Consider the following 115,343-nt stretch of genomic DNA (forward strand, 5'->3'; position numbering starts at 1 on the left):
ATAAAGACGGGTTAATGATAAGGCCTGATGCTTTTTTTCATTCAAACACCGTTAACGAAAGTGATCAGCTCAATGTGGAACGCTTAAGTCGACTCATCCATATTCAAAACTTCGGTCAATCCAGATTTCACGCCAAAAAACTGTTTTTAAACGTGCTCCCAAAAGCCGCAGAAATGCTGGCTCTAGATCGCTCCTACTACAACCTACTAAAAAGAACACTCAAACAAGCAGGAGTTCAAAAACAACAAGTTGTGATGGAACTCGTCGAAGTGGATGCAAGTAGCGAAGCGACACTTCACCATGCAACGAGAAAACTAGGTCACAGCGGTTATATGCTGGCGATTGATGATTACGGAATTAATGCGTCAACCAAAGAACGGGCTAAGAGTGTCAAGCCCCACATTATCAAACTCGATAGATCGCTACTGCTGCAGTACGAAAATGGTGATAGCCATAAACTAACACAAGCCCTTACTCTAGCGCGGGAAATCAACTCGAAAACGGTTATCGAAGGAATTGAAACCGAGCATCAACTTAACTTAATGAAAAAACTCGGTTTCGATATGTATCAAGGCTACTTATTGGCAATGCCGCAAACGCTTGAGGCGTACCAAGAAGCAAAGACGGCTTAATCAGGGTTACTGATATCTCCCATCACCTTTTCTAGCGGCGGTTTTTACCACGGTTTTTGTGGATAGCTAACTTAGCCTTTAGTTTACGTTTTTCAGATGAACGGCTCTTACGACGAGCACCACCATTACGCTCCGGTTCAACCTCTTCGATCAGACTTGGTTCAAACCCTTCTAACCATTCTTGTGGTAAACGTTGATCGAGTAGATTTTCGATAGCATGCAATAGATACTCTTCATCACGGCTCATCAAAGAAACCGCAAGACCAGATTTACCTGCGCGACCTGTACGACCAATACGATGGACGTAGTCTTCCGCCTTAAATGGCATATCAAAGTTAACCACTTGCTCAAGTTGCTGAATGTCTAAACCACGAGCTGCTACGTCGGTTGCAATCAACGCACGCACTTTACCTTCTTTGAACTCATCAAGCGCACGTTGTCGCGCACCCTGGGATTTATCACCGTTGATAGAAACCGCTTTAATGCCATCCAACTTAAGCTCTTTCGCCAGTTCATCGCTGCCTTGCTTGGTCTTTGTAAATACCAACACCTGCTGCCAGTTTCGAGAACCAATCAAGTAAGCAAGCAGTTCGCGTTTACGCTTCTTATCGACCGGGTAAACCATTTGCTTCACGGTTTCTGCGGTCGTGTTTGCAGGTGAAACTTCCACTTCAACCGGAGAATCCATCAATTTATAAGCGATAGTTTTAATGCGTTTTTCAAACGTAGCAGAGAACAGCATGGTTTGTTTATCTTGAGGCAAACGGCGAAGAATACGTTGTAGATCTGGCCAGAAGCCCATGTCTAACATGCGGTCTGCTTCATCAAGCACAAGAACGCCCGTTTTAGAGATGTTTACATTGCCATTAAACAAATGGTCAAGCAAACGACCCGGCGTCGCGATAAGGATATCTGCACCTTCTTCTAGATTTCTCTTTTGTACACCAATGCTCGTACCACCATAAACACAAGCAATCTTAAGGTCAGTGTTTGTCGCGTATTGCGTCAGGTTATCCATCACTTGCTGCGCTAACTCACGTGTAGGCACAAGGATCAAAGCTTGTGGTGTTCCGTTACGTTTCTGTTGCTGAACCGTTTGTATGATAGGTAAGCCAAATGCTGCAGTTTTACCAGTACCAGTTTGTGCAGCAGCCAGTAGATCTTTACCTTCCAATACGTGTGGAATCGACTTTTCTTGCACTGGCGTTGGAGTCACGATATTCATACCACTTAGGGTATCAACCAGCTGTTGTTCAATGCCAAGATCAGCGAAATTAACGGACATGATAAACCTCATAATTTTTGGAGCGCAGAGTTTACCAGAGCGCCTTTGGTCATACTACCTTTAGCACTCGAGGCGTTATGAATTAATTAACTGTTGATGATGCTCAGCGGCTTGATTCAGCACATCTTGATAAAGCGCAGCAAATTTCGCTTCCAGCTGCTCATATTCGTTATCTAGAACCTCGAACGTTGTGGTGAGGTCAGCCATACGCGGCGTTCTTTGTGACATTCGATGAAGCGCAAACTCGATGTTTTCTAAGTCTTGATAGGACTGCAACCAACCCCCACTCCACATCCGGCTATGGAGCAATAAAAAGCGAGGTGGTAGATCATTCGATATTTGCTCATTCACTTGCTGATAAGCATAACGAACAAAGGAACCTAACGATTGATCACTAAATGAATGCCAATGCTTGGCTAAACAGTGATCCCAAAACATATCGAGGGCGATGGGAGCAAAGCGACGTGCAACGCCAGTAAAGTGCGGTTTGCACTCTTCAACAATGGCGTGGTGGTCGGTAATACGGTCGACAAAGCGATGAAGTTTGATGCCATTGGAAATGTCAGTCTGATATTGCTTGCTTGGATCTCCCTTTACGAAATCTCCAAGCAAGTTTCCCATTAAATGGCTATTACAGTGGTCTGCAATATGCAGGTGGGCTAGAAAGTTCATTAGACGCTGTGAGTGGCCTTTTGGCTCGTCTTACATGAACTTAGTATAACGTCTGTTGTGACGCGGTGAGAGTACTAATTGTACTTATTCGGCTTCGTCTTCTGAGCCAATGTAGTCCGACAAGATAATACCGATTTCAAGAGCATCAAGCATCTCTAGGCATTCATCGTTTTGGTATTGGTCGCTCATTGTGACCTCCTTTGTTTATATCTCCTGAAGCAAACATGCTTCCATTTTTACCGCCATATCTCTTCTTCGTTGATGACAGTAACTCCTTTTTATAGCCTTTATATGACACATTCATGACAGCGAGAAGTAAAGTTTTAGAAAGCTATGACAGGAATCATAAGTAAACGTTTGCGATAAGAGCTCAAAACAAGATTCTACAGTTATTTCTTCCTTCCCACGCCCAACCTGACGTTCGTCACCAATCACCTTTCGATTAGTAAGTAACTGGTTTACCCCTCACGAAATCACTACTCAATCATTTGCACTTGCCATTTTATTAAATAGCTCAAGTTATTAGAATGGGATACTGTTATATGCGATCTAAGATCGCATTTATTGAAATCCAACAATGAGTTGTTACATTATTTGCTGCGCTCCATCGCATATTTTGTTTCGATATACCTTTACCTTTAACCATCTCCCCCCAACCATCTCAAATGGAGCAACGAATGAGAGAAGTTGAGTTTAGAACCATAGATCGACTCTTTATCAAAATGTCGATCAACGACAAAATGTGGGTCATATTCTTAATGTTCTTCGTGACATTGACGTCACTCGCAACCACACGGTATTTCAACGAAGTTGAACAATTTGAAAATCACGCAGTTGAAGTAGCACAAAGTAAGCTTGAAGGTATTATTTCTTCAAGTAACGATTCCGTGCCAAACATATCCGGCCTAACCCAGGTGAATGCAATCAACGATTCATCTTTTAACAACGGTGTTGCAACTGTATCTGGCCAACTCGGTAATGGCCAAAATGTGCAGTTGACCATTGATAGTAGTAAAGGCTACGAAGATGCCAAATCAGATGCCCTATCCTCTTTCTTTATCAGTTATCTGTGGGCTGTTCCATTTGGTATCTTTATTTACTGGGTCGCGACCTTCTTAGGCGGCGCACTTTGGGTGCTTTACACGACAACTGAAAAAATTGGTAACGGAGATCTAACATCACGCTTAGGCTTCCATCCAGGGCGCGATGAATTTGGAACGATCGGTTGCGCTCTTGATAAGTCAATGGATACGCTTTCTGAGTTGGTCAACAACGTTAAAGACAATGCGAATACCTTGAGTGAAACATCTTCATCGTTTGAACAGGACATGAAGTTGAGTGAAACTCAAATCACCCAGCAATATCAGTCTCTTGATTCTGTAGCCACTGCAATGGAAGAAATGACCGCCTCTTCAAATGAAGTATCATCTATTGCACAAAATGCGATGCAACGTTCTGAGCAGGACACTCATCAAATTGACAACAGTCGTCAACGTGTACAGTCAGTAATTTCAGAAATTGAAACACTTTCCAGTTACATTGAACAAGCATCAAGCTCTGTTACAAGCCTGAATGAAAACACTACTCAGATTAACGATGTAATTACTACCATCAATGCTATTTCTGAGCAAACCAACCTTCTTGCGCTAAACGCTGCGATTGAAGCGGCTCGAGCAGGTGAGCAAGGGCGTGGTTTTGCGGTTGTTGCTGATGAAGTTCGCACACTAGCAAGTCGAACACAGCAAGCTACCGTTGAGATTCAAGCGATGATTGAAAAGTTACAATCAGAAAGCCAAAACATTGCGTCCATTACTCAGCAAACCGTAAAACAAGCACAAACAAGCAGCCAGTTGATTGATGAGATTGGTCAAGATGTACAATCGATCGCCGATTCTGCTCGTTCGTTAATGGACATGAGCATTCAGATCTCTACTTCAGCAGAAGAGCAAAGCGCTGTTGCTAACGATATTGCCTCAGAATTATCGGATATTCGTACCCAGTCAAATACCATCAAAGATGTCGCTGAACAATCTACCGTTGGTGTTGCAAACCTTACTCAAGCGTCAGTTTCGCTCGGTAAGATACTAGAAAGGTACCGAACAGCTTAAATTCTAACTCAATAAAAAGGGCTCCGATTGGAGCCCTATTTTTTTGCCTAATTAACACGCGTTCTAAAAAGAATTCGGTAAAGGAAAGAGACAACTAAAGACAGAGAGAAAGCAGATCGTTTTACAATAAATTCGTTGATTAATAGAATCCACTGCTCCATAACAGAATAGCCCCTGCAAATCATACGGAATGATATACTTTGAAGTGAGTCTCAATTAAATTAGACTCTTGTTCAAAGATCGTTCAAATACGTTTTGATTGGGCTATTCTCGGAGTGTCAACATTGATTTGCTGCTGGTGACTATATGAAAAAAAAAGAATATAAGAATAATTTGGAAGATCTAAACTGCCCCCTTTGCCAAGGCGACGAATACATTGTCTCCACTGATGGAGAAAAGTTTACTTGTGCTTCATGTGGATTCCACACAAAAAACTTCTCGTCCATTCAATGCCTACATCAAACCCCTTTGATACAAACAAAATTCAAGCACATACACACTCTCAGTAAAGTTTGTCATTAAATCATAAACAAGCAATTTGCTCTTTGAGTTCTTCTAAGTGGTGCACACGAATGACACGTTCATCGTCAACAAGGTTAATCGGTGCGCCATTATACAGCTGAACCGTTTTTATTCCGGCGTTCAAACCTGCCTCAATCCCCTTAGGAGTGTCGTCAACATACAAACATTCACCAGGGAGAAAACCCATGTTCATCGCACTGTAAAGAACAAGATCTGGCTCTGGCTTCCAACTGTTCGCATCGAACGCGGAAAACACTTTCCCTTTAAACGCACGCAGTAGCCCGGTTAATTCCAAAGAGAACTCAATTTTGTCTTTGGGGCCATTAGAAGCAACACAATACTCGATGCCCTTGTCGTTTAAGTATTCAATGAGCTCCTTGGCACCTTGCATTGGCTCAAGGTTACGGACGAATAGCTCTTTTACTTGTTCACGATACTGTGGTTCAAGAACATCCAGTGAAACACGCAAGCCAGCACGCTGTTTTGCATCACTTAAAATATCGGCTAACTTGCCACCTTTAAAGTGTGCAACACATTCATCGAAAGGCATTTCAACATTGTAGTGACTAAAAACATTAACCAGAGCTTGGCAACATAACCTTTCGCTATCTACTAATGTGCCATCACAATCGAAAATGACACATTTGACACTATTTATCGCCATGACGTTTCTCCCAAAATCGCGGTACATTATCGTTGTAGTTAAGTTTGGATGTACTTCCGATTCTATTGTCGATATTAAAACTCGACTTAATTCTTTTTACTAAAAATGTAATCCCATGATATTTAAGTTTAGAAATGTTTAAACGACATAGTTTGCATTTTCTGTAAAATGGCGGTGAAAAATAGGAAAACTCTGGACAAGATCACCGATTTATTTTCAGTACTCTTAATTAGTGAGATCTCTATCCGAGCAAACGCTCGCAATATTCTCGAAATCCGGATGCATGTTTCTTACTTCGACAAAATCATCCAGGTTATCCAATAGCAATTGGCACAAAAATGGGTCGAACTGCTGCCCTCTTTCTTTTTCAAAAAGCTCGATCACTTCTTGGATGCTCCAGGCTCTCTTGTAGCAGCGCTCACTCAATAGTGCGTCAAAAACGTCTACAATTGCCGTGATCCGGGCGAATAAATGAATAGACTCGCCTTCTAAACCATTTGGGTAGCCATTTCCATCCCAGCGTTCATGATGCTCATGAGCAACGATTGCCGCCAATTTGGTAACATCACCTTCTTTGGTATTCAGTAAGTCGAAACCCTTCGTCGTATGGAGTTTCATCACTTCCCACTCATCTGGTGCCAGTGGTCCACATTTGTCCAAAATAGATTCCGGAACTGCAATTTTTCCTACATCGTGCATCGGAGAGATAATTTCGATCATCTCAATTTCCCGATGGCTCAGTCCGCACAGCTCAGCTAATTTGGCGGAAAGTTTGGCGACACGCTTAACGTGGTTCCCTGTCTCTCCCGAGCGGGATTCAATCGCTTCACCTAATACGTGTATCATCTCTTTTTGGACACTCAATGTACGTTTTTGCAAAACCACTATTTTACGGTTCTTTCGGTCAATTTCTTTTCGTTGCCGAATAACCATAAACTGAACTACGACAATTAACGAAAGTACACCAATAATCGCACCTACAACTAATAAGGTTTTGTAATTTATCGTTATTAAAGGTGCTGGTTTGTTGATGATTTTTGCCGATTTCGGTATCAAGTAACGGCTGATGTTGTATTTTTCAATGGCAATGTGGTCGAGTACGGCTTCAGTAACCGGTTGCTCTTTTATGGTTGGTAATAGCGATAAGCCTACTTTCCCAGCCATCAACTCAGCGGCTTCAAAGCCAAAGTTCTTAGATCGATTTAAGTAGCCACCAAGAATGCCAGGTTCACCTAAATAGTGCTCCCAAAAAACAAAAACAGGCGCAGCACTAGAGGTACCAATAACATGAGAGATTTCTTGGTAAGTATGGTATTTGCCTTTGCTTGTCTCGGTATTATAGTGAGTCAGCAATACCGCATCATCTGGAGAGATATGCTTCAGCAGCTCAGCAGTCTCACTCAAGGTCTTGCTGCGAATTTCTACCACTTTGATTTGTGGGAAGCGGTTCATATGCTCTAATACAAGCTGACGGATGTGTTCACTCGTAATGCTGTGATCGGCTAAATAATAAAGAGTCTTGATTTTAGGACGCAGTTTATTAATCAAATTGATATTTTCATCAATTCGATCAACTTCATATAGCACACTGCCATTTGTAGAAACGTTGTCTAATGTTGCTTTGAGATTGTTAATACCAACCGCAACTATTGGAGTTTTGCGTTCAGCATTGGGGTAATAAGTTTTAATAAACTGAAGAGCAGCATCATCAGTTACAACGACACCATCAAACTGATAGCCTTCATATTTGAGTTGAAGGTAATTCCCCATTCTCTGCAGGTAACCATGAGAATGTACACGTTTGGAGTCCAGGTACTCGATAGACAGCTTTACTTCGCCAGTTGCTTGGGCAAAGCCTTCTTCAATACCGTGTTGAATATCATTCGTCCATTGATAAGATGGGTCATAGGAGTGAAGCACCAAAATACGCTTCACGTCCCAAGATTCATCATTGCTCGCACTTACCGCGGTTGTCCCTAACCATAAAATAACAGCTAACCAACGCGTTAAACGCTTCTTCATTTTTATCTAACCAATGGCAAATTTGCCGATATAGTAGGTCTGCTCGTATGCGCAGATATCGACTTAGATCAAGTTTCAGCGATTATTGTTTCATATAACTTGTCTGATTCCGCTAGTTTTTTAGCTAAATCACCAATAAAGGTCTGTTTGTCTAAGTTTTGAGAGACAACGACATCAGATATTAACGTTTGCTTCTCGTACTGGCTAACAATCGCTGCTGCGGTAGGCTCACCATCATGAAAACCAACGTACAGTTCATACTCAGAGGACAAAATAATCTGAGTTAGGAACTCAATAATGAGGTCTTGTTGCTCTTTATGTTCCCATCTACTTGATTGAAGCAAGGCAAACATAATCGTCAGACGATGAAAATCAACTAGATAGATATTCTCAGCAGAAGTCTGTGTTGCTTTAGAGAGAAGAGAAGATGAATCAAGGAGCGAAAACTCGCATCGTGTGCTTGAATCAAGATAGAGCTCACGCCCTTTAATGCTTTCTGGTGTAGGGAATTCCACTTCCACCAAGTTATACAGCCAATCGTTCTTTTTGTTAACGGCTGTTAACTGCTGTTCGTTCATTTAAAACAACCCCATAGGCTTTGGTTTGCCGTACATTAGCATGAAGACTGTAACAAACATAGCTAAACACCTGAGGTTAGGCCAAATTTTGTTTTAATCGTGTGCGTCTGATAAATTGAATCAATAGATTAGCCTATTTAAGGGATGAAAAATGAAAAAACGCTTGCTTGCTTTAGGTTTGGTAACGGTCTTGGCTGGATGTGGTGACAATGAAGTCGGCGACGTCTCGCTAGGCATGTTCACAATGAAAGACATTAAGATAGGTCATCTACAAGATGAAGTCGTAACGGGAGTGACTTGTCATATTGCGTCGATAGAAGCAAACCTTAGCCTTTCGGATCCAAGTGATAGCTCCATTTCTTGTCGTCAAACTGGTGACATCACGCCAGAAATGATCGCGAAAATTGACAAGAGCAAATCAGGGGAAGTCGTATTTAAGAAATCGAAAAGCATCTTCTTTAAAACAATGAAAGTAAGACGCATCTACGATCCGGAAAATCAAACTCTACTTTACTTGTCTTACACGACCAAAGAGACTGAGGGTAGCTTTAAACACAGCTTATCAACGGTACCATTGTGGGGAACCAAAGCTTACGTGGAACCAGTTGTAACTTCGACAAATTAATCCTTGATCGTTGCTAAAAACATCAGCCCGCTGCTTTTTTCAGCGGGCGAACTTCTTTGCAATAAAACGCAACGATTTTTCAGAATTTTGTGATACAATCCCGCCTCTTTTTTTCTCAATCAAGAACAAGCATGAAGTTTCCCGGTCAGCGTAAATCTAAACACTACTTCCCAACTCACGCTCGAGATCCATTAGTCCGCCAAACTCGACAGGCGCCAAAGCTGTATCGCCCTACCATTGTCGGTGTTGGTCAAACCATCGTTGATATCGAAGCGCGTGTAGACGATGCGTTTTTAGAAAAGTACAACCTTAGTAAAGGACACTCTCTCGTTCTTGAAGAGAGCAAAGCAGACGCATTATATGAAGAGCTAGTAGAGCAAGGCTTGATCACTCACCAATACCCTGGTGACACGATCGGTAATACACTGCATAACTACTCTGTACTTGCGGACAGCAAGTCAGTACTTCTTGGTGTGATGTCAAAGAACATCCAAGTAGGTTCATTCGCATACCGTTATTTATGCCGCACCTCTTCACGTATGAACCTGAACCACCTACAAACCGTGGATGGTCCTATTGGTCGTTGCTACACACTTATTTCTCAAGATGGTGAGCGTACTTTCGCGATCAACGAAGGTCATATGAACAAACTCTCTCCAGAGAGCATCCCTGAAGAAGTATTTAAGAAAGCATCAGCTCTAGTAGTATCTTCTTACCTAATGCGTGGTAAGAAAGAAGACCAAATGCCTCAAGCGGTTCAACGAGCAATTGATTTTGCTAAGAAGCACGATGTTCCTGTTGTATTGACGCTAGGCACAAAATACGTAATCGAAGGCAATGCTGAGTGGTGGCAAGAGTACATTCGTGAAAACGTGTCTGTTGTGGCGATGAACGAAGAAGAAGGCGCTGCGCTAACAGGTGAAACAGATCCACTAACTGCTGCAGATAAAGCACTAGAGTGGGTTGACCTTGTTCTATGTACCGCTGGCCCAGATGGTCTATACATGGCAGGTTACACGGAAGAGAAAGTTAAACGTGAAACCACACACGACATCCTTGAAGGTTCTATCGAAGAGTTCAACAAGTTTGAATTCAGCCGTGCGATGCGTAAAGAAGACTGTAAACAACCGATGAAAGTCTACTCTCATATTGGCCCTTATCTAGGTGGCCCTCTTGAGATTAAGAACACTAACGGTGCAGGTGACGCGGCATTGTCTGCACTTCTACACGACATGGCAGCAAACTCTTTCCACCAGAAAGAAGTGCCGAACTCAGAAAAACACGAAGTCCACTGCCTAACTTACTCTTCTCTATCTCAGATTTGTAAGTACGCAAACCGCGTAAGCTACGAAGTGCTAACTCAGCACTCTCCTCGCCTCTCTCGTGCGCTTCCTGAGCGCGAAGACAGCCTAGAAGAGACCTACTGGGATCGCTAAGAACCAGGCACTTAGAGCGAAAAATATGCGAAGGTCACCATTTGGTGACCTTTTTGTTTTGATCTAGCGCAGTATTTAGTGTTTTTTGTTATTATGTAGCACGCTAAGGCGCATGAACTGTTTTACACCTCTTATTTAACCAGTATTATTCTCGCGCAAACGTTTGCGCAACAGCAATACAGTCTTTCGATTGCTTGATGTTGAACGCCACGTGCTAGCCATTTTTTTGGAGTATCCATGCAGTCTGATATTGAAATTTGCCGAAACACACCGTTGTCTTCTATCGCTACTGTCGCAGCAAATACTGGTCTTTTGCCGCACGAATTCGATACACACGGAAAACACAAAGCTAAAGTTCATCCCCAATGTCTTGAACGCTTAAACGCTAACCAAGATGGTAAATTGGTGTTGGTCACTGCAATTACGCCTACCCCATTAGGCGAAGGCAAAACCGTAACCACAATCGGCCTATCCCAAGGCCTATCTAAAATCAATCAATCGGTAATCGCGTGTATTCGTCAACCTTCGATGGGGCCAGTTTTTGGCGTCAAAGGTGGCGCTGCTGGCGGCGGCTACTCTCAAGTCGCTCCCATGGACGAGCTGAACCTTCACCTTACTGGTGATATTCATGCAGTCACAGCAGCACATAACTTAGCTTCAGCGGCACTTGATGCTCGCCTTTACCATGAGCAACGTGAAGGCTACAGCGCATTTGAAGCACGCACTGGTTTAAAAGCATTGAAAATCGATGTTGAGCGAATCACATGGAAGCGCGTTATGGACCACAATGACCGTGCGCTGCGCATGGTGAAGATCGGTTTAAACGAAGAAGGTAAAACCATCAACGGCTTCGAACGTGAAGAAGGTTTTGATATTTCTGCCGCGTCCGAGCTCATGGCTATCCTTGCCCTTGCAAAAAATCTTAAAGACTTACGTCAGCGTATTGGTCGCATTGTCGTTGCGTATGATCTAGATGGCAACCCAGTGACAACCGAAAACTTGCAAGTTGCTGGTGCAATGGCGGTTACACTAAAAGAGACGATTGCACCAACGTTGATGCAAACACTTGAAGGTGTCCCTACGCTTATTCACGCTGGCCCGTTTGCAAACATCGCCCATGGTAACTCTTCCATCATTGCAGACCAGATTGCATTAAAACTTTCTAGTTACGTTGTCACCGAGGCAGGTTTCGGCTCTGACATGGGGTTTGAGAAAGCCTGTAACATCAAAGCTTCTGCTGCTAACCGAGCACCAGATTGCGTTGTAATTGTCGCGACCCTTCGTGGTTTGAAAGCAAACTCAGGTCACTACGATTTGCGCCCTGGTATGGCAATTCCAGATTCTATTTTCAACCCGGACCAAGCTGCACTTGAAGCTGGCTTCGAAAACCTGAAATGGCACATCAATAACGTGCATAAATACGGAATCCCTGCGGTCGTAGCCATCAACCAGTTCCCACAAGATTCAGAACAAGAATTGGCAGAACTAAAAGCGTTAATCGAGCGTTTTAATCCTGAAGTAAAAGTTGCGGTCAGTACTGCATTTGGTCAAGGTGGTGACGGCGCTATTGAGCTTGCACAGCACGTAGTGGCAACTTGCGATCAGGCCTCTGAATTCAAGCCTCTTTACACCAAAGAGCAATCCTTAAAGGAAAAATTGATGGCGGTGTGTGAAGTCGGTTATGGTGCCTCAAATATTGAAATGAGTGATCTAGCGAAACAGCAATTAGCACACTTCGAAAAATTAGGCTTTGATGATTTAGCCGTGTGCGTCGCGAAAACACCTCTATCAATCACGACGGATTCGGCAATAAAAGGCGCACCAAGTGGCTTTACCGTACCAATTCGTGAATTGCGTTTATGTGCAGGTGCGGGCTTTGTTTACGCTCTCTCTGGTAACGTAATGACGATGCCTGGGTTGCCAGACAAACCTGCATTTATGAACTTGGATCTTGATGAGCAAGGCAATATTATCGGCCTTTCATAGCCTTGATTGCATTTAGTTCAACAAACAGGAGCTTTTGGGCTCCTGTTTTGTTATCAATTTACGCTATCTCTTTGTTTTAAAAACTCTTTACAATGTAAACTTAATTTTTAAGTCGATTATCACCCTGCAGCCCTCACCAATACAGTGCACGCCATATTTCCTTACTCCCTAATATAGTGCAGCGCTCACGCACCCACCCTCAAAGAGCATTGATTTCATTGATAAAATTCGATGGCTCGAATCTTGTACTACGTTATATAAGCACAAAGGGCACTCTACAACATCACTCGTAAAGCAACTGTAGTTGGCTAACTCCTCAGGCTGAATATTGCTTTCGAGCCACGTAAAATAAGGGAAAGGGAACATTATGCAAGACGCACTCGCTGTAATTTTAGCAGGCGGTATGGGATCAAGGCTGAGCCCACTTACCGACGATAGAGCCAAACCAGCCGTTCCATTTGGTGGGAAATACCGCATCATTGATTTTACGCTAACCAACTGTCTTCATTCAGGTTTAAGGAAGATTTTAGTGTTAACTCAATACAAGTCACACTCACTACAAAAGCACTTACGTGATGGTTGGTCTGTGTTCAATCCCGAACTTGGTGAGTACATCACCGCTGTTCCACCCCAAATGCGCAAAGGTGGTGCATGGTACGAGGGTACCGCAGATGCTATCTACCACAACATGTGGCTGCTCTCTCGTAATGATGCGAAATACGTCGTTGTTCTGTCTGGTGATCATATCTATCGTATGGACTACGCAGCCATGCTTGAAGAACACAAAGAGAACGGCGCAAAGCTAACCGTTGCTTGCATGGATGTGCCCGTAGAAGATGCCACCGCATTTGGCGTCATGGCTATTAAAGGAAACGGCCTAGTCGAATCGTTTATCGAGAAACCAGAAGACCCACCCACTCTACCTGATGACCCAACTCAGAGTCTCGCATCCATGGGGATTTACATCTTCGATATGGATGTCCTACAAGAAGCACTAGAAGAAGACGCAAAACTTGAAGACTCAAGCCACGACTTCGGAAAAGACATCATTCCTAAACTCATCGATACCCAATCCGTTTACGCTTATAAGTTCTGCGGAAGCAAAGGCCGTGTAGACAAAGACTGCTATTGGCGAGATGTAGGTACGATCGATTCCTTCTACGAGGCCAATATGGATTTGTTAGAGCCGGTGCCACCAATGAATTTATATCAACCGAACTGGGCAATTCGCACTTACGAAGCTCAATTCCCACCAGCAAGAACCGTATCGTCAGCAACCGGTAATGAAGGGATTTTTATTAACTCAATCATTGCCAATGGTGTCATTAACTCCGGAGGTTCCGTTCAGCACTCTGTTATCGCGTCCAACGTGCGTATTCAAGACAGCGCAACCGTCGTCGATAGCATTATTTTCGATGATGTAGAGGTCGGCGAAGGCTGTCAGCTCGTCAGTTGTATTATTGACAAGCACGTTCGTATTCCACCGCACACACAAATTGGTATCAACAAAATCGAAGACGCCAAACGATTTCATGTATCAGAAAAAGGGATCGTGGTTATTCCTGAAGGTTATGAGTTCTGAGCGTTTACTCAAGCGTCTATTTGCAATAATCCAAAGCAACAAAATCATATCCCCCCACAATAAAAAAGCGCGCGATGTAAATCGCGCGCTTTTGTTATCCATTCAATCTGGATTAAACGTTACATACTGTCGACCAGCTACCGTCACTACCCGGCTCTGATGCTGTCCACCAGTTTGCTTGGTATACCACACCATTGTGAATCACTTTATCACCTTGGTTAGCGTGGCTTGGATTACCTTGCCAGTCCGTTTGTGGGAAATCTGGGTAAGTCACAAGGCCTGCTGTGTCACAAGTACCAGGCTCAGTACCACCGCCACCACCAGTGCCAGAGTTTAAGTCGCCGATTGGTAGATCTGGTTGCTCAAACTTGAACGCAAACTCTTTACCGCCAGAAATCACTGTGTAGTTAGCAGGGCCAGAGATTGGTAGGTAGTAAACCATATCAAGCTCGTAAGTACCGCCCGCTGGTAGGTCTTTCCATGCTGGTAGCGAGAAAGACACGCGGTGCATTACACCATCCAAACCACCAATGTTGTTCGCACGAGTATGACCAGAAGCAATCACACTTAGACCGCCACCAGATTGGTCTTTCGCGTTATCCGGTGCAGATACAGGAATATCGAACTGGAATTCCGTACCGCCAGGAATCGCTTGACCCGTATTATTTGTGAACGTGATCTTAGGGTTGATTGGGTAGTTCTGGTCACCCACTTTAAAGCCACCAACGCTCACTGCGATATCAACAGCTTCTGTTGGGATAGCACCTGTCGCAATCTTATTACCGTAAGGTGTTGCAGACTTAAACTTGTCGTAAATCGCTTTAGTCATAGTGTTACCCATGTGGTACTCACCATTACCCGCAGCACAAGCCTGTTCAGTTGCATCAATCGTAGTACGGTTACCGTTCGCGTCTAGTACGTAACAGTTGTAGTCACCGGCTAGCTCCCAGAACATGATACCGCCGATCTCTTTATCGATAACGTAGTCGGCTTTCACCTCAACAGACGCTTTATCTTCTGTTGATAGGAATACGCTCTTCTCTGCGTTCCAAAGCCATGGTGCAACAGCAATATCGTCGTAGTTACGCGTGTATGTGCCCACCAATTGATCTGTAGGATCGTTGACTGGATCTAAACCGTAAGCTTGAGCATAAGAACCCCAAATGCCTTTCTCTAGGTTCTTCGCATGCCACATTGGGTTAGAACCTGCACCCATTTCGTTGCCCTTAGGATCGGTATCATGCCACATGTTATCGATACCTAGAGCGCCGTGACCACAGTTATTCTTCTCGCCTTCGCCAGTACCAGGAGCACACTCTGATTGGTTCGGTAGCGCCGCACGTCCCCAAAGACCATTCTCACCACCTGTTACCCCTTGCCAACCACGGGTGTAGTAAGGCACACCAATGTTGATACGACCAGCAGGCATAGAACCGCGGAAGTAATGGTAAGCCCAGTCAGTATTCAAGTAGCCGATGCCGCCGTAAGCCGCAGTGCCATATACATTCCACTGCGCAAGCTCAGAGTCTTTACCTGTATCGAACAGTGCCGCATTGTGACCAACGTGATCATTCCAAGCACCGTGTAAGTCGTAAGACATGATGTTGACGTAATCGAGGTACTTAGTCACATCGAAGGTTTCCATACCACGCAGTAGATAGCCCGAAGAAGGCGCTGCGATGGTCAACATGTAGTGATGCCCATCTTGTGCAGATGCTGCATCCAGTTTTTCACGTAGAACCTTCATTAGCACTTGGTAAGAAGCCCATAGGTATGGACGGCGTGGTTCCATGAAGTCTTTATCGTAAGGGTTACCTGCCCCCGCCATAGACGTTGGGTACTCGTAGTCGATGTCTAGGCCATCGAATTTGTAGGTACGCATCATTTCAACTGCAGAAGTTGCGAACTTCTCGATACCTGCGTGGTTGATTGAACCGTCTGCGTTGGTTGTCATCGTGTAGAAGCCACCATCCGCAACACGATTGCCGTCTGCGCCGAAGTGACCACCTGTTTCAGCCCAACCACCGATCGAGATCAGCGTTTTAACGTCGTGCTTTTGCTTGTAAGTAGCAAGTGCACCGAAGTGACCTTTAAAGCCTAGTGCTGGGTCTACTTCTACACCCGGCCAAGTTTTACCGGTTGCCGGGTTAGTTGGATCTGTCACATCACCAACGTTTACTTTACCGTCTGAACCAATGCTCACAAACGCGTAGTTAATGTGAGTTAGCTGATCCCAAGGAATGTCTTTCACTAGGTAAGCCGCTTGTGGGTCATCACCACTACGCCAACTTGTGAAGTAACCAATCACACGACGTGGGTGATCAGCCCCCATCAATTCACGGCCGTCTTTGTCGTAAATCGTACAGTAAGGAACATCCACACCAGCGGTTTGGTACAGGCCATCAGGACGACAGTTTGAAGTGACTGTACCGCCATTAACTGATAGCGATACAAGGGAAGAATCTGTTGTTGCGCCAGCATCGTCAGTCGCTTTAGCGTAAATCGATACCGAGCCTGCCGCTGCTGGAGTGAAATCCACAGCGTAAGGCGCAGCGGTCGCTGTACCAATCAGTGCACCTGCGGCAAAGAACTCAACTTTAGCAACGACACCATCCGCGTCTGCCGCAACAGCAGAAACCGATACCGTACCGCCAAGCTCAACAGAAGTGGCTGATAGCGCTACGTCTACCGTTGGCGCTTCGTTACCAGGTTGACCAGCAGCGACTGTCAACGTAACAGCACTTACTGTGCTCGCTGCATTTTTGTCGTCATAAGCTTTAGTTGAGAACTCGTGAACACCCTCTGTCGCCGTCCATGAAGCAGTGAAAGGTGCTGCAGTTGATGCGCCAACCAGTGCGCCGTCAACAAAGAACTCAACTTTGCTGACTGTGCCGTCAGTGTCTGCAGCGTCTGCGGCAAGGTTAACGACGTCACCAGCTGTGATAGAAGCCGACGCAGAAGGAGAAGTTAGTGAAACAGTCGGTACTTCGTTAAGTGGTGGATCAACAGGGCCGCCATCACAAGCGCCAAGTTTCTCCCACTCACCCCATTCACCTGATTGAGCTGGGTTGTTGTTTTGCGTCCAGTAGCGCGCTTTATATGCGCTATTTTCGTGCTGAACTTGATCACCACCATTATAAACTTTTGATGAATCCCAAGCTTCTAGAGGTTTACAGTCAACGGCTGCATAGCTGTTGAATGCCATTAGACAAGATGCAGTCAAAGTACTGAGTGTGAATACACTCTTTGCCGCTTTCCCGTTTCTAAGGTGCATAGTGCTCTTCCTTAAGTTGTTGTTAATACAATAGTAAACACGTCACATAAAACGCACTTTTACTTTTATTTCGACGTAAAATAACTTAAGTACAACGACAGGTTTTCACACTACATATTTATAAATTTTCAACAGCACATCGCAACAAACCACTAAAACACTGCAACAAAACGCAACTTATTTTGCACCAATAACTAATTTTAAAGTGCAAATAAATATATCCGTCGCAAACTGCTGAATAAGTAGAACAAAATTCTAAATTTGGTGTACCCGTTCCAGATTACCTTGCCACTTTTTAACGTTTTTCAATGCTTTGCGGTATAGAGCTGATTGCTTTTTCGAAACACAAAGAGCTGTTCAGGCAAGTGTCAAAATACAGGTTCAATCCCCCTATTCTACAAAGTCGTGTTTTCACTCACCGCTGCTGCACCACACTTGCTAGAGTCAGCCCGCGCTTTCTGTTGGTAACTTGGTCATTCTAGGTGTTTCATTGAAATGACGTTTGTACTCACGGCTAAACTGAGACGGGCTACTGTAGCCAACAAGTCGAGCTGCATCATTCACCCTTTTTCCTTCTAACTGAATGAGTTCTCGTGCTTTATTCAGTCGAACTTTTTTAATGTACTGCAAGGGGGATTCTAAAGTAACGGCTCTGAATGCTTGGTGAAATGCTGATATGCTCATATTTGCTTCTTCGGCAAGCGTCTGTACATTGAGCTGTTCATGATACTCTTGATGAACTCGATTAAGCGCTTTGGCTACTCTGGCATATGAGCCTTCTTGGTATGCCAGATCAAATAAAACGTGTCCCGACTCACTTACTAGCGTTCGATAAACAATTTCTTCCAATAACATGTCACCAAGCATCGCCACTTCCAGCTCGTCGCATAACGCAGTCATCAAACGCTTGCACGCATCCAACATCTGCTCGTTCATACGAACTGACTTTAGACCACAACGAGTCGAATCTTCACAGACATTACTAAACCGTTGTGATTCCAGTTTTTTGACGAGTTTTTGCAACATAGCTGGAGAGATATCTATGGAAATCCCAAGCAGCGGTTCATTGTCGACTGCAATCGCTTCGCACTCTAACGGCATAGGAACCCCAACCACCAAGTAGTCGTCTGGTCCATAGCGAACTGGAGTCTGCCCGATGTGGATGTTCTTATACCCTTGCCCCAAAACAATGACACCGGATTGATATACGAAAGGTTGACGATTATTACCTCTACTACTGCGATAAAACCACACGCCATCAATCGCGGTTTCTTTAATACCCTCTAAATCATCTAGGCCAAACTTAGTGGCATATTGCTGCATTGTCTCAGCTAGTGTCTTCATTGCTTCACTCCAATCATTATCCACGCACTATACTTGGAGTTCTGATTACAGTTCCAGCACAAGAGAGGCAAATTTGTAGAAATAGGCAATAAATTTGCAGAAATCGGTCTACTCACAGACAAAACCGCGTACTAATATGCATGTATTCACTCTCCTCACATTGGAAGCAAGAGGTCTAATAATGAACTTTTCATACGTCAACCCTACTAAAATCTTCTTTGGCCAAGGCCAAATCGCGGCAATTAAAGAGGCGATTCCTGCCGATCAAAAAGTACTTGTTATCTACGGTGGCGGCTCTATCAAGAACAATGGTGTTTACGACCAAGTAGCACAAGCCTTAGAAGGCCGTGAATGGCTTGAATTTTCAGGCGTGGAGCCAAACCCCACGAAGGAAACGCTAGATAAAGCAGTTGCTATCGCAAAAGAACAAAACGTTGATTTTATTCTTGCTGTTGGTGGTGGTTCAGTTATTGATGGTTCTAAGTACGTAGCAGCATCAGCGAAATACGACGGTGATGGCTGGGATATCATGGTGGGCAAACATCAAGTAACAGAAGCAACACCGCTGGCAGCCATCCTTACTCTTCCGGCAACAGGCTCTGAGTCAAACATGGGTGCTGTAATCACTAAGAAAGAAACGCAAGATAAATTGGCGTTCTTAGCACCTGCAGTTCAGCCGAAGTTTGCGGTTCTTGACCCAGACGTAATGAAGACCCTACCTGAGCGTCAGCTTATCAACGGTCTTGTGGATGCATGGGTTCACGTTTGTGAGCAATACCTAACACTGCCAACGGGCGCAATGGTTCAAGACGGTTACGCAGAGGCACTACTGAAAAACCTAAAAGTGCTGGGTGATCAGTTCGAAGAGCGCGATAACCACCAATGGCGTGCAAACCTAATGTGGACAGCAAACCAAGCATTAAACGGTCTCATCGGTAGCGGTGTCCCTCAAGACTGGGCGACACACATGATTGGCCATGAACTGACAGCGCTTTGGCACGTAGACCACGCGCGTTCACTGGCTATCATCCAACCATCGCTACTTCGCAACCAAATGCAATTTAAGCGCCCTAAGCTTGAGCAAATGGGTCGTAACGTATTTGGCTTAGCAGAAGGTGAAGATTTGGCAGAGCGCACTATTCAAGCCATCGAAGCTTTCTACCACCAGCTAGGCGTAGCAACTCAACTTGAAGAGTACGGAGATGACCGTGAAGCAGCTATTGATTCTGTGATCGCTCAGCTAAACAAACACGGCATGACGGTGTTGGGTGAAAACCAGGCAATTGATTTAGAAAACAGCCGCAAGATCCTAGACCTAGCGGTAGCATAACAACCCAACCTATCAATTTACTGCCTTTTTCACGGCATTGAGTTCTTTTGAGCTCAATGCCGTTTTTTTATGTTAATTTGGACAGAAATAATAAGTAAATGCGCTATTTGCGATAATTTAACCTAACTTATCCATTAAACGCAGCAAATACTCATTCCAAAACTAAAATCAAAGAAACAGTAGTTTGCCGTCTCGCGACGGTCCGAAGGGGAAAATGTCTATTCAAAGGTTCATCGTATGTGGCTAATTATTATTGCCAGTGCGTTCATACACATCATCAGCATCAAGACCGGTCCTAAATGGCTGTTCTTTGCGACGAAACCAATACCGATTATTGCTATGATCGGTATGTTGTTACTGTCTCCAGCAATCCAGCTTCCTTATGCAAAATGGATTATTTCAGGACTCTCATTATCACTAATTGGGGATTTAGTGATGATGTATCCAAAGGATAGCTTCACTCAAGGAATAAAGTTTTTTTGTGCCGCTTTAACATGCTATGCGTTAGGCTTCATCCAAATTGCCGCTTGGCATTTTACGCCTTGGCTGCCCTTTGCGGTTTTGGGCTTCGGCATCTGTGCGTACTTATTCTTTAAACCTGATTTAGGGAAAGAGAAATGGTCAGTCGCCAGCTATATCATCGTTTTGATGACGATGTTATGGATGTCGATGGAGTACTACGCTGCAGGTAAGACTCAATCTTCGGCTTTCGCGGTGTTAGGGAGTGTCATTTTCACCATGTCCGGCATCGTGATTGCGTTTGAACGCTTTGGCAGCACTTCCACATTTTCCCGCCAAGTCGCCATGGCGACCTATTACTCAGCACAACTCCTTATTACCATGTCCGTCTCTGCAATAGTAATTCGCTAACTAATACAAACGGTTAAATAGATACTATCGAGACTTGTAATTTCCTTTTTCAACGCAATGCTTTTTCATTCTCAAATACAGCTTTTTGCGGGGTATTTGCAGATGGTTGGCGGCATCGGAAACTCGCCCAGAATGCAAGAACAGTGCATCTTCTATGAGTTGCTTTTCGAAATCGTCCACCAATTCATCCAATGGGATCTGAATATCATTTTGTGAGTAGATACGCTCTTTACCTGTCAGCTTAACAATCCCGATTGCGTACAACTCAGCAATGTTTCTAAGTTCGCGAATATTACCCGGCCACGGATAACTCCTCAGAAGAGCAAGGTAGTTGGTGTCTACATTTGGCAGTGCTTTGCCGAGTTTCTTACAACTCAACTTTAAGAAGTAGTGAAATATCGCCACGATATCATCAGGTCGCTGGCGCAAAGGTGGCACGTGCACCATCCCTTGGTTAAGCAGGTAGTATAACTCTGGCAACAATTGGTTCTTAGTAATGTAGTCTTCAGGTTCTAACTCAAAAATCGTCACCACACGCAGGTTCTTTTTACCACAACGCTCACGAGCCAGCAGCAACTGAGCCAAATGCCGTTGCCCCTCTTCGGGCAATTCAGGCAAATTATCTAAAACAAGCACACACGGTTCCAGCTTGTTAACCGCATCATCAATACACTTCATTGTTGTGGTGCTACTGAGAGCAAGAGTGAGATATTCCATGTCTTCGCTCTTCGCCATCATATCTTTAACGATCCCAGCCACGCTGTGGCGTCCTGTGCCCGACTCACCATAAACCACCAAGTGCGTGTCCAACAAAGCATATTGCGCTACGTATTTTCGGATCTGCTCCATGTGCGCAGACTTACCAATTAGTGAACGCGAAATCGATTTCTCCGCCTGACGCTGCAACTCCACCTGACTAGTACGAGTTTCAAGCTGCTGCTTAACAAGCGTTAAAAGCTCCGTCGGGTTAATCGGCTTTTCCAAAAAATCGCACGCACCTAGCTTCACGGCATCCACAGCCATCGGAATATCGCCATGCCCAGTAATCACAATAACCGGAATTCGCTCATCGATATTTTTAATCAGCCTCAGCAACTCCAAGCCATGCATCTGTGGCATGTACATGTCTAGAATTACAACGCCCGCCCACTCTGGAGAGACGTATTGCAACGCTTGCGTTGGGTCGTTAATGGCCTTTGACTTTATCGATGAGATGTTCATTAAGTAAGAATAAGAATCCAAAACGTCTTGATCATCATCGACCAATAATACTGAATATAGGTTATTGCTCATTAGGTAGCTCCAACACGACCATCGCGCCTTTTTCTAGTGAGGAAGCGAGGTAGATATTTCCTTTATGCTTTTCTATTAATGATTTACAAATATTCATCCCCAGCCCTAGGCCAACCTCTTTTGTCGAAACAAAAGGCTGAAAAATCCGTGGCACAATCTCTTCTCCAAAACCAATAGCATTATCACTGATCGCAACCAGTGTGGTTTGCTTACTCCGGTCCACAAGTTCCGTTATAATTCGTTTTTTCTCTTCTCTTGTGCTTTCCATTAGCGCATCGCAACTATTTACTAAGACATTGATGAAAACCTGTTCCAACGACAACATATCACCTTGAACTTTCACATCGTTAGGTAACTTATTTTCTATCGTGATCTGTTGACGTTTTGCGCGCGTATTCACGATGGTAGACGCTTGCTCCGCCACGTCATGAATGCATACTGGTTTCACCTCTCTCTCCCCTTCTGGTTTGCGTGCGAACTGGCGTAAACTGTTGATAATTTTGCTCATCCGAGTCGTCAAACCCTCGATATGCGTGATCGACTCGCTGACCTTATCTGGCGTCTCTTGTTGAAGAAACATTCTCGCACTGTACAAATACGTGGACATAGCATTGAGTGGCTGATTAAGCTCATGCGCTAAACTCGTCATGGTTTGCCCTACAACCGCCATTTTCGCTGCTTGAATAAGCTCATCTTGTGTTTTTTTAAGATTGTCTTCGGTTCGAATTCGCTCTTCAATTTCGTTTTCTAACTGTTGGTTTTTCAGCAACAAGTCTTGCGTTTTTTCTAACACTCGACTTTCCAATGTACGCGTGGTGATTTCTTGATGCGTCACATCAGTGATAGTCATGATAAGTTTGTATTCAGCACCATGGGCAAAAGGGCGAATATCGAAACGTACGTATGTAGGGGTCTCCCCTCCAAGTGACAAGGTCACATGAATTTTTCCAAGTTCAATCCACAAGTGCGAGCCATCAAATACCTTTTTTAGCTGATCTCGGCAGCTCTCAGGGAAGTACTCCCAAATCGGATAACTTTCGTTAACTTCACCAAGCTTCAATAACTTACGAGCACTCAAGTTTGCAGACTCTACTACTCCGTTGAGGTCACTCGTGATCAAACTTGCCGTGGTATTGTTGATTAGACTCAAGGCATTAGTACGTTGAATTTCTTGTACCTTTTCACCATATTCGATGAGTTTTTCACTCAAGCGCCCGATTTCATCATTTCCGTCCACCACAACTGGGTGACTGAGATCGTTTTTTATGATGGCATCAATACTGTCCCCCAGCCCTATCAAACGCGCCACAATGCGGCGATTGATAAAATAATACGTCAGGAACATACTCGTCATGATCGAAATACTGAAGCAAACGAGCAAAACGTGATTGCCATATGACACACGCTCCGCAGTTTCAGTTTTCACCTGTTTGAACGTTTGATCTGCGATAACAACCAACTCACCGATTTGTTGATGAATGGCATCCATACTAAGTGAAATCTGCTCTTGCATCTTTTTGATGCCACCGTTGAGTTTCACTAGTGACATAAGTTGTTTTTCGAACGCACCATCTTGACTCAACACCACGACAAGTTCTTGCAGCAATTGCTTATAAGCGATTGATGTTGGTTGATTCATCAACGTTGTACTGCTTTCTTGAAGATCCATCAGGCGAAAGTGAATTACTTTCATCCCATTATCGACCTGCTCCGGCATTGAGGCACCGGCAACGTCAATAGCCATGTCATACACCGCCGATTCAACATCGATAACCTTTTGTAATGTACTCAGCTGGACCAGCAAGCTTCGAATATCTTTTGAATCGTTTACCCGCTCAATCTGCCAATGCACTTCTTGGCGAAGAGGTTTGAGCTCGGAGCGGATATCTTGGTGAAGCCAGTTAATTTGCTCCATCAGTTGATCGACTCGGCGGTTTTGGTCGATTCGTAAGGAAATCAGATCGACATACTTTTCCAGTAGTGAAGCAAGTCCGGCTTCCGATTCAAGTAACTGATAGAACTCCGAACTCATTCTATTGCTCTTTAGAACGGTTGAAATAGAAGCTAGCTCCTCATTCACCTGCATCGCTTGTTCATTGAGCTGTACTTTGTTGTCAACAACTTGAAGCGCTTCAACGCGTCGGTTTATTTCACTGGTTTTACTTTCGAGAAAGTAGCTGGCGTTGTATTTTGGTACGCTCTCTTCCAGTAAAATCCGCACCTGATTGTCTAGACTATTCCACGTTGCCCAAGCAACCATACACACCACAGTGAGCAACATCGTACTGCAAGCGAAAGCAGCAACTAAACGAGCTCCAATGGTTTTATATTTCGGGTACAACACTACTTCCCTTACCCCCGACACTGAGCCAATTGTTGATTTACATTGTCCAACTGTTCCGACATAGCACGGCCTAATTCATGAGAAAACTCCGCCAACAATGCTTGGTAGTGCGTCATACCTACTTCGGAATCTTTATCCAATGTCGCCAGCTTTTGAGCAATTGGAGTTATTTGTTCTTTGCTCAGTGGCAATTCAAACAACTGCTTCTCGATAGCCTTTAGTGAGCACTGTTGTTCAGGGCTCTGTTCAAATTTAATGAGAGTGAGCCAAGCATCTTGTAACTCTGGAAGACGCTTAGTAATCGCAGTATCAAAAATCAAGTTGATGAGTGCTTCTCTCGGCATCACTTGTTTTAGATCGAGTATTGGGTTTTCACCACTGTATCGAGCCGTATCATAGAGGGCCGTTTTTGAAAATGCGCTGCTTTCCATTTGCTCTTGAACTTCTTTTGAAAGCAAATGCGCAACAAAGGCTTCAGCCAATTTGTCTCTCTCTCCTCGATTTATTTGGGCAATGTAGGTTGGCATAAGCGTAAAGTCTTGATCATAAGCAAAACCGACGTAATCAAACTTACGCTTGGCAATCAATGCATAACTGTCAATAGTCGGCCCAATACCAAACTTACCTTTGGCAATATAGTCCGCAACCCCAAAGCTCCGTGATGAAATCGTTGCCAAATTTGCTCCTACATTGAGCAAAATACGCCAGCCCTGTTTCCAACCATATCGACTAAGCACACTCTCAACCATCAGCTGAGTTGTTCCTGAGCGGCTTGGCGTACTCATTGTGACATGACCAAAATACAGAGGGTTGGTCAAATCTTGAAAACGCTTCGGTTCTGGCAAATGATTTGCGGCTAAATAATCTTTGTTCCAAACAATTCCCGCCCCAGAATATCCAAAAGCAACAACTTGTTCGTTATTCGGCAATAGATAAGCAGATAACCATTTCGGAACTTGCACGCTAGACGACATATCAGCTAAACGATGTTCGTCAGACAGCTCTTGCATCAAAAATGGAGATGAGCTCAATACCAAGTCGATATCCTTCATATAGCTTTTGCTTAGCAATTGCAGACTCGATTGCGTACGTCGGTGAACCACTCTGACTTCCGCATCAGGATAGTGCTGCGTAAAGTCATCCACCAAAGCGGTGATAGGAGCTTGAGAAAAAGTAGTGAGTATCACCAGCTCTTTATCTGCTGCGGTTGTGAGCGGTGTATAAAGCGCAGCACCAAGAAGTAAACAACGCCCCAATTGCTTGAAATCAGCCATCAAACTAACCAAAAACCTTAAATAATGTGCGGTAACTCAAATCTATTACAGATTGTCAAAAAATCTTACAGAGTGTGTTTGAGTCATTATTGACGCACTTCAACCAAAACTACGCATATTCTATCAGTAACAAGTCTCAGGCTACCGTTCTAAATTCCCGTTTTTGACTCAGCCTAAATATCAATATGAGTCAATTCTGTCTCAAATTCATGCCTTTGTACTGTGCAATCTGTCACTCCAAGATGGCCCTGCGACAAAAAATTTGTAATTAAAACTTGGAGTGCAACATGTTTAACTTTTTTAAAACACGCCCTGACCTCCCTCTTTCAGATGGCTCGAAAGAGGAAATGCAGGCGCGTTTCAAACGCTACCAATGGCATGTATTTTTAGGTTTGGTATTTGGTTACGCCGTCTTCTACGTAGTACGTATGAGTTTAGGCGTTGTAAAAAAACCAATGCTGGATGCAGGCATCGTAACTATCGAAGAACTCGGCGTCATGGGTTCAGCTTTCTTCTTCACTTACGCTTTTGGTAAGTTCTCGAACGGCTTCCTTTCTGACTATGCCAACATTGGCCGATTTATGTCGTTCTCACTGCTACTGTCAGGTATCACAGCAGTATCCATGGGTTTGAACACAACGGCTTTCTTCTTCGTTCTACTCTGGGGGCTAAACGGTTGGTTCCAATCTGTTGGTTCAGCACCTTCTTGTGTGTCTCTATTCCAATGGTTCTCACCAAAGCAACGTGGTAGCCGATACTCTATTTGGGGTGGATCACGCAACATCGGTGAAGGTATCACCTGGATCTTAACTGCTTCTCTAGTGAGCTACTTTGGCTGGCGCGCCGGTTTCATCGGTGCCGGTATCGCAGCGATTGCAGCAGCACTATGTATGTTCTTCATCCTAAAAGATCGCCCACAAACTTACGGCTTGCCGGATTCAGCAACTGCGTTTGACGAAGAGCCTGAGATTAAGAAAAAGAACGACCCGAAAGAAACTCGTCGCGCTCAAATGTTCATCATGAAGCAACCAACAGTTTGGCTAATTGCTGCGGCATGTGCGGCGATGTACATCTCACGTTACGCAATGTCTTCTTGGGCTGTTCTTTACCTCCAAGAGGCAAAAGGTTACTCATTGATCGACGCTGGTTTTGCAATGTCTACCTACCCAATTGCTGGTCTCGCAGGTGCAATACTATCGGGCATTATCTCTGACAAGCTGTTCAACTCTAATCGCCACATCCCAACTCTACTTTACGGATTGGCAAACATTGGTGGTATGTGCTTGATGTTCTTTGGTCCAGACAACCGCATTGTTGACGCAGTTGCATTAGGTTTGATTGGTTTCGCTATTGGTGGCCTAGTTGTCTTCCTTGCTGGTCTAACTGCATGTGACCTAATGCCTAAGAATGCTGTTGGTGCAGTTAAAGGTTTTATCGGCCTGTTCTCTTACATCGCTGCTTCTGGTCAAGAGCTAGTATCTGCTTCTCTTATCAAAATCACCGAAATTGATGGCGTAACCAAATACGACTTCTCGCAAGCGCAATATTTCTGGTTAGCCGCTGGTGTAATTTCTCTGCTTCTTGCTTTGACTGTTTGGAATGCGAAGAAAGTGGTTGATATTGACCCTGTTGAAGAAACAGAGCTAGAAGTTCGCCCTAGTCACTAATTCATAACAAAAGCGGGAGGCTACTCCCGCTTACTTCTCCAATTTCTTAAGTTCTTTTGCTAAGAGTGCTTACGAAATTAATAGCCCCCTATTTTTATTTTCCTTTTTATATGTCGATTGAGGTGACAAATGTGTAAAACCAAAATTGTGGCCACGCTAGGTCCAGCGAGTGAAAGCCGTGAAACACTGACTAACTTAATCAAAGCAGGCGCTAACATAGTCAGGCTCAACTTTTCGCATGGAACCGCACAAGAGCACATTGCACGTGCGCATTTGGTTCGTGAAATTGCAACCGAGCTAAACACTTATGTTGGAGTACTAGTGGATTTACAAGGCCCCAAAATTCGTATTTCTTGCTTTGAGAATGGTGCTATTCAACTCAATCAAGGAGAAGTGTTTACTCTGAGCGGAACACTCGACGCAAAAGCTGGCAACCAAGAAATAGTTGGCCTTGATTATCCAGAGCTAATTCAAGATGTGAACGTGGGCGATATTCTGCTGCTGGATGATGGCCGCATTCAGCTTAAAGTAAATCAAGTGGAGACTGACGAGCAATGGATAAAAACAACGGTATTGAATAGCGGTAAATTATCTAACCGTAAAGGCATCAACTTATTAGGTGGCGGTCTTTCTGCACCTGCTCTTACCGCGAAAGACATTCAAGACATCGAAACCGCAGCAAAACTTCGTGCCGACTTCCTTGCTATCTCTTTCCCACGCAATGCACAAGATATCGAATACGCTCGCAGCTTAGCGCATAAAGCAGGTTGCGATGCCAAGATTGTCGCTAAGGTGGAACGTGCCGAAGTAGTTGAAACCAAAGAAGCTATGGATGACGTAATTATCGCATCAGACATCATCATGGTTGCTCGCGGCGATTTAGGTGTAGAGATAGGTGACGCGCGATTACCGATGGTTCAAAAATCACTAATTAATCGCTCTAAGCATTGGGGTAAACCTGTGATCACTGCGACACAAATGTTGGAATCAATGATCGAAAACCCACTCCCTACTCGGGCTGAAGTGCTAGACGTGGCAAACGCGATTATTGATGGGACAGACGCTGTTATGCTCTCAGCGGAATCCGCTGCGGGCAAATACCCAATCGAAGCAGTCGAAGCTATGGTTCGCATCGCACAAGGTGCAGAGCACGAACTGGAATGTAACCACGACTGCTGGGATAGCCTTCAACATCTATGTTCTACCCCCGGTAAGAGCTTTGCGCTCTCATCGATGATTTCGGCTTCTCGCGCTCATCAAGATCTTGGCGTTGCGATTTTAACCCAACATGGAGAAACGCCGCTATTAATGTCTCGATGCCAGAGTAAGACTAAGATTTGGGCTCTTAGTGATAATCCTGCTTTACTTGCACAAATGACAATCCTGCGAGGAGTTGAACCTTTGTATTTCAAATCTGCAGGAGCCAAAATCGAACTAGCACCGCAGATTGTAGATTGCTTACGCCAGAAGGCTCGCGAAGCTCATATCTCATCAATCTTAATGACTCAGCTGGATTCCATAGAAGGCATGGGGGAAATTAATGCCTGTCGCTTACTGAGCTTGAATATGACTTCTCACGTCAAGCCTGCCGAAGATATCGCGGCGTAGTCTTACCTCCCCCTTATTCAAGCTCGAACTTGAATTTTTCTCCCATAACTTGCTCCATAGGGACTTGACCTGCCACATGGCAGGTCTTTTTTATAGCGCACGATATAACCAAACCTTTACATCCTCGTTAGATAAGGGACTTAAGTTAATGAAATTAAGGTCATAACTTGCTATTGTAGCTCCATTGTTATCACTAAAAGCGTGCCCCTTTGAACGAGAACACTCCTGTTGTTGAATTTAACAACGTAAACAAGTGGTACGGTGAATACCACGCCCTTAAAGATATTAATTTTTCAGTACACACCGGTGAAATCGTAGTTGTATGTGGCCCTTCTGGTTCAGGTAAATCCACACTTATCCGTTGTATCAACCACTTAGAATCTATTCAAGAAGGCGAGCTCAGCGTTTTCGAACAGCCAGCCGATTCTAAAATGCAGAAACCTGGCAAAGTGGGTATGGTGTTTCAGCACTTTCATCTGTTTCCACACCTTACGGTTTTAGAAAACCTCACCCTTGCCCCTATTCGCACGCTTAAGCTGTCTAAACAAGAAGCGGAAAAGCGCGCGATGCAGTATCTCAAACGCGTTAACATCGAAGAGCAAGCCAACAAGTACCCCATTCAGCTTTCCGGTGGTCAGCAACAGCGTGTTGCAATTGCCCGTTCGCTTTGCATGGAACCTGACCTATTATTGTTTGATGAACCAACGTCTGCGCTCGATCCTGAAATGATCAATGAAGTATTAGACGTCATGGTTGAACTTGCACAAAGCGGCATGACCATGATTTGTGTGACTCACGAAATGGGTTTTGCAAAGAAGGTCGCGAATCGAGTGGTGTTTATGGACGAAGGGGAAATCATCGAGATGAACTCACCAATCGCACTCTTTGAGACACCACAGCACCCTCGCACTCAAGCGTTTTTAAATCAGATTCTGAGCTACTAGCCGATGGTATTTCGAATCCTAAAACCCGTTTTACAAGCCATATTACAAATCGCGATTTTATTGGTTGCGATCGTTTGGGTGCTCGATTCTGGAGCACAAGCGATGGGTTATCAATGGCAATGGGAGCGCGTGCCAGACTACATCGCCTTTTATGAAGATGGTGAGTGGTGGCCTGCAGAATTAGTAGATGGCCTACTCGTTACCCTAAAAATCTCTGCACTTAGTCTATTCTTCACTTTGGTTATTGGTTTCATCACCGCGTTGCTGCGCCTGAGCAACTCCAAAGTGGGTAACGCGATGGGTACGGCTTATGTAGAGTTGATTCGCAACACGCCGCTACTGGTGCAGATTTACCTGCTCTACTTCGTGTTTGGCCCTGTGATTGGCTTAGACAGGTTCAGTACTGCGGTCTTAGCGTTATCGCTTTTCCAAGGTGCTTACACTGCAGAAATATTCCGTGCGGGCTTAAATAGCATTCCAAAAGGTCAGTTTGAAGCGGCGAAGACCCTAGGGCTATCCCCTTTCTTTGCCTACAAAGACGTGATTCTTCCGCAGGTACTTCAACGTACTCTGCCACCATTGACCAATGAAGTGGTTTCTCTGATTAAGAACTCTTCAATCGTCAGTGTGATGGCAATATTCGACCTCACAACCGAGGCAAGAAACATCGTCTCTGAAACGGCGATGCCATTTGAAATCTGGTTTACTGTGGCAGCAATCTACCTTGCTCTCACATTATCACTTTCTGGCTTATCCGCTTGGCTGGAACACAAACTAGGAGCCAGTTGGCGCAAATTATAAGGAGATAACATGAAGTTATTCAAAGCGACCATTACTGCATTACTGGGGCTTGCGATTGCTTTACCTTCATTAGCCAATGAAGAAGCAGCAACACCAAACGTAGATCAAATTAAAGAGCGCGGCACGCTTCGCGTTGGTATGTCGACATTCGTACCATGGGCGATGCGTAATAAGCAAGGTGAGCTAATTGGTTTTGAAATCGACGTAGCAAAACGACTTGCTGCTGATTCTGGCTTAAAAGTCGAATTCGTACCGACAGCATGGGACGGAATTATCCCTGCTCTGTTGGCGAAAAAATTTGACGTTATCATTGGCGGAATGTCGATTACCCCTGAACGTTCTAAGAGCGTGCTGTTCACGGAACCTTATTCCCACTCTGGTGTTCAAGTCGCGGCAAACAAAGAGTTAGCCGAAGGCTTTAGTGAGTTTTCTGATTTCAACTCTCGCCGCGTTAAAATTGCCGCTCGTCGTGGTGCATTCACCGTTCAAGTTGCGCGCGAAACCTTCCCTAAAGCAAAGATCCTTCAATTCGATGACGATGCTCAAGCATTTCAAGAAGTCCTTAACGGAAATGCGCACGCTGTAATCGCATCAAGCCCAAAACCAGAGCACGAAGCGGTCAAACACGCAGACAAACTATTCATTCCATTTACAGAGCGTCTATCGAAAGGTAACGAAGCCTTTGCTGTTCGTTTAGGTGAGGAAGACAAAAAAGCCTTCTTCAACAAATGGATTGAAGCACGCACTCAAGATGGTTGGCTAGATGAGCGTTACGAATACTGGTTCTCAACGCTTGATTGGCAAGACCAAATTGCACAGGGTCAATAACGACCCCAACGTTTGCAATAACTAAATACACCGACTCGTTTAGTGGGTCGGTTTCTTCTTTAATAACGGAGTCGAACCTTGAGCGGACAAACCACCTCTCGCGTTGCACCAACCAAATCTAATTCAGGCTTTTTCTCCAGCCGTTTTAACCTACTCGATTGGGTGCTACTGGCCATCTGTGCGTTTGTTGGGGTTTGGCTCTACCATCGTTCAACTGTTGGTGTTAATTACATCTGGCATTGGAAAGATGCGATTGATCTGTTATTCACACCCAGATCAGACGGTGGTTTGCCGTATTTTTTTCAAGGCTTAATTTCAACCTTACGCCTTAGCCTTTGGGGCATAACCTTTGCGCTGGTATTGGGTACCCTACTCGGTCTGGCACGCTTCTCAGATTCTGTCTGGTTGCGCACACCCGCCAACGCGTTTATTCAGTTGGTACGAAATATCCCACCATTGGTGTTCGTATTTATCTTCTATTTCTTTATTTCTAACCAGCTGATTCCGTTACTTGGGTTAGAAGATCTTCTTCGCAACTACCGTGGCGAACCTAACTCTATTCAACACTTCCTATTCGGCCCAGCGAATCTTTGGGAAAACTTGGCATCCGGCGTACTTTGTGTTGGTCTGCTTTCTTCTGCCTACATTGCAGAAGTGGTGCGAGCTGGATTACAGAGCGTTGATAAAGGCCAATGGGAAGCGGCAGACTCTCTCGGTCTTTCATCTTGGGTCAAATATCGCTTCGTCATTGCGCCACAGGTACTAAAAGCCATTACACCAGCGCTTGCAGGGCAAACTATTTCTTTAGTCAAAGACACCTCAATCGTCTCACTGATCTCAATTCAAGAAATGACCTTCGTCGGTACAGAAATGGCGAACTCTTCAGGCTACATTTTCGAAATTTGGCTCATTGTCGGCTTTGTTTACTTCCTGATTTGTTTCGGTCTATCAATGTTTTTTAGGTACATCGAGAAAAAATCGGAATCTATTTCAAATTAACTCAATAAGCCTCGCAATTCGATACCGAATGGGGTTTCAATAGAACCCTCATATTGTTACATTGAAAATATGAATAGCATTCGGTACATAGCATGGAGCTAACAAAACAATCTGATTATGAACGCTATATTCGGATTGACGAGAATGGAGAGCATTGTGTGCATCTTCATCAATTTGTCTTTAGAAGCGTATATCAGCCCATTTTTGACCACTCAAGAACACTCATTGGTATGGAGGCTCTCCTTCGTATCGAAACCGTAGATGGTGTTTCAATCCGACCAGACATCTTCTTCTCCGACAACAGTTGGGATAATAGTTTCCGTCTTGCCGTAGAATTCCTAAGTCGCGCTATCCATATACGAAATTTTGCCAAGCACTTTGCTGGTTCTGGGGTTAAGTTGTTCTTAAACGTCATGCCTGCCGCCCTACTCACGTTAACCACCGATATGGGGTTCAAAGATACAGGGTTGCTTTATCAACGTTTAAAAGCCCTTAATATGGAGACGAGCGACGTTGTTTTTGAAGTAATTGAACAGCATTGTGAAGAAACAGAAAGCCTCATAAAAGCCGTCGAAAAGCTCAAAGCCAGTGGTTTCCTATTCGCGATTGACGACTACGGCGCCCAGTATTCCGACCAAAAAAGAGTTCTTCAGCTCTGTCCTGATATTATCAAGATTGACCGTTCTTATTTATTAGAGTTCTGCAATGGTAACGAAGATGCCGTCTTCAGCGCTATGGAGCTCGCACAGAATTTAGGCGCGAAGGTTGTGATTGAAGGCGTCGAGCAAGAGAACCAACTGGCTGCAATGCAAGCGCTCTGTGTAGACTTTTATCAAGGGTTCTATCTAGGAAAACCGAAATCAATCCACCATTGGACAGTGCAAAAAGCCAATGCCAAAGTTCTGCATTAAACGCATTATCGAAGATACAGATTAAATCGTTTTAGATACAAAAGCGCCGCCTAGGTTACTCACCAAGGCGGTGCTTTTCTGTTTACGTCGATTTTAATATCGAAAGGAAACGCTTAGAAGAAGTCGATGGAGTTACGACCACTCTTAGGATCGCGAACCGCTTGAGGCTTGTCCGCTTTCTTACCTTTCTTAGCTGACTGCGACAGAGCTTCTTGCTGAGCTTTACGCTCTTTGTGTGCCGCTTTACGACCCGTCGATTTAGGGCCCTTAACGTTCGCTTTCTCGCTCTTTTTCGAGCGAGACTTTTCTTTACGTGCCGCTTGCGCTTCTTTCTTCGCCTTCTTCTCTGCTTTTTGCTCTGCAGTTTCCGGCTCAGTCACTGGCGCATCACACACAACGACATAATATTCTTGGTTGAACTCGAAGAAATCACCGTCGTACATTTTGCGACGTTTACGCGTTTCTAGCTCACCATTTACCGCTACGTAACCTTCTTCGATGATGTGTTTTGCTTCACCACCGCCACTCACCAAGTTTGCGATTTTGAAAAGCTTGTACAGCTCAATTGGGTGCGCGTCAACGTCGATACCGATCGCTTCGATCTCAATCTCTTCGCCTTCTAAATACTCTTCGTGTTCGTAATCTTGGGTCATGTTCATTACTCATTTTTCTTGATGAACGGAGTTTAAACGGAATGCGTACAAATAGAAACGTGATCTTCACTCAACTTGTCCAATTGGGTATATACTCACCCAATAACTCCTTGAACGAGCGATATTTTGTCTAATAAGAACCACATTACCTTTGCCAGCGCCAACCTGTTTAACTTTATTGCTCCACCTGGTGCGTATTATGATTTCGAGAACATCTACTCACTCGATGATTGGCACGACAAACTCGCTTGGACCAAATCGCAATTCGAACAGCTCGATCCTGATGTCATTGGCTTACAAGAAGTATTTAGCATAGAAGAGACCAAAGCCTTCTTTGCCGAAATAGGTTACGAGTACTTTGCCACGGTCGACACGCCACATATCGAAGGCGATTACATCTACTCTCGCCCTGTTGTTGCTGTCGCCTCACGCTTTCCGATTGAAAGCTTTGAAGCAGTTACATTCGATAAAGAGACACTAAATTCCTTCGGTGAAATTGACGCGCCAACTTTCAGCCGCAAACCCGTTCGCGCCTGCATTGTTCACCCTATCATTGGGCATATCTCTGTGTACGTCACACATTTGAAGTCACAACGCCCTGCAGACTCAGATACACCTGAACAAGCAAGCCGACCGATTGCCCGATGGCTATCGACACAACAAAGGGGTTGGGAAGCAGCAATGCTGCGCGACGCCATGCAAAGGCAGTACGCATTGATTCCTATGCCGACAGTATTAATGGGCGACATGAACCAAGCCATCACTCCAACGGGCGTTAACGATGTTTTGACCGAGCATTACGGTGACAGCGTCACTGATTTACAACTCAACGATGGCTGGGAGTTACAAATGTCACCGTTGCTAGAGTCACGACCGGCGACACACTACCATTTTGCCAAAGGAAACGTGTTGGATTACATCTTACTGTCGCAGGAGTTTGATGCACATGCCGATGTATCAATAGCGGAAGTAACAGACTACCAAGTGCTGGATTCGCACTTAATCAATCCGTCGTTTGAGAGAGATAAGAACGCCAGCGACCACGCGTTTGTGGCGCTGACGGTAGAAATTAAGCTTTAGCGTCGGTGTGGCGCTTTACAATCTTACGCGGAATCAACTCTACACCCGCTTTATATCGTTTCGCTGAAGCGTTAAGTGCAAGCTCCATTGCGCTGTCGGCAATCAGCTCAAATTGCTGTGGTAGCGAGTTGATTTTGATTGGCAAGAAGTCCAGTAAGCGGTTATCACCAAAGGTGGCCAAACGTACTTTGCCCATCAGTTCTGGCTTTTCTAACATCACGTCCAACACGCCTTCCAATAAAGTGTAAGACATGGTCACTACCGCATCAGGTAGTTGGCCTTTTGCAATCCACTCTTCCAGCACTTTCTTGCCTTCCTCACGAGAGAAGTGCTGGCCATAACCCACAAGCACCTTTTTCCCCTCTTGCTGGCAAGCAGAACGGAAACCCAGTTCACGCTCTTTAGAAACTTGAAGCTCTTCCAATGCGCCAATCAAACCGATGGATTCAATTTCCGAAGACAGCACCGATTCGGTAAGTTCAAATGCCGCATCGAAATCTTCACTGATCACACAGCAAAAGTGTTCATCATCCATAGGACGGTCGAGTGCGATAACTGGCGTGCCCGAGTTTTGCAGCTTTAAGTAATACTCGCTGGCTGCTGGCATACTGCTCGCTACAAACAACGCATCAATGCGGCGACTAACCAGCGCTTCCGCGACCTTCTCTTCAGTTTGTGGATTGTCATCTGAACAACCAATTAGAATCTGATAGCCCGCTTTACGCGAGTTCTGCTCAATCAGCTTTGCTAGACGTGCGTAACTGGTGTTCTCTAAATCAGGAATGATTAATCCGAACGAGCGTGAATTGCCTGCCCGCAGTGAAGACGCGGCGTGATCCGGCTTGTAGTTGTATTGCTCAACCACCGCCATCACTTTCTTTTGGGTCTTCTCGCTAATGCGGTACTTCTGCGCTTTTCCGTTAATCACATAGCTTGCTGTGGTCTTAGAAACCCCAGCCAATTTTGCTATCTCATCCAGTGTCATATCGTAAGCCTTATTCTGTGCGCAGGATCATATTAATACATCAATGATCCTTCGATAAGTTGAATTATATGCTGAACCGATTCAGTATAAAAGCTGAAAGGATTCAGCAAAACTCAAAAATTGACGAGAATCACCAAAATCACCCATTGCAGACTCGCTTTACGAAGCTATAGACACAATAAAGCAATGATTGATTACCCTATGATTTTAAAAACGGTTTCGCTGAATGCTTTAAAAATTTGCCCAATTGCTGAATCGATTCAGTTCATTGTTAAGCAGCTTATATTGATAAGCATACTGCGCAGCAAGAGATACACCGCGTCAGCAAACAACAGATAAACGGCGTTACGCATAGATAAGCGCACTGCGTAACCAAGATGAATTAGAAATAGATACCTTAAGGCTGGAGAAGCACCATGCTTAAGCTAAGTAAGAACGACATTACCCTATCTCAAACCGCTACAGATAAGTTTGAAGCGATCAAAAACATCGCTCAAAGCCTGACAGACAAAGGTCTGGTTGAACAAGGCTACGTAGAAGGCATGCTAAACCGTGAAAACCAAAACTCAACATTCTTGGGTAACGGTATTGCGATTCCACATGGAACAACCGATACACGTTCAATGGTGAAAACCACTGGCGTTGCGGTTCACCACTTCCCAGAAGGCGTTGAATGGGGTGACGGCAATAAAGTATTCGTTGCTATCGGTATCGCAGCAAAATCAGATGAACACTTAGGCATTCTTAAGCAGCTAACCAAAGTATTGGGTGCTGACGGTGTTGAAGCACGTCTACGTGATGCGAAAAGTGAAGACGACATCATCGCCCTACTTCATGGCGATGTTCAACTCGAAGCGGATTTCGATGCATCTTTGATTCAGCTTCAGTTCCCAGCAAGCGACATGGTTCAAATGAGCGCGGTTGCGGGGGGCCTACTTAAAAACACAGGTTGTGCTGGTACAGAGTTTGTAGCTGACCTAGTAACGAAAACACCGACGCACCTTGGCCAAGGCCTATGGCTAGTTGGTAGCGATAAGCAAGTCACTCGCACTGGCGTTGCTTTTGTGTCAACCGCCAACTTCTGTGAGTTTGAACGCGAGAAAGTTCGCGCTCTAGTCGCTTTTGCTGCTTGCAACAACGCACATCAATCTATCTTAAGCACAATTTCTAAGCTTGTGTTTAACAATGAACACAACAAACTACTTGATGCGTCTGCTGAACAGATTCTTGCTCTATTCAAAGGCGAAGAAATGGCTACTGAAGCGGCTGAAGATGGCAATACAGCGGTATTCAAGATCAAGAATGCTCACGGCCTACACGCTCGTCCAGGTGCAATGCTGGTTGCTGAAGCGAAGAAATTTGAATCGAACATTCGAGTAGCAAACCTTGACGGTGATGGCAAAGCGGTAAATGCGAAGAGCCTAATGAAAGTTATCGCACTTGGCGTGAAACACGGCCACCATCTTCAATTCTCTGCTGAAGGCCCAGATGCAGAGATGGCAATTGAGTCTATCGGTAAAGCGATCGCTTCTGGTCTTGGTGAAGGTTAAGGAGCGAGAGAATGACCGTATTGAAAACAAACAAAGTCGTTACCATCACGCTTAACCCAGCCCTTGATCTAACTGGCTCATTGGACTCGCTAAAAGTAGGTTCAGTTAGCCTTGTAGAAAAGAGCAACCTGCATGCAGCAGGCAAAGGCGTAAACGTGGCGAAGGTACTGAGTGACCTAGGCGCAGACGTGACCGTAACAGGCTTTCTTGGCAAAGACAACCCAGAGCTATTCCACCAGCTATTCGACGACATCAAAGTGAAAAACGAATTTGTTGAAGTCGAAGGCGCAACGCGTATCAACGTAAAATTGGTGGAAGCTAGTGGCCAAGTGAGCGACATCAACTTCCCTGGTGTTCAAGTAACGGCAGAAGAAATTGAGCGCTTTGAACAAACACTATTCCGCCTAGCAGAGACACACGACTATTTCGTACTTGCTGGCAGCCTACCAGGCGGCGTAACCGCAGAGCAATGTGCAGCGTGGATTGAAAAGCTACATCAGCAAGGCAAAAAAGTACTGTTCGATAGCAGCAAAGCAGCGTTGCGTGCAGGTATCGACGCGCACCCTTGGTTAATCAAACCAAACGACGAAGAGCTAAGCGATTTCGTTGGCGAGCACCTAACCACACCAGAGCAATGCCAAGCAGCAGCACAAAGGCTAAGCGATAAAGGCATTGAGAACATCGTGGTTTCTATGGGTGCAGACGGCGTGATGTGGCTTAACCAAGGTGAATGGCTGCGTGCCCAACCACCACGAATGAATGTAGTTAGCACCGTTGGCGCCGGCGATACGCTTGTCGCGGGCTTGTGCTGGGGTCACATGCAAGTGATGCCGAAAAACGATTTACTGCGCTTCGCTACAGCGCTTTCTGCCCTAGCAGTGAGCCAAGTTGGCGTTGGCCTAACCAGTCAGGAAGAACTGGAGAACATCAAGCTCCAAACGCAAGTAAGCGAGCTTTACCCTAATACGAACTTAGACAAAAACTAAGGAACAGAAGGTTATCAGTATGAATATTGCCATTATTACAGCTTGTCCAAGTGGTGTTGCGAACAGCATCATAGCGGCAGGCCTACTAGAACAAGCAGCGGCGAAGCTGGGTTGGAACGCTAAGATTGAATGCCAATCAAACATCGTTGAACCAACGCTACTGACAGACGCTGACATTGAACAAGCAGAAGCGATCGTAATTGCGGCTAACACTCCAGTTGATACTTCTCGTTTCGTAGGTAAAAAAGTCTACCAAGCAGATATCAGCACCGTTGCAAAAGACGCATCCGCTTTCTTACAAGCTGCAGTTAATAGCGCGGCAACACTAGAGCAAGCAACCACAGTTACGGCACAAGTAGCAGCACCAGCAGAAAGCGCATCAGCAACGAAGAAGATTGTTGCGATCACAGCATGTCCTACAGGCGTTGCACACACCTTCATGGCAGCAGAAGCGCTCGAAGAAGAAGGCAAACGTCGTGGTCACCAAATCAAAGTGGAAACGCGTGGTTCAGTAGGGGCAAAAAACCAACTGACTGACCAAGAAATCGCAGACGCAGATCTAGTGATCATCGCAGCCGATATTGAAGTGCCTCTAGACCGCTTCAACGGCAAGAAGATGTACCGCACTAAGACTGGTCCAGCTCTTAAGAAAACGGCTGAAGAGATGGACAAAGCGTTTGAACAAGCAAGCGTATACCAACACTCTGGCTCTTCTAGCGCATCATCAGCAACAGAAGAGAAGAAAGGCGCATACAAACACCTAATGACAGGTGTATCGCACATGCTTCCTGTTGTGGTTGCAGGTGGTTTGATCATCGCCCTATCCTTCGTATTTGGTATCGAAGCGTTTAAAGAAGAAGGCACGCTAGCAGCAGCACTGATGAACATCGGTGGCGGCTCGGCATTCGCTCTGATGATTCCGGTACTTGCTGGTTACATCGCCTTCTCTATCGCTGACCGTCCGGGTCTTGCTCCGGGTCTAGTTGGCGGTATGCTTGCTAGCTCAACTGGCGCAGGTTTCCTTGGAGGTATCGCAGCAGGTTTCATTGCCGGTTACGCAGCGAAGTTCCTAGCCGACAAAGTAAAACTTCCACAATCAATGGAAGCGCTTAAACCGATTCTGATCATTCCATTCGTGGCGACACTGTTCACTGGTCTGGTGATGATTTACATCGTAGGTGGCCCGGTTTCAGGCATCATGAACGGCCTAACTGACTTCCTAAACAACATGGGTTCTGACAGCGCAGTTCTACTGGGTATTATCCTTGGCGCAATGATGTGTTTCGACCTTGGTGGTCCGGTAAACAAAGCCGCTTACGCATTCGGTGTGGGTCTATTGGCTTCGCAAACTTACGCACCAATGGCGGCAATCATGGCAGCAGGTATGGTTCCAGCACTTGGTATGGGCCTTGCTACATTCCTTGCTAAGAACAAGTTTGAGCAAAGCGAGCGTGAAGCGGGTAAAGCATCATTCGTTCTTGGTCTGTGCTTTATCTCTGAAGGTGCAATCCCATTCGCAGCGAAAGATCCAATGCGTGTTATCCCATCATGTATGGCTGGTGGCGCACTAACAGGTGCACTATCTATGCTGTTCGGTGCAAAACTGATGGCACCACACGGTGGTCTATTCGTACTGCTAATCCCTAACGCAATCTCTCCAGTACTGATGTACTTGGTAGCAATTGCAGCAGGTACAGCAGTAACGGGCTTCACTTACGCGTTCCTAAAGAACAAATCAGAAGCGAAACAACAAGCTGCAGCTTAATCGCAAACAGCGATTAAATAACAGTTAACAATGCCTCCCTCGATTTGGCATTCGACACCTCCCTCTCGCTTCGGCATTGGGAGGTGTTTTTTATTATGCCCTAGTAACCTCGAAAGCCTTAGGAAGCAAACACCATATCGCGTACATGAGCACCTAAAACAAAGGGCGAACGCTTATAATAAGTGTTCGCCCTTTTCTTGTTTAACAAGTCGCTTTATTGCATCGGTACCGATTCGATATCCACATCCCCACTGTCGATATTGACCGTGGCCTGATACACACTGTGTGGGTCTCCATAATGCTTAAACGTGAAGTGGTATATATTTGCTGGCGTCCAGATCTCTTTATCATCCGCAGGCAAAATATCGTAACCATCTTGTTGGTACAGCTCTGTCGCCATTACATAAGCAATAGCAGCTTGTACATTGGTATCACGATCAACCTTAGGCTCTAACGACGGATTACTTGGGTAAGACTCACCATTAAAGCTCATTTGGCGGTATGCACCGTTACTCCACACAATAAAGTCTTGCCAACCATTGCTGAAGCTGTCTGCTAATACCACGGGCGTTCTGGTCACCGACATACGATTGATCACCTTGCCGCTGTTATCGAACATGTAGGCTGCACAACCGCCACTTCCGCAGAAGTAACGATCTTGAAGAAGGACAAAGTGCTCTGCTGAACCATCGCTGTTCAAATCAGCAGACCCAGTCATGTATCGGATCTTGTCAGTCTCCAAAGAAAGCCCCTGCGGCATCAAAACGCTTTGGTCTATCCAAGTTGCAATGGTCGCTGCATCGGCGCTTTTTACCTCAACAGAGGCTTGGGAGTCAGCATTATCGGTAGAAATGCCGTCTGTAGAAGAACAGCCAATAAGCGTTAGTGAACCTAAAAGGAAGAGTCCTTGTAATCCGCGATTGTTCATTTGCGTTCGCTCTTATATTGATGAATTAACATAAGTATACCCATGATTGCTCAATCGCTTGTAAGAAAATCATAAAAATCAGCAAGGTGTGCATCAAACCACCAGCCCTCCTTTTCGACTTTATCTTCTTCTCGTCTCTGTCTTCTTCCTCTCGTACCTCGATTCTCGTCCCTATACGCCAAGATCAAAAAAGCCCTGAGGAAAGTCCCCAGGGCTAGGCAGGAATCTGACAATAATAAAAGCCAGGAAGTCCCTTATGCAGTGGTTGGTTTGATCTTAAACAGAATTGCAAACATGACTGGGACAACAATCAACGTAAGCACTGTAGCAAAACCAAGGCCTGCCATAATCGTAATTGCCATTGAGCCAAAGAACGCATCGAACACCAATGGAATCATACCCAGAATCGTTGTTAGTGCTGCCATGCTTACTGGACGTACGCGGCTAATTGCACTGTCAACAATCGCTAAGTAAGGATCCTTGCCCGACTCTAGCTCAAGGTTGATTTGGTCTAGAAGTACGATACCGTTTTTCAGAATCATACCGCTCAAACTCAATAAACCAAGGAACGCGGTAAAGCTGAATGGCATGTTAGTGGTTAACAAACCAAACGAAACACCGATAATTGATAGCGGAACCGTAAACCAAATAACCAGTGGTTTCTTAAGTGAGTTAAACAGCAGCATCGTAATGATGAACATCAACAAGTAACCCATCGGCAACGAACCAAACAGACCTTCTTGTGCATCTTTCGATGATTCGTATTCACCGCCCCACGTAATTTCGTAGCCTTCAGGAATGTGCAGCGCCATTACTTTCGGTTGTACACGTGCAAACAAGCTTGCCGCGGTATCGTCACTCAGCACATCGTGGTCAGCTAACACCGTTAGAGTACGCTTGCGGTCACGACGCTGAATTAACGGCTCTTCCCAATCCAGTTTCACTCCATTAATCACTTGGTCGACTGGAATGTAGCTTTGAAGCGATGGACTCCAGATATTCACGTTCTGCAGTGATTCAAAATCAACACGTTCCGCTTCTGGCAGACGCGTCATGATAGGCAGAATATGCGTACCATCGCGAAGGAAGCCCAGTGTGCTACCACCAAACGCCATTTGTAGTGTGCTTGAAAGATCTTCTTTCGAGATACCTAAACGGCGTGCTTTCGATTCGTTAAATACAGGTACTAGCTCTTTAGTGCGCTCACGCCAGTCGTGACGGATGTTACGAGCACCTGGGTCAGTATGAAGAATATCTTCTACTTGTACCGCAAGCTCACGTAGTACTTGTGGATCTGGGCCAGTAATACGCGCTTCAATCTTAGACGCTGGCGACGGGCCGAATTCCATCAACTTGAACTGGAACGTTGGCTTGTCGAACGTCTTCGCTAGGTTGTCGTCGAGCTTATGAAGAAGCTCAAACATGTTCTCACGGTCCGTAGTACGAACTTGGAACTGTGCGTAGGCTTCGTAGCTCTTCTCTGGTTGGTAAGTCAGAGCGAAACGCTGCAAACCTTGACCAATCGACGCTGAAACAAAATCAATGTTGTCTTGAGTACGGATGTAGCTTTCAACTTCTTCCGCTTTCTTGATGGTCTCGCGAATGTCAGTGCCCTCTGGCATCCACATATCAACGTAGAACATCGGCGTGTTTGACGGCGGGAAGAACTGTTGCTTCACACTACCAAACGCAACCACAGCACCAACTAGCAGCGCTATCATGCCTGCTACCGTTAACCAACGGAAACGAAGCGCAAGTTTAAGAGACGCACCAAACGCGACGAACAACCAACCTTTGTACGGGTCTTCGTCTTCTGCATCTGCGTTCTTGTCTTCTTCTTTCAATAGAAGATCAGCTAGGAATGGCGTTAGCGTAATCGCCGTAATCCAACTCAAGAATAGCGAGAAACACAGAACCCAGAACAGAGAGCCCATGAACTCACCGGTCGCATCTTGTGACAGACCGATAGGCGCAAACGCGGTAATAGCAATGACTGTCGCACCAAGCAGCGGCCACTGAGTTTGTTTCACAATGTCTGTTGCGGCTTGAACTTTGGTTCGCCCTTTCTTAAGACCAACCAATATCCCCTCGACCACCACGATGGCGTTGTCCACCAGCATACCGAGTGCAATGATCAACGCACCAAGCGAGATACGGTGTAGCTCAATGTTGTTGTAGTTCATCAAGATGAAGGTACCGAATACCGTCAACAACAGCACCAGACCGATGATCACGCCACTGCGTAAACCCATGGTGAACAGCAGTACGATGATTACGATAGCCACGGCTTCTGCCAAGCTAATAACAAACGCTTTAACTGAATCGTCTACTTCTTGCGATTGGTTGTAGAAGTAGTTCATATCGATACCAGCGGGCTTGATGGTCTCAAGGCTTGCTAGTTCAGCTTCAATACGTTGACCGACTTCTACCACGTTTACGCCAGACGCAAACGAAATACCGATGTTGATTGCTTTCTTACCGTTGTACAGCAGCACATTGCCAGGCTTTTCTTGAATGCCACGGCTGATGGTTGCAACATCTTTTAAGCGGATCAGGTTACCCGTATCGCGACCATGAATAATCAGGTTTTCTAGTGCTTCTACGGTGTTTAATGTACCGCTTGGGCGAATAATAAGGCTCTCGCCGTTTACCATTACCTCACCTGCCGAAACCACATTGTTCTGTTGGTTCAGCAAGCCAGAAATTACATTCATGTCGAGGTTCAGAGCAGCTAAGCGATCCAATGAAATCTCAACAAACAGCATCTCTTGTTGGTCGCCAGCGATATCAACTTTACCCACGCCATCGATCAGTTCAAGTTCACGCGTGAGTTGGTCTGCGTAACGTTTCAGTTCTACATAATCGTAGTCATCACCCGTTAGCATAAGCATTACACCGTACACGTCACCAAAGTCATCAATGATTTGCAGAGATTGAACGCCTTGCGGCAAAGTTGGTTGCAGATCGTTGATTTTACGGCGCATTTCATCCCAGATTTGCGGCAATTCATCCGGACCGTAATCCATCTTCATGCTCACCATAATCTGTGACATACCACTTGAGGACGTCGACGTAATCTTATCGATATAAGGCAGCTTACGAATCTCTTTCTCAAGCGGATACGTCAGCTCTTCTTCTACTTCTTTAGAAGTCGCACCAGGATAAGTCGCAATTACCATCGCATCTTTGATGGTAAATGCTGGGTCCTCCAATCGACCAAGTTCTAGGAACGACGTCACACCGCCGATCGCTAGAATAACGATGAACAGCCAGCTGATGACTTTGTTCTTAATTGAGTATTCAGCAATGCTCATTATTGTTGTTTCTCCACCACATCCACATGCTTACCTTCGCGCAGTTTGCGTAAGCTGGAATTCACTAATACATCGCCTTGAGCAACACCTGATGACACAATCGCACCTTCACCATTAACTTGGTCGATAGTTACTTCCACTTTAGTGACAGCGTCACCATTTAATTTCCAGACGAAAAACTCACCATCTTGATTGCCCGCTTGTAATGCAGTCATTGGGATGTTGTAGCCATCAATAGAAGTAATGCCCGCAGCCACCATGTCTACTGCAACGCTTACGCTAGTACCCGGCAGAATCTCTTCCTCAGGTTGTGGCATGGTTAAATACATCTGGTAGGTTTGCGTTTGAGCATTTGGCTCACTGGTGTGCTCCAAATAATCCAACGCATAAGATTTCGCGTCACCCGAGAACGTTGCTTGAGGTTGGTAGCTCATGCTTTGTGTATTTGGGTTTACCATCGCAAGCACGTTGTCTGACAGTTCGATACGAACGTAAACTTTGTCGCTTTGGTAAAGGTTTAAAACCGGCTCGCCAATCGCAACACGCTCAAAACGCTCTTTGAATACATCAGAAACCTTACCCGCAAACGGGGCAAACAAACGTGTGTAGTTCAATTGATTTGTCGCGTTGTAGAAGTTCGCTTCGGCTAGCTCTTTGTTTGCCGTTAGCTCATCTAACTCCGCTTTAGAAATCATTTGGCGGTTATGTAGCTCTTCACCACGTTTAAGCTGACGAATCGCAAGCGTGTATTGTGCTTCTGCATCGTTTACCGCTTGCTTCTCTTTGCTGTCGTCTAGCTTGGCGATCATCTGGCCTTCTTTAACCGTGTCACCCGCTTTGACTAACACATGCTGAACTTCGCCTGCGCGACGGAATGCAATCGGCGTTTGTTCCGCAGGCACGACTTGGCCTTTGAATGTGCGGTATTGGCTTTTTACTGGAACATCAACAGCAACTGTAGAGACATACAAAGGCTGCTCTGCGGTCACTTCGTCTGTGCTGTTACAACCGGTGAGTACCGCCAGTGCGATAGCCGATACTGTGAATAATGAACGTTTCATTAGATACCTTCCTCACGAACCCAAGCTTTCACTACTTGGCCTTCTACTAGGCGTTCAACACCTGCAATAACAACGTAATCATTCTTATCCAGACCCGACTCCACAGCACCGTTCGCATTTAGTGACAAGGTCACTTTATTCACTTGCTGTGTATCGCTGTCCATTACCCAAACCTCACCATGAGCGGCGTCTTTCGACACCCAAGCCGCATTTGGCAGCATCATCGCGTTCGATACGTTTTGCTTCGCAATGTGTACTTGGCCTGTCATTCCCGTTAGCAAGTTACGATCAGAAGGACGAGTAATGGTCACGATCGCTTCGTAGCTATTGGTATCGGCATTGGGTTGAGTAGAGATTTCTTTGAATTTGCCTTGGATGCGGTTGTTTGGTTCGCTGTCCATCGTCACCCACATCTCTGCGTCTTTAAGTGAGTTCAATGACACCGCTTCGGCGTAAGTCACAGGCAAAGTAAACGATACATCCAAAGTGGTGTTGTCGATTAGGTTTAGGATTTCTTGCTTAGCAGCAACCACTTGGTATGGCTTCACGTAGGTATAAGACACCACACCATCAAACGGCGCATGAATCTCTGTGTAGCTCAAATCGGTTTTCGCTTGCTCTAAGTTTGCCAGTGCCGCTTTGTATTGCGTTTCTTGTTGGTCGTAACTGTCTGTACTGATCAGCTTCTTGTTGTACAAGCTCTTCGAGCGTTCCCACTGAGTCTTAGCCAAAGAGTACTGTGCCTGTGACGCATCAAGCGCCAACTGCAAATCTTTAGGGTCTAGCGTTGCAAGCACATCGCCCTGCTTCACTTCTTCACCCATTCGCACGATCAACTTCTCAATCTCGCCACCTACCTGAAATGAAAGTTGGGCTCTGTAGGTTGCATCTATTCGTGCAAGGAATGCATCAGAATCGGCAACCGTCAGATCATTAACAGCAAGCAATTTCACAGGTTTGATTAATGGCTCGGACGGTTCTGATACGGCTTTGTTACACCCTGTCAGCATCGTAGCGAGGCTTAATGCCACCGCGGCTCCGACAAATGTGCGCTTTAGATATTGTTTTCGCACTGGCTTTCTCCATCGACTTAATATTTACTACACAGATGTGCAGTATAGGAGCAATAAAAAAATGATCAACATATTTTCCATGTGGATAATAAAATAATTAGGCAAATAGTGTGGTTTCTGGTAAAAATAGGCGCGTTGATTAATATTCGGGAAAATTCGAACTATGACAGAAAGAAAGCAAGGCCGTAGAAGTGCTGAAGCCGCTGAGCAAACTAAGTGTCTTATTCTTAGAGTTGCGGCGGATATGTTCTGTGAGTTGGGGTACGAACGCGTCTCGCTTCGCAACATCAGTGAAAAGGCTGGTGTCTCCCATAGTTTGATTCGCCACCACTTCGGCAGCAAAGAAAAAATCTGGCAAGCTGTGAGTGATGCCATGGATGAATTCATGCAAGGCTACATGGCGCAGTTGGTTGATGAAATGCCAGCAAACACCCCGTCTAATCAGAAAATCTACCTATTTATGGTAAGGATGTTGGCCTTTGCGCTCAAACACCCACATCCAATCCAGATGATTGCCGATGCAATCCGCCATGGTGACGATGCATTGCTGCAATACTTCCTTAAATCAAAAGATGAGTTCGCGGCCATCTTTACCGAGCTATTTGCCGAGTACAACGTTGAGTACCCTGAGCATCAAATCGACCAGTGGGAATCAAAATGGCAAATGCTGGTATTCGCACACGGCGCAATCAGCTTAACCCCGATGATGCAAGAAACATGGCCAGAAGATGCAAACAATCGCGAAAAAATGCTGCTTAATCATTGGGAGTTATTCAACACCATCATGGCGAACCAGTTCAGCGTGAATAAAGAAGACATGATCCACCCAAGTGAATTGAGCGAAATCGTAACGCAAATGTGCTGCCCGATTGAAGAACTCACTGCATAAGCGAGTTATTCAAAAGAACATAAAAAATGCCGAGCACTAAGCTCGGCATTTTTGTTTGTACTGGTCATTTCAGAGAGAAAGCAAAATGGAACCTACTTCATAGTTACTTATTACTAAACGCAACCCTGTAGTTATACAGCGCGTGGGAGGTAGATTCCTAGTCTCGCTGGAGTGACGAGCTTTAATTAGCTAACTAAATCAATAAGCTAATTAACCACGGTAGTAGCGTTGCGGTACGAACGGCATTTTCTCTACCGTCATTGGTAGTTTTTTGCCACGTACTTCTGCAAACAGCTCAGTACCGATCGCCGCAAGATCTGCGCGTACATAACCCATTGATACTGGCTTACCTGCGTTAGGGCCTGCTGTACCACTGGTTACCACACCAATCTTGTTACCTTCTGCATCAAATAGCTCTGCACCTTCACGTACTGGTGCTTTGGTTTGACCCACGAGGCCGATACGCTTACGGACAACATCTTTCGTTTCGATCTGCTTAAGAATGATGTCTGCACCAGGGAATCCACCTGCACGCTCACCATCTGCACGGCGCACTTTTTGAATGCCCCATAGTAAGCTTGCTTCAACTGGTGTCGTTGTTGTATCTAGGTCGTGACCGTATAGACACAAGCCACACTCAAGACGAAGTGAGTCACGAGCACCAAGCCCGATCCACTCTACTTCTTCTTCACCAGTTAGCTTACGAGCAAGCTCTTCTGCTTTATCTGCAGGTACAGAGATTTCGTAACCATCTTCGCCCGTGTAACCACTACGAGAAACAATGCACTCAACGCCAAGTAGCTCTAATTTACGAACATCCATAAACAGCATCTCTGCTACTTCTGGTGCGAAACGCGCTAGTACTTCTGCCGCTTTAGGACCTTGAATCGCAAGCAGTGCGCGATCATCAATTATTTCTAGCTCAATGCCAGAAGGAAGATGCGCCTGAAGGTGGGCAATGTCTTGCTCTTTACATGCTGCGTTCACAACAACAAACAGATGATCGCCAAGGTTAGCCACCATCAAGTCGTCCATGATGCCACCCTGCTCATTAGTAAAGAAAGCATAACGCTGCTTGCCCGCACCTAAGTCAACAATATCAACCGGAACCAGTGTCTCTAAGAACGCTGCTGCGCCATCACCAATCAAACGAAGTTGACCCATGTGAGAAACATCGAACAGACCTGCTGCATCACGAGTGTGTAAGTGTTCTTTCTTTACGCCTAGTGGGTATTGAACTGGCATGTCGTAACCCGCGAACGGGACCATCTTTGCGCCTACTTCAACATGAAGTGCATGCAGTGGTGTTTTCAGAAGTTCTTGAGTCATTTTCGTCTCCATTTAGATAGACCCGAGAATGCTGTCGGCATTCAATGTGTTTCCAATAATAAACACGCTTGATTCAATTTTGCACGAACAAGACATCGCTCGACTTTCAAAAGTGTGACTTTTAACATTTTAATCACAATAAACCGCACAAAAAAGGCGCTCTATTGAGTGAGATGTCATCAATAGAGCGCCATGATAACGCATTTAAAACCAATAGCAATCGTTTGCTTTCACTATAGGAAATTTACAACTATTTATCACTATTTGGCAGTGACCCACAAAATGTTCGCATCTTCTTCGCTCACACTGGTCAACATATGGCCCATGTTCGCATCGTAGTAAACACTGTCGCCTTCACTTAATACAACAGGCTCATAGAACTCCGAATAGAACATAACCTCGCCTGATAATATAAGTAGAAACTCTTCGCCATCATGACGAACCCAGTCTTTGTATTCATCAAAACTGCGGGCACGAATTTGGCTCTTAAAAGGCATCATTTTCTTATTGGAAAGTTGAGTCGCCAGCAGCTCGTGTTCGTAGGTTTGGGTTGGGTGTGGTTTACCCTCTTTCTTCTTAGTGATATCACGACGACCTGTCGCCACCTTTTTCCTTGGTGGTTCAAAGAGTTGCGGCATATCAATTTGCAGACCAAGTGCCAGTTTTTGCATTGCTTGGAACGTTGGAGAAATCTGTTCGTTCTCGATCTTACTTAGCGTAGAACGAGCAAGGCCAGTACGTTGGCTCGCCTCTTCTAGCGTGATACCAAGTTTAGAGCGGATATCTTTAATGCGCTGACCGAGCTTAAGCGGTTCTATATTCTGGTCTTGCTGCTCTTTCGCCAACGTCATTGACGGGTATTCATCGTAAATACTTTCTGCCATAAATCCCTCTGTAAAACTTCTTTATTCCTTCCTATTAGCATTGTGCATGAACCCTATAGTGGATAAAAGTCCACCGAGTTAATTAAAGCGTGCTCTTGTTAACAAAACCAGAAATCTCGTTTCCTATAGGAAATTTTTGGTTGATTGTTCGTTCCTCAGGGGGTATGTTACCAACTTGTTAGATGTAGAGATGCACATTTCCGTTAGAGATTGGACTGGAGAAAGCACAATCCAGCGGAGTTTTAACCCACTTATTCGGGTCGAAAGTCACTCTGTTCTGCTATGCAGTTCAGCTGTTTTGAGGACAAATGAGCCACCATCGCAATCAAACAACTATTTCTACTGCGGGTTCATTTTCAGATTTGGAAGGTCAACTACCATGAACAAGAGTTACCCTAACCACAGCTTGGAAAACTTTTTCTCTACCAACCTCTCCGCGACAGATGACGCTGTCTTTGCTGGAATTCAGGCAGAATTCGCTCGCCAAAACGAACAAATCGAACTTATCGCTTCTGAGAACATCGTTTCTAAAGCGGTAATGCAAGCTCAAGGCACATGCCTAACAAACAAATACGCTGAAGGTTACCCAGGTCGCCGTTACTATGGTGGTTGTGAGCACGTAGATACAGTGGAAGCCATTGCTATCGAACGCGCGAAAAAACTTTTCAATTGTGAATACGCAAACGTTCAACCACACTCAGGCGCTCAAGCAAACGGCGCAGTAAAACTGGCACTACTTCAGCCTGGCGACACCATTCTTGGTATGTCTCTAGACGCAGGTGGCCACCTAACACACGGTGCGCGCCCTGCACTTTCTGGTAAATGGTTTAACGCAGTTCAATACGGCGTTGACCGCGAAACACTAGAAATCAACTACGAAGACGTTCGCCAACTGGCACTTGAGCACCAACCTAAAATGATCATCGCAGGCGGTAGTGCCATTCCACGTACTATCGACTTTGCAAAATTCCGTGAAATCGCAGACGAAGTAAACGCGATTCTTATGGTCGACATGGCACACATCGCCGGTCTTATCGCAACAGGCGCGCACCCTAGCCCGCTTCCTCACGCACACGTTGTTACGACCACAACGCACAAAACATTGCGTGGCCCACGTGGCGGTATGATTCTGACCAACCACGAAGACATCATTAAAAAAATCAACTCAGCGGTATTCCCAGGTCTACAAGGCGGCCCACTGATGCACGTGATTGCTTCTAAAGCAGTGGCGTTCGGTGAGGCGCTTGGTCCTGAATTCAAAACTTATATTGATTCAGTGATCAACAACGCAAAAGTTCTGGCGGAAGTATTGCAAACTCGCGGTTGCGACATCGTAACCGGTGGTACAGACACGCACTTGATGCTGGTTGACCTTCGCCCTAAAGGCTTGAAAGGTAACAAAGCAGAAGAAGCACTAGAGCGTGCAGGTATCACGTGTAACAAAAATGGCATCCCATTCGACACAGAGAAGCCTATGATTACATCGGGCATCCGTTTAGGAACGCCTGCGGGTACAAGCCGCGGCTTTGGCGCTGAAGAATTCAAACTCATCGGTAATTGGATTGGTGACGTACTGGACGGTTTGGTGAACAACCCTGAAGGTGACGCAGAAGTAGAAAAACGCGTACGCAAGCAAGTGAAAGAGCTTTGCAGTCGTTACCCTCTTTACCAATAAAAGATTTATTAAATCAGAAACTATCCTGACAAGTTATTTGGAGATTAAGCAATGGACAAAACACTGAAGTTTACAGATAGCCACGAGTGGGTACGTGACAACGGTGACGGCACAGTAACTATCGGTATTTCAGAGCACGCTCAAGAGATGCTAGGTGACGTAGTTTTCGTTGACCTACCAGACGTGGAAGATGAAGTCGAAGCGGGCGAAAGCTTTTCTTTGGTTGAGTCAGTAAAAGCAGCTTCAGACATCTACTCACCAATCACAGGCGAAGTAGTTGAAATCAACGAAGAGCTAGAAGACAGCCCAGAGCTAATCAACGAAGAACCATACGAAGGTGGTTGGATTGTGAAAGTGAAGCTTTCAAACCCATCTGAGTTGGATGACTTAAAAGATGCGGAAGAATACCTAAGCTCTATCGAAGAAGAGTAATTAGGATGAGACGAAAGCTGTCCCCTAGCATAACGATTAGTGGACAGCTTTTTTTCTAGGTTCGGACGTATAATTTAATTTATCAGTAACGCAAATCCGTTACCCGAGCCAAGGAGTAGGTAAAGGACAATGACTGAATTACTTCAAAGCCTCAGCACACAAAACGAGTTCGTTGCTCGCCACAATGGACCAAACAAATCTGACCAACAGAAAATGTTGGAAGCAATCAACGCAGTTAGCCTAGATTCGCTTATCGACGAAACCGTACCAGCACAAATTCGCCTAGAGCAGCCAATGAGCTTGGCAGAAGCGAAAAGCGAAGCAGGCATGCTGGCAGCGATGCGTGAGTTCGCCGATCAGAACCAAGTTAAACGTACATTCATTGGTCAGGGTTACTACAACACCTTCACGCCAAACGTAATCCTACGTAACGTGATGGAAAACCCGGGCTGGTACACCGCTTACACCCCTTACCAACCTGAGATCTCACAAGGTCGTCTAGAAGCACTTCTAAACTACCAACAAATGGTGATGGATCTTACTGGTATGGAAATCGCAAACGCGTCATTGCTTGATGAAGCAACGGCAGCAGCAGAAGCGATGACACTTTGTAAGCGTGCGGGTAAGAGCAAGAGTAACGTATTCTTCGTTGCTGACGACGTTCACCCACAAACCATCGAAGTAGTAAAAACTCGTGCGAAATTCATCGGCTTTGAAGTCCTAGTTGGTTCTCTAGAATCACTACCAGAGCAAGACGTATTCGGCGCGCTAGTTCAATACCCAGGCACAACGGGTGAAGTTCGTGACCTAACGGACATCATCGCAAAAGCACAGGCGAACAAAACGCTAGTAACCGTAGCGACTGACCTATTGGCTTCTGCCCTACTAAAACCTGCAGGTGAAATGGGCGCAGACGTAGCAATCGGCTCTGCACAACGTTTCGGCGTTCCTATGGGTTACGGCGGTCCACACGCAGCCTTCATGGCGACACGTGACAAGCACAAGCGTACTATGCCGGGTCGTGTTATCGGTGTTTCTATCGATACTAACGGCAACCAAGCACTGCGCATGGCAATGCAAACCCGTGAGCAGCACATCCGTCGTGAAAAAGCGACATCAAACATCTGTACCGCTCAAGCACTGCTAGCGAACATGGCGTCTTTCTACGCGGTTTACCACGGCGCAGAAGGCCTACGCACGATTGCTCGTCGTACGCACCACATGACCGCTATCCTAGCTGCTGGCCTAACGAAAGGCGGCTTCGAGCTTGCTCACAACAGCTTCTTCGACACCATCACCATCAATACTGGTGCGCAAACTGAAGACCTATACGCGAAAGCACTAGCCGCAGACATCAACCTACGTAAGTTGGGTACTCAGCTAGGTGTAAGCTTCGACGAAACCACAACCGTGGCAGACGTAGAAGCCCTATTCGCAGTATTCGGTGTGAAAGAAGAAGTGGCAGCACTATCAACGGAAATTGCTGGCAACGAGTTTGCAGCGATTCCAGAAGCACTGCGCCGCACAACAGAATACCTAACGCACCCTGTGTTTAACACGCACCACAGCGAAACACAGATGATGCGTTACCTAAAACAGCTAGAGAACAAAGACTTCTCACTAACGCACGGCATGATCCCACTGGGCAGCTGTACGATGAAGCTGAACGCAGCAGCAGAGATGATTCCAGTAACGTGGCCTGAGTTTGGTTCGATCCACCCGTTCGCACCAGCAGAACAAGCAGCCGGTTACGCAGCACTAGCAAAAGATCTGAAAGAGAAGCTATGTGAAATCACAGGCTACGACGCATTCTCACTACAACCAAACTCTGGTGCATCGGGTGAGTACGCAGGTCTTATCGCGATTCAACGTTACCACGAAAGCCGTGGCGAAGGTCACCGCAACGTATGTTTGATCCCAAGCTCTGCGCACGGTACTAACCCTGCGACAGCATCTATGGTGTCAATGAAAGTGGTTGTGGTTAAGTGTGATGAAGAAGGCAACATCGACATCGACGACCTAGCAGCGAAAATCGAGAAGCACAAAGACAACCTATCAAGCATCATGATCACTTACCCTTCTACGCACGGCGTATACGAAGAGCAAGTGAAAGAAGTGTGTGAAATGGTTCATGCAGCGGGCGGTCAGGTTTACCTAGACGGCGCAAACATGAACGCACAGGTTGGTCTAACAACGCCGGGCTTCATTGGCTCAGACGTTTCTCACCTAAACCTACACAAAACCTTCTGTATCCCACACGGTGGTGGCGGTCCGGGTATGGGTCCTATCGGTGTGAAATCGCACCTAGCGCCTTTCCTACCGGGTCACATTGAAAACGGCGCAGACGGCGAAAACTTCGCAGTATCCGCAGCGGATATGGGTAGCGCGTCTATCCTGCCTATCTCTTGGGCTTACATCGCAATGATGGGCGAAGCTGGCCTAACAGACGCAACAAAAGTAGCGATTCTGAACGCGAACTACGTGATGGAGCAACTGCGCCCTCACTACCCTGTTCTTTACCGTGGCTCAAACGGCCGTGTAGCGCACGAATGTATTATCGACATTCGTCCGCTAAAAGAAGAAACAGGCATCAGCGAAGAAGACATTGCGAAGCGTCTAATGGACTACGGTTTCCACGCACCAACCATGTCGTTCCCTGTAGCGGGCACGTTAATGGTTGAACCAACAGAATCGGAAGACTTAGAAGAGCTAGACCGCTTCTGTGACGCGATGATCGCAATCCGTGAAGAGATGACGAAGGTTAAGAACGGTGAATGGCCGCTAGATAACAACCCGCTTGTTAACGCGCCACACACTCAAGTTGACCTAGCGAAAGATGAATGGGATCGCCCGTACTCTCGTGAACTTGGCTGCTTCCCTTCTAAAGCAACCAAATCTTGGAAGTACTGGCCAACAGTAAACCGCGTAGATAATGTATATGGCGACCGTAACCTTATTTGCTCGTGCCCAAGCATCGATAACTACGAAGATTAATTTTTGTAGAATCTAAATAGACAAAGGCGAACCGATTGGTTCGCCTTTTTTGTTTGAGGGAAAATTTATAAAACTTGTTTATGGACAGAAATGAGTTAGAGTTAGTGCTCTAAGATACACTCTTCGCATAAACTGACTTTTGGCTAAATGGATTGTCAGTACCAAGCAACAGTGATCAACGTACCTTGGAAGGAAGTAGAACCAATTAATGTTCCAGACAGAATCAGTAACAAGCACATTAGAAACGCTATAAATAGCAGATAGTTAATGTGAAATCCTCTAGTTTTCTTCAATTAATTCTCCTTAAACATAATGCCGCGCTCTACGGCAAATTTGGAGCGCAGCGTCTTGTTATACCTTTACGGTAATGTCCCTAAGCTTTCGTACCCCAACAAAGCGGAGGGACTAAAAGACTCAAACTCCCACCTTGGTAGCCTTCTGCGGTCTTGTTTATAAGACTCTAAAAGCTCAGACAAATCGCTAGGTGACTCAATACCTAGAAGGGGTTTAACTCTATCAAAGTATTTCTTAGACTTTGCGCGAGCAAATATTTCAAAGGAGCTACCATAATGACCTAAATAAAGAAGTGTTTCAGGCCACCAACGGCTATAGTCATCGCTTGCAGATATCTCAGCACGCATAAAAGCGACAAAGTCAGCTTGCATTAAAAACCTAAAGTCCAAACCAGTTCCATGACACCGCTCTTTTAACAGGTCTGCCCGCAGTGACAATCTTCTTGTTCCTAACCGATGATTCCTATGCTTAAGCGACTCCATATACTGACGGATATTTTGGAAGTCAATCATGGTATCTCTACCATATTCGGAACGACCACCAACAAAATACTGTTGCAATAACAATGGTGCAGCCAGCTCAAAACGCTCGTACTTTAGAAAAACAGCAAGCGTATACAGAAAAATTTCGTGAACTATAAATTTATAGTTATCGAATTCCCAGCGATTATAGGAGGTTATATGCTCTGGCCTATCCATATATGGTATTAGGCTTTCAATAAAACGATGAATTCGTTCAGCAAACTCTGGTATTGGTTTGTATTGAGCGACCGCTATCAATAGTTGAACATACTCGTTTCTAGCCGGTATAAATGATTCTATGTTTGATACAATCGCATCATCAATTTCACCCTCTACGCCATGAACACGAAAACGCTCAAGATTTTCCGAGAATAAGGTCAAGTACTCATCGAAGCAGCCAGAAGCTGTAGATTTATCATTCTTTATGGCGTCTACTGAACGCTTAAAAGCAGATGAGGTGCCAAGTGAGACAGACTCATTTTCTTCTAAAAAACTGGGCTTCTTCCCAATTTCAGGCTTTACATAAAGAGGCTTGTTGTAAACCCATCTTAGTAATTTTTCAAAATTATCTGCGTATCCATCCGGTTCGCTGAGATCAATATAAATTCTGGACTTATAGTAAGTTGGCAAATGTGCCTTGCCGTTTTCATCTCTCTCTGTAACTACAACGACGAACTTATCTTGTTCTTGCTGTTCATATACTTCACGGGAAATAATTTGTGTCTCAGTGCCTACGCCACCGCTTCTTCCATCAGCTTTTTCTGCATAAGTCCTATCTGAGATTATTGCGACTTTATTAATTTCTGGGTCATTTACCATCTTTTCCATGAAAGCATAAGCGTCATGACCTTCCTTTAGATCCCACTTGTCTAAAATGACATCCACACCAGATTCAGTCAGCTCGGCTGCAATCTGAAGAACAAGTTGTTCGTGATCGTGATTTGACCAACTGTAAGATATAAATAACTTAGGATTACTCAATTCTTCGTTCCTTACTGATTAAGTATAACAATTTATTGGATCCCAAAGTGGGGTATATAAACACCCCGCTTTGGGATTTTCATGCATACAATGAATACTGAATTCTAGATTAAATGCATGTTTTTCAAGGATATCATGAGGGTCATCAAAAGCGTGAATCAGAAAATGCGACAAAATTGAGTATTCCTACATACCTCACGGCTAACATTAGAAAATCTATGGAAAGTTCTCGATATGAGAATGATGACGTTGACTTTTGCCAGCACGAAATGGGGCAGAACTAAGCTAGAGAGGCCGTAAGACAACATCAACATAGAATAGATGTATTCGTCGTAATTCCGTTTCACTTTTTTGGGTTCATTTTAAACACTAACTCCACAGCGCGCTTCGAGAGATTCCTAGTCTCGCCTAGGCTCGCGGGAATGACCCGGCTGAAAGAGCCGAGTGTAGTGGTTCAGCTTGTGTGTCTAAATTTGAGTAATCCACTATCACCAAGCTTCAAGATCGAAAAAGGCGAATCGTGTGGTTCGCCTTTTTTGTATGGGATGAGATAACTGATTTAGGGGTTAGAAGTTTAACGGGTAAAACTGAAGCGAATCACGAGTGGATTGTTCCTACCTCCCCTAGTCGACAGTCAGGTTATTGCTCTTAACCACCGCAAGGTAGCTCTCAATCACTGGGTGATCGAACTGTTCCGATTCGTACATCACCCAGCGTTGCGCTACGGTGAGGTCAGTAAACGAACCATCCTTAAAGTCACCGCGCCATCGAACATCAAATTCAGCGGCATACTTACCTTCGCCGAGGTAAGAGACTTCGATTCGCTCGATATCGTGGTCGTCAGACAGCAATAAGTCATGTATCCAATGGTGCCATTCCATAAACTCTTGGCGAGAACGGATTTTGTAATCGGGAAAGTCGACTTGGATATTTTCATCAACGAGATCTGCAAATGCTTCTGCTGGCACTCGCACCTTACCTACGGTTGCACGCTCATACATTGAGAACACTCGGTAGACAAAGCTCTTGATGTCATTCTTGGTAAACTTGCGCTTGGCATACTGCTGAATCAATTTGTCGTAATCCGCCTTTTGATATTGCATTGTGGACACCTATTCCTTATTTAAGGCTTTGTAAGTAAGCGACGATTTCTGGTTTGTCTTCAGCGATTGCCTTTTCAAGTGGCGTATTACCGTCTTTCCCTTTAATCGTGATATCACCACCATTGGCAACCAAGATTTTTAGTGCCGAAAGGTTGTTAGCCCATACCGCATCATGCAGCGGTGTGTATCCATTTCTAGGGCCAACAGCGTTAACGTCATAGCCTGCTTCAATCAGCAGTTCGACGATTCTCGTATTGTTTTGGAACATCGCGGCATGCAGTGCGGTGCCACCGTAAGAATCTCTCTCATCCGGATCGGGATTGGTTTTCAATAGTTCAATCACTTGAGCCTCATTGCCATTGTAAGCGGCAAGGTGAATGGTATCTGCGCAAAACGCTTGAAATGCTGCAGTGATGGCAACGGCTGCCAACGACAAAATGACAATTAACTTTTTCATATTACCCACTATTTTTGTTTCTTGTTTTATCAGCTTCCATGCGTCAAAGAAGCCATAACATTAAATAAAGCTTATACCCATTAACGACTAGAATTCGATTTCTTCACCATCTCGGAAGAAGCCACCTGTTGGTCCATTTGCTGGCAAGTTTGCAGCCCAAGTTACACCACTTGCCCCCTGCTCTACAGGTCTACCACCGCTTCCGCCCATGTCTGTCGCGACCCAACCCGGACAGACAGCGTTAACCAAAATGCCACTGCTTTTGAGTTGATTGGCCAACATTAAGGTCAATGAGTTAAGGGCGATCTTCGACATGCTGTATGCAGGAGTGCTGCCAGTCTGGTTCTTAATTGCACCCGCCCCACTGCTGACGTTAACGATTCGAGCTTGTTGGCTGTTTTGTAGCAAAGGCAAGAAGGCTTGTGTCATCCGCCATGCTCCATAAACATTGGTGTCCATCGCTTCTTGAACGGTATTGAGGTCTGCGTTCACGACGTTTTGCCAAGTGTCATAGTGAATGGCGGCATTGTTGATTAACACATCGACAGCAGAAAATCGTTGCTGAACAAACTCAACCAATTGGTCAACGCTCTCTTGGTTAGTAATATCAAGTTGCGCCGCTAGTAAGTTGTCCATACCCAACTCTTCCACCGTTTGCTGTGCGCTACTAAACTGACGAGCCGTGACAATGACTATGTCGCCTTGCTCTGCCAATTGACGACTGACTTCTTTACCAAGACCACGGTTTGCGCCGGTTACAATCGCGACTCGCTGGGTTGTGTTTTTCATGTCGAGTTCCTCGTCAGTTCTCTATCTGCTTAAGCTTGGGTTTCAGTTGCTTCGAAGGTTTTCATCTCGACCGAATCAAACCATGGTCGAGCGATCTCAAAATGCTCTGTCATGTGCGCTGTAGCCAGATGTGCCTGTAGTTGTTGTTCTGACTGCCATTCTTCATAAAGAAATAACGTATTTTCGTCGTCTGCACTGATGTTTTGTTGATAGGTAATACAGCCATCTTCCGCACGAACCACTTTTGCCAGCTCCGCCATGTGCTCGATGAAAAGCGATTTGAATTGAGGTTTTACTTTGCCTGTCACTGTAACGATGATCATAATTTTCTCTCACTTTGTGTAATCTGCGCTTCGATAGGCTCTAGATTACTTAGTGTGAGTCACAATAGATTGAAGAATCCTGCTTCGTTTTTTGTACTTTATTGCTAGTGACTCTGAACGCTGCTGGGTTTGGCTCAGAGACTCATGCTTTCACGGTTTTGTTTATTGAGAATACCGCCAATGCAAACAGTGCGAACAACGCGTAAACCAGAGAAACTTGGCTAAGATCGGTGCTATCAATCAGATGAGTAAACGTGGCTGAGATTAGTGCACCAGCACCGAACGTTGTCGCCGTGTATAAACCGCTTGCCACACCTGCGTTTTCTTTGAAATCTGCCAGTGCGTTTGCCGGACAGCTGCACAGAAGCATGGTGCAACCGATAGCAATAATTACCATAGGACCAATGAGAGAATACCAAGCTTGAATGCCGCTCATAACAAACATGAGTACGCCGCCCGTCACAATCAATCCGAGTGAAAGTGCGATTAAAGATTTAATGCTTAAGCGTGCGTTAATGGTTGGCGATAAGAAGCTACCAAGCATGAAGACAATGGCGATTGCCATAAACATTTGACCAAATGCGACCTGTGATACTTCTAGCTTGCCCATTAGGTACATTGGCGCAACGGTCAGTAGGTAGATAAATAGGCTCTGAGCCACCAGCGCAAAGAATAGGAATGTCTTAAAGCGTGTATTCACAACTACGGCGGCGTAACGACGAATAAAGCTAGTGTTCGTTACGTTCGATGCTTCTGCTACCGATGATTGCTGCGCTTTTTTGTCATTTGGCAAAGTCAGGAAAATCCAAACAACGCTAACGACACCAAGTACCGCCATGATTGTGAACAGCGTAAACCAAGAGTTTGTCTCGACAATGTACGCACCAGCCAGCGGAGCACTAACCGGCACAAACGCGAGAATACCATTCAGGTAGCTGTATGCTTTATTCAGGTGCTCGCCTTCAAATCGCATGCGGATCAGAGCAAAGATCGCGGTAAAGCACGCGCTGCCAGCAAAGCTCTGTAGCGCACGAAACGCCAAGAACTGCATCACTTGGTCGCTATCAATGGTCGAAATCATAAAAGAGCTGAAAGCAAACAAAGCGAGACCAATCAGCGCAATGTTCTTTTTGCCTATGGTGTCAGCCATGCCGCCCCAGAACAATTGGCCGAGCCCCCAGAACAACATGTAGATGCTGATTGCCATTGAAGGCACGCCTTGGTCAGAGAAGAATTCCCCGATTTGATATACCGCAGGTAAGAAGATGTCTAAGCCAAGTGGCAGTAGTGTGAAAAGAGGTAAACCTGCAAGAAGAGTCAGCCCGACACTGTTTGTCATTGGGGTTGTTTTTGTTGCTATCGTCATAATAACTTTCCTATCTACACCCTGAACTTTTCAAGGTGCTTTTCCAATAAGTTACGCACTCTGCGTCTATGGAATAAATGATATAGATAAGATGAGTTAGAACTAGATGATGAATAGCTAAATTATTATTAGGCAAAAACTAACAATCTAACTGTTCAAAACCAAGATCAAAAAAGGCGAACCATCTGGCTCGCCTTTTACTTTTGACAGGAAGAACTTATCAATGAACGTTAAAAAGCACACTGATTTTGCTTCGCGGCTCTTATTAGTGCTGCCTCATGGCCTAACAATACAGACTGCCCTATCTGGTCCAATTTTGTATCGTAGTAATCAATTTCGTTTCTCTGCTTATAAGCAAAGACCCTCGTTGGCATAGGTTTTGAGAGTTTCTGATAGACCATTTTAGCTTCCTGAAACTCCTTAAACGTTCTTTGGGACTGCTGGCAACTATAATCCAAGTAGACGAGAGGGCTCACATATCTGGGTAAAAGATTATCTATATCCATGTTATTTGATGCACAACCAAATAAAGAGAGCATGCTCGAGTAAACCAGAAATTTAATTTTCATTATAACTCCTTAATGAACTCGCAGTATGCCTCATCGATATTGTACGCAACCCCATACTGTGGTGTTTCGATATGCATGACTAATTTAACACGATTGTTCTTCTCATCATTTTCAAATCCCACATACTCTCGTATGAATCGGTCTGGGTTGATCTTTATTTTCTTGTTCTGATTGATGTCATCCATATCTAGGAATCCGTAGATAAAACTAAAGTACGCAAAGTTACCCGCAATATCCGCATCGTAAAACTCAATAAAGTTTTTGGAGGATAAGTAGTCCACCATTGAGAAATAGAGCTCCGACACAGTAACTCCCTCCAAATAATCGACTATCTGAACTTGAGAACCATATGGTTGAAGGATGCTACCCGACTTTACAACGTTGTAATCAGAGCATGTTAAAGAGCCCTTCTTATGAAGTTTGACATCAAGCGAGTTAAAGACAGGGTCAAAATCTATCCAGAACCGTTGAGTCCGGTATCCACTCTTGGATACTTCAATGTCATATCGACCCTTGGTTAGTTTGATTCCGTCTTTGTACTTAGGCCCAATATTCATAATTCGAACTTTCGAATTATTGGGCGTTGTATTGATGGTAACGGGAAATGTGGTTGATTTTTTCAGTAGCTTTTTAGCTAGTTTTTCCGCTTGCTTTTGAACCAACTCGACCGGTTCACGCACCTCTTTTGACACATCAATCGTGTTTGAAACAGCAGTATTGGAAACTTCAGCTTTAATCGACTCAGTCAGCTCTTTTTCAACTTTTTCATTAAAAACGTAACTAACAGCACTTTTAGTGTTGGACGATATCTGATTTTCGTTCAAACCACTTTTTGCGTCCCCAACGAGCTCACCCGCTTTCTTTTTCAGTGTACCTATTTCTCCTGTCCAACTGTCTTGGCTTCTTACGTAGTTTTTATCGATATCAGCCTTAAATAGCTTATCACTCACGTAAACTCTGTATTTCTCAAGCCCAGTAATCACGAATTCGGCACCAAGATTGATTGCTTTCGTTAATGGACCTGCATTTACGTAAGCAGTAACAATAGTCAGGCTAGTCGCTATTATTAGTATTGTCTTTTTGAAATTCATCAGATTACATCTCCAATAACCGAAGAGAAATCACGTACAGTGTCTAACATTTGTTGCTGCAAGTTTAGGAGGTCGGGATCGGTAAATGTGCTGTAAGCAAAGTAGGAAATCATCATAAAGTTGCCATACAGAATAAAGAACACCATGGAGTTAACAGCTTTGATGATTTTGTAATCATCCTCTTTTTCAACCAATTTAGCTACAAAGATACCGGCAGTAATCAGAATACCTACGGAGATCAGCTCCATAATATAGCTACCGGAACTCACAGTTGTTAGTTGTTCCAACAACGATATGACAAGCTCAGTTATATACAACGAAATAACAGCAATACTAACCTTGCATCGGCCAATTTTGAGAGAGCATTTGACTTGTCCATCATAATCCACAGACAGTAAAAAGTAGATTAAGGTAATTAAAAATGCGTTGATATATACAATCTTGTCGTGAACTGGGGTTTGAGAGTTTAGTGTCTCAACAAAGTGAGCAATCCCAATAACAACAGCAATAGATATGATGAGCCATGCAAAATATTTATATCTCTTCATTCTTTCGGGCTTCTCACCATTGCTGACTAGTACATCTTCAGTCAATCTAGAACCTCCATTGTTTTAACTTAACTATATGTAAATAATGCATTTCTGGTGAATTGCACGTAATCATTTATCATTACATATAATTCACACAATGAATATTGCACACCAAACAAAAAACTGTAGAGATGCCAAAAAACAATAATGAATGGTTACTTTTTGAGCTAAACACGCAACCAGTACGATGGTGTTCTTCGACGATCCGATAAATATCGACGAGAATGGCGGTCCCTGACCAAGCTTTATTGATTAATTAGATTCCATGATCGACAAGGCGAACCATCTGGCTCGCCTTATTAACTATCTATAACTGTAAATTAGTGAAAGTTGCGACTACAAGATGATGCTTATTTTAGAGGGTCGTCGTCTGGCAACGCACTGTGTATCCATACTGCCAGTCGGTGTTTGATGCTCGCACCATCTAGCTTGCTTTCCGGTAGTGGCGTGATCTGTTTGGCATCAACCAAGAATAGGTAAATCGCTTTTACTCTTAAAGGTTGTGGTGACTGAGGAAGATCAAAACCTTGTAGCTTCGCCATCTTCCCACCAATCTCTAGTGCCTTCTTAACCAGTTTGTCTTCATTTTGAAGCTTGGAGCTTTTTGACATTGATAAATCCTCTTCTTCGCTTCAATTAAGAATACATTAAGTGGCACTAACAGCGTGTTAGTAAGCTCTCATATTGATAACTTTAAGTCACGCCACTCGGTAACTGCTTAAAAAGTGGACTGAATTGTCGTATTGGTTAGTTTTGAAATTAACCCACCTATCCTTTGTCGCATATCGCACCTTTGTACAATCATATCTAAAGCGCCATGCTCAAGTAGAAACTCACTTTGCTGGAAGCCATCAGGTAACTTTTCTCGTACGGTTTGCTCGATAACACGACGCCCAGCAAACCCGATTCTTGCTTCAGGCTCACCGATATTGATGTCCCCCAACATTGCCAGACTGGCAGAAACACCGCCAAACGTTTGATCAGTTAATACCGAGATATAAGGTAAACGAGCATGTGATAAACGCGCCAACGCCGCGCTAGTTTTTGCCATCTGCATTAGCGCTATCAAGGACTCTTGCATGCGAGCGCCACCACAAGCTGAAAAACAAACTAATGCACATTTATCTTCTATTGCTGTATCGATGGCATCAACAAAACGTGCACCTACGACCGACCCCATCGAACCAGCCATAAAGGAAAACTCAAATGCACAGGCGACAATGGGTATACCTAGTAGCTCGCCTTTCATTGCGACTAATGCATCTTTCTCTCCGGTATTTTTTTGAGCAAGCGCGATACGTTCTTTGTAACGCTTTTTATCCTTAAAATTAAGCAGATCTTTTGGCTCATATTCACTGCCGATTTCTATCCGCTCTCCTTTATCCAAGAAGCTATCCAAACGACCCCGCGCAGGCATCCGCATATGATGTTGGCACTTCGTACAAACTTCTAAATTCTCCTTAAGGGCAAACCGATACAATACTTGATCGCAAGACGGACACTTGGTCCATACCCCTTCTGGAATTGACGCTTTACGCGTGTTAATGATGTTTTTCTTTTCTAATAGCTTTTCTAACCAACTCATAAGAACTCTTTCATTCAGAAACAAAGATAACGAGCATTGTATTAACCTGATTCAAGTAATAAAGTACAACTTATTGGCTAGATAATCCAACAATATGGGATAAACAATATGCTTGATAAAATTGATCAGCAATGGCTGAAAAGCTTTCATTGTGTATATGAGAACAACAGCTTTAAGAAAGCCGCAGAGTTTTTATCCTTGCCGACATCGAATGTCAGTCGCCATATTGCTTTACTGGAAGAGCAGCTTAGTGTGCGTTTGTTTGATAGAACGACTCGGCGCATCTGCGCCACAAACGCCGGAGAACATCTCTATTTACGTACACAGCCCTTGTTCACCAAGTTGAACGACGCGCTTGAAGAGGTTACTCAGCACTCACATGAAGTCGTGGGGCGACTTAACGTTTCAATGCCAGATTCACCGGAGTTGGCACGAGCAGTTGTCTCCTTTTGTTCTCAGTACCCCAATATTTCGTTGAACTGTGAAACCAATCTGAGCCCTAAAGAAGATTTGCTTGATGGATTTGACGTTATCTTAAGTTTCCATCGTGGAAAGCTTGAAGACAGCAACTGGATTGCCAAAGAGATTAAGCGCTGGTCTAGTATTGTGGTCGCCTCACCTAGTTTACTACAAACATGCCAGAGACCTTTCCAAGTTACCGACTTAAAGCATGTTCCTTGTATTAGCAGCTTCACTGCATTGAAAGGAACGCCTTGGGTGTTTAGAAGCTCTCAAGGTGAACTGATCACTCAACGAGTAAAATCTTCGTTTAAGGTAAACAGCGGACAGCTTGCTAAAGCTGGAGCATTGGCAGGATTCGGCTTTGCCCTTCTACCCGAAGAGTTTTGCCGTAAAGAAATGCAATGTGGAACATTAAAAGTGGTTGATCTTGAGTATGCGCCAGAGGATTTAGTGTTGTACGCCTTTTACGCTTCCAGAAAACATGTATCGAAAAAAATCCCAATGTTTATCGAACACTTACTCCATCAAGCACACAATGAGGAAAGTGAGTAAGAGCTCGCTTCTTTTTTAGACCTGGTTCTTTATCTACCTTGAGCATTCCTACGTCCAAATAGCTTTGATGAGTATCAATGACGAATAAAAAGCCGCCCGATTATTTTCGAGTAATCTCATGTTCCTCCGATGAAAGAACAAGAAACTTCGATGGATTCGATATGTTCATATATGCTTATTAACTGGAATCGATAAGGTTTCACGCATTCTATAAATAACAACAAAGGACTGTGTTATGCCACAAACGTTAGATCAGGCTGTTCAGGTTTTAGACCGAGATTTAGAGGAATTTTTACTTCGTTTCCCACTGTCCATTACGAGCGCGGGTCAATCCAAAGGTGCTATGAGGTTTTACTTGTATAGCCATGGCGATACCGCCTTTGGGATAAACCAAGGGGTTAGGATGAAGGAGATGCGTTTCCGCCTTGGCCCAAAATCGTTAGCTAAAAACGCGAAAGCACTTCATTGTATTCATATCCCTGTCTCTCCTTTTGAACAACTTAAACCCGACTCCATTTCTAAAGTCACCCACTATGATGCTGCAGACTACCTGGTAACCACTCAGTTGACAGGTTGTACCTTTGCTATCCGTAAAGCAAAAGGAGGCGGACTTGAGTTCTTGCATGTACAACCAAAGGGAGACTTTAACGGCATGGAAGTACAACGTGCTGTCCAGAAGGAGTTTCAAGTTTCTTTTGGCAGAGGATCTGGTACAGACAGTACAACTTACGGCGAAAATACTCGCGTTACGGTTATGGGCGCGCGTATCAATGGGCTATGGACCGTCTATGCTCAATATCAAGACTCGAGCGGCAGTGTGACAAAAGTTGACTGCATTTATAAAGAGCCTAGCTCTGTGGCTTATGTTGATTAAGGTAACGGCAATTTAGGCTCTACGATAACAAACCACGACTAAAAGTGAGTTAGCCAATTCGACTAACTCACTTTTTATGCAAATCCGCTAGTCTAGCCTAAACAACACTGCTTACATTTTCATTCGCATGGTCAATAACCGATCAACCCTGGGTTGAGTTCGCATTGGCGTATTTTCAATATTCATGATGCAAATAGTGCTTACAGTACTTTGGGGAGGCGTTGCTTACTGGGACAAAAATGACCTGCAAACCATTGCTTTAAACACTAGTAGGCTTAAAGCTGTAAATATCACACATCATTCGGGAAAGTAGTTACCGAACCTTCCACTATACTGGATTTACCTATGCCTCTTTAGCCATAATCAGTCATGTAAGTGACTTGATCAGGAAATCATAAATTTCCCTCGATATAATATATCCTTTAAACTAAGTATTTTGTGGTTTATGCACTAATTTTTTGCAATCGATATGTCTAAATGAATGACAAAGTGTTAATTACATCTAAATTATATTGATATAGCATATTATCTTATAAAACAAAACGTAACATTAGATAACGTTAACACTCATTGAGATTTAATCATGATCGATAACATTTTTATAGTGTTTGAATATTCCGCAATAATTTTATTGCTTTCACTATTTGCAATATTAGCCATAGGTTATTTTTTTTGCGGTGAAGAAACTCTAGAATGCTCCCCTATTATTAATGGATATATCTTTAGACGTGATAGTTTCGAGAAAAACATCAATATTATTCTAAAAATCACTTCAACAGATTATTCACTTCAGAAAAAATGTAATACAAACGAGCGTGGAGAATTCGAGTTTGACCCGATTTTCTTAAAAAGAAAAAAGGTGCTAAGTATTTTTGATGGTCTTTTTCAAACAAGGTTTTACGTGGAAGTAACGACTAATATTGATAATGAAAAAATCATTATTTGGAAAGGGGTTTTTAGAGATTTTACAATCCACAAACATGAAAGAAGCAACCTATTAAGCCTACGTTGCGATGTTAACAACCCCATAAGGAGATATAAGTTCACCTCAAGTGGGGGTTATGTAACAAGCCAATGTAGTCTAACTAACTTCTTCAGTGTAGATGATTTAAACACCAGAAAAACTTAACACAATCAAAAGCCTACTATCAACCGCAATAACAGGATTACATAAAAACAAGCTTTCATAAACCATGCCATAAACCACCCGGCATGCGGATTATTTTGGGTTTGGTTTGATTTAAAGATCAACCTTAATCCTTTTGGCATTTAGATAAATATTAAACTTTACAAGGAGAGGTAACATTGAATAAAGAAGACTTTTATGAATATACACCTCACATCAGTGGAAAAATATTTAATCATAAAAACCCAATTGCAAACCAAGAAATTGTATTTGGAATAAACTCAGAAAAAATAAACAAAGAAATCATCTGTAAAACTGATAACAATGGTGGTTTTAGTTTCAACTCTATTTTTGTTGAAAGAGATAAAGAAACGGAAGTTATCTTTTCGGAAAAACGTGTATCACTTTATATTATCACTGAATATGAAGGAAAAAGAGCGATACTATGGAATAGCACTTTGAGTGGATTTGAGGTAAGTGATTTTGAAAGAAATAACCTTGGAAGCTTGCGGTGTGATTTAGACAGTCCTATCACCTCCTTTTCTTTTCGCAATGAGAACGCAAACTCGGCGCCAATTTATGTTTATAGTCAATGCTCGTTATTCGGCTATTTTGAATCAGAAGCCATCGGAGAATAATTGTGAAATCATTAACCCCCCGCCTCGCATCAGCAATTGCCGAGATACCATATGACGTTTTTGGAGGTGAATTAAACAACGTTCCAACTGATGTTGCGAAGTTGTTTGAGTTTGATACCAAATTCAAGGTGTTAAAAGCGACTTCCCACTTGATAGGACTTGTAAAGCAAACTACAAAGTTTGCCGTAATTGCAGAAGGTAGAAAGGGATCGTTATACGCTGATTCTTTAGTCATATCTTTTAGAGGCACTGAGAAAATAATCGGTGATATTATTACTGACGGAAATCTCGGCCTAACAGGTACCTCCTCTGGCCATATTGTACATGCTGGCTTTGAAAACTGCTTCAATAGCGTTAGACCTCAAATTGAAAGCTATATTCTGTCATATAAGAAAACCTATAGAACAATGCCCAAAGTCATCCATTGTGTAGGCCATAGTTTGGGAGGTGCAGTAGCCTCACTAGCTGCTGAATGGCTAAAGTGTACATACCATTCTAGGGTTCACTTATATACATTCGGCGCACCTAGAGTAGGATTTCTGCCTTTTGCGCGAGGAGTAGGCAGTGAAATAGAAAAAACTTATCGTTGTACGCATGGTGCGGACCCAGTTCCTATGGTACCTCTTTGGCCATTCATTCACGGCGGAAATGAATACCGATTAGATAGAAGCACTGGTATTTACGGCTGTGCCCATGGACTAAGCTCAACAGCAACTCCAGGCTACCTAAACACCGCGAACACACAAGATTGGGGTGGATTAGAGTATGCGTCAAACATCTACCTGCACCAGCCTGTAATTCTTTCATATTTTAATCGTCATAATGCCCACTTCAATTCTGGCTGGGTTGCAAAAATAAGCTCTGCAATATTGACCTTGCTCAAGTTAAGCGGGCAGGCGCACCGAGCGCAAGCATATATGACGGCAGGAATGACTTGCTGGGATTTGTTAGCTAAATTGCTTCATAGTATAAGTAAGATGAAAGACAAATATGCGGACCATTTGCGTGGAATCCTTGGACATATGAATGTCATGTCTGGAAATCTGGCGTTAGATATGTCACACCTCACTTACTCCATCATAAAAAATTGCTTCTCACGCTTTATCAGGAAACTCAAACAATATGTTGGACATGCATTGAACTTCGCAAATTAATGTCGATCCTCCCATTAAGCATTAATTTCGAGGTTAGAGTTACGTACACCTTTGTCAGCTGCAAGTACCAATTAGCTTACATACATAATGGGTGGAAAGCATCTGCATAACACACGGAGCTATTTACTTATAAAAAGCTGTATATTCGCCGGGCGAAATCCCTCTATGGGCTATTTAATTAGAGCTTTTAGAGGGGGGAAGCGTCAATTGCATTTATCATATAAGCAGCATGACTTATTTCTGGCTCCGAGTACATAAATCACTCAGGTCCCAATCATCTGCTTTTTGAACAATGATATCTACGACACTAGCAAGCTCTTTGCCTTTTGGGGTTAACCCGTAGTTCACTGTTACTGGGATGGTGTCTTGTTGTGTTCGCCATACAAAGCCATGTTCGGACAACAGCCTCAAGCGCTCGGTAAGTACTTTGCTAGAGACTAGTGCTAACTGCTTGCGAATTTGGCCAAATCGCATCTCTTCTTGTTGCCCGAGTAGCCATACGATGTGCGCTGTCCATTTCGTCGATATCAATGTTAAGTATTTATCTACACTGCAATAGCCATCTGTCTGGCTGTAATTGATGATTTACTTTCGGCGACATCGCTCTTTCCTGATTCCTTCTCTACTAAGACAGTGTAATCAAACGTGGCTTCACAAACCAATAGTTACCTAGGGGTAACTAGTTACTTTTAGGAAGCTAATTTTAATTCGTAACTGACTTATCTATTGTTACCTCGCAACAAGGCTTGGGTTCACGCACTACCGGAGCCTATATCAAAAGGACTAAGTTATGCGTTACATTCTATTGTTTATTTACTTACTCTCGCTTGGTTTACACGCTGAGACGCTTTATTCGAAACCACAAACCCCTTCTGAGCTACATTCGTTATTTGGCCAGTATTTTGCAAATAAAGATTTGGAAGGATTGGAGACACTTTTTCATCCAGACGCTGTGTTTGTATTAGATAAAGAAGGCAACCAAGCTAAGGGAAGAGAAGCGATTAAGCAGGTATTGAAAGGCTATATGAAAGGCGATGTATATATGCTCACCAAAAGCGTTTCGCTCCACATAAACGATGACGTTGCCATGGTGCGCTCTGATTGGGAAATATCGAACGCTTCGCAAGAAAAGGCCATCCAAGGAACGGCGCTAGAGGTGATGCATTATGTGGATTGTGGCTGGGTTTACGTTATCGATAACCCCAATGGTTTCTAACGTTGGCAATAAGCACCAACAACATGCTTGACGAACTTCACCACAGACATTATTGACATTACATAGACATCTTGACTAGAAGCAAAGGCCTTCGATGTGTTGTGCAAGGCAATGATTATATTGCCTTAACTGGCACACCGATAGCCTAACGCCCTCTGTCTATGCAATTTCCACCGAATCTTCACCATCAAACAATTTCAAAAATTGAATGGTATTTAGACGTTTCAACTAGCACGGGACGAGGCTTACATAGTGGCGACTATGCGTGTTTCTGCCCAACCTCCCCCTTCAACAGAAATGGACGCATTACTGGTCTCACCCTCTAAAGTCGCTTACTATGCTTATTACCTATAACGCTTTGTGAGTTATTCATGAGCCGTAAAAATAATAAAAACCTCAGTATTCTTCTTAAACTCAACACCTTCGTGTCCCCTTATAAATGGCGTGTTGCTGCTGCCTTGGTGGCACTGGTTGCAACAGCCAGTTTAACGTTGTCCGTTGGCTATGGTGTTCGCATCCTTATTGACCAAGGGTTTGCTCAGCAATCTCTCCAAGAGCTCACCTATGCGATTCAGTTTATTATTGGTGTCACGCTATGTATTGCGGTGGGGACTTTCTTCCGTTTCTATCTGGTTTCTTCGGTAGGCGAACGCGTCAGCGCAGATATTCGTCTTGCGGTGTTTAACCATGTGATTACGCTACATCCTAGCTATTTTGAAACCAATAGCAGCGGCGATATTATGTCTCGTCTCACCACGGATACCACGTTGCTGCAGAGCATTATTGGCTCATCATTTTCTATGACAATGCGCAGTGCTTTAATGTGTATTGGTGCGATCATTATGTTGTTCGCGACCAACTTTAAACTCACGCTAATTGTGCTGGCTTCGGTGCCATTTGTATTGGTCCCGATTCTGGTTTACGGAAGACGTGTCCGCGCCCTATCTCGCAAAAGCCAAGACACGATGGCAGATGTAGGCAGCTATGCAGGTGAAGCAATTGAACATATCAAAACGGTACAAAGCTTTAGCTCAGAACAACATGAGAGAGCCGCTTTTGCAATTGAAGTAGAAAAAGCTTACGAGGTCGGCAGACAACGAGTAAAACAACGTGCGATTCTGATCTCTGGCGTGATTGTGATTGTATTCAGCGCCATTGCTGGCATGCTTTGGGTAGGCGGCAGTGATGTTATCCACGGTAAGATGTCTGCCGGTGATCTAGCCGCATTCGTGTTCTATGCCATCATGGTTGCATCGTCTACGGCGACCATTTCTGAAGTGATGGGCGAACTGCAAAGAGCAGCTGGTGCAACAGAGAGGCTGATTGAGATTCTGCAAGTCGAAAGTGATATCAGCGCGCCAAACAATCACCTTCCAATCACCGAGGATATGCCCGCAGAAGTGACCTTTGAGTCGGTGAACTTCAACTACCCTTCTCGTCCAGATCAACCCGCGATCAAAGACTTAAAACTGACTGCGGAGCGAGGCAAAGTGCTGGCGCTAGTCGGCCCTTCTGGTGCAGGAAAAACGACACTGTTTGAACTACTGCAACGCTTTTATGACCCACAACAGGGGCAAGTATTGTTTGGGGGTGAAGACATTCGACAGTTCGATCCAAATGATCTGCGCCGTCAAATGGCATTAGTGCCGCAGCAGCCTGCTTTGTTTAGTCACGATGTGTTCCATAACATTCGCTACGGCAACCCAGATGCAACTGACGAACAAGTAATAGAAGCGGCGAAGAAAGCCCATGCCCATGAGTTTATTGAGAAGCTACCGGACGGTTACCATAGCTTTTTGGGTGAGCGCGGCGTGAGATTGTCTGGCGGCCAGAAACAGCGAATAGCGATTGCACGTGCGATTCTGAAAGACCCTAAAATCCTATTACTGGATGAAGCCACCAGCGCACTAGACAGTGAGAGTGAACACCATGTTCAGCAAGCGCTAGAGGCATTGATGAAAGACCGCACCACGTTGATCATCGCGCACCGCCTGTCGACGATCCAACATGCAGATAAGATTGCCGTACTAGACGGCGGCGAGCTGATTGATATCGGCAACCATCAGTCATTAATGCAAAGCTGTGAGTTGTATCAGCGATTGGTGGCGTTACAGTTTAAACATTTCGAGTAAAAGGAGCCTTTTTGCTAATTGTACAGATAAGCCACTCAGCAACGGCAGAGAAAGTCCTCAACGATACCAAATACGCGAAGCTAACACATATAATCCTGCGGCAATCAAGAAGCTAAAGGAATAGAGCACTTCGAACATTCTGTTGAGGACCGCCTCCTGCTACTTCCCCAAACTGTACATCTTCTATCTTCGAACACGAAGTAAGTATGCTGTCGTAAGAGCACGTCCTCAAAGTTTTTGTTAATACGTTACCGCTCAATCATGGAAACGCTTAATTGCCTCATTTACGCCTCGATATAAACGTTTAAGCATCTTATTGAAAATCTCTCTAATTGTTTTATAAGTCAAATCGATAACAACAGAGCTAGCCGAACCGGCAAATACCAACATATGACCCAGAAGACCTTTCACTTGGGATGCAGCAGTTTTTCCTGCTTCGGCTATTTTTACCAACGTTTGTGCAATAAAGTCGTAAAGTGTCGCACCTGTACTAATCGCTCCTTGAGCGGCTATAAGTGAATAGTAACCAGTATCCTTAAGTAGGGTGACTAAAGCAGCACTTAAACGGTCAGTCCAATAATTACTATAATTAGCCTGATTGCGTTTATTGTAATCCAACCGCACAGGGCGAAGAAAATCGCTAGCAGCCATTTGTAACTCTTGCCAATCTTCACCTTTTGCTGTTGCAAGATAACCTGGAACAGCTCCTTGATCAGGATCCATGCCATGAGCGCTAGCGCAAATACCTTGCCCACCGTCGAGGCGAAACTCTAAGCCTTTATACGGCGAATGAAAAAATGGCCAAAGTGGCACTTTTGGTACAACATCCGCTCCATGCGTACAACGATAAATATCGTTGATTCTGTTCGTATTCGCACTAGCAAAACCAGACAAGCCAACCCTAGGTGCACCAAACGTATACAGTTTCACGTTGTTGCTATAAGAGCTAGTTGCGACCCAATCGGCAGTTAACGTAGCCAAAGCTCCGCCTAGACTATGTCCAATACAATGCACTGTTCCTGTCTTTGAATTTTTTCGCCATTCATCTAGAAACTTTTTTAATTGTGGGCGTAACAGTGAAAATGTACGCTGAAAGCCAGCATGAACAGTTTGTCCATTGGCACTCCCCTTCAAACCAATTTGCAAGTTAGTCCCCCAATCATGACCAGATGTCATTTTAGTTCCGCGAATAGCGATAATAGCATCTCCATCATATGGACCATCACCATAACCTAACGCTGCAAATCCCGTCTCTTTATTGAACAGGTAGCCTCCAGTTTTGCTAGCCAGATTATCTTTACTTTTAAAATAACTACGAATAGAAGGCGGGGGTGTAACATTACGCTGTTGTTCTCGTATAGAATATGCGAAGAAAGCTAGTTCCGAGGCTAGCTTAGGAGAAAGAGTTCCCATTTAAATCCCTTAAATTAGTCCATTAATATTGCCGTATTTCTCTAGATCTTGAAGTTCACCAAACTCTTCAATATCAGCAGCTTTCTTTTTCTCTATTTCTGAGCGAACAGGCCATCTGCAGACGCTTACGACCGTATAATTAACTACCCCATTTGGAAAATCAGAGTTGTAGATGTCAACGATTTCTTCGTCGTTAGCTAGGTCACAATTTAATTCCGACAGCATTTCAGAAAAGTAAGAGTTGTGTGTTACACCACGGGAGTTTGCGTCCCAAAGGTAAATTTCATCCTTTTGAGTATTGACTTGCTGATCATCAACGCGGATGCCTTGCCAAATCACATTGGTTCTCAACGGGTTATTAGCTTGACGCGATTGCATAGTTAGCTCCGGAAAGCTAAAACGCCCTTCACTATCGGTTGTTGTATAGTCGTGTATCTCACCATCCGTGATATCTATAAACTCGTAGCTTCTTTTCAGCTTAATACCAACCAGCGGTTTGCCATTGTAAGTGAGCTGTCCGCGTACAGCTGGAAATAGCTCGACAGTTTCCTTTTTAAACATTTCTATCTCCAATCCATAGGCTTCAAATGCAAAAGATAACAGGAAAATAATGAGAACTAGCGATGAGGGACTTCTAACCATACGCATCATACCTCATAGACAATCAGTTTTATTTGAGCTAATGCTATATACTGCATTTGGCACTATCAATGCAGAGCTACTCTAAAGGCATCTTCATTTGACTAATTCTTAGTTTTTAGACTCTCATACACATCTGGAAAAGCAACGCCTGTCGGCGATTCAACATGCAGAAAACATTGCCGTACTAGACGTCGGCGAGTTGATTGATATCGGCAACCATCAGCCATTAATACAAAGCTGTGAGCTGTATCAGCGATTGATGCTCCTCGAATTCAAGCGCATGGGGTAAACATAATTATTAAACCCGCTCTAAGTTGTGGGTTTCGCTGACGGACAAATATGTATTTTTTCGTCATATCCTCGAAGGCGGCATATACCAAAAACCGAGTGCTCTCGCCCGTTTTGCACAACTCGGTTTTTAAAATGATATTCATAAGGAGAATCATCTAGATCGCACTCTAGATTCTCCAAATTATCAATAACATAATCATGGATGTCCAAGCCAGTATGTGAAGACCACATTAAAATTTGATTGTTATTTATATTTGCAGTGATCTGAATTCCAATTAAATTTGTGTTGATTGACAGCGGCTTAAACCATTGACGGTGAATGATTGGTTCAAAATGAAACCTGCCGTCTTTATCTGTTATAGTAGTTCTTTCATAATACTCACTAAAACCCGCAAGCAGAGCCACTTCGATATTATCAATTGGCTCCCCGTATTTTAAAACAGTACCGGATATAGGAGGGCTAACTACTAGTTTATAGGGTTTAAAATAATTAAACACGTCACTATAACTCATAATAAAAAACAAAAAAAATGCAACCGTTATTGTGCATTTGTACTTAAACATTAATACATCTCGAATTTTGATTTAAAATATATCGAAACCATATATATTTATCACCCACCTATTAAAATACATTGATAATAATTCATGCAACTTCACAATTATTTGCAATAAATAATGTTAACTATAATTAGTTTCTTGAAAAATAATTTTGTAGGTGTGGAAAAGTAATACGCACAAATTTTTTAAGATTTGTTCCAGAGGGGAGTAACTACGAGGGGGATTTTCACTAGATATAGTTGACCACACTTCAACACCACACGTGTCGAAGCGGTATCCTGTTGTTTTAACGAGCGTATTTCAAAAAGAGCAACGCGCTTTTTTCTAGAAAAATATCAATGCCGAGGCATACGACACCAACTAGATTAACTGACCGAGATTGCGGCTCTCTTTAAGCAAATTACTTAGAGGCAAGAATAGTGGCTCTGGTAAGTTGTTTAGCTCACACCACTGCCACTGCTTGCATTTATCTGGCTCGGCCACTTGAGGCTCACCGCTACCGCACGATGCTAAGACAAATAACGTCACGTAGTGCTTGCCCTCTTTCTCAAAAATGTCATTGGTAAAGGTCAGTTTTTCAATCGAATCGACGACTAAGCCCGTTTCTTCGAAAGCCTCACGCTTAGCACACTCTTCAATGCTCTCACCTAGTTCAAGGTGTCCGCCTGGGGTCGCCCAAGTGTTTGCACCATGAGAACCAATTCTCTCACCAAGCAATATTTTTCCGTCACGAAGGATAATGGTCGCGACACCAACTCTTACTTCTTTATTCACATTACATCCTTCAAAAGCGCTATTTTTTAACTCTACCTCGGTGTCGTTTTGGTAAACGACTACACCTCAACGCCGTTAGTTTTTTGCTCTGGCTTAGACCACTTGATGATGGCACGTAGGTTCATAGAGAAGAAAATGATATTTGCGATTATCATTGCCACACTTCCGGTGAGATAACCCACTGCTACCCAGCTTGTATTGCCACACATCATGAGTACGAAACCAATTTTATTCTTATTTCCTATTTGCCATATGGCAAGAAACGTAAGCACCATCGCAATCCAATCGATCCCATAGTACTGAAAATAATCCATTTTCCCTCCATTACTTAGTACTTAGTACTTAGTACTTAGAGTGATGCTTAGGGGGTGAGCCTAAATTAAATAGCACCATGCTAAGCCACCCCAGAACATTATATTTGCTGTCCATACCATTGTGCTTTGGATAGGCAGCATATGAACAATCAACTGGGGACAGCTTTTAATTTCACGAGGAAGAAACAGCATTTGAGGCTGAACATCCCAACTGGTTGCGAAACGAAGGACTCTTTTCAACCGAGGATGACTCAGCAAATATTCAGCGTAGGATGAATAAATTGTCCATAAACCCAAAACACCAATTAACTCGATTAAAGAGATTACCTCTAAACTAAATGGTAATAGTGAAGGCCCACCGATGAGTAAGATAGCCGCAAATATCCATTTTCTATTTTTCACTACACATCCTTGTTAATGATTTAAACTAACTGACTATGAAAGAGCTAGGCTGTTACACTGCCGCAGCCGCAATCAAAATGCAACAATAAATCAATAACTTAATTAACTATTTAGTTAATTACACCCTGTCAATTTCAATGGCAAGTTTGGTAGCGATTCGATTAAAGCAGCCTCTAATTAACGCATCACAGTAAGGTAAAGGTTATCGTCTTACGATATTTTTCGGCTCTGTAGAATGTGATGTAGCGGATTTAATACCAACTGCTTGGTTTTATTGGCAATGAACTCCTGTGACAGCGTTAAGGTCAATATCACCGAAAAAACAAATAGAAAAGACAAGCAAGTTACGACTGAATAGCTAGTCAGCAGCATTGGTACGCCAAGAATTATAAAGGCTTTTATAAAGAATCCATGCCAAGCGTATACATATAAAGAGTTTTTCCCCTGCGACAAGATTTTGTTACTTCCAACAGGAATTAGTAATAACACAGCAAAAGCCGTAAGCAGTGAGATAAGCATCAGACCAAGCCTGATTAGTCCAGCCGAAATGTCACCGATGCCAAGACGTGAGTAGGAAAAGCTACCATATAACCATTGGTGCGGCATGCCATTGTAATAAGAAAATAAAGCAACATTTAGTACCACAACCCCAACCATGGCAGCTTTGAGCGAGCGACCACAATACTTGCTCCTAACGCCCATAAAAGTATCAGGAGTGATCTTATGTCCAATGACAAAAAAAGGCAGGAAATAGAGTGTTCGGGACACACCAAAATCATACCCGATAGATCCTATGTAGCCGGCACTTAACGCGATAAGTAACGTCATTGCAATTGGGTATTTAAACTTCAGTATGCTAGGCAACATTAACTTCCATAAAAACAAGCTATATAAAAACCATAGCATCCAGTATGGCTGAACATTCTTTGTGTAGTTACTGATACTCCCTGTTGTAAGATAATTGAACGCTTCATAAGCAATAGTAAAAGCTACGAATGGAATCAGTATATTACGGACGGCTTTCGCTACTGCATCTGAGCTTCCATCACTGCGAGACAGCATCCCAGAAATGATGACAAAGGCAGGCATATGGAAGGAATATATGGAGAGGTAAACGATCTTAATTATTGGACTATTTTCGATGAGGGGCTCAATCAGGTGTCCGAACACAACAAGAAAGACCAATATAAACTTTGCGTTATCAAAAAATGGGGTGCGTCCCATACCGTTCCTTAACCAAGCTTTTCTCAGCTAAATTTTAATAAATCAGTTCTTACTGACACTTATAAAAACTTAGCCAAGCTTAAGTGCGTTGTAAACTATGGAAAATAGGAACGACGCTGCAATACTGCTTTGAGTGAGCGATACTATTAATCGGACGATTTGCTTTTCTTAACGTACTGGAACACTTTCCAGATGAGAAATCCTGCGGCGGCAACAATGAGTGCAGAGCGAATGAGGATAGGTGCGTCATGCTCAAGTTGACTAGCATGTGGGACAATGCTTGCAAACAATCGGCTAGCAAAAAGCAGCCCCATTACTAACATCACTATTTTGTTCATACGCCCTGCCATTGATATAGATACATTTTACAGAACAGACGGATAAGTATTACTCCTTCTCAAGAGCCCGCCTTGTGCTGAGTGAACGTAAAAGAATGCGCTTCTTCTGTATAGTCGTCAACGCGTTATCAGCCTAATGTCAGTAAGCTAATATTTCACATTTAATGGGGACTAATTGGTTCGTGGTGAAGTTATAAATTCACTTTATCTTTCTTGCAGACTTCACAACCTTATCAAGCCAATTATTTCTTTTATTAATGTTTGAACCCAGGACGGGACCAAAATAGGTTGCAGAGCGATTTTTGATACCGGAAAAGTCCAATATAGACTTTTTAAGGTGTTTATAAATCACATTGCCTTTGAAGAGTTTGTACAATAATGGCGGTGTATCTAATGTAATAAATAGCTCTGAACTGCGTCCTGATAGTAACTTTTCTGGAAACATGTTTCCTTCAGTGTATTTAAAGGCGAAGTTCGGCAAGAATACGCGATCTACAACACCCTTAAATTTAGCGGGCACAGTCCCCCACCAAACAGGAGTAATGATGACGATATGCTCAGCCCAGAGGACGAGCTCTTGAAAGCGCAGCAAATCAGGTTCTAGTGATGTGCGGCTGTCATAGCCATTATCTAAACTGATTTCGAAGTGCATTTCACTGATCTCTACTTGCTTCACTTCGTTCTTCAACGCGGCGGTGAGAGCATAATTGTCCGCTAGAGATTTACAGAAGCTGTCAGTTTTTGGGTTTGCGTTTATAACCAGTACTTTTTTCAAAATATAATCATCCATGTTGACGAAAAGTACAGTTTAAGGTCTTACCTATAGGTCAGAGTCAACCCCTTGAAGACAAACATTTATTGACTCTCGATATTGCTGAATTCGGTCTCTTTGAATTTCCAGCTGCTTGATCTGAAGTTCCACATCTCGTTGCTTATCAATTAAAAAGTCTCTCACTATTTGCCAATCGAACTCTTCCTGATCACTCTTTAAGTGCGCCATTTCAGAGAGCTGGATTCCTAGTGTCTGTGCTTCTTTGATCAGCTTTATCAAATTGATATTCGTTTGGGTATACACTCGATACTTACCTGAACGGGCGACGTTGAGTAAGCCCAATGACTCATAGAGTCTGATGGCCCTTTGAGTCGCCCCTGACAGTTCAGATGCTTCTTTGATATACACTTCAACCTCCATATTGAATTCACTATACAAACTCTCGTCTACATGACGAATAGAGCAATCACAACATCGTCAGAACCACACGATTATTATGCAGCTTTAGTACAGTTCGCATTTAGACCATCACTCAACAACTTTAAACTGGATGAAATACAGATTACTTTCAGTTGGATAAATTTTACGTAAAATCCATTTGAGCATGAAAACGAATGGTAGGTTTTCAGCTTTTGCATGCTTTCTATTGAGTTGCTCAAACGCTACCGACTCAACGCCGAGTATTTCTAACTTACCGATCTTTCTGTTGTCTTCGTGAGTAAACGCCTCAACGACTTGCCCAACGGCATAATGACTCTCTGATTTATCACGAATCGTTGCCGTCTTCTTTCCAGATAAGATTTGTCGCTCCATCCTGGCGAAAAATGTGATTTTATCCAATGAATTACACCTACTTCCTAACGGTTTCTTCCCTGCACATAGCGTATCGTATGTGATTAATTGTTATCGTTCATTCCAGTCGCTTAGCGAACTTCTCTTCACTATGTTGTGGTAATAAGCACTCAAAACAGTCACGAGCACGCGTTTACAGCAAGGGCGTTAAATTGAATTATTGTCATAATAAAATCAATACGCTAGCCACAAGCAAGCTGATTCTCTTGAAACTATTCGAGGAGGTTCTGATATTAAGAATAAGACCTAACAAATGACCTTAGTATCTATATCGGAAAATACTCATCTTTTTGCACATCTATCCACAAATCGTAGTTTGTCATCACTTTCGAAAACTCAGCGCTATGAAGATAGCCGTTCAACCAAGCCCTTAATCTGGTGTATTGGCTATGGCGAAACCATTGCTTATCAATGCGAGCATATTTACGCAAAAATGGCAGTAAAGCGATGTCGACTAAACTCTCTTGTTCCGCGAACAAAAATGGGTGTTCTGTTAAGCGCTCTTCAAGTTTCGCCAGTTGAATTTCACATACTTTACGCCGTTCTTTTATATCGGCTTCATGATAACGTTTGGCGCACCCAAAGGCATTGAGCGCTGGCACGAAGTAGCGCTCAAACTCTTGTATTACAGTGATAATTTCTGGCAGTGCGTTGGGATTCCCGCTCTGTAGTAAATTGTCAGGATCATACTCACATAGCGCCCAAATCATAATCTCTAAGCTCTCTTCAAGAACAAGCGGAGCTTCTGGAACCTCCCTATTCTCGCATTGCACTTTTGGTACAACTAACACGGGAACGCTCCCCTTTGGCGACATATTCAACATCTCAGGCGGTTTGTTATCGAGTTTTATTGACCGAAGAAATACTCTCTGATGTGCTTTCAACAAAGCAAAGCGAGCCCTAATAGCATACGGGCAATTGTGTAAGGAATAGAGGATGGGGAATGGTTTACTCTGCATGTTCAACTCCATCAACGATTAGTCTCTTTATTTTCTCCAATCAAGTCTTCTTTTCCAATCAAGTAGTGTGAACAAACGACTTCCGAGATACAAAAATGCCTCAAAGCGACTGCTTGTCCCGCCTTTAACAGGTAGTACAATCAATGCCCTTTAACATATTGAAAAACACTTGCCTTGATTCCGGGCTACTGTCGCGATGCGCGGTGTAATCAGCATGGGTTTCTTCTTCTGCTGTTGGGGATAGGGTTATCCCCCATAACGCCTTAATTTGATTTGGGACGATTGAGTAACGGATATCGATGATCCTTAGTTCATCGTAGGGATCTTGGGCGATATAACCGTTTGAAAACCAACGAAAGCGCTCAATGTCCTTCGCCTGTTGCGATTTGATGTCGAGCCATGGGAAATCTTTGCTCAAGTCCAGCTTTGCAATAGATTGGCCTTGGTAGGTTTTCGAATATCCTCCTACCCTTACCGCATCTACATAATAAGCCTGCTTCGTTTCATAAATCACTTTCCAAACTAGGATGTTTGCGAACGTTGGTTTTGCCTCCAGCCGTATCGGAGAGTGTTGACGAGCTTGCGCTAACTCCCACCCTATGGCTTCAGCTTTGTTTCGTTGGTACGTCCCCAACGCGAGGTATGCAAAAACCCATATAAATGCGGCGCGCGCATACCAAGGGTTTCGCTTCAATACTGTAAAAAATAGAAGACTCAAGATGGGCAGTGTGAATAGAGGATCAATAACGGAGATGGTGTTCCACGCATACCGCTCTTCAGATAGTGGCCATAACAGCTGGGTGCCATAAGTAGTACAAGCATCCAACAAAGCATGAGTACCGTAGCCTAGCGCACAATAAAACCAGGTTTGTTTGAACAACAATCCACGCTTCTTTGCGATCAGATTATGTAGAAGCAAGGCACAAATGAAGCTACCAATGGGAATAAATAAGAGAGAATGCGTAAACTGACGGTGGTATTCCAAAAACAGCAGTGGATCGCTTGATGAACGGATGAGTACGTCTAAGTCTGGTGCCATACCCGCCAGCATGCCGAGCACTCCAGCAACAACCAAGTGCTGTTTTTTGCTTATCGACTGTGGCAAAGAAGCGCCCAGTAATCCCTGCGTTAATGGATCCATTAGTTACCCTCGCGAAGGCATTCGTTTGTTAGAAGTGACACATTCAATTGGTTGAAGACTCGTACTTCTATTGTAGTGTAAGTAGGGATGGCCGAGCCCGCTAGTTGGTGAACTACGCTATGCTAAATCTAGAAATGCAAAAGTTATCCCACCCCTTAAATGAAACAAGGCGAACCCAATGGCTCGCCTTGCTCGATAGATCGCTAAAGTTAAAAAACTTAGTCTTGAGATTCTTCCTTTGCGTTAATCTCAGCGTAGGTGTGTAGCAGTTCTGTTAGCGTCTTAACCCATGCAAATACGTCTGTCGGTGTGTTTTGAAGTAGCTTTTCTACTTGCTCACAATGCGTTTCAAGCGTAATAGCTTCTTCCAAACGAAATGAGATTGCGTAGAAATGCCAAAGCACAAGACGCGTCATACGTTCGCTGTTTTGTTTCGCGTTATCTGAATCATCGAAAGCTTGCTGAATCTCGCTCAGTGCGATTGCTGTCATGCGTAACATCGCATCGAGGCGCGCTGACAACATGCGGTCTTCACTGTCTACTTCTTCTTGATCAAAGGTAAACAGTTCGTTCATCACATCTTCTGGCACCATTTTACTGATCATGCGAGCGCTGAACTCTTCCAGTTCATGGCGAGGCATGGTTACAAGACAATCGAATGTGTAATCACGAAGCATAAAATCACTCTACATCAGTTATAAACTTTTAGTCTGCGCATTCTAAGGGCTGTGATTTCAATTGCCACTGTTATTTTCGGGGATGTAAACGTGTCGTCGGTGAAACTAGTTCCACTAGAGGATTTACTTTTCTAAAACGACTGGAACAACTTCCATACAAGGTTCCTAGCGACCGCGACAATCAACGCAGCATTAAGGAGACTTGAAGCCATCGAATTCTAATTGGTTAGCATGAGGGACAATAACGCTATTAACGAGCTCAAAAGCTTGCGTCAGCGCGGCTTCGTGATCTCAAAGACTACTTTGCAAAGAGCAAAAATGAATCTGCGGTCTTTGACGGAGCTTCAACCATTGGCAAATGCCCCACGTTTGGCATAACCACGGATTTTGCATGGGGAGCGACTGACTTTAAAACCATGGCACCCGATGCATGCAAAACCCTATCTTTGTCCCCCCAAGAGATTAGCACTCGACCTGTGTAGTTTTCTAATGTGCTATCTAAGGGTAAGTCTGGGTGTGGCTCCCCACCTTTCATCCGATGAATTTGTTCAAATATCTTTGTGTTTATATCTGCATGCTCTTTGGCTTTGTTGGCCAAATGACTGACGATTGGTGACGGAACAAAGGGAGGCTCAACAAACAAAAAGCTGAAGAGCACCGAGAACTCGTTTTCTGAACGAGCGAGAACCACTGGATTTTGGCCTTGTTTTGTTGCTAAAAACATTTCACTTACTTGTGCCCTTTCTACTCCAAAGGGGCTGATGAGCCATAAACTTTCGACGCTCTCGGGGTATTGGACAGCAAAGTTTCCTGCAATATACCCACCCATAGAGTTGCCTGCGAGATGAAACTTATTTAACCCCAAAGCTTCTGTTATCAACTTTAGCCTGCCTATCTGCGACTGAACATCGTAGTTCAGCTCTATGTCCTTTGTGCTATTTCCGAAGCCTGGTAAGTCAATCGCGATGACATCAAAATCATCAATTAAATAGCGAGCTATTCGATTCCAGTTATCTTTATCTGCGCCAAAGCCATGAAGTAAAACTAGCGGTTTTCCACTACCACCACGAAGGTACTCAATTTCTAATTCACCCACCTTTATTCTTTCCACTTCAAGGTGTGCGAGGCTTCGCTCTGCTTTAATCAAATATTGAGATATTGTCGAAGACGGAGTAATGAAATACAAAATAACTGCGATACAAATGACCGCTAGGATAGACCTCAGTATGTTTTTTCTCATGTAATAGTCCCTTTTACATGTTCTATAACGACACTCCTGTCGCATAACGCCTACTTAAGGCGTAAACCTCAAATACACTGTTGTGTGCTAACTCTAATATATTGATCAGAATAATAAAATTAACTTGTTGCAATTTTGTAAAATTAGAACACTAGAAATCTGAGGCAAACTCTTTGGCGCAGCTTATTTCGATGTTTTGCTTTGAGAATAAAATACCCATGCGAAGAACAGCATGAATACGAAGTCATTCAATCCATAGATGCTGTAAAAGATGCCCGCAAATAAGTCTTTGTCATACACGGCGCCAAGGCTGTTATCTTTGAACCAAAACAACCATGCCAATATATAAACGAATTTCTCGATAGCGAACGCACCTGCTAACCACTTAATGCCGGATGTAGTCGCTGCAGCCCCAAGATAAGCCAAGCCCCATATGACGATCATCAGCAAACCAAAATTGGACATCACGACAGGGTCAAACTCGTTGATCACGGAGTTTGTGAAAACTCGCGAGAATACCAACACGCCACCGATGTTCATCATGGCTGCGGCAATAAAACCTAACTTAATCATTTTCATACTTAACCTATCTTTTAAGCCCGCATCGATTAGCGACTAAAACCAACTTTAAAGCAAACCGGCTACCCAAAATACTCATCGCTTCGTTCTTCGAGCCACAAGTCATGGTTTTTCATGAACTTGAAGAACTGAGCGCTCCAATAATAGCCACTCCATCGTACTTTCAAATTCAAACATAGCTTTAACGGAGCTGATGCTTGTTAACACAGGTATATTTACACAGAAATGGTAGTGTTTAGGTAACACTCTAATTCTTTCAGTGATTGCAGTATAATCTCGCAACCAATATTTTGAGTATAAGTTTGTTCCCCTTTAGTACCACCACTGAGGCATATCTTGCAGTTAACCAGTTTTAAATACAAAACGCGTAAAGGCCCTGATTATCGTCATGGCGACCAAGTGTCGTTCATCGATATCAAAGAGACGTTTGGCATCGGTGGTATTCGTATTGGTAAGTGGGTGAACACCGAAGAAAAGGATCTTGCTGCGAATTTAATATTCGATTCTTTGGCAGACTTGGCCTACATATTGGCCTTACCGCCTTCAGCAATTGGGCTAAGAGGTAACTTAAACCTTGCTTTTGGCACCGGAGGACGAAAAGGCGTTCAAGCGCACTATGCTCCAAATCAGCGCGAGTTAGCATTAGCCAAAAATGCAGGAGCCGGTGCACTTGCTCATGAATTTTGGCACGCGTTCGATCACTATATAGCCGAAAAGGCCTTTGATATTGGCGACCGTTCTGGCCCTCAACGTAAAACTATTTTCGCCAGTGATTGCTGGCTACGTAACGCCAACCACTTCCCTCACCTATTCAACGAGCGCTTGCTTAAGATTTTCGATGCGACTTTGCTCAGTGCGGATGGTCAAGATAAGCACGACTACGTGACTCGAAGTGTCAAAGCGGATAAGGCAATGGGTTCAAGTTATTTTTCTCAACCAACAGAGATGATGGCAAGAGCCTTTGAAGCCGTTGTAGAGTCATGCTCTGGCATAGAAAACGCTTATCTAGTATCTGGTACTGCCAAGGCTGACACCATCGCCGTCTACCCAGATATTGCGCATCGCCACGTTATCCATGATGCACTACAAGCTTATTTCCGACCACTTGGTGAAGCCCTAAGTCGCCAATAAGCGAATAGCGACTATTCATCATTATCGGATACCGTTTAAGCACAAACCTTTCCTATTAATCACAAAAAGGTTTATACATAACATTATGTTATTCAAAGTGCTGAATGTTTCATGACGTCAAAAGAAATACTAAAAATCCGCAATGTCCGCTGCTTCCTTATGTTCCGAAGCAGCTATTTCGCGCGCTTCTATTACCCTGTATTCACCCTGCTCTATCTGGATTACGGGTTGACTCTGTCTCAGTTCGCCATGCTCAATGTTGTTTGGGCTGCCACAATTGTATTAGCCGAAGTACCATCAGGTGCATTTGCCGATACGCTCGGTCGGAAACGGCTAGTGGTGTTGTCATCGCTGGTCATGTTCATCGAAATCGCAATGATCGCCTTTGTCCCGACAGGGAATCCCAGTTTTGTTTTCGTTGTATTTTTGATTAACCGAGTATTGAGTGGCTTAGCGATGGCGCTGGCAAGTGGCGCGGACGAAGCACTGGCTTACGACACATTGAAGGAACAAGGCAAAGAAGAGCTTTGGCCAAGAGTATTGCAAATTCAACTTCGTCTTTCTTCAAGCGTTGGAATTGTTGTCACTCTGGTGGGTGCAGCTATGTACGACGTAAACTTTATGGCTAGCGTTTATCACTTCCTTGGGCTGGCAGAGCCTGAGAGCACGCAAGACATTATGAGAGTCCCCGTGTATGCCACCCTATTTGTTGCGATGATTGCGATCTACGCGGCACTGGGTATGAGAGAAGCCAAAAAAGTCATGCCAAGCAGTGAAAGTAAGTTGGCCTCTACCATGGCAAGTATGAAACTGACACTCGACACGGCGAAATGGGTCTTGTCTACGCCTTACGTATTGTTCATTCTGCTCTACTACAGTTTGTTCGAACATACATCGCGTATGTTTTTAACCATGAACAGTCAGTACTATCGTGCGATTGATATTCCGATTATTTACTTTGGTTTTATTGGCGCTGGCATCAGTGTATTGCAGATTCTATTGGCCAGCCAGAGTCGTCGCTTAGCAGAAAGCATGGAGCCGAAAACATTCATTGCGATAATGGGCCTTGCTAGTATGGCAACGTATTATTGGATTAGTCTTGGATGGTCCATTTATGGTGTCATTCCGGCATTGATTCTTATCTTCATCATTATGACGATGAACATTTTCATTAGTTACCATCTCAACAAGAAAACGGAATCTCACAACCGAGCGACGGTGCTGAGCTTTAAAGGTTTGATGTTTAACTTAGGCTACGGCTCAATTGGTATTCTCTATGCGTATTACTACAAGTTGATCTCGCAAAACTATACGCAAGAACAGGTTGCACAACACGTAGACTTCATCGCTTCGCTTTCTTCGTTTTTCTATTATTTCACGTTCTTGTTTTTTATCATCAGCGTGTTTTGCTACTTCAAAGACAAGAAGCAGTCGATTTTCAGATGATCAGACTTGACCTCACTCTCAGTTCGAAAAGAAAGGTATTACCACTGGTGAGGTCCAATCATCATATTCCCAACTTATCTACTAATTCTGAAAAAGACGTTTCAATCTGTTGACCAGATGTATCGATACGAATCACGTTACCTTTCCATGCTTCATAGTGGCGATTTCTTACCTGATTCCAATCCGGCAGCCTTAAATTAGCCACTTCCGAGACTCGGGTATTGACCCTATGTTCATGCTCATCACTATCTGAGCAACACACTTCAATGTTCACAAATCTTGCATCAACGCTCTCAGCTACTTGCTGCCACTCCTGGCGAGTTAACTCAATCGGATTACAGGAGTCCGCTATACAGCTCACGCCAAGCTCTAGATTGTCGCGAATGACTCGGTAACTTAATCGGTAGCCTTCACCTTCAACTTTAACGTTGCACAGATCCCTTAGCCCTTGCTCTACAGTATCAACACGTAGGTACATAGCTCCAATTTTGCGTGCTAATAGCTTGGCTAGAGTGGACTTCCCTGAAGCTGGCAGACCGGAAAAAATATACAACACAGGAATATTCAATTGATTTCTATCCTTCTGGTATAACTACTTGTTGAACTTCACCAACACCTTAAACAAAATGCACAATAGAAACGGTGCTCATTAGCCATTATTTTTGATGAACTTACTTTGCTGTCACTATTTCTACACTAACGATTTTTGACCGAGTTGGATCTTTGGCTCTATCCCCGCCTTACTGTATAAGCTCAGCGCAGATTCATTAAACGAGTACACTTCTAACCACAGTTCTTCACTACCTTGTGCAATCGCACGGCGCTCAAACTCTTCAATTAACTTCAACCCAACGCCTTGTCCTCTTGAGCACGAATCAACAACAATCTGCTCGATGCTCGCTATTTTCCGTTGCTTCAGCGTCCAAGACTTCCTTTCCCACAACTCCCCATATACAAAACCAACCAGTCGCCCTTCTTCTTCAGCAGCTAGGCATATCGTACGATCGCTCTTGATGACTTTGTGCATATCAATTTTTAACTCAATCTCTTCTGGAGCTAAAAAATCATTTGGGAGGTTTTCTTGGTGATATGAATTAAGCTGAAATTGTAATCGCTTTACGGCGTCTATATCTGCGATACAAGCTTGTCGAATAGTTAACATAGCAAGTTCCTTTTATTCTTTGAGAAGTTAAGAGGCTGGTGTTCATCCCATAAACACAGCCAATCCATTAACTAGACTACCGTCTACTCCTCTTCTTCCGGTCAGATAAGACTATCATCGCCAATAAACTGCACGCAAACGTTCCTCACGAACGAAATAGTCGCTGACTGGCTATGAGTCTATTACTGATCTAATCGCCAAGGCGGATTCTTTCGGTTTTCGCCCGCCCAATATAGTTTAATTTCATTGCCTGAGGGATCATTAAGCATGGCTTCTCTCCAAAGGTAATCTTTATCGGTAGGATCTTGCACAAACTCGATGCCTTTCTTCTTTAAACTTGCGACTAACGCATCAAGCTCTTCGTGTTCAAAATAGATGACGCTGTTGTTTTTGGATTCTGGAGCACCGAGATACAGTGAAAAAGTGGCATCTCCTTCAAGGCACTCAAAGCGCGCATAATTCTCTGTTTCAACGATCAAATTGAACCCAAGTTTTTGATAAAACTCGATTGATAACTTGATGTCTTTAACGGTTAACAACACTTGATTTAGATTCATAGAAATATCCTTTTCCGAATAGTTGCTTAACAATTTTTGGTTTGACTGTTCAAGGCTGTGAGAATAAAACCTCAAGCTAACTTAAGGTCAAGAAGTGATTTCTACCGTGATTAGAAGTCTATGTATAGCAAGAGATCAAAATGAAAAAGGCGGCACTGTGGCCACCTGTAGCTGTGTCGATTTATCGTTATTGGGTTAGCGCAATGTACTCTTGTTGCGCAGCTTGTAAGTCCTCAGAAAATTGTTTATCTACTTTTAGCTTTCTGAAACAAGACAGTAAACTTAAAATTCACAAGTATTGAAGAGACTGCTATTTCACGAAATACAGTATAAGTAACGCTATAAGATATACTGATGAGAAAGATATTTAAAAAACAAACACTCAAACTTTAAAATAGAAATGAAAATGTATATTACATTTAGTTAAAACGACTAAAAATAGTAAATCTTACTCACATTTAAGTAATATTAAATGTGATAATATGTTAATTTTACAAGCAAAGAAAGAATATGCAACTCATATCACACCAATCCTTATTGCAGAAAAGATGACATAACAATAAAGTCCGCACGAAAAATAACAACTATATTAGTGAGAGTATGAGTTTATTTAATTTGTTAAAAGCTGATCGCTTCGACTGGCTTTGTATTTCCCTATTAGTACCTATTACATTTCTAGCAATCACCCCATCATCCTATGGAATAGCTTTGAACCTTTTTGGTTACAATGGAGAAGGTCTACTTTGGGGGACACCTCGCCCCATTCGCTCAGATGAATGGTCTGTATGGACGCCTTACTTACAGATGTCTATATTAAACAACTTCGGCCGTTTCAATGAATTGTCTACTTATCATCAAGATTTGAGAGGCTTCAATGCCCTTCCTTTGCAAGATTGGGCCTTAATTTTCAAACCATTTATGTGGCCTTTTTGGTTGCTAAGCCCTGCACGTGCATTTGCTTTACATCATGGTTTAATCATTATGACATTTTTAATAGGGTGGAAAAATCTCACTTTGATTATTATAAAAGATTTATCAAAATCAGAGAAAAATAAAATATTATCAAGTGCTTTTTCATTACTATTGTTTTTTACCGGTTTCGTACAGTTTTGGTGGACAACTCTTGGCCCAATCCTAGCTTTGAGCCCTTGGTTGTTATTATTATTTTTAAGATGGAAGAATTCTCTAAGTCATTATATATGTCTTAGCTATGTCGCTACTGTATGGTTGTTATCTCATACTTATCCACCAATTATTATTTCAATCGCTTACTTTGGTATTTTGTTGCTGTATGTCCATCAACCTTTCTGGTGGCGGAGTTCGCTAACAAAGCTGACATCAACAGCCGTCGCCTGTTTGGTAGCATTAACCATATCACTAATCTACTACAGTGATGCAATACCAATAATGATGGAGACTGTTTACCCTGGCCAAAGAATATCTCAAGGTGGAGAGCGCGGCTGGCTTATCTGGTTGTCAACACTCGTACCATATATAACACATTCTTACTTTGATAATCTCGTAGAAAGAAACATATGTAACGTCGGAGCTATCTCTAGTTTATTACCATTAGTAGCAGTTTGTTTTGTAAAACCCAACACATCAAACCCTACAGTTAAAAGAGCTATCATTGGCAGTGCTGTTTTATCTACTATTTGTACAATTTGGATGTTATTACCTGTACCAGCTCTGTTAGCTAAGATCACTCTCCTATACAAAGTTCCCGGATTAAGAATGCTATTCCTCTGTGGCTTGACATTCAACTATCTTGCACTAGTCATTATAGTCTCAGGTAAAGTCGCAGTCAGTAAAAATCGGTGTACTTTGTTCACCATTTCAGTCATTGCTATCATAGGACTTCCTAGTCTATTGTCGTTGATTAATTTTGGGGAAAAATCAGTATTTGAATTGTCAGCTCTAGCAATACTTTACACTTATCTTTTCATATATAGAAAAGATAAGGAAAGCAGAAACGAAAATGGAAACGTCATTTGCTTGTTAATTGCATTAGTCCCTAATGTCATAAGTTTCTCTTGGTTTAACCCAGGGCAATCTGCTTTTCCTATCTTTGACCTTCATAAAAGAGAAGAGATAAAAGTACTGAAAGAAACAGCACATGAAAATGAGCCAAACTGGATCGTTTCAAGAGATTATCGCGGGGCTATATTGTCAGGTATGGGCTTAAATTCGTTTGTTTCAGTACTAATTCAACCTCAACTAGAATTGTTTCGAAGCATGTACCCGGCAATGCCAGAAGATGAGTTCAACTATATATTTAATCGTTATGGACGCATTACTCTAAGTACAACGGAAAAAAGCCCAAATACTCCTTTTCCAGATGTAATATCAATACCCTTAGCAGATTTAATGCCGGATATCAACGACGTATACTCAACAATAGACGAATTACCACTTAATAGCATCATTAATAATGGTGGTCATATAGATGCTATTGCTGAAGAACCGGATAGACTGGTAATAAGTGGTTGGGCAATGTCTAAACCTATGAAGCTAAAAGGAAATATGGATCTTACAGATATTTTTGTCATAGCGAACGAGCCGAGGCCCGATGTATCCAAAGCTTTGAACGATAGTCGAATGCTAAACTCGGGGTTTGAAATAAGCATTGAACGTAGTCAAGAACTAAACCAAATTATAGAAAATAACGGTTTATGCATTTTTAGTTCAGATAGTCAATATGGTCTGAGAGCGCTTAACTTATCAAACAAATTTCCAAAATATCGATGTAAATGGTAACGCTAGAAGTGATGAACGTTTAACTGAACGTTCATCGTATCTACTTTTCGTATTTCGCTTAATAACCATTGTATTCTCAGTCCTGGAAGCTCATCTTACTTCCTTTTAACCAAGCTATGATAGGTTTGTTCCTGATCAATACTCTAAGTACTGTTGGGTTAAGAGGGCTGAATTTCAGATCATACTGCCACTCGGGCAACCTTGTGACAAAACACTGCCGTAGCTCGTCGTCGGGGTAAATAACATGACTAAATCAGCAGGTAGGAATACAACATCAGTAACCAAAGACAATGGCATATCCACAAATGAAATAGGATATAAAGCATAAGACACTGCTGAACCATCCAAGAAGCATGGTTGGCGAGCAACGGACAGCGCTGTACCGGAAAATGGCTTACCGTAACCTCCTCTGGCATGTGCATCCATAGATGAACATCCCACTGTCAAAGAAGCCAATGCGACAACGACAAGTACTTGAAGTTTTTTAAGAAGATCGTTTTTCATATCTGATAGGTTCCAACTGATTGTTATTGATGTAAATTATTATTCGACAACAGTAACCCTATCTGCATTTATAAAAAACCTACCTAACTAATTTGATTGGGAATAAATCAATTTTCGTGACAAATGTATCGCTTCTAACTTGGGTAAATATCAACTTATAAACGTTCAGTTCCTTCGACCCATCGCACAAAGGCGAACCAATTGGTTCGCCTTGAGTACATGAGGAAAGAGTAAAAACGACGTCAGTTACAGCTTATCTGCGTCGACAACTTTGATCGTTGTCCAGTTGGTGTTGGCATCTTGAATAAAGCCCTGTGTATCTTCTAGCCAGCGCTTCTGTACCGATTTATCCAAGTTTAAGTAGAGTTTGCCACCTTCTATCTTCCATGCCTCGGGATCGGTTTCAAACTTCTTACCCATTGCAACGCCAAATGCACAGTAACCACCATATTGCGGTGCATAGGCTTGTGGGTCTGATTTAAACTGTTCACGGTTTGCAGCGTTGGCAAAGTGATAGATTGCGTTGTTATACGTGGCTGAATACTCAGCTTTACCTTGCACTGCGCCATTATCTGTAAAGTACGCAACTGGGTCATATCCCTTGATTGCAAGATCATTAGCATCAACGCTCATGCCCACATCTGCGGCCATCAGTGAAAAACTGCTTCCGATTAAAGCGGCCATTAAAGAGAGTTTTCGACCCGTTGATTTAATGCGTGACATAGTAAGCTCCTTTCTATGTTTGTTTACCTTGTGTGAATAAGTTAGCTAACTAATCCGGTCTATAGAGGGACTAAAGACCAAAAAAGTACGCAAATCGTTCGGAGCCAAAATGGACTTGTTATCACAGTTGATGGAGCACTTCTCAATACGTACAGGCGTGTTCTATTCTGGGCATTTATGCGGTGTCTCGTCATTCAAGCCGGAACAACATAACCGAGGTCATCTACATGTATTAAACGCTGGAGAGTTAACCCTAACGTGTGCAGGAGAACAACCAAAGCGACTTACACAACCTTGCGTTGTTTATTTGCCAAATACTACCCCTCACAGGATAGAAGGAACGGAAGAAACCGAGTTAGTTTGTGCCAATGTGGATTATATAGGTAGCCAAATAAACCCATTGCTATCCGCTTTGCCGGACGCGATAGTAATACCTTTCCATGCAGCTCCTAATCTAACACCAGTATTAGAGATGCTATCTCGAGAAGCGAGTGAAAGCTCAGTTGGTCAAGAGTACTTACTGGGTAAATTGAGCGATGCCTTAATGGCGTTGATCTTTCGCTATTTGATTGAGGAACATCAAATAGAGCACGGGCTATTTGCGGCTCTTGCCCATCCACGACTTGCAGCTGTAATGACTATCATTCATCAGCTACCTGCCCGCCATTTGAGTCTAAGCGAGATGGCATCTAACGCGGCAATGTCGCGCACACAGTTTATTGAGACCTTTAAACAAGTGGTTGGGGAAACGCCTGGAGATTACGTTCAAAAATGGCGCATATCTGTAGCTCAGTCTTTGCTTCTGCAAAATAAGCCACTCAACTGGGTTTCCGATGACGTCGGTTACAGTAGCTATTCTGGCTTCTCCCGCGCTTTTCAAAGTGTCTCTGGAATGTCACCACGTCTCTGGTTGCAGGAGCAAAGGGATGAAAGTGAGTAAAAGACTCAAATCAGCCATTAAAGGTATTGGGAAAATCTAAAACCACGCCAATACTTCACGACGCATGACAGTGCGATAAAAATCGATGACAATACATGAAGTAAAGGAATCATACGTTCAATCATGAGGTGGCGGTCGGGGTAATGGTCGAACTCATTGCCGCACAAATGATGCCCAATTAGCGTGGTTTCCACAATAAAAGGAAACCAAAACCAACAGTTCACGCCTGACGCAATAATGCCTACAACAGCGTAAACTCGCCGCCAGAACGAGTTTTGAGTGCCACGTAACAAATAAGGTATGAGTATTACCAACGTCAGAGCGACATAACTGGCAGAGCTGAAAAAACGACTATCGTCTCCCTGAGTACAAGTTCCTACCACCGAGCCAAGCACTGATAAAACCGTAAAGAGCAAGATAAGGGCAAACAACAGCATCTTATGCTTTTCAATCCTCGTCAATCTGAGAAATGACAAATTCATCGACAAACAGCTTTCCTGTAATCGAATCAATCGCGGCGATGGCTCCTCCCGAGCCGTGGTAGGTTTCAGCATATAGATTGAATACTTGACCACAGGTTCGACAGGCAAAGTAGTTACAGATTAAATCACTCCACCCTTTCCGCTTTGCCATCTGAGAAAAAGGCTCACCCCAACTGCCGTAACCCAAGTATTTAAGCGCTTTAGCCTCCGTTCTTTCATTGAGAAAGCAGATTGCATTCGCCAAATCTTTAGGGTTGTTTATTTTTCTCGCGGCATCCGAACAATCTTCACAAATCATTTTGGTTTTCCAGTTCACCTTTAATTAAATTTATTGCTGACGTTTAAAATAAGCATCTAGATCATGAACGATGTGTTGTTGAAAGCCCTCCAGACTGCAAAGCATGATCTGAAGCTCTCGGTTATGTGTTCGGAAAAAAAGTGATAAACCACTTTCATAAGGAACGAAGTTATGGTCAATAAACACCATTTCCTCATCAACTTGATACCGCTCACCGTTATAATCATAAAATTCTTTTTTGATTCGGTAGCGAACACCAGGATGTAAAACACCAAAGCTCTTATTTTGACAAGTGTTGTTCATTTTCCTCAACGATCCTATCCTTTTGCATTCAACCTAATATAAGCAATCCTAAGACCTAACCGCTAACAACGAAGCCTACAAATACCGTATGTTTCGGGTCATTGTAGAAGTCGATGGTTGAAGTGCGATGCGCTTGTGTTCTTATCAGCGAGCGTTGCATTTGTTTCACGCTTTATCACAGCAGATTGCGAATCTATTGAGGTAAACGTTGGTATGTCTGGTTGGAAGCCAGAAAAAACTTTGTCACAGCAAATTGATTCCGAATTGCTTTGCTATTAAGTTTGTCAAAGCAAAACAAGCCACCGATACTACGCAGCTGATTAATAGCGTCAGCCAAAAGGAGTATTTGGTTAGCAAATATGGGAAGAGTAAAAACATTGGCAGCGTCGGCACGACAAACCAAAACGTATAGAAAGCGTGGTTGGACAGTTTCTCTGTCCCCTGACCTTCAATATACATCCATACCAGAGCCAGAATAGTCACCGTTGGTAAGGCAGCAACCAAAGCACCAAGTTTGTCACTTCTTTTCGCCACTTCAGAAATTAATACGACGATTGCCGCCGTGGTTAAGTACTTGGTCACTATCCATAGCATTGTATTGCACCTTCAATTCACTATCGCTCCGCTCTTAAAGTTAAACCAAAACAAGGCTTTGTTTACAAGCTGATAACCTAATATCTGTGAGTCTTCTCAGACATCAGGTAAAACGACAAACTCCGTAGGACAAGATAGCGACAAAAACACCCTCTAACGGTATGTCACAGATTTTCGTAATGTAACTTTCAAGCTTGAAGATTACACAATATACACCTTTCCGATCGAAACAAAGACACACCACCGAATAATCAACACACGGTGGCAGTATTATATCCGCTAAGATTTGGCGGATGATTCAATAGTTATTGGTATGAAGTTAACCTGTTCGCGCTTCTATAAACTTTCAAAAGGTCGCTGATGAAAAAAGGTGAACAAAAATACTCGCCACAAATTAATGGTAGATTAACGAATAACGGTGAACCTATTGGCGATGTATGTGTCTTTCTCAATATTGGGTTAAGCGCTTATAACAAATGCTTGGATTTTACTACGCTCACTAACCATGATGGTCAGTTTAGTTTTGCCCCAGTTTCAGAAAAAACACCTCTATTGAACATACCACTGGTTGAGCACTATGTAACGATAGTTGTGTCTGCGGAACTCAACTCTGAGAACAGAGCGGTCATTTGGGAAGGCTCCTACGACGGGTTTGATTTAGAAGACTATCTGATACAAAACATGAAAAGTCTGGCTTGCGATATCACGAACCCACTCAAGTATTTTGCATTCTCTATTGATGAAAATGGAAACGATGATTATTACGTCAATAGCCAGTGCGAACTGCGCGGCTACATGGATTCAGACTTATATGATAGTTAGGAAACAATGCACTCGATCTCGTCCTAAATTCTTTGCTTGATATAGAGCGCGGTCTGCATCAGCGAGTGCACCTTGCACAGTGTCAAAACCACTAAAGCTTGTGATACCAATGCTCACTGTAATATCAATATTTAACTCATGGATAACTACAGATGTTTGCGCGACCTCTTGTCGAATTCTCTCACAGCACAGTATTGCTTGCTCCTCGTCAACATGTGGCATTAAAAGTATAAACTCCTCGCCTCCCGTGCGTGCCAAAGAATAATCAGAGCTTATGTTAGCGCTACATAATTTGGAAAAATGCGCCAGTACCTGGTCTCCAACCTCATGACCATGGGAATCGTTAATACGCTTAAAGAAATCGATATCAAGTACAGCAATTGCGCCAGCAGGATTTTCTGCTTTTAATGCTTCGAACTTACTTTCAAGTCCTCGTCGGTTAAGCAACCCCGTCAGGTAATCTGTTTGGGCTTCATTTTGTAAATCACTACGTTGCTTTTCTGAATGGCGATACTTATTAAAGTATTTAACAGATGTCGTGATGACGAGCAGTACCGAAAACAATGTCAAAAAGATAACTAACCTTGGCGTGATACCAGTATCGTTGGATGTTATGGAGAGCTGCCAATTAGTATTGAAGATATTCACTATTCCCGTATAAGCGTTACCATCGTTCTGTCCTTTTGAACTGATCACTTTATCGTAATAATTTGAGCTATCAGGATCGTATCCAACTACTGAGTAGTTCTTGATGTTGTTGGCGCTCAGTATCTCTTCTAGTGAAGCTAATATGGATTCTAAGTAGATAACAGATGAAGAGAATCCAATAAACCCCGCTTCATTTGAAATTCCCTTACGTAGAATAAATGCTTGTTTACCATTTTGGACAAGTTTTACCGGCCCAATAATTGTATTTTTCTTGCAGTCAATCGATTGAGCAGCGCCAACCTTTCTATTTTGGTCTTTTAAAACGTTATGGCCGATGGCCAGTTTTTGCGACTCATAAGGATATACCAATGCGACAATACCTTTTGGTAAGTAAAGCAACGCATCAACATTTCGATAAGTAAGGAGCAATGTTCGGCTTAGTTTATTAAATGCTTCTTGAGATATTGAGTCATCATCTGAAAGGATAACCATTTCTCTCACAACCTCAGCGGTAATCAACGCATCATTAAAAATAACTTTCATCTCTTTGTTGATAGCGTTAATCACTTTTTCGGTTTCATTTTGGTTGTTGATAGCGCTGAGTTTTGTAGCAAGCAGTTCGGTAAATATTATTAACAAGAACATCAATACCACTTTAAAGGTTCTACTCATTTCAACTATCCTAATCCAGCTGGTTCTCCATATCCTTAATTTATGTCTTAAAATCCGTTTAGCTTGATACCCAAGTAATTTCTAGACGCTTAGTTCAGCGAAAATGACTTAGGTATATATTAATGCCTTTCCAAATAAAGCACTTACATTCGATAGGCAAAAGGAATGCGAATTATACGCCTAAATGAATATGAGTCGATGATCAAAAGGTATCGTTACGGCAAATATTTTTTATCTCATAATCGTTAACTTCTATCGATCGAACAGATTGATCGATACGATCGAATTTGTTAATTAACAAATTTAATCGTCACGGCAAAAAACAACCCGCCTACTTGCTTAGAAAACAAGCGATTTCTATTTTTAAATCTACTCATGATTCAGAGAGCTCTGTTCTATGGAAACGCTTCATTTCTTTAGCAAACTCTTGAAAGTCGATGTGTTTAACTAATGCTGCGCATAATGAGGGCAGAGGATCAAACATGAATACGCTGTCATTATGTTTAATATGGTCAAAGATTTGCGCTAGATTTTCTCGGTCAGATAAACCTGTAGACAAGAACAACGCGTGAATTTTTCCTATATCGTTGGCTTTGTCCAACTTACGTACAAAAGCATCCAGCGATGCTTCAGCATTTTGGCGCTCCCCCTTAAGAAAGTCAGCATGAAGTTGAATGAGAGTGAAATGCAGAGTTTCACTCTCATTCATTTTTAAACGGGATACTTCATTAAGAACCCGAGCAAACTTCTTTTCATATAATATTCGCCCTTCTTCACTTCTCATCCACACCATAAGTAACGCAAACAAATAATTCAGGGTGCTATGAACAACATTTTGATTGATTTGTTTTGCTGCATTTAGGTCTGAAGAAAAGTGAACAAGCGCATCTTCATATTTTCCTAAACCAATGGCGAACAATGCCAGTATTTGATGCTGTACTCGACTTAGTCCCCACTGGAGGCCAGATCGAGCAGCCAGCTGATAAGCTTGTTTGACATGGCCACTTTTTAGTAACAATAGGCTACCAATTTCCTCAAAAGGTTGGCCTAGTTGAAATCGAGTTGAGTCAAACTTTTCATACAGTTCGAGCGCTTCTTCCGTTTGGCCATTTAAAACCAATGTATTGAGAAATAAACTAATTTCAACAGAAGAGTCACGTTTACCACCCTCTTTGATTAGAACGCCATAGAGCTCAGACGCCTGCTTGAGCTCTCGATTTAGTAGATGATGATTTGCTCGATTGAGCCGCAAGTCATGCTGATAGTCGATATAATGGCGTTCAAAAAACTGATAGCGCTTTTCAATATCATTGTGGCTATCTAGGTTTTCGGTTTGTAATAAAGGCCAGACTTTATTTTTTTTCTTGAACACCTTACGGATGAGGTCGCTGATATCTTGTTGGTTATCGTCTGGAGTAATGTGGACATCAGCCAAATAATAAGATCTATCGCGGACGAACCCTCTTTTACAATCCATGACAATAGTAGAACGCTCATCTACGGCGTTAGCCTTCTTTAGCTCATAAATTAAGTCCTGAGATTTTACCTGGCCGTTTCGAAAGCTCTGATCACATATCAAGATATCAAACTGCTGGTGGAAACTCCGATTAAGCGCTTCTGTCGGTGAGTTCAAGTGCACTATTTTATGCTGACGAATTCCTAGGGAGAGTAAGAGACTCGATATACTGATATTTTTATTTGCGAACTCTTTAATAAGCAGTACATTTGCATCTCTCAACTTAAGCATACCAGCCATCTTCCTTATTAAATTGGCCAGGCTCGTTGCGGATTTGTGCCTTGTAACACATTAAAATCACGAATGTTTAATCCTATACTGGCAGTAAGGATCAATATTATCGTTTATAAATTGTCAGTTACTTTTCTAGGCTCAAGTTTGTGCGATTGGTTCCAAGGATTGATTATACTCTCGACACTTGCACTGAAAATCCCGAGAAATCAGTTTTGTAATCCCCATTGTTCATGAAATGCTTCAAACTCTTCAATAAACACCTTAAAGCGTTTCGGCGTATGTATGCTCTGTTTGTACAAAATATAGAGTGTCCCCTCCTCAAACCATTCACCATTGAATAGCTTTATCAGCTCGCCGCAACGCACTTGTTCACGTACCTGGTTATCAGGAATTAAACCAATACCAAACCCCTCTTGAGCCAAATTAATCGCGATGTCTATTGAGTTTGTCGTCATGTCACCAGTCACTTCAATCTGACGCTTGTCTCCGTTCTCATTCGTCAGATTCCAATATCTTTCTTGGCTCGGTGTGTTGGTGTGAGTAATACATTGGTGCAGCTCTAAATCATGAACATATTTAGGTTCGCCACGTTTTTGAACGTATTTTGGGGAAGCGTAGCAGCATCGTGTAAATCGAGACGCTTTTCTGCAGACGACTGACTCATCGTTCGGTAAAAACGGGGCAATCATCAAATCTACATCTTCAAATAAGCTCAAAGTATTTGGCGTCAATGTATGAAAGTGAATGTGGATATTCGGATACTTTTCATGGAAATCCGGTAAGAAGCTCTTTGTTAAAAACCTCGCCATCGGGTGTAAACAACCTATACGCAGTAGGCCACTAATACCTTTACGCTCAACATGAAGCTTTTCTACAGTGTGGTCGATAAGATCTAGAATTTGGCCAGCCGACTCCAAAAACGTTTCGCCTTGTGGCGTAAGGCTAATACTGCTCCCTCTCCTATGAACCAAAGTAACATTTAGGCTTTCTTCCAATGCTTTAATTTTTCTGCTTAATGTCGGTTGGCTTACATCGAGTGCTTTTGCAGTTTCGGTGTAGTTTAGTTTTTTCGCCAAAACAGAGAACATTTTAACGGCTTCGATATCCATGTTTAGCTCCTAATCGTGTCTCTAAGATATTACTGACTATTATGTAAATTTTCTCCCTTCATCACTGTAAGTAAAAAAATATCACCCCTTTATTTGATCTCACCTCTGCTATTCAGTTTCTGAATTACTGCTATTTCCTACTCGCGTATTGCCAAAAGAACAACTCTATATAATTCGACACAACTTTTCATAACTACCACCTTAGAGTAGGTCTATTCATGCAGTTAAAACATCCTTTACTATTTTCCACACTCGCTTTGTGTACAACGCCTGTCGCGGCAACAACCTTTGAAGCACCCAACTTTTATGGCGACATTTTAGGGCAAGTACGCTGGGAAGCGGGACAAGATTATCAGTCAGAAATTCATCGCGCTAATGCAGGCATCAAAGGCAAACATGATGCTGGTCTATTGCGTGTTATCTATAACCTAGAAGCTGAGTATTCTGAAGATTTAACTCAAAAGGTTACAGAGGAGCAAGACTTCGATACCCGCGTTAGCGAAGCAAACTTAATTCTAGTAACCAAAGATTTCGGCGGCATCTACTTCGGCAACGGGACCACTGGCACCTATAAAGATCTCTACTCTCGCGTCGACATTTTTGAGAGCAATAATATGCATCGTTCAAGTAATGCGGCTTTATTTCGCCAAGCAAAATCTGGCGACAATCAACTTGCCTATATGACACCAAAATGGAACGGTGTATACGCAAAACTCGCGGTCATAAGCCCTGACAATAGCAATGGAGAAGACATTGATATTCTTGGTCTGCGCTTACTGTATGTGACCGATAACTTTGATCTGGTACTGAATCGTGCCCAAGTCGACGAGAAACAAATGCCAGGGCATCAAGACGATGACTACGTTCGTTACGCTCTGTCGTCTTCTTACACTTGGGATAACTTCTACCTTGGTGGCCTCATTGAGCTGAATTACGACGATCCCCAAGGCGACAGCGCGGTATATGGTATCTCAGGCAAATACTCTCTAGATAAGCTGACCTTTAAGCTGGGAGCTCAACACAAAGCGTTCGATGATTCCGATAAAGATAGCCAAACGCTTTACCTAGCAAGTCTCAACTATGCCTTTAGTCAACAGTTCTCTACCTATATTGAAGTCGCTGAGTACGCTGAAGATTCAGCAACCAATGACCCGGCGAACAACAACGGTGAAAACCGAAATGACAACATTAACATCGGCCTCCACTTCAAGTTTTAACGCCTTGTGCTAAGGATCTAACAGATGAAAAAGCTATTCACAACGTTGAGCTTACTCTGCGCAGCTCAAGCCTATGCAGGTGTCTCTATTACCGACTGTGTCATCGTTGAACCCGCTCCAGGCGTCAACAAAACCGGACTGTTTTTTAATGCGACCTTTACTGAAGACGAGGAAGTAAAAGCACTGAGACTCCCTTCTCCGGAAGCCATTCTAGGAGCGGAAATACCGGAGCTTACCAATGAGGTTCAAATGCACAACACCATTATGAAAGATGGCGTGATGAAGATGCAGCGTTTTCCGAAACTGTTCCTCAAAAAGAACACTGTGACCAAACTAGAACGCGGTGGAACGCACTTTATGTTAATGGACCTTAAGAAACGCCCACTCGCCGGTGAAAAGTACACGGTCAACTTATGGCTGACCTACCTTTCAGACCAACAATGTGAAGCGAACGTTCTTAAATCTTCTGACTTTCCCCCGAAGCATAGAATGTAGGTGAGATGATGAAAATTATTGAGCAAATTAAACAAGTGAAACGCTCGGTTAAACTTGCCATTGTCGCAGTCGGCATCGGTATTGGTTTGATCTCTGCACTCCCTGCGACCGAAGTTTTGCATGTATTCAGTACCAATGAATTTTGTGCGTCATGCCATACGATGAAACCAATGGCTGAAACGTTTTCTCAATCGATACATGGCGGTAATAACCAACATGGTTTTGTCGCAGATTGTATCGATTGTCACCTGCCGAAATCGAATATTGTCGAAGAGCTTTGGGTAAAAGGAACATCCGGCACTCGCCACCTATGGGGAGAATTTGTGCTGGGTATGGAATCGCTTGATTATGAAGAACTTCACCCTAAACGTGGTGAGTATGTTTATGACTCAGGCTGTATCAATTGCCACCGAGGCTTGGAAGAGCGCGCTCAAGGTGCGGACGAAAACTCACCTGCATCGGACTTTTCTCATAACCTTGCATTTAACAACAAAGCTAACGATCCATCTTGGAAGTGTTCGAGCTGCCACTACGATATCGCCCACCCTAACTTAAAGCGTGAGATGCGTTTACGTGATGAAGAACGAATTCGTAATTTGGCGGCAACTGAGGGCTTATAAATGAAACATTCATCCGCATTGACACTTGCCATCAGCTTAGCATTGGCTGGTAGCACTTTAGCAGCAGAAGACATCGATAATGGATACGGTGATTACACCATTAATCGAACTTTTGAAGATTTAAAGAAATCACCTAAGGACCTAAAAGCAGCAAAACGTATCGTGTTTGGTTGTTACCTCGGTTGCCACCGACCAGCAAAAGAGGAAGTGCCTGAAACGCTGAGCCCTAAGCTTGAAGGCTTTGATCCGCAATGGTTCTTAGACCAATGGTTCTCTATGGATAATGAGCGCCACGCAGGTATCTCTTCTCAAATGAAAGAGATCGTTTACGCTAACCCGCCTCGTGATATGGCATCGACTGCAATCCTGCTTGGTGCACAAAAAATGAAGTACAACCCAATGCCGGATGTACTGGAAAGTGAAGAGTTTAAACGCGGAAAAGAAACTTACGACAGAACCTGTAAAGCCTGTCATGGAGAACAAGGCGCATCAACTCAGAAAAACTTCCCGCCATTGAAAGGCCAAATGCCAACGTACATCTATGAACAGATGATTGCCTACCGCGACGGCAAACGTACAAACGGTGCATTAGCAGGCATCATGATGCCTTACGCTAAGATGTTGTCAGACCAAGACTACCGTGATGTTGCGGCTTATGTTTCTGGTCAACGCGTCAAGCCGATTGAAAAGGAAGAGTTTATTACTGGCATCGGAATGCCTGCACCTAAAGGTTTCAAGTTGCCAGAAACAGGTCAAATTCAGAACTTTACTGACACCTTTGGCGAAGATTCTGACTATCAAGGTAATGAGCCTAGTTACACTATCTCTGAATCAGGGAAAGTCGTTCTCGACAACAATACCCAGCTGATGTGGGAACGTGATTCCTCCCGAATCTGGATGACGGCCGTGGAAGGTAAAGAATACTGCGCAAACCTAGAAATCGATGGTTACACAGATTGGCGCTTCCCGTTAATGAAAGAGCTATTCTCCATAGCTGACATGGGTGAGTTCCGTCCGGCTATTAATACCGATGTGTTCTTGAACATGCCTCGTCAAAACTCTGGTATTTGGACGTTCCCTGTTTCTGACCGTCACGATCACGTTTGGCACGTAGGCTTCCCTGATGCTCATATCATGGGTCAACATACCGCTTCAACCAAGCTAGTTCGCTGTGTTCGCGCGGATAACGACGCCGCATACCACAACATGCAATACGTGGATAACGGTGACGGTACAGTCACAGAAAAAGTGACCAATCGAATGTGGCAGCAAAACATTGATTATGTGAAACGCAAGTTCGATGACTCTCTGAAGTACTGCCAAGACTTAGAATATGCTGGCTATGATGACTGGCGCACTCCAGATATCAAGGAGATGAACTCAATTGTAAACTACAACAAAGTTTCTCCAGCTATTGATGAAGAGTTTTTCCCGAACACACCAGTGAAGTCATTCTTCTGGACCAGTACCTCTGATGTTGCCGGCCCTACGCTTCACGTAAGACCGTTATCGGCTCGTAAGAAAAACCAAACGCCTGAGCAATTGGATTTGAGATTTACGGGTGATAACGAAGGTTGGGCGCATGGCTATTTGACAGGACAAGGCTTCGGTATGTCAAAAGACTCCGAGTTCTATACTCGCTGTGTTCGCAACCCTTAGTTTTTCAATGAAGCCCTCTTGAGGGCTTCTTTACTTCCACACCAAGAATGTCGCCCCAAAAATCATTTATGGCTCGATTGCGATGATGCTTTCTATTGTTCGAGGTTACTATGAACAAGATTTTAATTCCCCTACTTACCTCTTTGCTTACCTTTTCTGCGTACGCCGATATCGAAGGTCGATATGATGATGGTGCTCGTTGGGCATTCATTTCTGACGATGACTCAAAAAACGTCGCCGTTATTGACACCTTTACGTTTTCCTACACAGACCAGATCGAACTCAAGGCAAAACCGATTCATCTTGAAGTGTCAGACGTACAAGACGTTCTCGTCTACATCGACGGACAAACACCAACCGTCTTCGTCTACGACTTAGTTAAAAAAACACACTGGCAGATGGAGATGGAAAGTGTTCCTACAGAAATTACCTTTCATGCTGATGAAGCCCAACTGGCAGTGGCAATGAAGGATCGCATAGACATTATTAAACCGCTAAAACGTGAATACATCGCCACGATTACCGACATCAAATCGCCGTTTAGCATGAACTTTGATAACGGCGGCTACAACTTGTATGTTTCAGAAAGCAAGTCAGGAAAAACACTTATTTATCGTAATCACGATGGTCAAAGAAGCTATATCAATGTCGGCGAAGGTAACGTATCTGAACTGACTTTGTCACCAGACGCACGCTTAGCACTTACCTCCCAATATAAAGATAATTCCGTGGTTGTTTGGGATCTCTCTATGGAAATGGAATTCAACACCTTCCATTTCGACTCACAACCTTGGCGTCCCTACGTGAGTTCAGATTCTGAATATATTGTTCTTGCCAGTGAAAGTGGTCAAGCGCAAGTTATCGAATCTTGGGGAGGTGAAGTTGTCAAAGAACTCAAGCTTACTGGGGCTCCAAAGTCTATTCGTACTGGTTGGATAGAGACAATGGGCATCATTGAATCAAAGGGAGCTCTGGACATTTTTGAGCTTTCGACCAATACACCAGTTCAATCAGTCTCGTTAAAAAATGACTTGCGAGAAGTAGTTGTGGTTTCAGACTCAAAGACGCTGTTTGCAACGCAAGAAGGCTCTTCAAAACTGTTCGTGTACGACATCCGCACCAAAAAGGTGTTGAAAGAGATCGACACCAAGCTCGCCAAGCCCCACCTGCTAGCAATGGGCATTACAAATACTGTATGTCACTAAAGGAACGAACAATGAGACGACAAACTTCCTATACTATCTATGCTTTTCTAGCGGCATGCTTGCTGAGTTTTAGCGCCGCGGCTAAACCTTTAAAGTTTGAACTGCAAGAGAATACCTTAGGTACTGTGACCGAGAAAAATTGGCACGGGAAATTCCTATTAATGGGTATAGGTTACACCAGTTGCCCAGACATTTGCCCCACCACTGTTATCGATTTAGCGACCGCGGTGAATTCGTTAAAAGAGGAGGCCGATAAGGTTACGCCAATCTTTATCTCTGTTGATCCTAACCGCGATACCGTTGAAAACTTGGACATGTATGTAAAGTACTTTGATCCCAAAATGGTTGGATTAACCGGAACTCAAGATCAGATCAAAGCAATAGCAAAGAGTATGAAAGCAACCTATGGCTACTCTCTTGAAGGCAAGCCGATTTATCCCCCTCTCCCAAAACAATATGAAGTTTACCACTCTGCCTACATCTACCTTTACGGACCAGACAGAGAGCTTATCGATGTATTTGGTTATGGCGAAGGTGGTGTAAAAATCGGTCAAAGTTTGAAGAGGTATATCAATGAATAAATGGACCTCACTTGCACTGGTTAGCGTAACGTTATGCTTGAGCTTCTCGATAACAGCAAAAGAATGCACCACCCCAGATGGGTTTACACTAGAAAACGCGACTTATCAGCTTACCGAGTTAAAAAGCCCAGTAAGCTTGGTCAATCTATGGGCGGTTTGGTGCCCTCCTTGTTTAAAGGAGTTGCCTGCGCTCGACAGCATAGCGAATAACGAAAATTTTAGTATTGAAACAGTACACATTGGGGATAATCTTCCGGCCATCGAAGAGCGTTTTTCTAAATTGGGTGTTCATCACTTACCGAAAACCATTGAACCAGATATGGGAGCAATTCACGCGCTCGGTTTTCAAGGATTACCAGCCACATTGGTAGTGATTAATGGTGAAACCAAGTTTCGTTATTCTGGGTATATCAAGCAATCACCCGAAGTGATTCAAGACTGGCTAACTTGCTTAAGAGAGGAGCTGTAATCATGAAACGCATGCTTATTTTACTTATTGTCTCCATCAGCTTTTCTGCTTTTGCCAGCACTGAAAGTGATAAAGGCAAAGCGCTTTACATCGCCCCTGGGAAAGGTGGTTGCGCCACATGCCATGGTGAGACCGGAAATGAGCCCGTGATGCCTATGTACCCTAAAATCGGTGGGCAAAACGAACTTTACCTCTTCAATCAAATGAAAGATTACAAGACGAAAAAACGTAAAAACGGCTTGTTCATGACCATGGAGATAGCAATGGAACACTACACGGATGAAGAGATTCGCCTTATGGCTAAATACCTGAGCGCAATTGGAAACCCTTAGGGACTGATACCCAAAAAAGACGGTCCATAACGAGACCGTCTTTTGGAACTCATACTCTTCAACCTCTTCTGAACTTTTTAAGTACTTACTCCATTCACAACAAGTTACGCTACGCTGTGCTTAGAGATTGTTTTTGTATTGCCCTAACATACTTTCAAATTCCTTTGGGCTGAGTTTTACCTCTCCAAGTTCATCTTCCAAAAAACCTAACAACATCTCTGCACCCACCTCCCCATTTTCAAAAGCTTGTGAAAGATAGTACGCGGATAGTGTTTTGTTTTCGGGTAAGTAGCAGCCATCGTCATATAGGCATGACCCCAAATAAAACTGAGCGCTAGCAAGGCCACCTTGAGCCGCTGCCGACATCAAAGAGAATCCACGAGCTATATTTTGAACTGAGGGCTCTCGCAGTAAAATAAGTCCTAAAAGCTCTCGGCAATACTCGTCCCCTCTTTCAACAGCGGCTTCTAGCTTAGTAACTGCATCTGAAATCCGACCTTGTTCATAAAGCTCATTAGCCTCTGCATATAGCTCATGAGTGGAGGCGGCCAATTGAGTCTTAAGCGCATTACCGCTTGATGACGCGGGTGCGCCCTTTTTATACTCAGCGCACGCACTGACGGCAATGCAGAGTAATATTAGAGGTAGACTTTTCATATTCTTACCGTCCAACTTTAAAAGTATGATAGTAGAATATGGATCATCGAGCTCATTGAGTGAAACTTAAATCGGCGTATAGCAAGATATTTTCAAGCTCACTTCACATTCGCTTGTACTGTCCCGCTACCTAGCTTCCAATTTGATATGAACTTAGTTTTTGGGCTCTGCTGCTTCTTTTTTCTCTTCTCTAACGCTTGTATTTTCAATGACTTCAGCAACATCTTGAGTCTCCGTGTCTACCCACTTCATAAACACTTGATAGCCAGCCGCTAAGAATGCCGCACCGATGAACATGCCCAGAATACCACCAGACATCATGCCGCCAACTGCACCAATTAGAACAATCGGCATGGGGACATCTAAACCACGACCCAGTATCAATGGCTTTAAGAAGTTATCAATTAAACTAGCGGCGATCAGTAAGATGGTAAAGATGACGTTATGAACCGTGCCACTATCCCCCGCCCACAATAAGCCAACTGCGACTAAAGCAATGATGGTGACCGGAAGCTGAACGATAGCGAAGACTAATGCGATAAGCGTAAACAAGGCCGCAACAGGTACGCCTGATAATGCAACAACGGCACCAAATGCCATTGCTGTTAAGAAAGCGATACCAATAATACCCACTGCAACTTGCCTGATTGTTGCCGTAGTGAGCTCATGCAATTCTGGTCCTCTGACTTCATCAGTAAAACTAATGAAAATCTTACGTATCGATTTTGCTGCAGGTTGTGCCCAGGCCAACATAATACCTGCGATAATAATCGCACCAATCAACATAAACATGCTTTTCGCTGCGCCTGTCGCACTATCCACAAACCCGCTAAAGAAGGTCTTAATTTGTGGCTGACGCTTCTCAATAAAAGTTGGCAAATCATCTGCGGCTTCATACCAAACCGCATGAACTTTCTCACCGACCAACGGCCAGCTTTTCACACTGTCTGCTGGTTTGGAGACAACCAGAGTACCATCTCGATACGACTCAAGGGCACCAAGCGTCTTAGAAGCAAACGAGTTACCAACCATTGCTGTTGGTGTACCGAGGATCAACACTCCGACAATGGCAATCAATGTTGCAGATCGAGAAGAACTCAAACTGAACTTTCTTTCTATCAATAATTTGATTGGGTAGAGTGCGATTGCCAGTACGAGAGCCCAAAGCAAGATAGGCAGAAAGGGTAAGAACGCCCACCAACAGACAATAACGATAAGTGTCGTTACTGAAAACCTAATCAATGAAGTAGTAAGAGCTTTCGCGAGAACTTTCTCTAGATTTTCATTTGAGTTACTCAAAGCTTGATTTCTCCCATCTAGCGAATCCGAAGCATTTGATGCTTTAATTACAGAAAGCTTCGAACGAATATTAAATACACCTCAGAAGCCAGTCTGCCCAATACGCTTGTACGCATCTATATAACCTAGTACACCCTCCCGTATATTCCACGGTTTCGTTGCGTCAAGTACCGAATAAATTGAATTTGGTGATGGTATTCGGGTTTTCTCTGTTTGGATTTTAGTTAACGCTCTCAAAGCTTTATATTTGTGTGCAATTGCACTATTTAGCTTTAAGGGCAAACATGTCAGAACTTAATCGTATGCGTTCAGGTGAGATGTATAACTGCTTGGACAAAGAGCTTCAGATGATGTGTGATAGTACTTCTGCATTGATCTTCAAATTCAATCATGAATCAGACGCAGAAAAACGTCATGCACTACTGACTAGTATGGGGGTGAGCTTAGGTGAAGGAGCATGTATCCAAGCGCCACTGCAACTAACCTACGGCTGCCACCTAACCATTGGAAAAAATAGCTATATCAACTGGGATGCGATCATATTAGATAATGGGAAGGTCGCTATTGGTGCGAACGTGATGATTGGTCCACGAGTTCAAATCTATACCGCTGCACATGCTTTAGAAACCGAGCAACGCCTTGCTGGAGATGAAACGGCCAAGCCAGTGACAATCAAAGACAAAGTATGGATTGGAGGCGGTGCCATCATCATGCCAGGAGTAACCATCGGAGAAGAAGCTGTTGTAGGAGCTGGCTCCGTGGTAACCAAAGATGTTGCAGCCGGAGATCGCGTCGTCGGAAATCCTGCCCGCTCCATTAAAAACGGTTGATAACCTTATCATTCTAACGAATTGAAAACCCGACTAGTTCAACGGTTTGTATAGGGTATCTACCGATATACTCTTTCTTTTCTTTCAAGGACTTGCTTTATGGACTTTTCGACAAAGTCGTTAATAGTAGCGCTTTCCCTCGCCACCAGTACGCTGTCATTTGCGGCAACAGGTGAAAACGCTATTCCAGAAAGAACGATATCAACGAGCTTCCCATCAACTCAGGCTTGGTTGAACCACGTCAAAAAGGGATTAGCCCCATATTGGATGGATGAGAAAGCCTACGGGGATCCTATTGGGAACTTCCCTACTTTCCGTTGCAACGACGGCCGCAAGCTAGATACGGAAAATGTTTGCCCTGAATTAAACCGTGGCTGGATTACTCCTCACTTTGGTCGTGAATACACCCGTATGAAGTCACGCCAAACGTACGCTTATGGGGTACTTTATCACCTAACTGGGGACACACAGGCTCTTGAGCTTGCTAAGAAAGGGGCATATTACCTTATCAACGAATTGCAAGATAAAGAGCACGGCGGCTTTGTCTCATTTACGCAAAACAAACAAGTGGGCTTAAAGTGGACGCAACGTACGTCACAAGACCAAGCTTATGCCCTCGTTGGGCTAGCGATGTATTACTACCTGACACGAGATCCAAACGTAGAGAAAGTGCTTATCGAACAGCAAAAGTTTATCTTCGATAATTACAAAGTGAACGATGAAGTTGGCCTAGCTTGGGTATTGGAAGATGGCGATGAACAGAGTGCAAAGCAGCATGAGTTGGTCGCGCAACTGGACCAAATTAATGGCTATATGCTTTTGGTCGCGCCTCTTCTTCCTGAGCCTTACAAAACACAATGGCTAAATGATCTTAAGTGGTTAACTAACACCTTAGTTGAGCACTATCACTCAGATCAGGAACAGCGCTTCTACGGTGCTATTCATCATAAAGCGGTAATGCAACCCAACGCTAAGCACAACGACTTTGGTCATACGATCAAAGCGTATTGGATGACTTATCTCGTTGGCGAACAGTTGCAAGCATCTGATTGGCAGCAGTTTGCTATAGAAGGAATGAGAACCACTCTGGAACGTGCCGAATATCAGTTCCCATTTGACCCCGTCAGCGACTACTTCTCTGCGGAACTACAAAACGAATGGGCGAACAAAGCAATTCCAGCGTGGCAAAGTCGGCCATACTCTAATGGCAGTTCTTCATGGGAGTGGGCTGAGCTCGACCAGTCTGCAATGACACTTGCCATCCTAGATAGCAAGGTTGGAAACGTACTACCATACACCACTCGCACCTTTATGGATGCATGGGTCGATCATCAATATGGAGGCATTGGCCTCGAACCAAAATCAACCAAAGCGTTCCATTGGGGCAATGGTTATCATCAGTTTGAACACGCGTTAATCGGCACGCTAACATCTGGTGCGTTAAACCATCAACCGATCACCTTATACTATGCGAATGAACAGAAGCCAATGCCAAGCTTCACTCCATACTATTTCAAGGGCAAGGTTAAACACGTTGGTTTAGTAGACGACGGTAAGCGCCAAGCGGTAACGTTTACAGGAATTACTCCCTAGTCGTTCTTAATCCATCACCTACTAGCCAGCAAAAAAGGCGACCTACTGGTCGCCTTTTGTTTCCTCACGCTAGTTAGATTTTGAACGCACCGACATAGCGGTCGAGGGTTTGAGAAAGCTCGGCCAATTGTTGGCTTGATTGCTCTAGTTGCTGACTCGCATTTAAGCCATGCTTAACTGAGTTACTCACTGTATCCATGTTCATATTGATCTCGTTAGCCACGGTCGATTGCTGCTCCGTCGCTGTCGCAACTTGGGTATTGATGTCAAGGATGGTCATTACTTGCTTAGAAATCGCTTCTAGTGCCTGTCGAGCCAACTCCGTTTCCGTGGTTCCCTCTTCTATCAACGCTTTACTGTTGCTCATTGAGTTCACCGCATTCTGTGCTTCTGTTTGTAAGCGGCTGATCATTGAATCAATCTCGTCCGTTGACTGAGCGGTTTTTGTTGCAAGGTTACGAACCTCATCCGCAACAACCGCAAAACCTCTGCCAGCATCTCCCGCACGCGCTGCCTCAATCGCTGCATTTAGCGCCAATAAGTTCGTTTGCTCAGAGATCCCTCGAATTACCTCTAGAATAGTACCGATCGACTGTGTGTTATCAGCCAAGCTAACAATAATGCCAGACGTACTATTCATCTCTGTTTCAAGATTGCTTATCGCCGTTGTTGTTCTTTGGAGCGTTTGATATCCCGCTTGCGTCTCGTCAGTCGCTGTACTAGCCGCTCCGGCTGCGCCCGCTGCGTTTGATGCAATTTCATTTACCGTTGCGATCATTTCGTTCATCGAAGTGACCACCAGCATTGTTTGTTCATTTTGCTCTTGGCCTCGCGAAAGAGCTTGTTGTGACTGCTCTCGAAGCGCGATGGCTGAACCATTAAGTTCGACCCCAGTGTTGACGACTTGAGAGATAATGCCATGTACCTTTTCAACAAATAAATTAAATGCCGATGATATTTGCGCGACTTCATCACTTCCCTTAATCGGCAAGCGGACCGTTAAATCGCCATCGCCTTGTGAAATATCATTTAATGCATTCTTAAGCACCGATAGAGGTTGCATCAGTTTGCCCAATAATAACGAGAGCACAACAGCGCATAGCACGAATATGACAATCATGGAGCCAAGCTGATAGGCAATGATGCCATTAGTCGCCTGACTTACTTCAGTAATTGGAATACCGATATCGAATGTGCCATACAGCTGACCATTTACATAGATTGGCGCCATAATGTCGAATACCCACACCTCTTGTACATCCGCATACCACTTGGAATATTGCTGAACGCCTTTCGTTGCTCCTTCGACCGTGTAGTCATCCTCGTATGTTTTGTTGAGCTTCTGCTTGTCACTGTGTGCAACCGCCGTAACATTGCTATCAATCACAATCGCATAGCTAACATCTGAACGTTGCTTTAAACCGTCAACAAGGACTTGTAGATCTTCTAATGGCTGTTGTGAGTTCTCTAGAATATAGCCCGCATTTTCAGCTAGGAACTCTGCTTGAACTTGAGATTTGTGTAAGATGATGTCATCTATTTTTTGACTGGATATAAGATAGGTCGACGCCATACTCGCCATGACAGCAATGCCAAACATGGCACAAACGGCTAATAGGATTATTCTTTTCATTCTGATTGTCTCAACGCAATTTATTAATGTCCATCTACAGGGGTGTTTAAGCCTTGCACTTTGATACTGACAACTGAAAGCCAAGCCATCGAAGACCCGACGTTAGATGTAAATGTTCAGTTACTTTATCTGAAGAAAATGCAACAACTTTAATAATAAAAGACAAAAGCTTAGCAAACATCACACTTTATAAATTTGTAGACATAATGAAAAAAGCGACCATAAAGGTCGCTACTTACATACTTAAATCTCTATTGGTCAGGCTATTAACGCTAAGGCAGTAGCACTGTGTCGATTACATGAACCATACCATCGCTCAGTTTGTTATCAATATCGACCAACCCTGCTTCCGACTTGTTTGCCATGATCAACCCATTTTCAAAACTGATGGTGTTGCCATCAAGCATATTTATTTTTTTTGCTCTTACGACAGAACGTGAGTTGCGAATATCAAGCGTCACATGATAAGCAAGTACCGCTGCCACGCCTTCTACTTCGAGCAGGTCAACGGCTGCATTGAATGCGTCTGCATCGGTCGACGTTCCTGTAAGGTCGTAAAAGGCCTGGTCAGTAGGCGCGAATACTGTGTACTCAGTGCCATCAAAAATAGCAACGGTTCCAGTGGCGATGAGCGCAGCAACGAGGATGTCAAAATCACCCCCATTATCATCAAAATCAAACGGTTCGCCCGATGCCCCAACGGCGAATTCAACGATACTGGCGTCTATTTCATCTGCCCATTTAGGTTTTTTTGCCAGAGCGCTGGTGCTGAATAGTGAGAATAGAGCAATACTTACGATCAGGCTTTTGAGTGTGCATTTAAAAGTGTTCATTATCAGTCTCCTTTCTTAGCGTTAAAAACGCTATCACCCGAGAATTACGGGTGACTTGAGGCCGGAGATCATTTTTTAAATCGAAACCGATAGCACTTTTTTGCCATTATGAAATTAGTTTAATTTGTAGAAGTTTGAGATGTTATTATGCCGCCAGTTTCCGACATTATAACAGCCACCGAAGCCGTCTAATATTGACGGCTTCTTTCTAAGTAGAACTTAACAAGGTGAAAAGGGTTTATTAAAAACCAAACTTACCATTACCATTCTTCCACTCTGACTTCGGTGGAATCGCCTCAATCGTGTCCCAATGCTCTACAATCTTACCGTTGTCGACGCGGAATAAGTCATAAAACGCTACATGTTGGTTCATGAACTGGCCTTCGCTCACTGATAACACGAAGTTCCCTTCACCGAGAATCAAATGATTTTTGCTGTACACCATCGGCATACCCGCTTCCGCTAATTGTTTTAGCGCAACGCTCAGTCCGCTTAAACCATCAGCAACCGCAACGTTGTGTTGGATGTAGTCACTGTCTTTCTCACCGATGAACTTACTGATCTGAGACATGTCCCCTTTCATCAGAATGGTTTGAACAAAATCAGAAACAATGGCTTTATTCTCATCTGTTTTATTTACGTCTGTGATTTCTGTTGCACCGTCAAATTGAGTTCGGCCACTTGGGTTAGGTTTCGCCACGTCTTGTAAGTTATCCCAGTGCTCAACGATCAGCCCATCTTCAAAACGGAAGATATCAAAACCCGCTTTTGGTCCGAAAAAATCGTACTCGGTATGCAACACAACGTAATCACCATCTTGAAT

At 43.7% G+C, this 115,343-nt stretch carries 107 protein-coding genes (2 of these 107 cut by a window edge); 45 read left to right on the forward strand and 62 right to left on the reverse strand.

Annotation, left to right across the window (positions count from 1 at the left end; translation table 11 throughout):
• Positions 1 to 632, forward strand: partial view of an EAL domain-containing protein gene (locus tag J4N37_RS16430; RefSeq protein WP_252042780.1) — the 3' portion only. It extends 157 nt beyond the left edge of the window; only the last 632 of its 789 coding nucleotides appear in the window; its start codon lies off the left edge, out of view; its stop codon occupies positions 630 to 632.
• A gap of 31 nt (positions 633 to 663) precedes the next feature.
• On the opposite strand, the gene J4N37_RS16435 is transcribed toward J4N37_RS16430, so the two are convergent.
• Entirely contained in the window at positions 664 to 1,917 is a 1,254-nt protein-coding gene (locus J4N37_RS16435) for a DEAD/DEAH box helicase (RefSeq protein ID WP_252042781.1), read from the reverse strand.
• Between the two features lie 75 nt (positions 1,918 to 1,992).
• The gene (locus J4N37_RS16440; RefSeq protein ID WP_252042782.1) at positions 1,993 to 2,589 is read right to left on the reverse strand and encodes an acyl carrier protein phosphodiesterase; all 597 of its coding nucleotides are present in this window, start codon (positions 2,587 to 2,589) and stop codon (positions 1,993 to 1,995) included.
• A 677-nt stretch (positions 2,590 to 3,266) separates the two neighbouring features.
• On the opposite strand from J4N37_RS16440, the gene J4N37_RS16445 reads away from it, so the two are divergent.
• Complete coding sequence (locus J4N37_RS16445) at positions 3,267 to 4,697, forward strand: methyl-accepting chemotaxis protein (protein WP_010451906.1); 1,431 nt, start codon at positions 3,267 to 3,269, stop codon at positions 4,695 to 4,697.
• A gap of 523 nt (positions 4,698 to 5,220) precedes the next feature.
• On the opposite strand, the gene J4N37_RS16450 is transcribed toward J4N37_RS16445, so the two are convergent.
• The 3 genes from J4N37_RS16450 to J4N37_RS16460 form a co-directional block, all read right to left on the reverse strand.
• Positions 5,221 to 5,883 (reverse strand): HAD-IA family hydrolase, encoded by a 663-nt coding sequence (locus J4N37_RS16450; protein WP_252042784.1) that lies wholly within the window; start codon positions 5,881 to 5,883, stop codon positions 5,221 to 5,223.
• Positions 5,884 to 6,108: 225 nt separating this feature from the next.
• Positions 6,109 to 7,905: an HD domain-containing phosphohydrolase gene (locus J4N37_RS16455; RefSeq protein ID WP_252042785.1), complete on the reverse strand. Its 1,797-nt coding sequence runs from the start codon at positions 7,903 to 7,905 to the stop codon at positions 6,109 to 6,111.
• Between the two features lie 68 nt (positions 7,906 to 7,973).
• Entirely contained in the window at positions 7,974 to 8,483 is a 510-nt protein-coding gene (locus J4N37_RS16460; RefSeq protein WP_252042786.1) for a flavodoxin, read from the reverse strand.
• Between the two features lie 151 nt (positions 8,484 to 8,634).
• Here J4N37_RS16460 and J4N37_RS16465 point away from each other — a divergent pair, with 151 nt between their 5' ends.
• The 4 genes from J4N37_RS16465 to glgC all read left to right on the forward strand — a co-directional run bounded on the left by J4N37_RS16465 (position 8,635) and on the right by glgC (position 14,112).
• Positions 8,635 to 9,108 (forward strand): CreA family protein, encoded by a 474-nt coding sequence (locus tag J4N37_RS16465; protein WP_252042787.1) that lies wholly within the window; start codon positions 8,635 to 8,637, stop codon positions 9,106 to 9,108.
• 131 nt (positions 9,109 to 9,239) lie between these two features.
• Positions 9,240 to 10,544 (forward strand): inosine/guanosine kinase, encoded by a 1,305-nt coding sequence (locus tag J4N37_RS16470; protein WP_252042788.1) that lies wholly within the window; start codon positions 9,240 to 9,242, stop codon positions 10,542 to 10,544.
• A 237-nt stretch (positions 10,545 to 10,781) separates the two neighbouring features.
• Positions 10,782 to 12,530: a formate--tetrahydrofolate ligase gene (locus tag J4N37_RS16475; RefSeq protein WP_252042790.1), complete on the forward strand. Its 1,749-nt coding sequence runs from the start codon at positions 10,782 to 10,784 to the stop codon at positions 12,528 to 12,530.
• Between the two features lie 367 nt (positions 12,531 to 12,897).
• A complete protein-coding gene (glgC, locus tag J4N37_RS16480; protein WP_010451925.1) occupies positions 12,898 to 14,112 on the forward strand; it encodes a glucose-1-phosphate adenylyltransferase in 1,215 nt (404 codons plus the stop codon).
• Between the two features lie 112 nt (positions 14,113 to 14,224).
• Here the strand turns inward: glgC and J4N37_RS16485 are convergent, their stop codons facing one another.
• A complete protein-coding gene (locus J4N37_RS16485; protein WP_252042791.1) occupies positions 14,225 to 17,386 on the reverse strand; it encodes a chitinase C-terminal domain-containing protein in 3,162 nt (1,053 codons plus the stop codon).
• Between the two features lie 444 nt (positions 17,387 to 17,830).
• Complete coding sequence (locus J4N37_RS16490; protein ID WP_252042792.1) at positions 17,831 to 18,730, reverse strand: AraC family transcriptional regulator; 900 nt, start codon at positions 18,728 to 18,730, stop codon at positions 17,831 to 17,833.
• A gap of 181 nt (positions 18,731 to 18,911) precedes the next feature.
• On the opposite strand from J4N37_RS16490, the gene J4N37_RS16495 reads away from it, so the two are divergent.
• Positions 18,912 to 20,060: an iron-containing alcohol dehydrogenase gene (locus J4N37_RS16495; protein WP_252042793.1), complete on the forward strand. Its 1,149-nt coding sequence runs from the start codon at positions 18,912 to 18,914 to the stop codon at positions 20,058 to 20,060.
• A 237-nt stretch (positions 20,061 to 20,297) separates the two neighbouring features.
• Positions 20,298 to 20,930, forward strand: coding sequence for a lysoplasmalogenase (locus J4N37_RS16500; protein ID WP_182025314.1), 633 nt, complete (start codon positions 20,298 to 20,300; stop codon positions 20,928 to 20,930).
• Between the two features lie 24 nt (positions 20,931 to 20,954).
• On the opposite strand, the gene J4N37_RS16505 is transcribed toward J4N37_RS16500, so the two are convergent.
• The 3 genes from J4N37_RS16505 to J4N37_RS16515 are packed head-to-tail and all read right to left on the reverse strand — an operon-like array spanning position 20,955 to position 25,841.
• Positions 20,955 to 22,223 carry a sigma-54-dependent transcriptional regulator gene (locus J4N37_RS16505; protein ID WP_138943430.1) on the reverse strand — a complete coding sequence of 423 codons (1,269 nt, stop codon included), beginning with the start codon at positions 22,221 to 22,223 and terminating at the stop codon, positions 20,955 to 20,957.
• A complete protein-coding gene (locus J4N37_RS16510) occupies positions 22,213 to 24,567 on the reverse strand; it encodes a sensor histidine kinase (RefSeq protein WP_252042794.1) in 2,355 nt (784 codons plus the stop codon). Before J4N37_RS16510 ends, J4N37_RS16505 begins: the two co-directional genes overlap by 11 nt.
• Positions 24,568 to 24,575: 8 nt before the next feature.
• The gene (locus J4N37_RS16515) at positions 24,576 to 25,841 is read right to left on the reverse strand and encodes an ABC transporter substrate-binding protein (protein ID WP_252042795.1); all 1,266 of its coding nucleotides are present in this window, start codon (positions 25,839 to 25,841) and stop codon (positions 24,576 to 24,578) included.
• 287 nt (positions 25,842 to 26,128) lie between these two features.
• Here J4N37_RS16515 and J4N37_RS16520 point away from each other — a divergent pair, with 287 nt between their 5' ends.
• The 7 genes from J4N37_RS16520 to J4N37_RS16550 all read left to right on the forward strand — a co-directional run bounded on the left by J4N37_RS16520 (position 26,129) and on the right by J4N37_RS16550 (position 33,599).
• A complete protein-coding gene (locus J4N37_RS16520) occupies positions 26,129 to 27,508 on the forward strand; it encodes an MFS transporter (protein WP_252042796.1) in 1,380 nt (459 codons plus the stop codon).
• Positions 27,509 to 27,637: 129 nt separating this feature from the next.
• The gene (gene pyk, locus J4N37_RS16525) at positions 27,638 to 29,116 is read left to right on the forward strand and encodes a pyruvate kinase (protein ID WP_171358098.1); all 1,479 of its coding nucleotides are present in this window, start codon (positions 27,638 to 27,640) and stop codon (positions 29,114 to 29,116) included.
• 209 nt (positions 29,117 to 29,325) lie between these two features.
• Complete coding sequence (locus J4N37_RS16530) at positions 29,326 to 30,060, forward strand: amino acid ABC transporter ATP-binding protein (protein ID WP_171307069.1); 735 nt, start codon at positions 29,326 to 29,328, stop codon at positions 30,058 to 30,060.
• A 3-nt stretch (positions 30,061 to 30,063) separates the two neighbouring features.
• Positions 30,064 to 30,861, forward strand: a complete 798-nt coding sequence (locus J4N37_RS16535; RefSeq protein ID WP_252042797.1) for an amino acid ABC transporter permease — start codon at positions 30,064 to 30,066, stop codon at positions 30,859 to 30,861.
• Positions 30,862 to 30,870: 9 nt separating this feature from the next.
• Positions 30,871 to 31,689 (forward strand): transporter substrate-binding domain-containing protein, encoded by an 819-nt coding sequence (locus J4N37_RS16540; RefSeq protein ID WP_045385164.1) that lies wholly within the window; start codon positions 30,871 to 30,873, stop codon positions 31,687 to 31,689.
• Between the two features lie 78 nt (positions 31,690 to 31,767).
• Complete coding sequence (locus tag J4N37_RS16545) at positions 31,768 to 32,688, forward strand: amino acid ABC transporter permease (protein ID WP_252042798.1); 921 nt, start codon at positions 31,768 to 31,770, stop codon at positions 32,686 to 32,688.
• Between the two features lie 92 nt (positions 32,689 to 32,780).
• Complete coding sequence (locus J4N37_RS16550) at positions 32,781 to 33,599, forward strand: EAL domain-containing protein (RefSeq protein ID WP_252042799.1); 819 nt, start codon at positions 32,781 to 32,783, stop codon at positions 33,597 to 33,599.
• A gap of 113 nt (positions 33,600 to 33,712) precedes the next feature.
• Here J4N37_RS16550 and J4N37_RS16555 read toward each other — a convergent pair whose 3' ends face one another.
• Positions 33,713 to 34,252 (reverse strand): RNA-binding S4 domain-containing protein, encoded by a 540-nt coding sequence (locus J4N37_RS16555; RefSeq protein WP_045385158.1) that lies wholly within the window; start codon positions 34,250 to 34,252, stop codon positions 33,713 to 33,715.
• Positions 34,253 to 34,378: 126 nt separating this feature from the next.
• Here J4N37_RS16555 and J4N37_RS16560 point away from each other — a divergent pair, with 126 nt between their 5' ends.
• A complete protein-coding gene (locus J4N37_RS16560) occupies positions 34,379 to 35,332 on the forward strand; it encodes an endonuclease/exonuclease/phosphatase family protein (RefSeq protein WP_252042800.1) in 954 nt (317 codons plus the stop codon).
• Here J4N37_RS16560 and cra read toward each other — a convergent pair.
• Complete coding sequence (gene cra / locus J4N37_RS16565; RefSeq protein WP_071234474.1) at positions 35,322 to 36,317, reverse strand: catabolite repressor/activator; 996 nt, start codon at positions 36,315 to 36,317, stop codon at positions 35,322 to 35,324. The genes J4N37_RS16560 and cra overlap by 11 nt on opposite strands.
• A 416-nt stretch (positions 36,318 to 36,733) precedes the next feature.
• Here cra and fruB point away from each other — a divergent pair, with 416 nt between their 5' ends.
• From fruB to fruA, 3 genes are read left to right on the forward strand one after another with little or no spacing between them, the layout of a single operon-like run.
• The gene (gene fruB, locus J4N37_RS16570; RefSeq protein WP_252042801.1) at positions 36,734 to 37,867 is read left to right on the forward strand and encodes a fused PTS fructose transporter subunit IIA/HPr protein; all 1,134 of its coding nucleotides are present in this window, start codon (positions 36,734 to 36,736) and stop codon (positions 37,865 to 37,867) included.
• 11 nt (positions 37,868 to 37,878) lie between these two features.
• On the forward strand, positions 37,879 to 38,853 hold the full coding sequence (gene pfkB, locus J4N37_RS16575) for a 1-phosphofructokinase (RefSeq protein ID WP_252042802.1): 975 nt from the start codon (positions 37,879 to 37,881) through the stop codon (positions 38,851 to 38,853).
• 19 nt (positions 38,854 to 38,872) lie between these two features.
• Positions 38,873 to 40,618, forward strand: coding sequence for a PTS fructose transporter subunit IIBC (gene fruA, locus J4N37_RS16580; protein WP_252042803.1), 1,746 nt, complete (start codon positions 38,873 to 38,875; stop codon positions 40,616 to 40,618).
• 214 nt (positions 40,619 to 40,832) lie between these two features.
• Here fruA and J4N37_RS16585 read toward each other — a convergent pair whose 3' ends face one another.
• From J4N37_RS16585 to J4N37_RS16600, 4 genes are all read right to left on the reverse strand, one after another.
• Positions 40,833 to 41,546 (reverse strand): COG3650 family protein, encoded by a 714-nt coding sequence (locus J4N37_RS16585; RefSeq protein ID WP_010451963.1) that lies wholly within the window; start codon positions 41,544 to 41,546, stop codon positions 40,833 to 40,835.
• A 254-nt stretch (positions 41,547 to 41,800) separates the two neighbouring features.
• Positions 41,801 to 44,860, reverse strand: coding sequence for an efflux RND transporter permease subunit (locus J4N37_RS16590; RefSeq protein ID WP_252042804.1), 3,060 nt, complete (start codon positions 44,858 to 44,860; stop codon positions 41,801 to 41,803).
• Positions 44,860 to 45,921, reverse strand: coding sequence for an efflux RND transporter periplasmic adaptor subunit (locus J4N37_RS16595; protein ID WP_005441949.1), 1,062 nt, complete (start codon positions 45,919 to 45,921; stop codon positions 44,860 to 44,862). Before J4N37_RS16595 ends, J4N37_RS16590 begins: the two co-directional genes overlap by 1 nt.
• Positions 45,921 to 46,994, reverse strand: a complete 1,074-nt coding sequence (locus J4N37_RS16600; RefSeq protein WP_252042805.1) for an efflux RND transporter periplasmic adaptor subunit — start codon at positions 46,992 to 46,994, stop codon at positions 45,921 to 45,923. Before J4N37_RS16600 ends, J4N37_RS16595 begins: the two co-directional genes overlap by 1 nt.
• Before the next feature lie 163 nt (positions 46,995 to 47,157).
• Here J4N37_RS16600 and J4N37_RS16605 point away from each other — a divergent pair, with 163 nt between their 5' ends.
• Positions 47,158 to 47,883, forward strand: coding sequence for a TetR/AcrR family transcriptional regulator (locus J4N37_RS16605; protein ID WP_038883999.1), 726 nt, complete (start codon positions 47,158 to 47,160; stop codon positions 47,881 to 47,883).
• A gap of 210 nt (positions 47,884 to 48,093) precedes the next feature.
• Here the strand turns inward: J4N37_RS16605 and gcvT are convergent, their stop codons facing one another.
• Positions 48,094 to 49,212, reverse strand: a complete 1,119-nt coding sequence (gene gcvT / locus J4N37_RS16610; protein ID WP_252042806.1) for a glycine cleavage system aminomethyltransferase GcvT — start codon at positions 49,210 to 49,212, stop codon at positions 48,094 to 48,096.
• Between the two features lie 260 nt (positions 49,213 to 49,472).
• A complete protein-coding gene (locus J4N37_RS16615) occupies positions 49,473 to 50,096 on the reverse strand; it encodes a helix-turn-helix domain-containing protein (RefSeq protein ID WP_010451970.1) in 624 nt (207 codons plus the stop codon).
• 379 nt (positions 50,097 to 50,475) lie between these two features.
• Here J4N37_RS16615 and J4N37_RS16620 point away from each other — a divergent pair, with 379 nt between their 5' ends.
• The 3 genes from J4N37_RS16620 (at position 50,476) to gcvP (ending at position 55,197) form a co-directional block, all read left to right on the forward strand.
• Positions 50,476 to 51,771 carry a serine hydroxymethyltransferase gene (locus tag J4N37_RS16620; protein ID WP_005451650.1) on the forward strand — a complete coding sequence of 432 codons (1,296 nt, stop codon included), beginning with the start codon at positions 50,476 to 50,478 and terminating at the stop codon, positions 51,769 to 51,771.
• Positions 51,772 to 51,822: 51 nt separating this feature from the next.
• Positions 51,823 to 52,203 carry a glycine cleavage system protein GcvH gene (gene gcvH / locus J4N37_RS16625; RefSeq protein ID WP_005451648.1) on the forward strand — a complete coding sequence of 127 codons (381 nt, stop codon included), beginning with the start codon at positions 51,823 to 51,825 and terminating at the stop codon, positions 52,201 to 52,203.
• A gap of 129 nt (positions 52,204 to 52,332) precedes the next feature.
• The gene (gene gcvP, locus J4N37_RS16630) at positions 52,333 to 55,197 is read left to right on the forward strand and encodes an aminomethyl-transferring glycine dehydrogenase (RefSeq protein ID WP_252042807.1); all 2,865 of its coding nucleotides are present in this window, start codon (positions 52,333 to 52,335) and stop codon (positions 55,195 to 55,197) included.
• A 359-nt stretch (positions 55,198 to 55,556) separates the two neighbouring features.
• Here the strand turns inward: gcvP and J4N37_RS16635 are convergent, their stop codons facing one another.
• From J4N37_RS16635 to accD, 11 genes are all read right to left on the reverse strand, one after another.
• A complete protein-coding gene (locus tag J4N37_RS16635; RefSeq protein ID WP_252042808.1) occupies positions 55,557 to 56,993 on the reverse strand; it encodes an SEFIR domain-containing protein in 1,437 nt (478 codons plus the stop codon).
• Positions 56,994 to 57,616: 623 nt separating this feature from the next.
• On the reverse strand, positions 57,617 to 58,096 hold the full coding sequence (locus tag J4N37_RS16640) for a hypothetical protein (protein ID WP_252042809.1): 480 nt from the start codon (positions 58,094 to 58,096) through the stop codon (positions 57,617 to 57,619).
• Positions 58,097 to 58,112: 16 nt separating this feature from the next.
• Positions 58,113 to 58,553 (reverse strand): ankyrin repeat domain-containing protein, encoded by a 441-nt coding sequence (locus J4N37_RS16645; RefSeq protein ID WP_252042810.1) that lies wholly within the window; start codon positions 58,551 to 58,553, stop codon positions 58,113 to 58,115.
• Between the two features lie 87 nt (positions 58,554 to 58,640).
• Complete coding sequence (locus J4N37_RS16650; RefSeq protein WP_252042811.1) at positions 58,641 to 59,342, reverse strand: SDR family NAD(P)-dependent oxidoreductase; 702 nt, start codon at positions 59,340 to 59,342, stop codon at positions 58,641 to 58,643.
• Between the two features lie 29 nt (positions 59,343 to 59,371).
• Positions 59,372 to 59,665, reverse strand: a complete 294-nt coding sequence (locus J4N37_RS16655) for a putative quinol monooxygenase (protein ID WP_252042813.1) — start codon at positions 59,663 to 59,665, stop codon at positions 59,372 to 59,374.
• Positions 59,666 to 59,807: 142 nt separating this feature from the next.
• Positions 59,808 to 61,031: an MFS transporter gene (locus J4N37_RS16660; RefSeq protein ID WP_252042814.1), complete on the reverse strand. Its 1,224-nt coding sequence runs from the start codon at positions 61,029 to 61,031 to the stop codon at positions 59,808 to 59,810.
• A gap of 230 nt (positions 61,032 to 61,261) precedes the next feature.
• Positions 61,262 to 61,600: a hypothetical protein gene (locus J4N37_RS16665; RefSeq protein WP_252042815.1), complete on the reverse strand. Its 339-nt coding sequence runs from the start codon at positions 61,598 to 61,600 to the stop codon at positions 61,262 to 61,264.
• Complete coding sequence (locus tag J4N37_RS16670; protein WP_252042816.1) at positions 61,600 to 62,691, reverse strand: hypothetical protein; 1,092 nt, start codon at positions 62,689 to 62,691, stop codon at positions 61,600 to 61,602. Before J4N37_RS16670 ends, J4N37_RS16665 begins: the two co-directional genes overlap by 1 nt.
• A complete protein-coding gene (locus J4N37_RS16675) occupies positions 62,691 to 63,284 on the reverse strand; it encodes a hypothetical protein (protein ID WP_252042818.1) in 594 nt (197 codons plus the stop codon). The genes J4N37_RS16670 and J4N37_RS16675 overlap by 1 nt, the downstream gene beginning before the upstream one ends.
• A 347-nt stretch (positions 63,285 to 63,631) precedes the next feature.
• On the reverse strand, positions 63,632 to 63,892 hold the full coding sequence (locus tag J4N37_RS16680) for a DUF5062 family protein (protein WP_010451992.1): 261 nt from the start codon (positions 63,890 to 63,892) through the stop codon (positions 63,632 to 63,634).
• A gap of 107 nt (positions 63,893 to 63,999) precedes the next feature.
• Complete coding sequence (gene accD / locus J4N37_RS16685) at positions 64,000 to 64,866, reverse strand: acetyl-CoA carboxylase, carboxyltransferase subunit beta (RefSeq protein ID WP_252042819.1); 867 nt, start codon at positions 64,864 to 64,866, stop codon at positions 64,000 to 64,002.
• A gap of 108 nt (positions 64,867 to 64,974) precedes the next feature.
• On the opposite strand from accD, the gene J4N37_RS16690 reads away from it, so the two are divergent.
• The 5 genes from J4N37_RS16690 to J4N37_RS16710 all read left to right on the forward strand — a co-directional run bounded on the left by J4N37_RS16690 (position 64,975) and on the right by J4N37_RS16710 (position 69,672).
• On the forward strand, positions 64,975 to 65,880 hold the full coding sequence (locus J4N37_RS16690; RefSeq protein WP_252042820.1) for a LysR family transcriptional regulator: 906 nt from the start codon (positions 64,975 to 64,977) through the stop codon (positions 65,878 to 65,880).
• Positions 65,881 to 66,115: 235 nt separating this feature from the next.
• Positions 66,116 to 66,754, forward strand: coding sequence for a hypothetical protein (locus J4N37_RS16695; protein ID WP_252042821.1), 639 nt, complete (start codon positions 66,116 to 66,118; stop codon positions 66,752 to 66,754).
• Positions 66,755 to 67,337: 583 nt separating this feature from the next.
• Positions 67,338 to 67,883 carry a DUF6795 domain-containing protein gene (locus J4N37_RS16700; RefSeq protein ID WP_252042822.1) on the forward strand — a complete coding sequence of 182 codons (546 nt, stop codon included), beginning with the start codon at positions 67,338 to 67,340 and terminating at the stop codon, positions 67,881 to 67,883.
• A 176-nt stretch (positions 67,884 to 68,059) separates the two neighbouring features.
• Positions 68,060 to 68,518: a DUF6795 domain-containing protein gene (locus J4N37_RS16705; protein WP_252042823.1), complete on the forward strand. Its 459-nt coding sequence runs from the start codon at positions 68,060 to 68,062 to the stop codon at positions 68,516 to 68,518.
• A 2-nt stretch (positions 68,519 to 68,520) separates the two neighbouring features.
• Positions 68,521 to 69,672 (forward strand): lipase family protein, encoded by a 1,152-nt coding sequence (locus J4N37_RS16710; protein ID WP_252042825.1) that lies wholly within the window; start codon positions 68,521 to 68,523, stop codon positions 69,670 to 69,672.
• 234 nt (positions 69,673 to 69,906) lie between these two features.
• On the opposite strand, the gene J4N37_RS16715 is transcribed toward J4N37_RS16710, so the two are convergent.
• On the reverse strand, positions 69,907 to 70,203 hold the full coding sequence (locus J4N37_RS16715) for a winged helix-turn-helix transcriptional regulator (protein WP_252042826.1): 297 nt from the start codon (positions 70,201 to 70,203) through the stop codon (positions 69,907 to 69,909).
• Positions 70,204 to 70,462: 259 nt separating this feature from the next.
• On the opposite strand from J4N37_RS16715, the gene J4N37_RS16720 reads away from it, so the two are divergent.
• Both J4N37_RS16720 and J4N37_RS16725 read left to right on the forward strand, forming a co-directional pair.
• Positions 70,463 to 70,888, forward strand: a complete 426-nt coding sequence (locus J4N37_RS16720; protein ID WP_252042828.1) for a YybH family protein — start codon at positions 70,463 to 70,465, stop codon at positions 70,886 to 70,888.
• Positions 70,889 to 71,259: 371 nt separating this feature from the next.
• The gene (locus J4N37_RS16725) at positions 71,260 to 73,020 is read left to right on the forward strand and encodes an ABC transporter ATP-binding protein/permease (RefSeq protein WP_252042830.1); all 1,761 of its coding nucleotides are present in this window, start codon (positions 71,260 to 71,262) and stop codon (positions 73,018 to 73,020) included.
• Between the two features lie 255 nt (positions 73,021 to 73,275).
• Here the strand turns inward: J4N37_RS16725 and J4N37_RS16730 are convergent, their stop codons facing one another.
• From J4N37_RS16730 to J4N37_RS16805, 16 genes are all read right to left on the reverse strand, one after another.
• Complete coding sequence (locus J4N37_RS16730) at positions 73,276 to 74,433, reverse strand: lipase family protein (RefSeq protein ID WP_045385086.1); 1,158 nt, start codon at positions 74,431 to 74,433, stop codon at positions 73,276 to 73,278.
• Positions 74,434 to 74,442: 9 nt separating this feature from the next.
• A complete protein-coding gene (locus J4N37_RS16735; protein ID WP_045385085.1) occupies positions 74,443 to 74,994 on the reverse strand; it encodes a DUF6795 domain-containing protein in 552 nt (183 codons plus the stop codon).
• A gap of 390 nt (positions 74,995 to 75,384) precedes the next feature.
• A complete protein-coding gene (locus J4N37_RS16740) occupies positions 75,385 to 75,930 on the reverse strand; it encodes a DUF6795 domain-containing protein (protein ID WP_252042831.1) in 546 nt (181 codons plus the stop codon).
• A 357-nt stretch (positions 75,931 to 76,287) separates the two neighbouring features.
• Positions 76,288 to 76,701 (reverse strand): nucleotide triphosphate diphosphatase NUDT15, encoded by a 414-nt coding sequence (locus tag J4N37_RS16745; RefSeq protein ID WP_010452016.1) that lies wholly within the window; start codon positions 76,699 to 76,701, stop codon positions 76,288 to 76,290.
• A gap of 59 nt (positions 76,702 to 76,760) precedes the next feature.
• Complete coding sequence (locus J4N37_RS16750; protein ID WP_038883972.1) at positions 76,761 to 77,015, reverse strand: nicotinamide mononucleotide transporter; 255 nt, start codon at positions 77,013 to 77,015, stop codon at positions 76,761 to 76,763.
• A 60-nt stretch (positions 77,016 to 77,075) separates the two neighbouring features.
• Positions 77,076 to 77,417 carry a hypothetical protein gene (locus J4N37_RS16755; protein WP_252042832.1) on the reverse strand — a complete coding sequence of 114 codons (342 nt, stop codon included), beginning with the start codon at positions 77,415 to 77,417 and terminating at the stop codon, positions 77,076 to 77,078.
• Between the two features lie 210 nt (positions 77,418 to 77,627).
• Positions 77,628 to 78,641: an acyltransferase family protein gene (locus J4N37_RS16760; protein WP_252042834.1), complete on the reverse strand. Its 1,014-nt coding sequence runs from the start codon at positions 78,639 to 78,641 to the stop codon at positions 77,628 to 77,630.
• A gap of 146 nt (positions 78,642 to 78,787) precedes the next feature.
• Positions 78,788 to 78,979 (reverse strand): hypothetical protein, encoded by a 192-nt coding sequence (locus tag J4N37_RS16765; protein ID WP_010452026.1) that lies wholly within the window; start codon positions 78,977 to 78,979, stop codon positions 78,788 to 78,790.
• 199 nt (positions 78,980 to 79,178) lie between these two features.
• On the reverse strand, positions 79,179 to 79,754 hold the full coding sequence (locus J4N37_RS16770; protein WP_252042835.1) for an NAD(P)H-dependent oxidoreductase: 576 nt from the start codon (positions 79,752 to 79,754) through the stop codon (positions 79,179 to 79,181).
• 45 nt (positions 79,755 to 79,799) lie between these two features.
• Entirely contained in the window at positions 79,800 to 80,159 is a 360-nt protein-coding gene (locus J4N37_RS16775) for a MerR family transcriptional regulator (RefSeq protein WP_252042836.1), read from the reverse strand.
• Positions 80,160 to 80,279: 120 nt separating this feature from the next.
• Positions 80,280 to 80,591, reverse strand: coding sequence for a N(4)-acetylcytidine aminohydrolase (yqfB, locus tag J4N37_RS16780; RefSeq protein WP_010452033.1), 312 nt, complete (start codon positions 80,589 to 80,591; stop codon positions 80,280 to 80,282).
• A 278-nt stretch (positions 80,592 to 80,869) separates the two neighbouring features.
• Entirely contained in the window at positions 80,870 to 81,562 is a 693-nt protein-coding gene (locus J4N37_RS16785; protein ID WP_252042837.1) for a glutathione S-transferase, read from the reverse strand.
• Positions 81,563 to 81,686: 124 nt separating this feature from the next.
• A complete protein-coding gene (locus J4N37_RS16790; RefSeq protein ID WP_252042838.1) occupies positions 81,687 to 82,703 on the reverse strand; it encodes a metal-dependent hydrolase in 1,017 nt (338 codons plus the stop codon).
• 218 nt (positions 82,704 to 82,921) lie between these two features.
• Entirely contained in the window at positions 82,922 to 83,380 is a 459-nt protein-coding gene (locus J4N37_RS16795) for a hypothetical protein (protein WP_038883951.1), read from the reverse strand.
• Positions 83,381 to 83,678: 298 nt separating this feature from the next.
• Entirely contained in the window at positions 83,679 to 84,620 is a 942-nt protein-coding gene (locus J4N37_RS16800; RefSeq protein WP_252042839.1) for an alpha/beta fold hydrolase, read from the reverse strand.
• A 183-nt stretch (positions 84,621 to 84,803) separates the two neighbouring features.
• Positions 84,804 to 85,199, reverse strand: a complete 396-nt coding sequence (locus J4N37_RS16805) for a hypothetical protein (RefSeq protein ID WP_252042840.1) — start codon at positions 85,197 to 85,199, stop codon at positions 84,804 to 84,806.
• 336 nt (positions 85,200 to 85,535) lie between these two features.
• Between J4N37_RS16805 and J4N37_RS16810 the strand changes: the two genes are divergently transcribed.
• Together J4N37_RS16810 and J4N37_RS16815 are read left to right on the forward strand one after the other, a co-directional pair.
• A complete protein-coding gene (locus J4N37_RS16810; protein ID WP_252042842.1) occupies positions 85,536 to 86,330 on the forward strand; it encodes a CLCA_X family protein in 795 nt (264 codons plus the stop codon).
• A gap of 111 nt (positions 86,331 to 86,441) precedes the next feature.
• A complete protein-coding gene (locus J4N37_RS16815) occupies positions 86,442 to 87,776 on the forward strand; it encodes an MFS transporter (protein WP_252042843.1) in 1,335 nt (444 codons plus the stop codon).
• Positions 87,777 to 87,837: 61 nt separating this feature from the next.
• On the opposite strand, the gene J4N37_RS16820 is transcribed toward J4N37_RS16815, so the two are convergent.
• The 3 genes from J4N37_RS16820 to J4N37_RS16830 form a co-directional block, all read right to left on the reverse strand.
• The gene (locus tag J4N37_RS16820) at positions 87,838 to 88,344 is read right to left on the reverse strand and encodes a P-loop nucleotide/nucleoside kinase family protein (protein WP_252042844.1); all 507 of its coding nucleotides are present in this window, start codon (positions 88,342 to 88,344) and stop codon (positions 87,838 to 87,840) included.
• A 123-nt stretch (positions 88,345 to 88,467) separates the two neighbouring features.
• Positions 88,468 to 88,938: a GNAT family N-acetyltransferase gene (locus J4N37_RS16825; protein WP_071234437.1), complete on the reverse strand. Its 471-nt coding sequence runs from the start codon at positions 88,936 to 88,938 to the stop codon at positions 88,468 to 88,470.
• Positions 88,939 to 89,120: 182 nt separating this feature from the next.
• Positions 89,121 to 89,495: a VOC family protein gene (locus J4N37_RS16830; RefSeq protein ID WP_138956224.1), complete on the reverse strand. Its 375-nt coding sequence runs from the start codon at positions 89,493 to 89,495 to the stop codon at positions 89,121 to 89,123.
• 600 nt (positions 89,496 to 90,095) lie between these two features.
• Between J4N37_RS16830 and J4N37_RS16835 the strand changes: the two genes are divergently transcribed.
• Positions 90,096 to 92,252 (forward strand): DUF7657 domain-containing protein, encoded by a 2,157-nt coding sequence (locus tag J4N37_RS16835; protein WP_252042845.1) that lies wholly within the window; start codon positions 90,096 to 90,098, stop codon positions 92,250 to 92,252.
• Between the two features lie 174 nt (positions 92,253 to 92,426).
• Here the strand turns inward: J4N37_RS16835 and J4N37_RS16840 are convergent, their stop codons facing one another.
• Positions 92,427 to 92,756, reverse strand: coding sequence for a YceK/YidQ family lipoprotein (locus J4N37_RS16840; protein WP_143693373.1), 330 nt, complete (start codon positions 92,754 to 92,756; stop codon positions 92,427 to 92,429).
• A 246-nt stretch (positions 92,757 to 93,002) separates the two neighbouring features.
• Positions 93,003 to 93,479, reverse strand: coding sequence for a YHS domain-containing (seleno)protein (locus J4N37_RS16845; RefSeq protein ID WP_138956225.1), 477 nt, complete (start codon positions 93,477 to 93,479; stop codon positions 93,003 to 93,005).
• A gap of 109 nt (positions 93,480 to 93,588) precedes the next feature.
• Here J4N37_RS16845 and J4N37_RS16850 point away from each other — a divergent pair, with 109 nt between their 5' ends.
• Positions 93,589 to 94,419, forward strand: a complete 831-nt coding sequence (locus J4N37_RS16850; protein ID WP_252042846.1) for an AraC family transcriptional regulator — start codon at positions 93,589 to 93,591, stop codon at positions 94,417 to 94,419.
• 447 nt (positions 94,420 to 94,866) lie between these two features.
• Here the strand turns inward: J4N37_RS16850 and J4N37_RS16855 are convergent, their stop codons facing one another.
• The 3 genes from J4N37_RS16855 to J4N37_RS16865 form a co-directional block, all read right to left on the reverse strand.
• Positions 94,867 to 95,199, reverse strand: coding sequence for a hypothetical protein (locus tag J4N37_RS16855; protein WP_252042847.1), 333 nt, complete (start codon positions 95,197 to 95,199; stop codon positions 94,867 to 94,869).
• Positions 95,200 to 95,229: 30 nt separating this feature from the next.
• Positions 95,230 to 95,502 (reverse strand): DUF3601 domain-containing protein, encoded by a 273-nt coding sequence (locus J4N37_RS16860; protein WP_252042848.1) that lies wholly within the window; start codon positions 95,500 to 95,502, stop codon positions 95,230 to 95,232.
• Positions 95,503 to 95,745: 243 nt separating this feature from the next.
• Complete coding sequence (locus J4N37_RS16865; RefSeq protein ID WP_071234431.1) at positions 95,746 to 96,096, reverse strand: DUF3147 family protein; 351 nt, start codon at positions 96,094 to 96,096, stop codon at positions 95,746 to 95,748.
• 360 nt (positions 96,097 to 96,456) lie between these two features.
• Here J4N37_RS16865 and J4N37_RS16870 point away from each other — a divergent pair, with 360 nt between their 5' ends.
• Positions 96,457 to 96,918 carry a DUF6795 domain-containing protein gene (locus J4N37_RS16870; protein ID WP_252042849.1) on the forward strand — a complete coding sequence of 154 codons (462 nt, stop codon included), beginning with the start codon at positions 96,457 to 96,459 and terminating at the stop codon, positions 96,916 to 96,918.
• On the opposite strand, the gene J4N37_RS16875 is transcribed toward J4N37_RS16870, so the two are convergent.
• From J4N37_RS16875 to J4N37_RS16885, 3 genes are all read right to left on the reverse strand, one after another.
• Positions 96,904 to 98,238, reverse strand: a complete 1,335-nt coding sequence (locus tag J4N37_RS16875; protein ID WP_252042850.1) for a sensor domain-containing diguanylate cyclase — start codon at positions 98,236 to 98,238, stop codon at positions 96,904 to 96,906. The genes J4N37_RS16870 and J4N37_RS16875 overlap by 15 nt on opposite strands.
• Before the next feature lie 373 nt (positions 98,239 to 98,611).
• On the reverse strand, positions 98,612 to 99,985 hold the full coding sequence (locus J4N37_RS16880) for a response regulator (protein ID WP_252042851.1): 1,374 nt from the start codon (positions 99,983 to 99,985) through the stop codon (positions 98,612 to 98,614).
• Positions 99,986 to 100,194: 209 nt separating this feature from the next.
• Positions 100,195 to 101,097 carry a LysR family transcriptional regulator gene (locus J4N37_RS16885; RefSeq protein WP_038883930.1) on the reverse strand — a complete coding sequence of 301 codons (903 nt, stop codon included), beginning with the start codon at positions 101,095 to 101,097 and terminating at the stop codon, positions 100,195 to 100,197.
• 218 nt (positions 101,098 to 101,315) lie between these two features.
• Between J4N37_RS16885 and J4N37_RS16890 the strand changes: the two genes are divergently transcribed.
• The 8 genes from J4N37_RS16890 (at position 101,316) to J4N37_RS16925 (ending at position 107,675) form a co-directional block, all read left to right on the forward strand.
• Positions 101,316 to 102,314 carry a porin gene (locus tag J4N37_RS16890; protein ID WP_252042852.1) on the forward strand — a complete coding sequence of 333 codons (999 nt, stop codon included), beginning with the start codon at positions 101,316 to 101,318 and terminating at the stop codon, positions 102,312 to 102,314.
• Between the two features lie 24 nt (positions 102,315 to 102,338).
• Positions 102,339 to 102,809: a copper chaperone PCu(A)C gene (locus J4N37_RS16895; protein ID WP_252042853.1), complete on the forward strand. Its 471-nt coding sequence runs from the start codon at positions 102,339 to 102,341 to the stop codon at positions 102,807 to 102,809.
• Between the two features lie 8 nt (positions 102,810 to 102,817).
• Positions 102,818 to 103,429, forward strand: coding sequence for a cytochrome c3 family protein (locus tag J4N37_RS16900; protein WP_010452073.1), 612 nt, complete (start codon positions 102,818 to 102,820; stop codon positions 103,427 to 103,429).
• Positions 103,430 to 105,088, forward strand: coding sequence for an Lcl domain-containing protein (locus J4N37_RS16905; RefSeq protein ID WP_010452076.1), 1,659 nt, complete (start codon positions 103,430 to 103,432; stop codon positions 105,086 to 105,088).
• 110 nt (positions 105,089 to 105,198) lie between these two features.
• Positions 105,199 to 106,293, forward strand: a complete 1,095-nt coding sequence (locus tag J4N37_RS16910; RefSeq protein WP_010452079.1) for a YncE family protein — start codon at positions 105,199 to 105,201, stop codon at positions 106,291 to 106,293.
• Between the two features lie 11 nt (positions 106,294 to 106,304).
• Complete coding sequence (locus J4N37_RS16915; RefSeq protein ID WP_010452081.1) at positions 106,305 to 106,874, forward strand: SCO family protein; 570 nt, start codon at positions 106,305 to 106,307, stop codon at positions 106,872 to 106,874.
• Positions 106,867 to 107,343: a TlpA family protein disulfide reductase gene (locus J4N37_RS16920; RefSeq protein WP_045385027.1), complete on the forward strand. Its 477-nt coding sequence runs from the start codon at positions 106,867 to 106,869 to the stop codon at positions 107,341 to 107,343. Before J4N37_RS16915 ends, J4N37_RS16920 begins: the two co-directional genes overlap by 8 nt.
• A 2-nt stretch (positions 107,344 to 107,345) precedes the next feature.
• Positions 107,346 to 107,675, forward strand: coding sequence for a c-type cytochrome (locus J4N37_RS16925; protein ID WP_010452086.1), 330 nt, complete (start codon positions 107,346 to 107,348; stop codon positions 107,673 to 107,675).
• Positions 107,676 to 107,795: 120 nt separating this feature from the next.
• Here the strand turns inward: J4N37_RS16925 and J4N37_RS16930 are convergent, their stop codons facing one another.
• Together J4N37_RS16930 and J4N37_RS16935 are read right to left on the reverse strand one after the other, a co-directional pair.
• Complete coding sequence (locus J4N37_RS16930) at positions 107,796 to 108,332, reverse strand: SEL1-like repeat protein (RefSeq protein ID WP_045385024.1); 537 nt, start codon at positions 108,330 to 108,332, stop codon at positions 107,796 to 107,798.
• A gap of 153 nt (positions 108,333 to 108,485) precedes the next feature.
• On the reverse strand, positions 108,486 to 109,631 hold the full coding sequence (locus J4N37_RS16935) for an AI-2E family transporter (protein WP_045385021.1): 1,146 nt from the start codon (positions 109,629 to 109,631) through the stop codon (positions 108,486 to 108,488).
• A 284-nt stretch (positions 109,632 to 109,915) separates the two neighbouring features.
• Between J4N37_RS16935 and J4N37_RS16940 the strand changes: the two genes are divergently transcribed.
• Both J4N37_RS16940 and J4N37_RS16945 read left to right on the forward strand, forming a co-directional pair.
• Positions 109,916 to 110,461, forward strand: a complete 546-nt coding sequence (locus tag J4N37_RS16940) for a sugar O-acetyltransferase (RefSeq protein ID WP_252042855.1) — start codon at positions 109,916 to 109,918, stop codon at positions 110,459 to 110,461.
• A gap of 99 nt (positions 110,462 to 110,560) precedes the next feature.
• A complete protein-coding gene (locus J4N37_RS16945) occupies positions 110,561 to 112,054 on the forward strand; it encodes an AGE family epimerase/isomerase (protein ID WP_052447912.1) in 1,494 nt (497 codons plus the stop codon).
• 73 nt (positions 112,055 to 112,127) lie between these two features.
• Here J4N37_RS16945 and J4N37_RS16950 read toward each other — a convergent pair whose 3' ends face one another.
• The 3 genes from J4N37_RS16950 to J4N37_RS16960 form a co-directional block, all read right to left on the reverse strand.
• Positions 112,128 to 113,687, reverse strand: coding sequence for a methyl-accepting chemotaxis protein (locus tag J4N37_RS16950; protein ID WP_252042857.1), 1,560 nt, complete (start codon positions 113,685 to 113,687; stop codon positions 112,128 to 112,130).
• Positions 113,688 to 113,959: 272 nt separating this feature from the next.
• Positions 113,960 to 114,520 carry a fasciclin domain-containing protein gene (locus J4N37_RS16955; RefSeq protein ID WP_045385013.1) on the reverse strand — a complete coding sequence of 187 codons (561 nt, stop codon included), beginning with the start codon at positions 114,518 to 114,520 and terminating at the stop codon, positions 113,960 to 113,962.
• 241 nt (positions 114,521 to 114,761) lie between these two features.
• Positions 114,762 to 115,343: the 3' portion of a nuclear transport factor 2 family protein gene (locus J4N37_RS16960; protein WP_252042858.1), read on the reverse strand. The gene runs 276 nt beyond the window's last position; the window shows 582 of its 858 coding nt (coding positions 277-858); its start codon lies off the right edge, out of view — the gene reads right to left on this strand; the stop codon is at positions 114,762 to 114,764.

Source organism: Vibrio sp. SCSIO 43153 (assembly GCF_023716625.1).
Lineage (GTDB): Bacteria > Pseudomonadota > Gammaproteobacteria > Enterobacterales > Vibrionaceae > Vibrio > Vibrio rotiferianus.

Coding starts and splice junctions, on each gene's coding strand:
- J4N37_RS16435 (WP_252042781.1), bottom strand. CDS start 1,917: ATGTCCGTTAATTTCGCTGATCTTGGCATTGAACAACAGCTGGTTGAT.
- J4N37_RS16440 (WP_252042782.1), bottom strand. CDS start 2,589: ATGAACTTTCTAGCCCACCTGCATATTGCAGACCACTGTAATAGCCAT.
- J4N37_RS16445 (WP_010451906.1), top strand. CDS start 3,267: ATGAGAGAAGTTGAGTTTAGAACCATAGATCGACTCTTTATCAAAATG.
- J4N37_RS16450 (WP_252042784.1), bottom strand. CDS start 5,883: ATGGCGATAAATAGTGTCAAATGTGTCATTTTCGATTGTGATGGCACA.
- J4N37_RS16455 (WP_252042785.1), bottom strand. CDS start 7,905: ATGAAGAAGCGTTTAACGCGTTGGTTAGCTGTTATTTTATGGTTAGGG.
- J4N37_RS16460 (WP_252042786.1), bottom strand. CDS start 8,483: ATGAACGAACAGCAGTTAACAGCCGTTAACAAAAAGAACGATTGGCTG.
- J4N37_RS16465 (WP_252042787.1), top strand. CDS start 8,635: ATGAAAAAACGCTTGCTTGCTTTAGGTTTGGTAACGGTCTTGGCTGGA.
- J4N37_RS16470 (WP_252042788.1), top strand. CDS start 9,240: ATGAAGTTTCCCGGTCAGCGTAAATCTAAACACTACTTCCCAACTCAC.
- J4N37_RS16475 (WP_252042790.1), top strand. CDS start 10,782: ATGCAGTCTGATATTGAAATTTGCCGAAACACACCGTTGTCTTCTATC.
- glgC (WP_010451925.1), top strand. CDS start 12,898: ATGCAAGACGCACTCGCTGTAATTTTAGCAGGCGGTATGGGATCAAGG.
- J4N37_RS16485 (WP_252042791.1), bottom strand. CDS start 17,386: ATGCACCTTAGAAACGGGAAAGCGGCAAAGAGTGTATTCACACTCAGT.
- J4N37_RS16490 (WP_252042792.1), bottom strand. CDS start 18,730: ATGAAGACACTAGCTGAGACAATGCAGCAATATGCCACTAAGTTTGGC.
- J4N37_RS16495 (WP_252042793.1), top strand. CDS start 18,912: ATGAACTTTTCATACGTCAACCCTACTAAAATCTTCTTTGGCCAAGGC.
- J4N37_RS16500 (WP_182025314.1), top strand. CDS start 20,298: ATGTGGCTAATTATTATTGCCAGTGCGTTCATACACATCATCAGCATC.
- J4N37_RS16505 (WP_138943430.1), bottom strand. CDS start 22,223: ATGAGCAATAACCTATATTCAGTATTATTGGTCGATGATGATCAAGAC.
- J4N37_RS16515 (WP_252042795.1), bottom strand. CDS start 25,841: ATGGCTGATTTCAAGCAATTGGGGCGTTGTTTACTTCTTGGTGCTGCG.
- J4N37_RS16520 (WP_252042796.1), top strand. CDS start 26,129: ATGTTTAACTTTTTTAAAACACGCCCTGACCTCCCTCTTTCAGATGGC.
- pyk (WP_171358098.1), top strand. CDS start 27,638: ATGTGTAAAACCAAAATTGTGGCCACGCTAGGTCCAGCGAGTGAAAGC.
- J4N37_RS16535 (WP_252042797.1), top strand. CDS start 30,064: ATGGTATTTCGAATCCTAAAACCCGTTTTACAAGCCATATTACAAATC.
- J4N37_RS16540 (WP_045385164.1), top strand. CDS start 30,871: ATGAAGTTATTCAAAGCGACCATTACTGCATTACTGGGGCTTGCGATT.
- J4N37_RS16550 (WP_252042799.1), top strand. CDS start 32,781: ATGGAGCTAACAAAACAATCTGATTATGAACGCTATATTCGGATTGAC.
- J4N37_RS16555 (WP_045385158.1), bottom strand. CDS start 34,252: ATGACCCAAGATTACGAACACGAAGAGTATTTAGAAGGCGAAGAGATT.
- cra (WP_071234474.1), bottom strand. CDS start 36,317: ATGACACTGGATGAGATAGCAAAATTGGCTGGGGTTTCTAAGACCACA.
- fruB (WP_252042801.1), top strand. CDS start 36,734: ATGCTTAAGCTAAGTAAGAACGACATTACCCTATCTCAAACCGCTACA.
- pfkB (WP_252042802.1), top strand. CDS start 37,879: ATGACCGTATTGAAAACAAACAAAGTCGTTACCATCACGCTTAACCCA.
- fruA (WP_252042803.1), top strand. CDS start 38,873: ATGAATATTGCCATTATTACAGCTTGTCCAAGTGGTGTTGCGAACAGC.
- J4N37_RS16585 (WP_010451963.1), bottom strand. CDS start 41,546: ATGAACAATCGCGGATTACAAGGACTCTTCCTTTTAGGTTCACTAACG.
- J4N37_RS16590 (WP_252042804.1), bottom strand. CDS start 44,860: ATGAGCATTGCTGAATACTCAATTAAGAACAAAGTCATCAGCTGGCTG.
- J4N37_RS16595 (WP_005441949.1), bottom strand. CDS start 45,921: ATGAAACGTTCATTATTCACAGTATCGGCTATCGCACTGGCGGTACTC.
- J4N37_RS16605 (WP_038883999.1), top strand. CDS start 47,158: ATGACAGAAAGAAAGCAAGGCCGTAGAAGTGCTGAAGCCGCTGAGCAA.
- gcvT (WP_252042806.1), bottom strand. CDS start 49,212: ATGACTCAAGAACTTCTGAAAACACCACTGCATGCACTTCATGTTGAA.
- J4N37_RS16615 (WP_010451970.1), bottom strand. CDS start 50,096: ATGGCAGAAAGTATTTACGATGAATACCCGTCAATGACGTTGGCGAAA.
- J4N37_RS16620 (WP_005451650.1), top strand. CDS start 50,476: ATGAACAAGAGTTACCCTAACCACAGCTTGGAAAACTTTTTCTCTACC.
- gcvH (WP_005451648.1), top strand. CDS start 51,823: ATGGACAAAACACTGAAGTTTACAGATAGCCACGAGTGGGTACGTGAC.
- gcvP (WP_252042807.1), top strand. CDS start 52,333: ATGACTGAATTACTTCAAAGCCTCAGCACACAAAACGAGTTCGTTGCT.
- J4N37_RS16640 (WP_252042809.1), bottom strand. CDS start 58,096: ATGCAATATCAAAAGGCGGATTACGACAAATTGATTCAGCAGTATGCC.
- J4N37_RS16645 (WP_252042810.1), bottom strand. CDS start 58,553: ATGAAAAAGTTAATTGTCATTTTGTCGTTGGCAGCCGTTGCCATCACT.
- J4N37_RS16650 (WP_252042811.1), bottom strand. CDS start 59,342: ATGAAAAACACAACCCAGCGAGTCGCGATTGTAACCGGCGCAAACCGT.
- J4N37_RS16655 (WP_252042813.1), bottom strand. CDS start 59,665: ATGATCATCGTTACAGTGACAGGCAAAGTAAAACCTCAATTCAAATCG.
- J4N37_RS16660 (WP_252042814.1), bottom strand. CDS start 61,031: ATGACGATAGCAACAAAAACAACCCCAATGACAAACAGTGTCGGGCTG.
- J4N37_RS16665 (WP_252042815.1), bottom strand. CDS start 61,600: ATGAAAATTAAATTTCTGGTTTACTCGAGCATGCTCTCTTTATTTGGT.
- J4N37_RS16670 (WP_252042816.1), bottom strand. CDS start 62,691: ATGAATTTCAAAAAGACAATACTAATAATAGCGACTAGCCTGACTATT.
- J4N37_RS16680 (WP_010451992.1), bottom strand. CDS start 63,892: ATGTCAAAAAGCTCCAAGCTTCAAAATGAAGACAAACTGGTTAAGAAG.
- accD (WP_252042819.1), bottom strand. CDS start 64,866: ATGAGTTGGTTAGAAAAGCTATTAGAAAAGAAAAACATCATTAACACG.
- J4N37_RS16690 (WP_252042820.1), top strand. CDS start 64,975: ATGCTTGATAAAATTGATCAGCAATGGCTGAAAAGCTTTCATTGTGTA.
- J4N37_RS16695 (WP_252042821.1), top strand. CDS start 66,116: ATGCCACAAACGTTAGATCAGGCTGTTCAGGTTTTAGACCGAGATTTA.
- J4N37_RS16700 (WP_252042822.1), top strand. CDS start 67,338: ATGATCGATAACATTTTTATAGTGTTTGAATATTCCGCAATAATTTTA.
- J4N37_RS16720 (WP_252042828.1), top strand. CDS start 70,463: ATGCGTTACATTCTATTGTTTATTTACTTACTCTCGCTTGGTTTACAC.
- J4N37_RS16725 (WP_252042830.1), top strand. CDS start 71,260: ATGAGCCGTAAAAATAATAAAAACCTCAGTATTCTTCTTAAACTCAAC.
- J4N37_RS16730 (WP_045385086.1), bottom strand. CDS start 74,433: ATGGGAACTCTTTCTCCTAAGCTAGCCTCGGAACTAGCTTTCTTCGCA.
- J4N37_RS16735 (WP_045385085.1), bottom strand. CDS start 74,994: ATGTTTAAAAAGGAAACTGTCGAGCTATTTCCAGCTGTACGCGGACAG.
- J4N37_RS16740 (WP_252042831.1), bottom strand. CDS start 75,930: ATGTTTAAGTACAAATGCACAATAACGGTTGCATTTTTTTTGTTTTTT.
- J4N37_RS16750 (WP_038883972.1), bottom strand. CDS start 77,015: ATGGATTATTTTCAGTACTATGGGATCGATTGGATTGCGATGGTGCTT.
- J4N37_RS16760 (WP_252042834.1), bottom strand. CDS start 78,641: ATGGGACGCACCCCATTTTTTGATAACGCAAAGTTTATATTGGTCTTT.
- J4N37_RS16765 (WP_010452026.1), bottom strand. CDS start 78,979: ATGAACAAAATAGTGATGTTAGTAATGGGGCTGCTTTTTGCTAGCCGA.
- J4N37_RS16785 (WP_252042837.1), bottom strand. CDS start 81,562: ATGCAGAGTAAACCATTCCCCATCCTCTATTCCTTACACAATTGCCCG.
- J4N37_RS16790 (WP_252042838.1), bottom strand. CDS start 82,703: ATGGATCCATTAACGCAGGGATTACTGGGCGCTTCTTTGCCACAGTCG.
- J4N37_RS16795 (WP_038883951.1), bottom strand. CDS start 83,380: ATGCTTCGTGATTACACATTCGATTGTCTTGTAACCATGCCTCGCCAT.
- J4N37_RS16800 (WP_252042839.1), bottom strand. CDS start 84,620: ATGAGAAAAAACATACTGAGGTCTATCCTAGCGGTCATTTGTATCGCA.
- J4N37_RS16805 (WP_252042840.1), bottom strand. CDS start 85,199: ATGAAAATGATTAAGTTAGGTTTTATTGCCGCAGCCATGATGAACATC.
- J4N37_RS16815 (WP_252042843.1), top strand. CDS start 86,442: ATGACGTCAAAAGAAATACTAAAAATCCGCAATGTCCGCTGCTTCCTT.
- J4N37_RS16825 (WP_071234437.1), bottom strand. CDS start 88,938: ATGTTAACTATTCGACAAGCTTGTATCGCAGATATAGACGCCGTAAAG.
- J4N37_RS16830 (WP_138956224.1), bottom strand. CDS start 89,495: ATGAATCTAAATCAAGTGTTGTTAACCGTTAAAGACATCAAGTTATCA.
- J4N37_RS16835 (WP_252042845.1), top strand. CDS start 90,096: ATGAGTTTATTTAATTTGTTAAAAGCTGATCGCTTCGACTGGCTTTGT.
- J4N37_RS16840 (WP_143693373.1), bottom strand. CDS start 92,756: ATGAAAAACGATCTTCTTAAAAAACTTCAAGTACTTGTCGTTGTCGCA.
- J4N37_RS16845 (WP_138956225.1), bottom strand. CDS start 93,479: ATGTCACGCATTAAATCAACGGGTCGAAAACTCTCTTTAATGGCCGCT.
- J4N37_RS16850 (WP_252042846.1), top strand. CDS start 93,589: ATGGACTTGTTATCACAGTTGATGGAGCACTTCTCAATACGTACAGGC.
- J4N37_RS16855 (WP_252042847.1), bottom strand. CDS start 95,199: ATGATTTGTGAAGATTGTTCGGATGCCGCGAGAAAAATAAACAACCCT.
- J4N37_RS16860 (WP_252042848.1), bottom strand. CDS start 95,502: ATGAACAACACTTGTCAAAATAAGAGCTTTGGTGTTTTACATCCTGGT.
- J4N37_RS16865 (WP_071234431.1), bottom strand. CDS start 96,096: ATGCTATGGATAGTGACCAAGTACTTAACCACGGCGGCAATCGTCGTA.
- J4N37_RS16870 (WP_252042849.1), top strand. CDS start 96,457: ATGAAAAAAGGTGAACAAAAATACTCGCCACAAATTAATGGTAGATTA.
- J4N37_RS16875 (WP_252042850.1), bottom strand. CDS start 98,238: ATGAGTAGAACCTTTAAAGTGGTATTGATGTTCTTGTTAATAATATTT.
- J4N37_RS16880 (WP_252042851.1), bottom strand. CDS start 99,985: ATGCTTAAGTTGAGAGATGCAAATGTACTGCTTATTAAAGAGTTCGCA.
- J4N37_RS16885 (WP_038883930.1), bottom strand. CDS start 101,097: ATGGATATCGAAGCCGTTAAAATGTTCTCTGTTTTGGCGAAAAAACTA.
- J4N37_RS16890 (WP_252042852.1), top strand. CDS start 101,316: ATGCAGTTAAAACATCCTTTACTATTTTCCACACTCGCTTTGTGTACA.
- J4N37_RS16895 (WP_252042853.1), top strand. CDS start 102,339: ATGAAAAAGCTATTCACAACGTTGAGCTTACTCTGCGCAGCTCAAGCC.
- J4N37_RS16900 (WP_010452073.1), top strand. CDS start 102,818: ATGAAAATTATTGAGCAAATTAAACAAGTGAAACGCTCGGTTAAACTT.
- J4N37_RS16905 (WP_010452076.1), top strand. CDS start 103,430: ATGAAACATTCATCCGCATTGACACTTGCCATCAGCTTAGCATTGGCT.
- J4N37_RS16910 (WP_010452079.1), top strand. CDS start 105,199: ATGAACAAGATTTTAATTCCCCTACTTACCTCTTTGCTTACCTTTTCT.
- J4N37_RS16915 (WP_010452081.1), top strand. CDS start 106,305: ATGAGACGACAAACTTCCTATACTATCTATGCTTTTCTAGCGGCATGC.
- J4N37_RS16920 (WP_045385027.1), top strand. CDS start 106,867: ATGAATAAATGGACCTCACTTGCACTGGTTAGCGTAACGTTATGCTTG.
- J4N37_RS16925 (WP_010452086.1), top strand. CDS start 107,346: ATGAAACGCATGCTTATTTTACTTATTGTCTCCATCAGCTTTTCTGCT.
- J4N37_RS16930 (WP_045385024.1), bottom strand. CDS start 108,332: ATGAAAAGTCTACCTCTAATATTACTCTGCATTGCCGTCAGTGCGTGC.
- J4N37_RS16940 (WP_252042855.1), top strand. CDS start 109,916: ATGTCAGAACTTAATCGTATGCGTTCAGGTGAGATGTATAACTGCTTG.
- J4N37_RS16945 (WP_052447912.1), top strand. CDS start 110,561: ATGGACTTTTCGACAAAGTCGTTAATAGTAGCGCTTTCCCTCGCCACC.
- J4N37_RS16950 (WP_252042857.1), bottom strand. CDS start 113,687: ATGAAAAGAATAATCCTATTAGCCGTTTGTGCCATGTTTGGCATTGCT.
- J4N37_RS16955 (WP_045385013.1), bottom strand. CDS start 114,520: ATGAACACTTTTAAATGCACACTCAAAAGCCTGATCGTAAGTATTGCT.